This is a genomic window from Streptomyces sp. NPDC037301, assembly GCF_055602785.1.
The window spans coordinates 29,321-142,134 of record NZ_JBVJWD010000010.1 but is presented as its reverse complement, the minus strand read 5'-3'; the positions used below and the strand labels follow the sequence as shown (position 1 = coordinate 142,134).

107 protein-coding genes, 3 pseudogenes and 1 riboswitch (1 of these 111 cut by a window edge) are annotated in these 112,814 nt (G+C 70.5%); of the genes and pseudogenes, 56 read left to right on the top strand and 54 right to left on the bottom strand.

Translation table 11 applies throughout. The features are described 5' to 3' along the window. A protein-coding gene (locus ACZ7IB_RS18620) for an ABC transporter ATP-binding protein (RefSeq protein ID WP_470913581.1) crosses the window boundary here: on the bottom strand, positions 1–526 show its 5' portion. The gene continues 401 nt to the left of window position 1, outside the view; only the first 526 of its 927 coding nucleotides appear in the window; it begins with the start codon at positions 524–526; the stop codon falls past the left edge of the window. Between the two features lie 100 nt (positions 527–626). Here ACZ7IB_RS18620 and ACZ7IB_RS18615 point away from each other — a divergent pair, with 100 nt between their 5' ends. From ACZ7IB_RS18615 to ACZ7IB_RS18570, 10 genes are all read left to right on the top strand, one after another. Then, positions 627–1,412 carry a helix-turn-helix transcriptional regulator gene (locus ACZ7IB_RS18615; protein ID WP_470913751.1) on the top strand — a complete coding sequence of 262 codons (786 nt, stop codon included), beginning with the start codon at positions 627–629 and terminating at the stop codon, positions 1,410–1,412. Continuing rightward, positions 1,409–2,830 carry a Fe-S cluster assembly protein SufB gene (gene sufB / locus ACZ7IB_RS18610; protein ID WP_093899511.1) on the top strand — a complete coding sequence of 474 codons (1,422 nt, stop codon included), beginning with the start codon at positions 1,409–1,411 and terminating at the stop codon, positions 2,828–2,830. The genes ACZ7IB_RS18615 and sufB overlap by 4 nt, the downstream gene beginning before the upstream one ends. A gap of 59 nt (positions 2,831–2,889) precedes the next feature. Next, a complete protein-coding gene (sufD, locus tag ACZ7IB_RS18605; RefSeq protein ID WP_470913578.1) occupies positions 2,890–4,071 on the top strand; it encodes a Fe-S cluster assembly protein SufD in 1,182 nt (393 codons plus the stop codon). Beyond that, positions 4,071–4,388 (top strand): bifunctional 3-phenylpropionate/cinnamic acid dioxygenase ferredoxin subunit, encoded by a 318-nt coding sequence (locus tag ACZ7IB_RS18600; protein ID WP_093539686.1) that lies wholly within the window; start codon positions 4,071–4,073, stop codon positions 4,386–4,388. Before sufD ends, ACZ7IB_RS18600 begins: the two co-directional genes overlap by 1 nt. Positions 4,389–4,395: 7 nt before the next feature. Next, on the top strand, positions 4,396–5,160 hold the full coding sequence (sufC, locus tag ACZ7IB_RS18595; RefSeq protein ID WP_124718331.1) for a Fe-S cluster assembly ATPase SufC: 765 nt from the start codon (positions 4,396–4,398) through the stop codon (positions 5,158–5,160). Further along, positions 5,157–6,413: a cysteine desulfurase gene (locus ACZ7IB_RS18590; protein WP_093539688.1), complete on the top strand. Its 1,257-nt coding sequence runs from the start codon at positions 5,157–5,159 to the stop codon at positions 6,411–6,413. The genes sufC and ACZ7IB_RS18590 overlap by 4 nt, the downstream gene beginning before the upstream one ends. A gap of 26 nt (positions 6,414–6,439) precedes the next feature. After that, positions 6,440–6,895, top strand: a complete 456-nt coding sequence (gene sufU, locus ACZ7IB_RS18585) for a Fe-S cluster assembly sulfur transfer protein SufU (RefSeq protein WP_093899506.1) — start codon at positions 6,440–6,442, stop codon at positions 6,893–6,895. Continuing rightward, positions 6,892–7,245, top strand: coding sequence for a metal-sulfur cluster assembly factor (locus tag ACZ7IB_RS18580; RefSeq protein ID WP_093899505.1), 354 nt, complete (start codon positions 6,892–6,894; stop codon positions 7,243–7,245). The genes sufU and ACZ7IB_RS18580 overlap by 4 nt, the downstream gene beginning before the upstream one ends. A gap of 141 nt (positions 7,246–7,386) precedes the next feature. After that, positions 7,387–8,781 (top strand): hypothetical protein, encoded by a 1,395-nt coding sequence (locus ACZ7IB_RS18575; protein ID WP_470913573.1) that lies wholly within the window; start codon positions 7,387–7,389, stop codon positions 8,779–8,781. A 55-nt stretch (positions 8,782–8,836) separates the two neighbouring features. Then, entirely contained in the window at positions 8,837–9,211 is a 375-nt protein-coding gene (locus ACZ7IB_RS18570; protein WP_470913749.1) for a VOC family protein, read from the top strand. A 6-nt stretch (positions 9,212–9,217) separates the two neighbouring features. Here the strand turns inward: ACZ7IB_RS18570 and ACZ7IB_RS18565 are convergent, their stop codons facing one another. Further along, positions 9,218–10,321 carry a DUF7847 domain-containing protein gene (locus tag ACZ7IB_RS18565; RefSeq protein WP_470913572.1) on the bottom strand — a complete coding sequence of 368 codons (1,104 nt, stop codon included), beginning with the start codon at positions 10,319–10,321 and terminating at the stop codon, positions 9,218–9,220. A gap of 110 nt (positions 10,322–10,431) precedes the next feature. Here ACZ7IB_RS18565 and ACZ7IB_RS18560 point away from each other — a divergent pair, with 110 nt between their 5' ends. Together ACZ7IB_RS18560 and ACZ7IB_RS18555 are read left to right on the top strand one after the other, a co-directional pair. Further along, positions 10,432–10,752 carry a DMT family transporter gene (locus tag ACZ7IB_RS18560; protein WP_351078852.1) on the top strand — a complete coding sequence of 107 codons (321 nt, stop codon included), beginning with the start codon at positions 10,432–10,434 and terminating at the stop codon, positions 10,750–10,752. Beyond that, a complete protein-coding gene (locus ACZ7IB_RS18555) occupies positions 10,752–11,288 on the top strand; it encodes a TetR/AcrR family transcriptional regulator (protein ID WP_470913569.1) in 537 nt (178 codons plus the stop codon). Before ACZ7IB_RS18560 ends, ACZ7IB_RS18555 begins: the two co-directional genes overlap by 1 nt. 11 nt (positions 11,289–11,299) lie before the next feature. Here the strand turns inward: ACZ7IB_RS18555 and ACZ7IB_RS18550 are convergent, their stop codons facing one another. Beyond that, positions 11,300–12,220, bottom strand: a complete 921-nt coding sequence (locus tag ACZ7IB_RS18550; RefSeq protein ID WP_470913568.1) for a winged helix-turn-helix transcriptional regulator — start codon at positions 12,218–12,220, stop codon at positions 11,300–11,302. A gap of 103 nt (positions 12,221–12,323) precedes the next feature. Between ACZ7IB_RS18550 and ACZ7IB_RS18545 the strand changes: the two genes are divergently transcribed. Both ACZ7IB_RS18545 and dapD read left to right on the top strand, forming a co-directional pair. Next, complete coding sequence (locus tag ACZ7IB_RS18545) at positions 12,324–13,553, top strand: MFS transporter (RefSeq protein WP_470913566.1); 1,230 nt, start codon at positions 12,324–12,326, stop codon at positions 13,551–13,553. Positions 13,554–13,642: 89 nt separating this feature from the next. Further along, on the top strand, positions 13,643–14,632 hold the full coding sequence (dapD, locus tag ACZ7IB_RS18540; RefSeq protein WP_470913564.1) for a 2,3,4,5-tetrahydropyridine-2,6-dicarboxylate N-succinyltransferase: 990 nt from the start codon (positions 13,643–13,645) through the stop codon (positions 14,630–14,632). On the opposite strand, the gene dapA is transcribed toward dapD, so the two are convergent. After that, positions 14,629–15,513: a 4-hydroxy-tetrahydrodipicolinate synthase gene (gene dapA, locus ACZ7IB_RS18535; RefSeq protein ID WP_470913562.1), complete on the bottom strand. Its 885-nt coding sequence runs from the start codon at positions 15,511–15,513 to the stop codon at positions 14,629–14,631. The two genes, dapD and dapA, sit on opposite strands and share 4 nt — an antisense overlap. Before the next feature lie 147 nt (positions 15,514–15,660). Between dapA and ACZ7IB_RS18530 the strand changes: the two genes are divergently transcribed. Continuing rightward, positions 15,661–16,353 (top strand): DUF4232 domain-containing protein, encoded by a 693-nt coding sequence (locus ACZ7IB_RS18530; protein ID WP_470913560.1) that lies wholly within the window; start codon positions 15,661–15,663, stop codon positions 16,351–16,353. Between the two features lie 16 nt (positions 16,354–16,369). On the opposite strand, the gene ACZ7IB_RS18525 is transcribed toward ACZ7IB_RS18530, so the two are convergent. From ACZ7IB_RS18525 to ACZ7IB_RS18515, 3 genes are all read right to left on the bottom strand, one after another. Next, the gene (locus ACZ7IB_RS18525) at positions 16,370–16,813 is read right to left on the bottom strand and encodes a GNAT family N-acetyltransferase (protein ID WP_470913558.1); all 444 of its coding nucleotides are present in this window, start codon (positions 16,811–16,813) and stop codon (positions 16,370–16,372) included. Positions 16,814–16,844: 31 nt separating this feature from the next. After that, positions 16,845–17,633: a phosphodiesterase gene (locus ACZ7IB_RS18520; RefSeq protein WP_470913556.1), complete on the bottom strand. Its 789-nt coding sequence runs from the start codon at positions 17,631–17,633 to the stop codon at positions 16,845–16,847. Positions 17,634–17,723: 90 nt separating this feature from the next. Then, entirely contained in the window at positions 17,724–18,857 is a 1,134-nt protein-coding gene (locus tag ACZ7IB_RS18515; RefSeq protein WP_470913554.1) for a lipid II:glycine glycyltransferase FemX, read from the bottom strand. A gap of 135 nt (positions 18,858–18,992) precedes the next feature. On the opposite strand from ACZ7IB_RS18515, the gene ACZ7IB_RS18510 reads away from it, so the two are divergent. After that, positions 18,993–19,706 carry an antibiotic biosynthesis monooxygenase gene (locus ACZ7IB_RS18510; protein WP_470913551.1) on the top strand — a complete coding sequence of 238 codons (714 nt, stop codon included), beginning with the start codon at positions 18,993–18,995 and terminating at the stop codon, positions 19,704–19,706. An 11-nt stretch (positions 19,707–19,717) separates the two neighbouring features. Here the strand turns inward: ACZ7IB_RS18510 and ACZ7IB_RS18505 are convergent, their stop codons facing one another. Further along, entirely contained in the window at positions 19,718–21,565 is a 1,848-nt protein-coding gene (locus tag ACZ7IB_RS18505; protein ID WP_470913549.1) for an endonuclease/exonuclease/phosphatase family protein, read from the bottom strand. 197 nt (positions 21,566–21,762) lie between these two features. On the opposite strand from ACZ7IB_RS18505, the gene ACZ7IB_RS18500 reads away from it, so the two are divergent. From ACZ7IB_RS18500 to ACZ7IB_RS18485, 4 genes and pseudogenes are all read left to right on the top strand, one after another. Beyond that, positions 21,763–23,217 carry a hypothetical protein gene (locus ACZ7IB_RS18500; protein ID WP_470913547.1) on the top strand — a complete coding sequence of 485 codons (1,455 nt, stop codon included), beginning with the start codon at positions 21,763–21,765 and terminating at the stop codon, positions 23,215–23,217. A gap of 236 nt (positions 23,218–23,453) precedes the next feature. Next, the gene (locus ACZ7IB_RS18495) at positions 23,454–24,917 is read left to right on the top strand and encodes an alkaline phosphatase PhoX (protein ID WP_470913545.1); all 1,464 of its coding nucleotides are present in this window, start codon (positions 23,454–23,456) and stop codon (positions 24,915–24,917) included. 67 nt (positions 24,918–24,984) lie between these two features. Continuing rightward, a pseudogene (locus ACZ7IB_RS18490) lies at positions 24,985–26,175 on the top strand (TROVE domain-containing protein); the annotation flags it as partial. 87 nt (positions 26,176–26,262) lie between these two features. Then, the gene (locus ACZ7IB_RS18485; RefSeq protein ID WP_327275883.1) at positions 26,263–26,487 is read left to right on the top strand and encodes a hypothetical protein; all 225 of its coding nucleotides are present in this window, start codon (positions 26,263–26,265) and stop codon (positions 26,485–26,487) included. A 109-nt stretch (positions 26,488–26,596) separates the two neighbouring features. Here the strand turns inward: ACZ7IB_RS18485 and ACZ7IB_RS18480 are convergent, their stop codons facing one another. Together ACZ7IB_RS18480 and ACZ7IB_RS18475 are read right to left on the bottom strand one after the other, a co-directional pair. After that, positions 26,597–27,817, bottom strand: coding sequence for a TerD family protein (locus ACZ7IB_RS18480; RefSeq protein ID WP_470913543.1), 1,221 nt, complete (start codon positions 27,815–27,817; stop codon positions 26,597–26,599). A 97-nt stretch (positions 27,818–27,914) separates the two neighbouring features. After that, the gene (locus ACZ7IB_RS18475) at positions 27,915–28,724 is read right to left on the bottom strand and encodes an NAD-dependent epimerase/dehydratase family protein (RefSeq protein WP_470913541.1); all 810 of its coding nucleotides are present in this window, start codon (positions 28,722–28,724) and stop codon (positions 27,915–27,917) included. 328 nt (positions 28,725–29,052) lie between these two features. Between ACZ7IB_RS18475 and ACZ7IB_RS18470 the strand changes: the two genes are divergently transcribed. Both ACZ7IB_RS18470 and ACZ7IB_RS18465 read left to right on the top strand, forming a co-directional pair. Beyond that, on the top strand, positions 29,053–30,012 hold the full coding sequence (locus tag ACZ7IB_RS18470) for a 5-dehydro-4-deoxyglucarate dehydratase (RefSeq protein ID WP_470913539.1): 960 nt from the start codon (positions 29,053–29,055) through the stop codon (positions 30,010–30,012). Further along, positions 30,009–31,187, top strand: coding sequence for a hypothetical protein (locus ACZ7IB_RS18465; protein ID WP_470913536.1), 1,179 nt, complete (start codon positions 30,009–30,011; stop codon positions 31,185–31,187). Before ACZ7IB_RS18470 ends, ACZ7IB_RS18465 begins: the two co-directional genes overlap by 4 nt. Positions 31,188–31,213: 26 nt before the next feature. On the opposite strand, the gene ACZ7IB_RS18460 is transcribed toward ACZ7IB_RS18465, so the two are convergent. The 4 genes from ACZ7IB_RS18460 to ACZ7IB_RS18445 all read right to left on the bottom strand — a co-directional run bounded on the left by ACZ7IB_RS18460 (position 31,214) and on the right by ACZ7IB_RS18445 (position 35,591). Beyond that, positions 31,214–32,440, bottom strand: a complete 1,227-nt coding sequence (locus ACZ7IB_RS18460) for an MFS transporter (protein ID WP_470913748.1) — start codon at positions 32,438–32,440, stop codon at positions 31,214–31,216. Positions 32,441–32,790: 350 nt separating this feature from the next. Beyond that, on the bottom strand, positions 32,791–34,242 hold the full coding sequence (locus ACZ7IB_RS18455; RefSeq protein ID WP_470913534.1) for a peptidoglycan D,D-transpeptidase FtsI family protein: 1,452 nt from the start codon (positions 34,240–34,242) through the stop codon (positions 32,791–32,793). A gap of 102 nt (positions 34,243–34,344) precedes the next feature. Continuing rightward, positions 34,345–34,818, bottom strand: a complete 474-nt coding sequence (locus tag ACZ7IB_RS18450; protein WP_470913532.1) for a GNAT family N-acetyltransferase — start codon at positions 34,816–34,818, stop codon at positions 34,345–34,347. Between the two features lie 2 nt (positions 34,819–34,820). Further along, positions 34,821–35,591, bottom strand: a complete 771-nt coding sequence (locus ACZ7IB_RS18445; RefSeq protein ID WP_470913529.1) for an IclR family transcriptional regulator — start codon at positions 35,589–35,591, stop codon at positions 34,821–34,823. A gap of 154 nt (positions 35,592–35,745) precedes the next feature. On the opposite strand from ACZ7IB_RS18445, the gene ACZ7IB_RS18440 reads away from it, so the two are divergent. Further along, positions 35,746–37,266 (top strand): aldehyde dehydrogenase (NADP(+)), encoded by a 1,521-nt coding sequence (locus ACZ7IB_RS18440; protein WP_470913527.1) that lies wholly within the window; start codon positions 35,746–35,748, stop codon positions 37,264–37,266. Further along, complete coding sequence (locus ACZ7IB_RS18435; RefSeq protein WP_470913524.1) at positions 37,263–37,874, top strand: DUF1349 domain-containing protein; 612 nt, start codon at positions 37,263–37,265, stop codon at positions 37,872–37,874. Before ACZ7IB_RS18440 ends, ACZ7IB_RS18435 begins: the two co-directional genes overlap by 4 nt. A gap of 109 nt (positions 37,875–37,983) precedes the next feature. Here the strand turns inward: ACZ7IB_RS18435 and ACZ7IB_RS18430 are convergent. After that, positions 37,984–38,091: pseudogene (locus tag ACZ7IB_RS18430) on the bottom strand (DNA helicase); the annotation flags it as partial. 39 nt (positions 38,092–38,130) lie between these two features. On the opposite strand from ACZ7IB_RS18430, the gene ACZ7IB_RS18425 reads away from it, so the two are divergent. Continuing rightward, positions 38,131–39,675: a hypothetical protein gene (locus tag ACZ7IB_RS18425; RefSeq protein ID WP_470913756.1), complete on the top strand. Its 1,545-nt coding sequence runs from the start codon at positions 38,131–38,133 to the stop codon at positions 39,673–39,675. Positions 39,676–39,693: 18 nt separating this feature from the next. Here the strand turns inward: ACZ7IB_RS18425 and ACZ7IB_RS18420 are convergent, their stop codons facing one another. After that, complete coding sequence (locus ACZ7IB_RS18420) at positions 39,694–39,894, bottom strand: DUF397 domain-containing protein (RefSeq protein ID WP_470913521.1); 201 nt, start codon at positions 39,892–39,894, stop codon at positions 39,694–39,696. Beyond that, positions 39,891–40,769 (bottom strand): helix-turn-helix domain-containing protein, encoded by an 879-nt coding sequence (locus ACZ7IB_RS18415; RefSeq protein WP_470913519.1) that lies wholly within the window; start codon positions 40,767–40,769, stop codon positions 39,891–39,893. Before ACZ7IB_RS18415 ends, ACZ7IB_RS18420 begins: the two co-directional genes overlap by 4 nt. Positions 40,770–40,898: 129 nt before the next feature. Between ACZ7IB_RS18415 and ACZ7IB_RS18410 the strand changes: the two genes are divergently transcribed. Both ACZ7IB_RS18410 and ACZ7IB_RS18405 read left to right on the top strand, forming a co-directional pair. Then, the gene (locus ACZ7IB_RS18410; protein WP_470913516.1) at positions 40,899–41,414 is read left to right on the top strand and encodes an ATP-binding protein; all 516 of its coding nucleotides are present in this window, start codon (positions 40,899–40,901) and stop codon (positions 41,412–41,414) included. Between the two features lie 660 nt (positions 41,415–42,074). After that, entirely contained in the window at positions 42,075–43,667 is a 1,593-nt protein-coding gene (locus tag ACZ7IB_RS18405; RefSeq protein WP_470913514.1) for an ABC transporter substrate-binding protein, read from the top strand. Positions 43,668–43,898: 231 nt separating this feature from the next. Here ACZ7IB_RS18405 and ACZ7IB_RS18400 read toward each other — a convergent pair whose 3' ends face one another. From ACZ7IB_RS18400 to ACZ7IB_RS18385, 4 genes are all read right to left on the bottom strand, one after another. Next, positions 43,899–44,213 (bottom strand): hypothetical protein, encoded by a 315-nt coding sequence (locus ACZ7IB_RS18400; protein ID WP_470913512.1) that lies wholly within the window; start codon positions 44,211–44,213, stop codon positions 43,899–43,901. A gap of 5 nt (positions 44,214–44,218) precedes the next feature. Beyond that, the gene (locus ACZ7IB_RS18395; RefSeq protein WP_470913509.1) at positions 44,219–45,121 is read right to left on the bottom strand and encodes a CPBP family glutamic-type intramembrane protease; all 903 of its coding nucleotides are present in this window, start codon (positions 45,119–45,121) and stop codon (positions 44,219–44,221) included. A gap of 270 nt (positions 45,122–45,391) precedes the next feature. Then, the gene (locus ACZ7IB_RS18390; protein ID WP_470913507.1) at positions 45,392–45,886 is read right to left on the bottom strand and encodes a DinB family protein; all 495 of its coding nucleotides are present in this window, start codon (positions 45,884–45,886) and stop codon (positions 45,392–45,394) included. Between the two features lie 25 nt (positions 45,887–45,911). After that, positions 45,912–47,330 (bottom strand): MFS transporter, encoded by a 1,419-nt coding sequence (locus tag ACZ7IB_RS18385; protein ID WP_470913505.1) that lies wholly within the window; start codon positions 47,328–47,330, stop codon positions 45,912–45,914. Positions 47,331–47,400: 70 nt separating this feature from the next. On the opposite strand from ACZ7IB_RS18385, the gene ACZ7IB_RS18380 reads away from it, so the two are divergent. From ACZ7IB_RS18380 to ACZ7IB_RS18365, 4 genes are all read left to right on the top strand, one after another. Further along, positions 47,401–48,381, top strand: a complete 981-nt coding sequence (locus ACZ7IB_RS18380) for a GlxA family transcriptional regulator (protein WP_470913503.1) — start codon at positions 47,401–47,403, stop codon at positions 48,379–48,381. Between the two features lie 44 nt (positions 48,382–48,425). Continuing rightward, the gene (locus ACZ7IB_RS18375; protein WP_470913500.1) at positions 48,426–49,136 is read left to right on the top strand and encodes an Imm52 family immunity protein; all 711 of its coding nucleotides are present in this window, start codon (positions 48,426–48,428) and stop codon (positions 49,134–49,136) included. A 136-nt stretch (positions 49,137–49,272) separates the two neighbouring features. Further along, a complete protein-coding gene (locus ACZ7IB_RS18370; protein WP_470913498.1) occupies positions 49,273–49,992 on the top strand; it encodes a DsbA family oxidoreductase in 720 nt (239 codons plus the stop codon). Positions 49,993–50,111: 119 nt separating this feature from the next. Further along, complete coding sequence (locus tag ACZ7IB_RS18365; protein ID WP_470913495.1) at positions 50,112–51,173, top strand: aminotransferase class V-fold PLP-dependent enzyme; 1,062 nt, start codon at positions 50,112–50,114, stop codon at positions 51,171–51,173. Positions 51,174–51,215: 42 nt separating this feature from the next. On the opposite strand, the gene ACZ7IB_RS18360 is transcribed toward ACZ7IB_RS18365, so the two are convergent. Beyond that, entirely contained in the window at positions 51,216–51,701 is a 486-nt protein-coding gene (locus ACZ7IB_RS18360; protein ID WP_470913493.1) for a MarR family winged helix-turn-helix transcriptional regulator, read from the bottom strand. A 157-nt stretch (positions 51,702–51,858) separates the two neighbouring features. Between ACZ7IB_RS18360 and ACZ7IB_RS18355 the strand changes: the two genes are divergently transcribed. Beyond that, complete coding sequence (locus ACZ7IB_RS18355; RefSeq protein ID WP_470913491.1) at positions 51,859–52,935, top strand: alkene reductase; 1,077 nt, start codon at positions 51,859–51,861, stop codon at positions 52,933–52,935. Between the two features lie 113 nt (positions 52,936–53,048). Here the strand turns inward: ACZ7IB_RS18355 and ACZ7IB_RS18350 are convergent, their stop codons facing one another. From ACZ7IB_RS18350 to ACZ7IB_RS18325, 6 genes are all read right to left on the bottom strand, one after another. Then, on the bottom strand, positions 53,049–54,074 hold the full coding sequence (locus ACZ7IB_RS18350; RefSeq protein WP_470913489.1) for a VOC family protein: 1,026 nt from the start codon (positions 54,072–54,074) through the stop codon (positions 53,049–53,051). Positions 54,075–54,180: 106 nt separating this feature from the next. Continuing rightward, the gene (gene thpD / locus ACZ7IB_RS18345) at positions 54,181–55,074 is read right to left on the bottom strand and encodes an ectoine hydroxylase (protein ID WP_470913486.1); all 894 of its coding nucleotides are present in this window, start codon (positions 55,072–55,074) and stop codon (positions 54,181–54,183) included. Between the two features lie 3 nt (positions 55,075–55,077). After that, positions 55,078–55,476 (bottom strand): ectoine synthase, encoded by a 399-nt coding sequence (locus tag ACZ7IB_RS18340; RefSeq protein ID WP_093539722.1) that lies wholly within the window; start codon positions 55,474–55,476, stop codon positions 55,078–55,080. A 68-nt stretch (positions 55,477–55,544) separates the two neighbouring features. After that, entirely contained in the window at positions 55,545–56,813 is a 1,269-nt protein-coding gene (gene ectB / locus ACZ7IB_RS18335; protein ID WP_470913484.1) for a diaminobutyrate--2-oxoglutarate transaminase, read from the bottom strand. Positions 56,814–56,882: 69 nt separating this feature from the next. Continuing rightward, the gene (gene ectA / locus ACZ7IB_RS18330) at positions 56,883–57,413 is read right to left on the bottom strand and encodes a diaminobutyrate acetyltransferase (RefSeq protein WP_470913482.1); all 531 of its coding nucleotides are present in this window, start codon (positions 57,411–57,413) and stop codon (positions 56,883–56,885) included. A gap of 328 nt (positions 57,414–57,741) precedes the next feature. Then, a complete protein-coding gene (locus ACZ7IB_RS18325) occupies positions 57,742–58,848 on the bottom strand; it encodes a pyridoxal-phosphate-dependent aminotransferase family protein (protein ID WP_470913480.1) in 1,107 nt (368 codons plus the stop codon). 133 nt (positions 58,849–58,981) lie between these two features. Between ACZ7IB_RS18325 and ACZ7IB_RS18320 the strand changes: the two genes are divergently transcribed. Together ACZ7IB_RS18320 and ACZ7IB_RS18315 are read left to right on the top strand one after the other, a co-directional pair. Next, a complete protein-coding gene (locus ACZ7IB_RS18320) occupies positions 58,982–60,058 on the top strand; it encodes an amidohydrolase family protein (protein ID WP_470913746.1) in 1,077 nt (358 codons plus the stop codon). Positions 60,059–60,393: 335 nt separating this feature from the next. Continuing rightward, positions 60,394–61,407 (top strand): SCO1860 family LAETG-anchored protein, encoded by a 1,014-nt coding sequence (locus tag ACZ7IB_RS18315; protein ID WP_470913478.1) that lies wholly within the window; start codon positions 60,394–60,396, stop codon positions 61,405–61,407. A 139-nt stretch (positions 61,408–61,546) separates the two neighbouring features. Here ACZ7IB_RS18315 and cobC read toward each other — a convergent pair. From cobC to cobM, 6 genes and pseudogenes are all read right to left on the bottom strand, one after another. Beyond that, positions 61,547–62,686 (bottom strand): annotated as a pseudogene (gene cobC, locus ACZ7IB_RS18310) (Rv2231c family pyridoxal phosphate-dependent protein CobC); the annotation flags it as partial. After that, a complete protein-coding gene (locus ACZ7IB_RS18305) occupies positions 62,619–63,527 on the bottom strand; it encodes a sirohydrochlorin chelatase (protein WP_470913476.1) in 909 nt (302 codons plus the stop codon). The pseudogene cobC and the gene ACZ7IB_RS18305, both read right to left, overlap by 68 nt. Beyond that, the gene (locus ACZ7IB_RS18300) at positions 63,524–64,132 is read right to left on the bottom strand and encodes a precorrin-8X methylmutase (protein WP_470913473.1); all 609 of its coding nucleotides are present in this window, start codon (positions 64,130–64,132) and stop codon (positions 63,524–63,526) included. Before ACZ7IB_RS18300 ends, ACZ7IB_RS18305 begins: the two co-directional genes overlap by 4 nt. Next, the gene (cobJ, locus tag ACZ7IB_RS18295; protein ID WP_470913470.1) at positions 64,129–65,853 is read right to left on the bottom strand and encodes a precorrin-3B C(17)-methyltransferase; all 1,725 of its coding nucleotides are present in this window, start codon (positions 65,851–65,853) and stop codon (positions 64,129–64,131) included. The genes ACZ7IB_RS18300 and cobJ overlap by 4 nt, the downstream gene beginning before the upstream one ends. Beyond that, positions 65,850–67,106 (bottom strand): precorrin-6y C5,15-methyltransferase (decarboxylating) subunit CbiE, encoded by a 1,257-nt coding sequence (gene cbiE, locus ACZ7IB_RS18290; protein WP_470913469.1) that lies wholly within the window; start codon positions 67,104–67,106, stop codon positions 65,850–65,852. The genes cobJ and cbiE overlap by 4 nt, the downstream gene beginning before the upstream one ends. Continuing rightward, positions 67,103–67,951, bottom strand: coding sequence for a precorrin-4 C(11)-methyltransferase (gene cobM, locus ACZ7IB_RS18285; RefSeq protein ID WP_470913465.1), 849 nt, complete (start codon positions 67,949–67,951; stop codon positions 67,103–67,105). The genes cbiE and cobM overlap by 4 nt, the downstream gene beginning before the upstream one ends. A gap of 97 nt (positions 67,952–68,048) precedes the next feature. On the opposite strand from cobM, the gene ACZ7IB_RS18280 reads away from it, so the two are divergent. Next, complete coding sequence (locus ACZ7IB_RS18280) at positions 68,049–68,771, top strand: ZIP family metal transporter (protein WP_327275921.1); 723 nt, start codon at positions 68,049–68,051, stop codon at positions 68,769–68,771. 23 nt (positions 68,772–68,794) lie between these two features. Here the strand turns inward: ACZ7IB_RS18280 and cobI are convergent, their stop codons facing one another. The 9 genes from cobI to ACZ7IB_RS18235 form a co-directional block, all read right to left on the bottom strand. Continuing rightward, entirely contained in the window at positions 68,795–69,541 is a 747-nt protein-coding gene (cobI, locus tag ACZ7IB_RS18275; protein ID WP_266362423.1) for a precorrin-2 C(20)-methyltransferase, read from the bottom strand. Then, the gene (locus tag ACZ7IB_RS18270) at positions 69,538–70,938 is read right to left on the bottom strand and encodes a cobyrinate a,c-diamide synthase (protein ID WP_470913462.1); all 1,401 of its coding nucleotides are present in this window, start codon (positions 70,936–70,938) and stop codon (positions 69,538–69,540) included. Before ACZ7IB_RS18270 ends, cobI begins: the two co-directional genes overlap by 4 nt. A 10-nt stretch (positions 70,939–70,948) precedes the next feature. Beyond that, positions 70,949–71,548, bottom strand: coding sequence for a cob(I)yrinic acid a,c-diamide adenosyltransferase (gene cobO / locus ACZ7IB_RS18265; RefSeq protein ID WP_383959539.1), 600 nt, complete (start codon positions 71,546–71,548; stop codon positions 70,949–70,951). Next, positions 71,548–73,557, bottom strand: coding sequence for a putative cobaltochelatase (locus tag ACZ7IB_RS18260; protein WP_470913457.1), 2,010 nt, complete (start codon positions 73,555–73,557; stop codon positions 71,548–71,550). Before ACZ7IB_RS18260 ends, cobO begins: the two co-directional genes overlap by 1 nt. A gap of 100 nt (positions 73,558–73,657) precedes the next feature. Further along, the gene (gene cobN / locus ACZ7IB_RS18255) at positions 73,658–77,323 is read right to left on the bottom strand and encodes a cobaltochelatase subunit CobN (RefSeq protein WP_470913744.1); all 3,666 of its coding nucleotides are present in this window, start codon (positions 77,321–77,323) and stop codon (positions 73,658–73,660) included. A gap of 8 nt (positions 77,324–77,331) precedes the next feature. Further along, positions 77,332–78,849, bottom strand: coding sequence for a cobyric acid synthase (locus ACZ7IB_RS18250; RefSeq protein ID WP_470913456.1), 1,518 nt, complete (start codon positions 78,847–78,849; stop codon positions 77,332–77,334). Continuing rightward, a complete protein-coding gene (locus tag ACZ7IB_RS18245) occupies positions 78,846–79,904 on the bottom strand; it encodes a cobalamin biosynthesis protein (protein ID WP_470913454.1) in 1,059 nt (352 codons plus the stop codon). Before ACZ7IB_RS18245 ends, ACZ7IB_RS18250 begins: the two co-directional genes overlap by 4 nt. Before the next feature lie 144 nt (positions 79,905–80,048). Continuing rightward, positions 80,049–80,179: riboswitch (cobalamin riboswitch) on the bottom strand. Positions 80,180–80,351: 172 nt separating this feature from the next. Continuing rightward, positions 80,352–80,582, bottom strand: coding sequence for a hypothetical protein (locus tag ACZ7IB_RS18240; RefSeq protein WP_114243854.1), 231 nt, complete (start codon positions 80,580–80,582; stop codon positions 80,352–80,354). A 35-nt stretch (positions 80,583–80,617) separates the two neighbouring features. Next, a complete protein-coding gene (locus tag ACZ7IB_RS18235; protein ID WP_470913451.1) occupies positions 80,618–81,883 on the bottom strand; it encodes an inorganic phosphate transporter in 1,266 nt (421 codons plus the stop codon). Positions 81,884–82,146: 263 nt separating this feature from the next. On the opposite strand from ACZ7IB_RS18235, the gene ACZ7IB_RS18230 reads away from it, so the two are divergent. The 3 genes from ACZ7IB_RS18230 (at position 82,147) to ACZ7IB_RS18220 (ending at position 85,563) form a co-directional block, all read left to right on the top strand. Next, positions 82,147–82,806, top strand: coding sequence for a class II aldolase/adducin family protein (locus ACZ7IB_RS18230; RefSeq protein WP_470913448.1), 660 nt, complete (start codon positions 82,147–82,149; stop codon positions 82,804–82,806). A gap of 133 nt (positions 82,807–82,939) precedes the next feature. Next, a complete protein-coding gene (locus ACZ7IB_RS18225; protein WP_470913445.1) occupies positions 82,940–84,067 on the top strand; it encodes an alpha/beta hydrolase in 1,128 nt (375 codons plus the stop codon). A 185-nt stretch (positions 84,068–84,252) separates the two neighbouring features. Beyond that, positions 84,253–85,563 (top strand): hypothetical protein, encoded by a 1,311-nt coding sequence (locus ACZ7IB_RS18220; protein ID WP_093895737.1) that lies wholly within the window; start codon positions 84,253–84,255, stop codon positions 85,561–85,563. A gap of 57 nt (positions 85,564–85,620) precedes the next feature. Here ACZ7IB_RS18220 and ACZ7IB_RS18215 read toward each other — a convergent pair whose 3' ends face one another. Together ACZ7IB_RS18215 and ypfJ are read right to left on the bottom strand one after the other, a co-directional pair. After that, on the bottom strand, positions 85,621–86,034 hold the full coding sequence (locus tag ACZ7IB_RS18215; RefSeq protein ID WP_470913444.1) for a VOC family protein: 414 nt from the start codon (positions 86,032–86,034) through the stop codon (positions 85,621–85,623). A 132-nt stretch (positions 86,035–86,166) separates the two neighbouring features. Further along, positions 86,167–87,057 (bottom strand): KPN_02809 family neutral zinc metallopeptidase, encoded by an 891-nt coding sequence (ypfJ, locus tag ACZ7IB_RS18210; protein ID WP_470913442.1) that lies wholly within the window; start codon positions 87,055–87,057, stop codon positions 86,167–86,169. Between the two features lie 268 nt (positions 87,058–87,325). Here ypfJ and ACZ7IB_RS18205 point away from each other — a divergent pair, with 268 nt between their 5' ends. From ACZ7IB_RS18205 to ACZ7IB_RS18195, 3 genes are all read left to right on the top strand, one after another. Beyond that, positions 87,326–88,924 carry an ABC-F family ATP-binding cassette domain-containing protein gene (locus ACZ7IB_RS18205; RefSeq protein ID WP_470913440.1) on the top strand — a complete coding sequence of 533 codons (1,599 nt, stop codon included), beginning with the start codon at positions 87,326–87,328 and terminating at the stop codon, positions 88,922–88,924. A 341-nt stretch (positions 88,925–89,265) separates the two neighbouring features. Next, the gene (locus ACZ7IB_RS18200) at positions 89,266–89,487 is read left to right on the top strand and encodes a helix-turn-helix domain-containing protein (protein ID WP_018518904.1); all 222 of its coding nucleotides are present in this window, start codon (positions 89,266–89,268) and stop codon (positions 89,485–89,487) included. Positions 89,488–89,638: 151 nt separating this feature from the next. After that, the gene (locus ACZ7IB_RS18195; protein WP_470913438.1) at positions 89,639–90,430 is read left to right on the top strand and encodes an enoyl-CoA hydratase/isomerase family protein; all 792 of its coding nucleotides are present in this window, start codon (positions 89,639–89,641) and stop codon (positions 90,428–90,430) included. Between the two features lie 71 nt (positions 90,431–90,501). Here the strand turns inward: ACZ7IB_RS18195 and ACZ7IB_RS18190 are convergent, their stop codons facing one another. Continuing rightward, positions 90,502–91,203 carry a hypothetical protein gene (locus ACZ7IB_RS18190; RefSeq protein WP_470913437.1) on the bottom strand — a complete coding sequence of 234 codons (702 nt, stop codon included), beginning with the start codon at positions 91,201–91,203 and terminating at the stop codon, positions 90,502–90,504. 92 nt (positions 91,204–91,295) lie between these two features. On the opposite strand from ACZ7IB_RS18190, the gene ACZ7IB_RS18185 reads away from it, so the two are divergent. Genes ACZ7IB_RS18185 through amaP form a run of 5 tightly spaced genes read left to right on the top strand, consistent with a single transcriptional unit; the run spans position 91,296 to position 93,614 of the window. Further along, positions 91,296–91,763, top strand: coding sequence for an Asp23/Gls24 family envelope stress response protein (locus ACZ7IB_RS18185; RefSeq protein ID WP_470913435.1), 468 nt, complete (start codon positions 91,296–91,298; stop codon positions 91,761–91,763). Positions 91,764–91,796: 33 nt separating this feature from the next. After that, on the top strand, positions 91,797–91,988 hold the full coding sequence (locus ACZ7IB_RS18180) for a hypothetical protein (RefSeq protein WP_327366611.1): 192 nt from the start codon (positions 91,797–91,799) through the stop codon (positions 91,986–91,988). After that, positions 91,985–92,347, top strand: coding sequence for an Asp23/Gls24 family envelope stress response protein (locus ACZ7IB_RS18175; protein ID WP_470913432.1), 363 nt, complete (start codon positions 91,985–91,987; stop codon positions 92,345–92,347). The genes ACZ7IB_RS18180 and ACZ7IB_RS18175 overlap by 4 nt, the downstream gene beginning before the upstream one ends. Continuing rightward, on the top strand, positions 92,344–93,030 hold the full coding sequence (locus ACZ7IB_RS18170; RefSeq protein WP_470913429.1) for a DUF6286 domain-containing protein: 687 nt from the start codon (positions 92,344–92,346) through the stop codon (positions 93,028–93,030). The genes ACZ7IB_RS18175 and ACZ7IB_RS18170 overlap by 4 nt, the downstream gene beginning before the upstream one ends. After that, a complete protein-coding gene (amaP, locus tag ACZ7IB_RS18165) occupies positions 93,027–93,614 on the top strand; it encodes an alkaline shock response membrane anchor protein AmaP (protein ID WP_470913428.1) in 588 nt (195 codons plus the stop codon). Before ACZ7IB_RS18170 ends, amaP begins: the two co-directional genes overlap by 4 nt. A gap of 83 nt (positions 93,615–93,697) precedes the next feature. On the opposite strand, the gene ACZ7IB_RS18160 is transcribed toward amaP, so the two are convergent. The 6 genes from ACZ7IB_RS18160 to ACZ7IB_RS18135 all read right to left on the bottom strand — a co-directional run bounded on the left by ACZ7IB_RS18160 (position 93,698) and on the right by ACZ7IB_RS18135 (position 99,275). Then, a complete protein-coding gene (locus ACZ7IB_RS18160; protein WP_470913426.1) occupies positions 93,698–94,453 on the bottom strand; it encodes an SDR family oxidoreductase in 756 nt (251 codons plus the stop codon). A gap of 5 nt (positions 94,454–94,458) precedes the next feature. Continuing rightward, positions 94,459–96,258 carry a glycoside hydrolase family 15 protein gene (locus ACZ7IB_RS18155; RefSeq protein WP_470913424.1) on the bottom strand — a complete coding sequence of 600 codons (1,800 nt, stop codon included), beginning with the start codon at positions 96,256–96,258 and terminating at the stop codon, positions 94,459–94,461. 120 nt (positions 96,259–96,378) lie between these two features. After that, on the bottom strand, positions 96,379–97,203 hold the full coding sequence (locus tag ACZ7IB_RS18150; protein WP_470913742.1) for an SURF1 family cytochrome oxidase biogenesis protein: 825 nt from the start codon (positions 97,201–97,203) through the stop codon (positions 96,379–96,381). A gap of 71 nt (positions 97,204–97,274) precedes the next feature. After that, the gene (locus ACZ7IB_RS18145) at positions 97,275–97,508 is read right to left on the bottom strand and encodes a hypothetical protein (RefSeq protein WP_078852816.1); all 234 of its coding nucleotides are present in this window, start codon (positions 97,506–97,508) and stop codon (positions 97,275–97,277) included. A 64-nt stretch (positions 97,509–97,572) separates the two neighbouring features. Beyond that, positions 97,573–98,571, bottom strand: coding sequence for a DEDDh family exonuclease (locus ACZ7IB_RS18140; protein ID WP_470913421.1), 999 nt, complete (start codon positions 98,569–98,571; stop codon positions 97,573–97,575). Between the two features lie 29 nt (positions 98,572–98,600). Beyond that, positions 98,601–99,275, bottom strand: a complete 675-nt coding sequence (locus ACZ7IB_RS18135) for a TetR/AcrR family transcriptional regulator (protein WP_470913419.1) — start codon at positions 99,273–99,275, stop codon at positions 98,601–98,603. Positions 99,276–99,423: 148 nt separating this feature from the next. Between ACZ7IB_RS18135 and ACZ7IB_RS18130 the strand changes: the two genes are divergently transcribed. The 8 genes from ACZ7IB_RS18130 (at position 99,424) to ACZ7IB_RS18095 (ending at position 107,305) form a co-directional block, all read left to right on the top strand. Then, on the top strand, positions 99,424–100,224 hold the full coding sequence (locus ACZ7IB_RS18130) for an acetoacetate decarboxylase family protein (RefSeq protein ID WP_470913418.1): 801 nt from the start codon (positions 99,424–99,426) through the stop codon (positions 100,222–100,224). Beyond that, entirely contained in the window at positions 100,221–101,105 is an 885-nt protein-coding gene (locus tag ACZ7IB_RS18125; RefSeq protein ID WP_470913416.1) for an SDR family NAD(P)-dependent oxidoreductase, read from the top strand. The genes ACZ7IB_RS18130 and ACZ7IB_RS18125 overlap by 4 nt, the downstream gene beginning before the upstream one ends. A 10-nt stretch (positions 101,106–101,115) precedes the next feature. Continuing rightward, positions 101,116–102,393, top strand: a complete 1,278-nt coding sequence (locus tag ACZ7IB_RS18120; protein ID WP_470913414.1) for an amidohydrolase family protein — start codon at positions 101,116–101,118, stop codon at positions 102,391–102,393. Positions 102,394–102,404: 11 nt separating this feature from the next. Continuing rightward, positions 102,405–103,628, top strand: coding sequence for an amidohydrolase family protein (locus tag ACZ7IB_RS18115; RefSeq protein ID WP_470913412.1), 1,224 nt, complete (start codon positions 102,405–102,407; stop codon positions 103,626–103,628). Positions 103,629–103,653: 25 nt separating this feature from the next. Continuing rightward, positions 103,654–104,367: a VIT1/CCC1 transporter family protein gene (locus tag ACZ7IB_RS18110; protein WP_470913410.1), complete on the top strand. Its 714-nt coding sequence runs from the start codon at positions 103,654–103,656 to the stop codon at positions 104,365–104,367. 308 nt (positions 104,368–104,675) lie between these two features. Continuing rightward, positions 104,676–105,554 carry a sterol desaturase family protein gene (locus ACZ7IB_RS18105; RefSeq protein ID WP_470913409.1) on the top strand — a complete coding sequence of 293 codons (879 nt, stop codon included), beginning with the start codon at positions 104,676–104,678 and terminating at the stop codon, positions 105,552–105,554. Continuing rightward, complete coding sequence (locus ACZ7IB_RS18100) at positions 105,551–106,240, top strand: lysoplasmalogenase (protein WP_470913408.1); 690 nt, start codon at positions 105,551–105,553, stop codon at positions 106,238–106,240. Before ACZ7IB_RS18105 ends, ACZ7IB_RS18100 begins: the two co-directional genes overlap by 4 nt. Positions 106,241–106,261: 21 nt before the next feature. Further along, positions 106,262–107,305, top strand: a complete 1,044-nt coding sequence (locus ACZ7IB_RS18095) for a zinc-dependent alcohol dehydrogenase family protein (protein ID WP_401991771.1) — start codon at positions 106,262–106,264, stop codon at positions 107,303–107,305. Here the strand turns inward: ACZ7IB_RS18095 and ACZ7IB_RS18090 are convergent. Both ACZ7IB_RS18090 and ACZ7IB_RS18085 read right to left on the bottom strand, forming a co-directional pair. Continuing rightward, positions 107,295–108,722: a CoA transferase gene (locus ACZ7IB_RS18090; protein WP_470913407.1), complete on the bottom strand. Its 1,428-nt coding sequence runs from the start codon at positions 108,720–108,722 to the stop codon at positions 107,295–107,297. The two genes, ACZ7IB_RS18095 and ACZ7IB_RS18090, sit on opposite strands and share 11 nt — an antisense overlap. A 105-nt stretch (positions 108,723–108,827) precedes the next feature. Then, on the bottom strand, positions 108,828–110,363 hold the full coding sequence (locus ACZ7IB_RS18085) for a S8 family peptidase (RefSeq protein ID WP_470913406.1): 1,536 nt from the start codon (positions 110,361–110,363) through the stop codon (positions 108,828–108,830). A 292-nt stretch (positions 110,364–110,655) separates the two neighbouring features. On the opposite strand from ACZ7IB_RS18085, the gene ACZ7IB_RS18080 reads away from it, so the two are divergent. Both ACZ7IB_RS18080 and ACZ7IB_RS18075 read left to right on the top strand, forming a co-directional pair. Continuing rightward, the gene (locus ACZ7IB_RS18080) at positions 110,656–111,021 is read left to right on the top strand and encodes a DUF485 domain-containing protein (RefSeq protein ID WP_470913405.1); all 366 of its coding nucleotides are present in this window, start codon (positions 110,656–110,658) and stop codon (positions 111,019–111,021) included. Beyond that, positions 111,018–112,658, top strand: coding sequence for a solute symporter family protein (locus tag ACZ7IB_RS18075; RefSeq protein WP_470913404.1), 1,641 nt, complete (start codon positions 111,018–111,020; stop codon positions 112,656–112,658). The genes ACZ7IB_RS18080 and ACZ7IB_RS18075 overlap by 4 nt, the downstream gene beginning before the upstream one ends. Positions 112,659–112,814: the final 156 nt, after the last annotated feature.

Genomic DNA, 112,814 nt, shown 5'->3' with positions numbered 1-112,814 from the left:
GTACGAGATCCCAGGTGGAGCGGCGGGCCTGCGGGTCGAGGCCGGCGGTCGGCTCGTCCAGGAAGACCAGTTCGGGGCGGCCGACGACGGCCATCGCCAGGGCGAGCCGCTGCTGCTGGCCGCCGGAGAGCCGGCGGTAGGTCGTGCGGCCGCAGCTGCCGAGGCCGAGGCGCTCGATCAGGGCGTCGACGTTCAGCGGATCGGCGTGGAGTTTCGCCATGTGGCGGAGCATCTCGTCGGCGCGTGCACCGGAGTAGACGCCGCCCGACTGGAGCATCACGCCGATCCGGGGGCGGAGCTTCGCGGCCTCGGTGACCGGGTCGAGGCCGAGGACCCGTACCGTCCCGTCATCCGGGCGGCGGTAGCCCTCGCAGGTTTCTACGGTGGTGGTCTTGCCGGCGCCGTTGGGACCGAGGACGGCGGTGACCGTGCCGGTGCGTACACACAGGTCGAGGCCGTCCACAGCGGTCTTGGGGCCGTACCGCTTCACCAGGTTCCTGACCTGTACGACGGGCTCGCTCTTCATGGCCGGTAAGTCTAGGCAGGGGCGGGAAGGGCCCGTCTCCCGGGGCTGAATTAGGTAACCCTAAGTGATGAACGGCACCGTAGATCGTTTCGGACCGTGGTTGTCAGGGCTCGATGAATTACGCAACAATGGCGTTGTGAAATACGGCGAGGCCAAGCGGGAGTCACCGCAGGAGGAACTCGCGACCGGAGAGCGCTCGACGCGCAACCGGGTCGCGCGCTCCATCCTGGACCACGGCCCGTCCACCGTTGCCGAGCTGGCGAAGCGCCTCGGCCTCACCCAGGCCGCGGTCCGCCGCCATCTCGACGCCCTCGCCTGCGACGGCGTCGTCGAAGCCCGCGAACAGCGGGTGTACGGGGCGCGGAGCCGTGGCCGCCCGGCCAAGGCGTTCGCCCTCACCGACTGCGGGCGCGACGCCTTCGACCAGTCCTACGACAAGCTCGCCGCGGACGCGCTGCGCTGGATCGCCGAGACCTCGGGCGACGAAGCGGTCATCGCCTTCGCCCGGGCCAGGATCGCGGCCCAGTCCGAGGCGTACCGCACAGCGATCGAGGCCGCGGATCCCGAGGCGCGCACCGAGGCGCTGGCCAAGGCCTTGTCCGTCGACGGGTACGCTGCTACGGCGCGTAGCGCGCCCGGCCCGCAGCAGGGCGAGCAGCTGTGCCAGCACCACTGCCCGGTCGCTCATGTCGCCGAGCAGTATCCGCAGCTGTGCGAGGCGGAGACGGAGTTCTTCTCCAGCCTCCTCGGGACGCATGTGCAGCGTCTGGCCACCATCGCCCACGGCGACGGTGTGTGCACGACGTACATTCCGCGCAGCGGCCACTCAGCACCACAGACCACCAATTCAGCATCTGCAAGCACGGCCGGGAGGAACCCCGCATGACGCTCCCTACGGAGACTGCCCACCCTGAGCTCGAGGGTCTGGGTACGTACGAATTCGGCTGGGCCGACTCCGACGCGGCAGGCGCCGCAGCCAAGCGCGGGCTCTCCGAGGATGTCGTCCGCGACATCTCGGCGAAGAAGAACGAGCCCGAGTGGATGCTGAAGCTGCGCCTCAAGGGCCTGAGGCTGTTCGACAAGAAGCCCATGCCGAACTGGGGCTCCGACCTGTCGGGCATCGACTTCGACAACATCAAGTACTTCGTGAGGTCCACGGAGAAGCAGGCGGAGTCCTGGGAGGACCTGCCCGAGGACATCAAGAACACCTACGACAAGCTCGGTATCCCGGAGGCGGAGAAGCAGCGCCTGGTCGCCGGTGTCGCCGCGCAGTACGAGTCCGAGGTCGTCTACCACCAGATCCGTGAGGACCTGGAGGAGCAGGGCGTCATCTTCCTCGACACCGACACCGCGCTGAAGGAGCACCCGGAGCTCTTCAAGGAGTACTTCGGCACCGTCATCCCGGTCGGCGACAACAAGTTCGCCTCGCTGAACTCGGCCGTGTGGTCCGGTGGGTCGTTCATCTATGTGCCCAAGGGTGTCCGCGTCGACATCCCGCTGCAGGCCTACTTCCGTATCAACACGGAGAACATGGGCCAGTTCGAGCGGACGCTGATCATCGTCGACGAGGACGCCTACGTTCACTACGTCGAGGGCTGCACCGCCCCGATCTACTCCTCCGACTCGCTGCACTCCGCGGTCGTCGAGATCATCGTGAAGAAGGGCGGCCGCTGCCGCTACACGACGATCCAGAACTGGTCGAACAACGTCTACAACCTGGTCACCAAGCGCGCCGTGGCCTACGAGGGCGCGACCATGGAGTGGGTCGACGGCAACATCGGCTCCAAGGTCACCATGAAGTACCCGGCCGTGTACCTGATGGGCGAGCACGCCAAGGGCGAGACCCTGTCCATCGCCTTCGCGGGCGAGGGCCAGCACCAGGACGCCGGCGCCAAGATGGTCCACATGGCGCCGAACACCTCCTCCAACATCGTCTCCAAGTCGGTGGCGCGGGGCGGCGGCCGTACCTCCTACCGCGGCCTGATCGAGATCGGCGAGGGCGCGCCGGGCGCGAAGTCCAACGTCCTCTGTGACGCGCTGCTGGTCGACACGATCTCGCGCTCCGACACCTACCCCTACGTCGACGTCCGCGAGGACGACGTGTCGATGGGGCACGAGGCGACCGTCTCCAAGGTCTCCGAGGACCAGCTCTTCTACCTGATGAGCCGTGGTCTGACGGAGTTCGAGGCGATGGCGATGATCGTGCGCGGCTTCGTCGAGCCGATCGCGAAGGAGCTGCCGATGGAGTACGCCCTCGAGCTCAACCGGCTGATCGAGCTGCAGATGGAGGGTTCGGTCGGCTAGCACAGCCTGATGACCGAATCCCCCGACTTTTGACAGAGAAAGCGAGCACTACGACAGCCATGGCTGAGGCTCAGAACATTCCGGCGGGGTCCACCACCACCGGGTCCATCGCGGTGGCCGCCGAGTCGACCGTCGCCACGCGCATGAGCGCGCCCCCGTCCTTCGACGTCGCGGACTTCCCGGTCCCGCACGGCCGTGAGGAGGAGTGGCGGTTCACGCCGCTGGAGCGGCTGCGCGGGCTGCACGACGGCACGGCCGTCGCCACCGGTGGCGGTGTGAAGGTCGCGATCGAGGCTCCCGAGGGCGTCACGGTCGAGACCGTCGGCCGCGACGACTCCCGGCTCGGGAAGGCCGGCACTCCGGTGGACCGCGTCGCCGCCCAGGCGTACACGTCCTTCGAACAGGCGTCCGTCGTCACGGTCGCCAAGGAGGCCGTGCTCACCGAGCCGATCCGCATCGCGGTGCACGGCGAGGGCGGCGTGGCCTACGGCCACCAGGTCATCGAGCTGGGTGCCTTCGCCGAGGCCGTCGTCGTCATCGACCACACCGGTGACGCGGTGCTCGCCGCCAACGTCGACTACGTCCTCGGTGACGGCGCGAAGCTCACCGTCGTCTCCGTGCAGGACTGGGACGAGACCGCCGTCCACGTCGGCCAGCACAACGCGCTGGTCGGCCGGGACGCCTCGTTCAAGTCGATCGTCGTCACCTTCGGCGGTGACCTCGTCCGTCTCCACCCGCGCGTCAGCTACGCGGGCACCGGCGGCGAGGCCGAGCTCTTCGGTCTGTACTTCACCGACAAGGGCCAGCACCAGGAGCACCGCCTCCTGGTCGACCACAACACCCCGCACTGCAAGTCCAACGCCGCCTACAAGGGCGCGCTCCAGGGCGAAGGCGCACACGCGGTGTGGATCGGTGACGTCCTCATCCGGGCCAGGGCCGAGGGCACCGACACCTACGAGATGAACCGCAACCTCGTCCTCACGGACGGCGCGCGGGTCGACTCGGTGCCCAACCTGGAGATCGAGACCGGCGAGATCGTCGGCGCCGGCCACGCCTCCGCGACCGGCCGCTTCGACGACGAGCAGCTCTTCTACCTGATGTCCCGTGGCATCCCGGCCGAGGAGGCCCGTCGGCTCGTCGTGCGCGGCTTCTTCGCCGAGCTGGTCCAGCAGATCGGTCTGCCGGACGTCGAGGCGCGGCTGCTCGACAAGATCGAGACCGAGCTGAAGGCTTCCGTCTGATGGCCTTCGTCAAAGCCTGTGCGCTGAGTGAGCTGGAGGACGACACCCCGAAGCGGGTGGAGCTCGACGGCGTCCCGGTGTCCGTCGTCCGTACCGAGGGCGAGGTGTTCGCGATCAACGACATCTGCTCGCACGCGAACGTCTCACTGTCCGAGGGAGAGGTCGAGGACTGCATGATCGAGTGCTGGCTGCACGGCTCCAGCTTCGACCTGCGCACCGGCAAGCCGTCCGGCCTTCCCGCGACGCGCCCCGTCCCCGTATACCCCGTCAAGATCGAAGGGGACGATGTGCTCGTCTCCGTCACCCAGGAGTCCTGAGTCACCCATGGCAACGCTTGAAATCCGCGACCTGCACGTTTCCGTCGAGGCCGACAACGCCACGAAGGAGATCCTCAAGGGCGTCGACCTGACCGTGAAGCAGGGCGAGACCCACGCCATCATGGGCCCCAACGGGTCCGGCAAGTCCACCCTCGCGTACTCCCTCGCGGGTCACCCCAAGTACACGATCACCAGCGGTTCGGTGACCCTGGACGGCGAGGACGTCCTGGAGATGACCGTCGACGAGCGCGCCCGCGCCGGTCTGTTCCTCGCGATGCAGTACCCGGTCGAGATCCCCGGCGTCTCGGTCTCCAACTTCCTCCGCACCTCCGCCACCGCCGTCCGCGGCGAGGCCCCCAAGCTGCGTACCTGGGTGAAGGAGGTCAAGGAGACGATGGCCGGGCTCCAGATGGACCCGGCGTTCGCCGAGCGCAACGTCAACGAGGGCTTCTCCGGCGGTGAGAAGAAGCGCCACGAGATCCTTCAGCTGGAGCTCCTCAAGCCGAAGGTCGCGATCCTCGACGAGACCGACTCCGGTCTGGACGTCGACGCCCTGCGCATCGTCTCCGAGGGCGTCAACCGGGTCCGCGAGACCGGCGAGGTCGGCACCCTGCTGATCACGCACTACACGCGGATCCTCCGCTACATCAAGCCCGACTTCGTGCACGTCTTCGCCAACGGCCGCATTGCCGAGTCCGGCGGCGCCGAGCTCGCCGACAAGCTGGAGAACGAGGGCTACGAGGCATATGTGAAGGGTGGCGCTTCCGCGTGACGCAGCTGCCGGGCCTCCTCGACACCGAGGCGATCCGCAAGGACTTCCCCCTGCTGGATCGTACGGTCCACGACGGGAAGAAGATCGTCTACCTGGACAGCGCCGCGACCTCGCAGAAGCCGCGCCAGGTGCTCGACGCGCTCAACGAGTACTACGAGCGGCACAACGCCAATGTGCACCGCGGTGTGTACACGATCGCGGAGGAGGCCACGGCGCTGTACGAGGGCGCCCGTGACAAGGTCGCCGCGTTCATCAACGCGCCCAGCCGCAACGAGGTGATCTTCACCAAGAACGCCTCCGAGTCGCTCAACCTCGTGGCCAACATGCTCGGCTGGGCCGATGAGCCCTACCGGGTGGACCACGACACCGAGATCGTCACCACGGAGATGGAGCACCACTCCAACATCGTGCCGTGGCAGCTGCTCTCGCAGCGCACCGGCGCGAAGCTGAAGTGGTTCGGCATCACCGACGACGGCCGCCTCGACCTGTCCAACATCGACGAGATCATCACGGAGAAGACGAAGATCGTCTCCTTCACCCTGGTCTCGAACATCATGGGCACGATCAACCCGGTCGAGAAGATCATCCGCCGTGCCCAGCAGGTCGGCGCGCTGGTCTGCATCGACGCCTCGCAGGCCGCCCCGCACATGGTGCTAGACGTGCAGGCGCTGCAGGCGGACTTCGTGGCCTTCACCGGTCACAAGATGGTCGGCCCGACCGGCATCGGCGTTCTCTGGGGACGGCAGGAGCTCCTGGAGGACCTGCCGCCGTTCCTCGGTGGCGGCGAGATGATCGAGACCGTGTCGATGCACTCGTCGACGTACGCCCCCGCGCCGCACAAGTTCGAGGCCGGTACGCCCCCGATCGCCCAGGCCGTCGGCCTCGGCGCGGCCGTGGACTACCTCTCGGCGATCGGCATGGAGAAGATCTACCGGCACGAGCACGCGATCACCGAGTACGCGGTGAAGCGGCTCCTGGAGGTCCCGGACCTCAGGATCATCGGTCCTGCGACGGCCGAGGACCGCGGCGCCACGATCTCCTTCACGCTCGGCGACATCCACCCCCACGACGTGGGCCAGGTACTCGACGAGCAGGGCATCGCGGTCCGGGTCGGACACCACTGCGCACGGCCGGTCTGCCTGCGGTACGGAATTCCTGCGACGACGCGAGCGTCGTTCTATCTGTACTCCACGCCCGCCGAGGTCGACGCCCTGGTGGACGGTCTGGAACACGTACGGAACTTTTTCGGTTAATAGACGCAGCGGCTGAGGGTTGACTGGTGAAGCTTGATTCCATGTACCAGGAAGTGATCCTGGACCACTACAAGCACCCCCACGGGCGCGGCCTGCGGGACGGCGACGCCGAGGTGCACCACGTCAACCCGACGTGCGGCGACGAGATCACTCTCCGGGTGAAGTACGACGGCGAGACCATCGTCGATGTGTCGTACGAGGGTCAGGGCTGCTCCATCAGCCAGGCCAGCGCATCCGTGCTGAACGACCTGTTGGTCGGCAAGGAGCTGGGCGAGGCGCAGAAGATCCAGGAGACTTTCCTGGAACTGATGCAGTCGAAGGGCCAGCTGGAGCCGGACGACGCGATGGAGGAGGTACTGGAGGACGCGGTCGCGTTCGCCGGTGTCTCGAAGTACCCGGCCCGGGTCAAGTGCGCGCTACTGAGCTGGATGGCGTGGAAGGACGCGACGGCGAAAGCGCTGTCCGAAGGGAAGACGGCATGAGCGAGAACACGGTGACACCCGACGAGGGCCTGACGACCAAGCCGGCCTCCGAGGAGGAGGTCCGCGAGGCCCTGTACGACGTCGTCGACCCCGAGCTGGGCATCGACGTCGTCAACCTGGGCCTGATCTACGGCATCCATATCGATGACGCCAACATCGCCACCCTCGACATGACCCTGACGTCCGCGGCCTGCCCGCTGACCGATGTCATCGAGGACCAGGCGAAGTCCGCGACCGACGGCATCGTCAGTGAGCTGCGGATCAACTGGGTCTGGATGCCGCCGTGGGGCCCGGACAAGATCACGGACGACGGGCGCGAGCAGCTGCGCGCGCTCGGCTTCAACGTCTGAGCCATCCGCACCGCCGAACGGCCCCCGGCTTCTTCCGGGGGCCGTTCGGCGTTGTTCGTCTGCTGTATGCATGATGTGTCTTTGCCGTTGGTACGGGAGACGCAACCTGCTCCTCGACATCACGCCGACGAGAGGCACGCTGTGCTGCATCAGCTTTCGCTCCAGAACCGCCGGGCGGCCGCCGCCGCGGGCGGTGTTCTCGTGCTGGCCGCTCTGGGGGTCAACACCCCCGCACACGCTGCGAGTTACGGAACGCCGACGATCGGGCTCTCGGTCTCCTATCTCTCCGGAGCCGTCGGTGCGACCGGTGACCCCGTGGTCACCGTCACCGTCGCGCAGAGTGGCGCCGATGTCACCGCGCTCGGTGTGGCGGCGTCCGCCAGCTCCAAGTCGTCCGTCGCCGGAACCGGTGATGTGACCGTGACGGGGACCGGCGCCACCCGGCAGCTCACGGTCGCCGCGCACGCGCGCGGCTACACGGACCTCACGATCAAGGTCACCGGGCTCGGCGGCAAGACCGCCACCAGGACGCTGCACTACGCAGCGTCCGCCGCCGTGCGGAACTCCGCAGACACGCGCTACCTCACCGGGTCCTCGGACGCCTCGGCCGCCGTCGATGTCGGCGGCGGGTACGCGGTCGTGGCCGACGACGAGTCCAACGCGCTGCGGCTGTACAGCCGTTCGGCATCCGGTGCGCCCGTGCGGAGCTGGGACGTCGGCTCGGCGCTCGGAGCGGACAAGGAGATCGACATCGAGGGCGCGGCCCGGGTCGGGAACACCATCTACTGGACCGGTTCGCTCGGCAACAACAAGGACGGCGAGTACAAGTCCGACCGCAACACCGTCTTCACCACGACGGTGACCGGGTCGGGCGCCGCCACCCAGCTCACGGTCGGCGGCTCGTACAAGAAGCTCCGGGACGACCTCGTCGCCTGGGACAAGGCGAACGGCAACCGGTACGGCTTCGCCGCGGGGACGGCGGACGGTGAAGCACCCAAGCAGATCGACGGGTTCAACATCGAGGGCCTGGAGTTCGCGCCCGGCTCGACGACCACCGCGTACCTCGGCTTCCGGGCGCCCCTCGTGCCGCCGAAGGAAGGGGGCAAGGCCCTGATCGTGCCTGTCACCAACTTCGACAAGGTGGCCGGCAGCGGGGCGAAGGCGGTCATCGGTACGCCGATCGAGCTGGACCTCGGCGGGCTCAGCATCCGGGACATCCGCAAGAACGCCGCCGATCAGTATCTGATCGTGGCCGGCTCCTGGGCGGCCGACGACAACTCCGACCCGTACGCCCTCTACACGTGGGACGGCGTCGCCGCACACGCGCCGGTCAAGCGGGCCGATCTGCCGACCGCGGACCCGGGCGGCTGGGAGGCCGTCGTCGACGTTCCGGACCTGACGGTTCCGGGCGCCCGGGCGCAGCTGATCACGGACGCGGGATCGGCCGATCTGTACGGGGACGGCACGGAGGCGAAGGACCTCGACCATGCCGAGTGGAAGAAGTCCCGGGCCGTCTGGTTCACCGTCGGCGGCTGACGCAACGGTTGGCTTCGCGAATTGATGTGGCGAACGGCCGTGCCCGCCAGGCAGACTGGCGGGCACGGCCGTTTCCTTTTACAGCATCGTTGTCGACACCCACGATCTTCCGTCGCTCGCCCGCTTCTGGTGCCAAGTGCTCGACTGGAAGGTGCTCTTCGAGGCCGACGACGAAATCGTCATCGGCGCCGACAAGTCCGCGGTTCCCGGTATCACCTTCGTCCCCGTGCCGGAGAGGAAGACGGTCAAGAACCGGCTGCACATCGACCTCGCCCCCGATGACCAGGCCGTCGAGGTCGAGCGCATCATCGGGCTCGGGGCACGCCGGGTCGAGATCGGGCAGGGCGCGGATGTGAGCTGGGTGCTGCTGGCGGATCCCGAGGGGAACGAGTTCTGTGTGCTCACCCCGAAGAACTCGCTCATCGACTGAAGGACCCTAGGGGCCGTACTGCGGCGGTACGGCTGCCGCCTCGGCGAGGACCGGGCCCAGGTTCTCCGTACGCATGCGCCGGTCGACGTAGAGGAGTCCGGTCACCAGCTGCGGGAACGTTGCCGAGACGAGCTGACCGATCAGCTGTCCCAGCAAGAGGATCACCACATAGCCGCTCATCGCGAAGACGATCGACGCGGGGTTCGGGTCGTCGTCCAGGGTCGAGCCGCCGATGACGCCGGAGAACATGCCGAGGAACGAGAACGGGATCTGGATGAAGTAGTTCGCCACGGCCGCCATGCCGAAGGCCAGCAAGCTGATCCCGAAGATCCGCCACCAGTCGCCGCGCACCAGCTGCGACGAGCGGCGCAGTGCCGCCACAGGGCGCTGCCCCTCGAAGACCACGGCCGAGGGGGCCAGGCTGAATTTCACCCAGAGCCAGGCCGCCAGAGGTGCGGTGGCCAGGGCGCCCAGGAAGCCGAGCGAGGTCCACACCGCGGCGCCGGCCCCGTCCGCCAGTGTGATCGCGCCGATCATGAGGGCGAGGAAGCCGATCAACGCCAGCACCACCGGGATCATCGCGATCAGGGCCGTCAGGATCACTGTTCCGATCAACGCCGGCACGCGGGCCCAGGCCCGGCGCCAGATGACGGAGAAGGTCGTCGGCCTGCCCAGTACGGCCTCCTGCAGGACCGCGGGAACGGCCGCGTACATCATGGCTGTGCTGATCATGAGTGCGACCATGGCGACCAGCCAGAAGGCGCCGAAGGCGATCAGTACCGGTGTGAGGTCCTTCGACGACGGGTCCTCCTCGGCGCTGAGCGAGATGACCCGGTGCAGATGGTCACTGACCGCGGAGTACGCGATCAGGGCCGCCGCCCCCACGGCAACCAGCGCCCCGCCGTACACGGCCACACCGATGCCGAACAGCTGCTTCCAGTAGCGCCCCAACGTGCTGAAGGCGCCGCCGAGTATGTCCCCGAGTTTCAGGGGTGCCAGCGGTATCACTCCGGGCTTCGGCGGCGGCATCCAGCCGCCCCATCCCGGTGGCCCTCCGTACGGTGCTCCGCCGTACGGCGGACCGCCGCCCCACCCTGCGTCCTGCGCCACTGCTGCTCCGTTGTGTTGTCGTCCTGTGTGCTGGTCGGGACACCGTAGCGTCCCGGATGGCGCAAAGCTGCCGTACCGTGGGGCGAGCAGCGATGCGTACACTCGTACACATGGGATATGGACTGCTCGCCGCGGCGATCGCGGCGGAGGTGGCCGGCACGACGGCCATGAAATACAGCGAGGGCTTCACCCGGCTCTGGCCCTCGCTCATCACCGTCGCGGGCTATCTCATAGCCTTCACGCTGCTCGCCCAGACGTTGAAGACGCTGTCGATGGGCACCGCCTATGCCATCTGGGCCGGAATCGGGACCGCCGCGGTCGCCGCCATCGGCATCCTCTTCATGGGGGAGTCCGGCAACCTGGTCAAGCTGGCGGGCATAGCGCTGGTCATCGCCGGAGTGGTGGTGCTGAATCTGGGAGGGGCCCACTGATGACACGCCGTTACGACCCCGAGCGGCGCGGCCGCATCATCGATGCCGCGATCCGGGTGGTCGGTGCCAAGGGCATCGCGGGGCTCAGTCACCGCTCCGTCGCGGCCGAGGCAGATGTGCCGCTCGGCTCGACGACGTATCACTTCGCCTCGCTGGACGAGCTGTTGATCGCGGCCCTGCGCCGGTCGAACGAGAACTTCGCCGAGGTCATGCGGGAGTGCGGGGCCCTGACGGACCCGGCCGCCGATCTCGCCGGGGAACTGGCCGGGCTGCTGGGGGAGTACTTCTCCGGTGGGCGCGGGCGGGCCGAGCTGGAGTACGAGCTGTACCTCGCCGCGCTCCGCAGACCCGCGTTGCGGCCCGTCGCCGCCGAATGGACCGACGGCACGGCCGAACTGCTGTCCCGGCGGACCGATCCGGCCACGGCGAGGGCGCTGATCGCGCTCATGGACGGGATCTGTCTGCAGGTGCTGCTCACCGGCGGGGAGTACGACGAGGCGTACGTGCGGGAGATGCTGGGGCGCGTCGCCGGCTGATGGCTCCGCCCTCAAGCCCGAGGGCTTCGGTTTCCGGGCCGCTCCGGAGCGCCGGGCAGGCTTGCCCTTCGGATCGCCGTCAGCGCCGCCTGTACGCTCGCTTCGATGTCCGTGATCGGGTAGAACGCCTCGTGGATCGTCCGGTCCCCGTCCACCACCAGCGTCAGCCGCTTCAGCCGGCTGGTCCCCGCCGCACGGAACGTCGGCAGCCGCAGCGCCGCCGTCAGCTCCAGCTCCGCGTCGGACAGCAGCGGGAAACGCAGCCGCTCCGCGTCCGCGAACGCCCGCTGCTCGTCCGGGCGTTGGGTGGACACCCCGTGCACGGTCGCGCCCGTCGCCGTGAACTCGGCCAACTGGTCGCGATACGTACAGGATTCGAGGGTGCAGCCGCTCGCACCCGGGATCTCGGACCAGCCCGGCGGATAGGCGTCCCGGCGGGCGTAGGCGCCGGGGAAGCAGTACAGGACGGTGTACGGGGTGTCGGCGACCGGGTCGCGCAACACGCCGTCGTGGTCCAGTAGTTGCAGCTCGGGCAGGCGTGTGCCCACCAGGGCGTGCACCCGTGCCGCCTCCTTCGATGCCTCCGTGGCCGTCGCCATCATCTCCCCGTCTCCCAGCACCCAGGTGTCGCCCCAGTCCTGGAGCGCGATCAGTACGGGCAGCAGTGCGCGTCCACGCCGGGTGAGCCGGTACTCGTACCGGGGCGGCCGGTCCTGGTACGGCTCCCGGGACAGCACTCCCGCGTCGACCAGCAGCCGCAACCGCTCGGTCAGCACCTTGCGGGACACGCCCAGCTCTTCCTGGAGCGCGTCGAAGCGGTGCACCCCGCGCGCCGTGTCCCGCACGATCAGCAGGGTCCACCAGTCGCCGACGACATCGAGCGCCTGGGCGATCGCGCAGTCGGCGTCGGCCAGGCTGGTGCGCTGGGGCATGGGCTCCTCCGTCGGTCTCCCGCGGCCTCTCTTGCCTGATTGACCTGTAGGAAAGCATGATGCCATAGTCAGTTCCCAAGAGAGACTCGCTCGGGAGAGGCGTATGAGGTCCTTCGGGATCGTGCGGGCCGTACCGCGCACGGTACGGCTGCTGGCCTTCGGTTCCTTTCTCAACGGAGTCGTCAGCTTCACCTTCGTCTATTTCTTCATCTATCTGACCGGCCCGCGCGGACTGACCGTCCCGCAGGCCGGAGTGATCGCGGGTGTCGGCGGCATCGGCCTGGTCGCGGGGAACTTCACCGGCGGCTGGTTCGGCGACCACTACGGCCACCGCCGGATGCTCCTGACCGGTTCGCTGGTGAGCGGGGCGGCGCTCGCCACCCTGCCGGTCCTGCCGGTCGCGGCGATGTACGGCGTGCTGCCGCTCGCGCAGTACGCGGCAGGTGTCGTACGCGCGGCCAACGCCGCACTCGTCGCCGTCTCCGTCCCCGAGGGCAGCCGGCGCCAGAGCTTCGCCCTCGTGCGGGCCGGGAGCAACGCGGCGTTCGCCGTCGGTCCGCCGCTCGGCGCGCTGATCGCCGCCCACTTCTCGTACGACTGGCTGTTCGTCGCCGACGGCCTCGGGACGCTGCTCTTCGCCGGATACGCGTCGACGGTGCTTCCGGCGCACGGCACCGCGCACAACCGGCCGGTGCGCGAGCCCGGTGGGCCCGGGCTCTGGCGGGAACTGCGGGCCAGGCCCGCCGTGCCGGTCCTGCTCGCCGCGATCCTCTGCGTCGACCTCGTCTACCGGCAGCAGTACTCGACGCTGCCCGTCTTCCTGTCCGAGCACGGCCACAGCGCCCAGTTCTACGGCTGGCTGCTCTCCGTCAACGGTGGCCTCATCCTGCTGCTCGAACTCCCCGCGGCGCACGCGCTGCGCCGGCGCGCGCCGCTGGGCATCGTGGGCACCGGGCTGCTGCTCGTGGGGCTGGGATACGCGGTGCTGATCCCGGGGGCCGGGGCGCTGTTCGCCGTCACCATGATGGCGTCACTGACCGCGGGCGAGATCCTCTACAAGACCACCGCGACGGCGTACGTCGCCGATCAGGCTCCCGCCCATGCGCAGGGCCGCTTCCAGAGCCTGTACGCGGGCGCCTCCATCAGCGGCCAGGTGCTGGCGCCGCCGATCGGCGGCGCCCTCTACGCCGCTGCGCCGGGACTGCTCTGGCCGGCCTGCGCGGTGCTGGCGGGCGGTGCGGGGGCGGCGGTGCTGGCGGTGCGGCGGCTGCGCGGGCCGGTGCGCGAGGAGACATCCGCACCGGCACCCGAACGGCAGGCGCAGCCCGGCTGACCGGGTGGTCGTGGGCTCCCGGGGACCGCGCGCGACCATCCGGCGAGACCGGTTGGCTCCGGCGGCGCCTCGCCGGTTAGGTTCGTGTCATGACCGACACGACTCCTGCTCGCACCACCGGCGCCGTCGCCGCCGGCCTCGCCACCATCGCCGGCGACGGTTCCGTTCTCGACACCTGGTTCCCCGCCCCCGAGCTCACCGCAGAGCCCGGCCCGGCCGGAACCGAACGGCTCACCCCCGACCAGGCCGTCAATCTTCTCGGCGAGGGCGCCGCAAAGGCCATCGGTGTGGACGCCCGCCGCGGTGTCGAGATCGTTGCCGTACGTACGGTCATCGCTTCGCTCGACGACAAGCCGCTCGACGCGCACGACGCGTACCTGCGCCTGCACCTCCTCTCGCACCGCCTCGTCCAGCCGCACGGTCAGAACCTGGACGGCCTCTTCGGCCTCCTCGCCAACGTCGCCTGGACCTCGCTCGGCCCGGTCGCCGTCGACGACGTGGAGAAGGTGCGGCTGAACGCCCGCGCCGAGGGCCTGCACCTCCAGGTCACCTCGGTCGACAAGTTCCCCCGGATGACGGACTACGTCGCGCCGAAGGGCGTCCGGATCGCCGACGCCGACCGGGTCAGGCTCGGCGCGCACCTCGCCTCCGGTACCACCGTCATGCACGAGGGCTTCGTCAACTTCAACGCGGGCACCCTCGGCACGTCGATGGTCGAGGGCCGGATCTCCGCCGGTGTCGTCGTCGGCAACGGCTCCGACATCGGCGGCGGCGCCTCCACCATGGGCACCCTCTCCGGCGGCGGCAAGGAGCGCATCGTCATCGGCGAGCGCTGCCTGATCGGCGCCGAGGCCGGTGTCGGGATCGCGCTCGGCGACGAGTGCGTCGTCGAGGCCGGGCTCTACATCACGGCCGGCAGCCGCATCACGCTGCCGGACGGCCAGATCGTCAAGGCCCGTGAGCTCTCCGGCGCCTCGAACATCCTCTTCCGCCGCAACTCGGTCACCGGCGCCGTCGAGGCCCGCCCGAACAACGCGGTCTGGGACGGCCTCAACGAAATCCTGCACAGCCACAACTAGCCCGTAGCGGCGAGGAGTTCCTCGTACGCCCTCCGCAGCCCGTCGGCCGCTTCGCGCCCGGCGGGCTGCAGCGGTTCCCGGACCGGTCCGGCGTCGAGCAGCGCCTTCGCCGTGACCGTGCCGGGCAGTCCGGACGCCATCATCAGCTCGGCGAGCGGGACGGTCAGCCGGTTGAGCCGGGCGGCCCCCGCGGTGTCCCCGGCGTCGAAGGCGTCCAGGACCGCCCTCAGTTGCCGGGGCGCGACATTGGCGACCGTGCTGACATAGCCCGCGGCGCCCACCGCGTACAACGGAAGATTCAGCTCCTCGCAGCCCGAGTAGTACGCCAGCGAGGTCGCGCCGATCACCTTCGTGGAGCCGAGCAGGTCGTACGCGCAGTCCTTCACGGCCACGATGCGCGGGTGCTCCGCGAGCCGCAGCAGGGTCTCCGGCTCGATGCGGGTGCCGGTGCGACCGGGGATGTCGTACAGCATCAGCGGAAGGCCGGTCGCGTCGGCGACGCGGCAAAAGTGCGCCTCGACGGCGGCCTGCGGCGGTCTGCTGTAGTAGGGCGTCACCACCAACAGGCCGTCCGCGCCCGCCTGTTCGGCCTGCTGGGCGAGGGTCACGGTATGCCGGGTGTCCGAGCTGCCGACCCCGGCGACGATCGGCACGCCGTCGCCGACCGCCGCCCTGACCGCCCGCAGCAGTGCGGTCTTCTCGGCGTCGGTGGTGGTCGGGGACTCGCCGGTGGTGCCGCTGAGCACCAGACCGTCGCAGCCGTCGGCGACCAGGGAGGCGGCATGCTTCTGGGCGGCGTCCGGGTCCAGCGCGCCGGAAGCGGTGAACGGTGTGATCATCGCGCAGAGCGCGTGGCCGAAGGGGGCTACGGGTGCTGTCATCCCTGAAGTGTCGGCGGCCGGACAGTGAAGGTCCACTTAGTTCTTCTTGGGGTGAAGGGGAAGGAGTGCTCAACAATTGGTGGGAGGGGGCTGCGCGCTCTGGCATGATCGAACGCCTATGCGGCAGACCGACACGGGGGCGGGGTCATGAGCATGCGGGAACTGAAGCGGGCGAGGGCCGGGCGACGGAGGCCGACGGCGGCCGTGCTCAGGGCCGGGGCGCTGGGACTGTCGCTCTCGGGTTGCGCCGGATTTCTCGTCCCGGCGGGCGAGGGCGAGCCGGAGCCCACGCCGAGCGCCTCGTACGGGGTGCACGCCGACAAGCTGCCGTCACCGTTTCCCAGAATCTCCGCCGCGCTCCCCGACCGGCCGCCGCCTCCGTCGGCGCAGGGGCCCGCCCCCACGCCCACCACGGGCGCCGGCTGCCCGTCCTTCGGAGTCGTCGTCGACATGGGCGAGGTACAGGCCGCGCTGGGCCACCGGGCCGTCGGCCTCACCCTCACCAACTGCGGCAGCAAGCCGTACCGCGTCGACGGGTATCCGTCCGTCCGGGCCCTGGACGACGCCGGTGACCCGCTGCCGGTCCCGGTGAATCCGGGCTCCTCCTACATGGGGAGCGACCCGGGGCCGAAGGAGGTCATGCTGAAGCCGGGACAGACGGTGCGGTCGCTCCTCGCCTGGGTCTCCACCCCGACCGGCGGCGACCTCATCGAGGGCGACGCGCTGGAGATCGCACCGGCCCCCGGCCTGGAAGCGCGCACCTTCCCGCTGGAGGGAAGCGACGTACGGCTGCTCGACGAGCTGAACATGACCGCCTGGCGGACCGAACCGTCCCGGTAGCCCGCCGAAAAGGGAATCAGAGAACGAGCTTGAAGCCTTCGTGGCTGCGGGCGAAGCCCAGCGACTCGTAGAACCGGTGTGCGTCCGTACGCCGCTTGTTGCTGGTCAATTGCATCAGCCCGCACCCGCGCAGCCGGGCCCGGTCGAAGGCCTGCTTCATCAGCTCCCGGCCCAGTCCGCCGCCCCGCCGGTCGGCCCTGATCCGTACCGCCTCGATCAGCGCCCGCTCCTCGCCGTGCTTGCCGAGCCCCGGTATGTAGGTCGCCTGCAGACAGCCCAGGACGGTGTCGCCGTCGACCAGCACGAGCATCTCGTTGCGCGGGTCGCTCTCGATGGCGGCGAAGGCCTTCTCGTACCTGTCGTCGACCACGACCGAGGCCGGGTCGACTACCCGTTCCTCGTCTTCGAGGAGGGCGAGGACGGCGGGCAGGTCGGCGCGGGTGGCGGTACGAAGGATCACGGCCCGGAGTCTGGCACGGGCGCCGGAGCGCTCAGTACCCGGGCACCGGTGCGGCCGCGTGACTGACCGGCACCGTGTGCGTGACCCAGGGGGCCCGCGCCGCATCGCCGCGCAGATGGAGCAGGAACGATGTGGGCTCGCGGAGATAGCCGGGCGCCACGTCGCGCAGGGCGAGCCCGCTCTGCAGATACGTGCTGGGGGCGAGCGCCAGGGTGCTGCCCGCGAAGGCGGCCGTGACAGGGCGGTGGACATGACCGGCCAGCACCCGGACGACGTCCGGACGGGCGGCGACCACCTCCGCCAGCGCGCCGCCGTCCGCCAGCCGCATCCCGTCCAGGAACGGGATGCCGACCGGGACTGGCGGATGGTGCAGACAGACGAACGCCGGTACGCCAGGTCTGTCGGCGAGGACGCCGTCGAGCCAGCCGAGCTGCTCCGTCCCGAGCAGTCCGCCGCCGGAGCCGGCCACCTTCGAGTCCAGGGCGACCACAGTCAGCCCGGGGTGGTCCACGACGTAGTACGGATGCCGGGCACCGCCCAGGAACCGGGTCCCGCCGAACGCGTCGAGCAGCGCCGCCGGTTCGTCGTGATTGCCCGTCACCAGGTGTAACGGCAGCGGGAACCGCTCGATCACCTCCCGCAGCGCCTCGTACTCGTCGGGCCGTCCCCACTCGACCAGATCACCGGTGATCACCACCGCGTCCGGCCGCGGATCGAGCGCGAGCACCCGGCGCAGGGCCAGGTTCAGTCCGGCCGCCGGCTCACCGGCCAGGGCGCCGGTGGTGAGATGCGGATCGCTGAGGTGCGCCACGGAGAGCATCTCCCCACCGTTCCCGCTGCCGCCCGGACGCGGCAAGCGGTCACGCCGAGGGCGAACGGCGGCGCTCGACGCTCTTCGGAGCCGGCGAGGTCAGCGGCGCGCCATGTAGAGGGCGAAGACCTTGTGGAGCACCTTGTTGATCGGGTAGTCCCACTCGCCGATGTACTCGGCTGCCCGGCCGCCGGTGCCGACCTTGAAGCGCAGCAGGCCCAGGAGATGGTTGCTCTCGTCCAGGGTGTCGGTGATGCCGCGCAGGTCGTAGACGGCCGCGCCCCTCTCGTGCGCGTCGCTCATCATGCGCCACTGGATGGCGTTGTTCGGCTGGACCTCGCGCTTGCGGCCGGTCGAGGCGCCGTAGGAGTACCAGACGTGGTTCCCGACGGTCAGCATCGTCGCCGCGGCGAGCGTTTCGCCGTCGTGATGGGCGAGATAGAGCCGCATCCGGTCGGGGTCCTCGGTCCGCAGCGCGGTCCACATGCGCTGGAAGTAGACGAGCGGGCGGGGGATGAAGCGGTCGCGCCCGGCTGTCTCGCGGTACAGCTCGTAGAAGGCCGGAAGGTCCTCGTAGCCTCCCTCGACGACCTTGACGCCCGCCTTCTCCGCCTTCTTGATGTTGCGCCGCCACTGCTGGTTCAGATTGTTCCGGATCTCCTCCAGCGGCTGCCCGGCGAACGGCACCTGGAAGACGTACCGGGGCTGTCCGGCACTGAAACCGTCCTCGCCGCCCTCCTCGCCCTGCTGCCAGCCCAGTCGGCGCAGCTGTTCCACGAGCGCGGCGGCCTGCGGCTCGTTCACATCCGCCTCCACGTCGCGCAGCCGTCCGGTGGCCGGGTCGGCGATGGCGTCCTTGACGGTCCCGGCGTCCCAGCGCCGGGCGACCACCGGTGGGCCCATGCGCACCGAGAACGCACCCTGCGCCTTCAGATGCGCCAGCATCGGATCCAGCCACCGACTCAGACCGGCGTCGTGCCAGTCGATGACGGGGCCTTCCGGCAGATAGGCCAGATAGCGTCTCACCCGGGGGATCGGCCGGTAGAGGACGAGCCCGGCTCCGACGATCCGTTCCGGGCCGGTGCCGTCCCGGTCGAACCAGCCGATGCTCCCAGCGCGCCAGTCGGGCTTCACATCGCCCCACGACGGAACCTGCATATGGCTCACGGCGGGCCGGCTCGCGACGAACGCCAGATGTTCCTCCCGGGTGATCGTCTTGAGGCGCAGCTTCATGCGGTACTCCGTTCGTTGTCCTGTCGGTGGCCTGACGGCGTCAACGGGGAGTGTTGTTGACCTCAAGCGCACTTGACGTACCAGTGTGGTCAGCAGCGGCGCACCACATGGGTGCACCATTCAGGAGGACCCGTCATGAGTGTGCAATTCGAATCCCGTCCCGATCTTGCCCGTAATGACGTCGGACTGGTCAAGGCGAGCACCTGGGATGTCGGCACCCCCGAGCGGCAGCGGCAGACGGCCGAGGCCATTCGCAAGGTGTGGGACAGCCGTGACTGGCCGCATCCGGGGCTGCTCTCGTACACCGTCCATGTCGGGGAGGACGGGAAGACACTGTTCCACTACACCCAGTGGAGTGAGGAGCAGGCGTATCAGGACTTCTTCCGGCACGGCCGGGACGAGCGCAACGCGGACATCGACGCCGCCGTGCCGGGCATCCGGCGGCTCGGGCTGCACACTCTTGAGCTGTACCGTTCCGCGCTGCCGCGGGAGGGGGACGGGCGGGAGCCGGGGTGTGTCGTGATCGTCGACGTCGAGTTCGAGGGGGCGGACAAGGCGCGGCAGCGGGACTGGGTGGACACCGTGTTCGAGGCGTTGGGGACCGATCCCGCGCCCGCCCCCGGCGGCATCTCCGGACACTTCCATGTGAGCACCGACGGAACGCGCGTACTCAATTACGCCGAATGGCAGAGCGCGCAGGCCCATGTCGACGCGCTGGCCGGGCCCGGTGACGGGGTCGGGTCGAGGACGCCGCAGTGGGAGCGGGTGCAGTCGTACCCGGGGGTCATCGGCGGGGGCGTGCACCGGTACACGCCCGCGCTCAGCATGAGGCCGAGGGCGGGCGCGTAGCGTCGAGGGGGCTAAGGGCAAAAGCGGAGCACCTGCGGGTCGTGGTCGCTGTTCTGGTCGGCGAACTCGGCGTTGATGTGCACGCTGTCGTAGTGGAAGTCGTCGATCGACGGGCTGGTCAGGATCTGGTCGAGGACCTGGGTGTTGCCCTGGTAGACGTACGAGTAACGCTCCGGGCGCGGCAGGGACTTCACCGCCGGGTACAGCACGCCACCGGCCGTCAGCGCCTTTGTCGTGCCGGAGAACTCGAAGTCGTTGATGTCGCCGACGACCAGGACGTCCGCGTTCTTCTGGACGTTCAGCAGCTTTTTGACGAAGGTGTTGACCGCCTCGGCCTGCGCGTGCCGCTGGACCTCCGACGAGCGGGCCGGCGGCTGGTGCTGCGAGACGATGGACTCGTCGCCGCCCTTGGACGCGAAGTGGTTGGCGACGACGAAGACCGTACGGCCGCGGAAGCTGAACTGTCCGGCGAGCGGCTTGCGGCTGTCCTGCCACGCCGCGTTCGCCGGGTCGATCCGGCCCGGGGAGAGGGTCAGGGCCGCCCGGCCCCGCTCCCGTACGACATCGGTCGCCGTCGTCGCGTCGCCGCCCGCGCGGTCGGTGAACGACACCCGCTCCGGGTTGAAGAGGAACACCTGGCGGATGTTGCCGCCGGGCTCGCCGCCGTCCTTCTTGTCCTTCGGGTCGATGGAACGCCACTCGTACGCCGGGCCGCCCGCCGCCACGATCGCGTCGGTGAACTTCTCGACCGTTCGGTCGGCGGCGACCGTACCGTCGTTCTTCGCGCCGTTGTTGTCCTGGATCTCCTCCAGCGCCACGATGTCGGGCGAGGCGAGGTTGTCGACCACGGCGGCGGCGAGGGCGTCGAACTTCTCCTGCGGGTCGCCCGGGTCGAGGTTCTCGACGTTGTACGTCGCCACCGCCAGCTCGCCGCCGCGCTGCTTGCGGGTCGTCTCCCGGGCGAGGCCCTTGCCGGTGACCGTGCCCAGGGTGCGGGCGGTCAGCGTGTAGCCGCCGTACTGGTTGAAGTCGAGCGGGCCCTCGGTCGTACCGGAGAGCACGTCACCGACGTCGGCGGTCGGGAAGGGCTGCTCGGCGAGCGGCACCAGCGACTGGATCTGGAGCCGGCCGGTGTTCTGCGCGGTGTACGAGCCGTAGACCGTCCCGCCGCGGCGGCTCGCGTTCTCGTGCGGCTTCACCGTCACCCACAGCTCGGCGTGCGGGTCGGTGGCGCCGACCACCCGCGAGGTGCCGATGCGGATGTTCATGCCCTCCAGGGACTCGTAGTAGTCCAGGGCGTAGCGGGACGGGGCGAGGGGGAGCGCGTCGATGGAGCCGCCCGCCGCGGGGTCGCCCTCCGGGGTGTACCGCGAGGGGACCGTGCGCTTTGAGACCGTCACCGGCGCGGCTAGGGCGTTGCCGGAGGACACCACCGCGACGGTGGGCTTGCTGATCTGGGTGAGCGACTGATTGCCGGAGGAGGCGCCGCCCGGGACGTACTCGGTGACCGTGCCGGAGACCGTCACCGCGTCGCCGACCGCGACGGTCGGCGCGGAGCCGGTGTAGACGAAGACGCCCTCGCTGGTGGCGGGGTCGGCGTCGGGCTCGGGGTCCTGGAACCAGAAGCCCTTCGAGCCGTACGTCCGCACACCCGTGACGATGCCCGCGACACCGCTGACCTGCCGGCCGGTGAGCGGGGATATCCGGGTGGTGCCCTGGATGTCGTGGATCCGGACTTGGCCGTCGGCGGACGGGGAGGCGGACGCGGAGGTGGTGGCTGCGCCGGTGAGCAGGCCCGCGGCGAGCGCAGCGGTGACTACGGCGGAGACAGCGGTCGTTCTGGACGATGCGGCGGGCATCACGGGCTCCGGGGGTATCGAAGGTCAGGAGTGGAGGTCTACGCGCGTCAATCTCTTGTGTGGGCAAGGCAGTTGTCAAGGTCCCCCGGGTGGACGGCCGCTGTCCGTCGCATGAACCGGGTGGCATGGGGCGAAATGCGTCTACGCTTGGGCCGCCTGAACCCGTACGCCCCGTACGTCCCGAGGAGAACCACCTGATGTCCGCAGAGCGCCCCACCCTGCCGCCCGTACGGCTGCACACCGAGGCCGAGCTGGCACGGGACGCGCTCGCCGCGCCGCTGCTCGCCCGCGCTGTCCGGCTCGCCCGCTGGGCGGGCCCGGAGACCCGGGTCGGCGCCGGTGGCGAGCTCGTCGAGGAACAGCTGCCCGCGGCGGCCGAGCACCTCGGTCTCACGGCGGACGAGGACGGTGCCGCGGAGGCGAGCGAGGCGTGGCGGCTCGCGGTCGACGCGGGGCTCGTCGACGTCGAGGACCCGGAGGAGGCCGCGGGAGAGGACGCGGAGGGGACCGCCGCCGCCGGTGAGAACCTGGCGCTGATCACCGGCGGTTCACCGCAGGACGTTCTCTCGATCTGGCTCGACGGTCTGGAGGCCGTCCACGCCGACGCCACCGCGCCCGTCTTCGAGGACTTCGCCGATCTCGTCGGCGAGGACGGCTCGATCGACTTCGAATCCCTGGACTGGGACCCGGAGGTCGAGGCGGAATTCCTCGACGGGGTCCTCGGTAATCTGTATCTGCTCACCGTCGGCGACGGCGGAGCGGACGTGGCGCCCGTACCGCTGCCCGCGCTCGCCGCGTCGATGATCGTGCCCGACGACATGGGCGAGCCCACCGACGACGTCCTTGAGCAGGTGTCCGAGGCGATGATGCGCCTCGACGACCAGTTCCGGGTCCTCGAACCCATCGGGATCGTCGAATACCGCCCGCTGGACGAGGCGTTGCTGGCCGAGGAGGGCGAGGACGCCACCCCGCCGGCCGACGACGAGGACGTCACCCGGTACGGAATGGTGAAGCTGACCCCGCTCGGTCTGTACGGCATCCGGGCCCGGATGCTGGAGGCCGGAGTGGACGCCCCGGCGATCGGCGACCTCGTGGACAAGGGCGCCGACGCACTCCTCGGCGGCATCGCGTACTACCCCGAGACGGCGGCGCGCAGCGAGGTCGAGCTGTGGCTCACCCGGCGCGGCGCGGACGGCGCCGCGGCCGAACTCCTCGCGGCGGCACGCGGCGCGGACCAGCAGGCACCGCTGCGCCGCCTCCACTGCCAGCAGGCGCTCGCCCTGGTCGGCGCGGAGGCGGAGCCCGCGGTGCGCGCGGTATTGGACGACCCCGAGCTGGGCGGTCTCGCACGGGTCTGGCTCGCGGAGCTGGGCGCGGCGGACGTACCCGCACCGCCGGAGTCGATGATCTTCTGGCTCGCCATCGACACGATCGCGGCCCAGCTGGAGTCCGAGGGCGATCTGGAAGAGCTCCAGGGCCTGGTCGAGGGTCTGGCAGGCCGGCACAGCGGCTTCTTCGACGAGGCGTGGCGCGTGGAACACCCGGCGACGGCGGACGTCCTCGAAGCGATGGGGCGGCTGCACAGCGACAAGAAGAAGGCCAAGGAGGCCCGCAAGGCGGCGTTCAAGGCGCGGTCGCGGACAGGGGCCTGAGGTCGAGCGAGGCGCTCACGCCGCCCGCTCACGCCGCCCGCTCACGCGGGCGGCGTGAGCGTGGCGGTACGCGGCGGACGGCACGGACCGGGCGCGTCATCCGCTCCGGCCGACCGCATCCGGCCAACTGCACAGGAAGGATGCCCCTCAACGTCGTCCGTAGTTCAACTGGTGTTGGTGCAGGGGCGCGACTGTGGGCGCGCCAACAACTCGCCCAGTTGCTCCAGGAGTACGTGATGCCCTTCACGCGCAGGGAATTCACCAGAACGTCCGCCCTCACCGGTGCCGGCATCGCCCTGACCGGTACGGTCGCCGCGCTGGCCACCGCGCCCGGTGCCCTGGCCGCAGAGGACTCGAAGCACGGCCACGACGGTCACGACCACGACCACGGTCACGGTCACAGCCACGAGCCCGGCTACGGGCCGCTGATCGCCGACCCCGAGGGACTCCTCGCGCTGCCCGCCGGCTTCTCCTACCAGGTCATCACCCACAGCGGTGTCACCAAGCTGGAGTCCGGCGAGTACACCCCCTCCAACCACGACGGCACGGCCACCTTCGAGGGCCCGCGCGGCGTCACCCTGCTCGTCAACAACCACGAGCTGGCCGGCACCCGTGCCGGCTGGGAACACCCGGTGCCGCTGGCCGAGGGCCTCGTCTACGACCCGGTCGCGGCCGGCGGCTGCACCGTCGTGGAGACCCGCCGCGACGGCCGTACCGCCGAGTGGGTCGGCATCGCCGGTACGTCCACCAACTGTGCGGGTGGCGCCTCCCCGTGGGGCACTTGGCTCACCTGCGAGGAGACCGAGGACAAGGCCGGCAAGAACGGCCTGCTCAAGGACCACGGCTACGTTTTCGAGGTCGACCCGTACGACAAGCGTGCCAACCGTGACCCGCGCCCGATCAAGGCGCTCGGCCGGTACGCCCACGAGGCCGTCGTCATCGACCCCAAGCGCGGCCACGCCTACCTGACCGAGGATGCCGCAGGTCCCAACGGACTGCTCTACCGCTGGGTTCCGCCGCACGGCTTCCGGCACGGCCGCGGCAAGCTGCGCACGCTCGCCGACGACGCCGGTGTCCTCCAGGCCACCAAGTGCTTCGACAGCAGCGGCAAGTTCGTCGACGACCTGTCCCGCGCCACCAAGATCGGCACGGTGTACGGCGTGGACTGGGTCGACGTACCCGACCGTGACGCGAAGACCGTCTCGGTGCGCAAGCAGTTCGCGGACAGCGAGGTCACCCGCGCGCGCAAGCTCGAAGGCATGTGGTGGGGCGACGGCGGCGTGTACATCGTCTCCTCCTTCGCCCGCGCGGAGAGCCCGGTCCAGCACGACGGCCAGGTCTGGTTCTACGACCCGAAGCGCCGCACGCTGACGCTGAAGGTGCTCCTCGGTGTGAACGCCGACCCCTCGAAGGACGGCGCCTTCGACGGCCCGGACAACATCACCGTCTCGCCGTACGGCGGTCTGGTCATCGCCGAGGACGGCAACGGCGTCCAGCACCTGTTCGGGGCGACCGACAGCGGCCGCACGTACCCGATCGCCCGCAACGAGCTGAACATCGGCAGCGAACAGGAGCCGGAGTACAGCGAGTTCACCGGTGTCACGTTCTCGCCCGACGGCAAGACGCTGTACGCCAACATCCAGACGCCGGGCATCATGCTCGCCATCACCGGTCCGTGGAAGCGTCAGCCGCGAAAGTAGCGGTAGCTCGTACGGGTGAGCTGATCCGATTACCGAACCGGCGCGCGGCGTTGGACATATCGTTCATCTGCTGCGCGCCGACGAGCCCGGTGAACTCCTCGGGTACTGGACCTCGCGCTACGGCCGTGCCGTGCCCAAGCCCGTCAAGCGCGGCATCGCCGATGCCGTACGCCGCCTCTGCAGCGGCAAGTCGCTGCTGAAGTACGACACCGCGTCCAAGGGCTACCGCTTCGGCGACATCCTGAACCTGGTGCACGCCGCGCCCGACCCGGAGAAGCCGTGGCAGGGCGAGCTGTTCCGGTACGCCCTCGACCGCCGCCACCACCCGGAGGCGGCCGTGGTGCCGGTCTCCGGCCGCACCCTCACCGCGCACCGTGCACTGATGGAGCTGCCGGTCGAGAGGCGGCGGGCAGTGGTCGTCGGTGCGGACGGTGCGGACCGGCTGGCTGCCGCGGGCATGACCTGGGAGGCCCTGGCGGGCTGGCTGCAGGGGCCGATGGACGCCAAGGCCTGGGAAGCGGTGATTCCGTCGATGGGCGCGATGGCGCTCGTCCGCAATCTGCGCAACTTCGACGAGGCGGGCGTATCGGACGAGGTCGCCGCGCAGGTGGCTGCGAAGATCTGCGACCCGGCCGTGGTCGCCGCATCGCGGCAGTTCCCGTTCCGCTACCTCGCCGCCTGTCGGCACGCGCCCTCGCTGTGCTGGGCACACCCGCTGGAGAAGGCGCTCGGCCACTCTCTGGGCAATGTGCCCGCGCTGCCGGGGCGGACGCTGATCCTGGTCGACCGCTCGGGCTCGATGTGGTCGCCGCTCCCGGACCGCTCGCAGCTCAACCGGGCCGACGCCGCCGCGATCTTCGGTGCGGCGCCGGCGCTGCTGGCAGCCGACGCCGATCTGGTGCAGTTCGGTACGAACAGTGCACCGGTGACGTATCGCCGGGGCGAGTCCGTGCTGAAGGTCCTGGAGCGCTTCGGTGACCTCGGCGGCACCAATACCGAGGAGGCGGTGCGCCGGCACTACCGGGCCCATGACCGGGTACTGATCGTCACCGACGAGCAGGCGTCGTTCCCGTACGCCGCGGATGCCACCGCGGCCGTGCCGGCCGGTGTGCCCGTCTACACCTGGAACCTGGCCGGATACCGGGTCGGGCACGCCCCGTCGGGAGGTGGGAACCGCCACACCTTCGGGGGTCTTTCTGACGCGGCGTTCCGCATGGTGCCGCTGCCGGAAGCGGGCCGGGACGCGGACTGGCCCTGGAATCGCTGGTTACGAATCCGGCATCAGTGCGCCCTCAGGAGTCGACGGGCATGGCGTCGGGCGTTCCCAGGGCGCATACTCAAGGTAATGAAACAGTCAGCCCGGCGATACCTGCCTTCCAGTCCCTTCAACCGCCCGGCCCAGGCGGCCCCACCGGTCGAATTGTTCGATGTGGGCGACAGGGTGTCGCACGACCAGTTCGGACTCGGTCGAGTCCTTGCTGTCGAGGGCGACAACGACGCAGTGCTCATCGACTTCTCGGGGCGACAGGGGAGGATCCTGAGCCCGTACTCCAAGCTGACCAAACTCTGAGAGAGGCGGCGAGCACGCGCAGCGTCCGCGTCCCCGTCACGCTCTCCGGCTTTCAGGGGCACCTGCACCCGCAGGTGCCCCTGAAGCCGTGTCAGATACCTTTGCGGCGCTACAGCGCCTGGGCGGCGGGCTTCACCATGCCCCGGACGGTGCGCGACTTCACGAAGTCGCCCATGGCCGTCATCTCCCACTCGCCGGAGAACTGCTTGATCAGCTTGGCCATCATCACGCCGGTCTGCGGCTCGGCGCCGGTCAGGTCGAAGCGGACCAGCTCCTCGCCGGTGGTGGCGTCGATCAGCCGGCAGTAGGCCTTGGCGACCTCGGTGAACTTCTGGCCGGTGAACGAGTTGACCGTGAAGACCAGACCGGTCGCCTCGGCCGGGATCCGGCCCAGGTCGACGACGATCACCTCGTCGTCACCCGCGCCCTCGCCCGTGAGGTTGTCGCCGGAGTGCTTGACCGCGCCGTTCAGGATGGAGAGCTTGCCGAAGTAGCAGCTGTCCAGGTGGTTCCGGTTGGGGCCGTAGGCGATCACCGAGGCGTCGAGGTCGATGTCCTTGCCGCGGAACGCGGGCTCCCAGCCGAGGCCCATCTTGACCTGGGAGAGCAGCGGGCGGCCGCCCTTGACCAGGGAGACCGTCTGGTTCTTCTGGAGGCTGACCCGGCCCTTGTCGAGGTTGATCTTGCCGGAGGCGGCGGGCGCGGGAGCGGCGGCGGGTGGGGCCGGCGGGGCCGCGGGGGCCACAGGCGCGGCGATCCGCGGGTCCACCGGGGCGGCGGCGGGCATCGGGGGTACGACGGGGGCGGGCGCGGGAGCGGCGGCGGGCTCCTCCTCGACCGAGACGCCGAAGTCCGTTGCGATACCGGACAGTCCGTTCGCATAGCCCTGGCCGACCGCGCGGGCCTTCCAGGCACCGTTGCGGAGATAGACCTCGATGACCACGAGCGCCGTCTCGGCGCCCAGCTGGGGCGGGGTGAACGTGGCGAGCACACTGCCGTCGTCGGCGTTGCGCACGGTCGCGGTGGGCTCGATGCCCTGGAAGGTCTGGCCCGCCGCATCCGGGCTCGCCGTGACGACGATCTTCTCGATACCGGACGGGATCACGGTGGTGTCCACCACGATCGCGTCCGGTGCGGTGCCGCCGCCGGAGCGGTAGGTCACGCCGGGGCCGGCGGGCTGGTTGTAGAAGATGAAGTCGTCGTCGGAGCGCACCTTGCCGTCGGCGGTGAGCAGCAGGCCCGAAACGTCGAGCCGCACCGGTGCGGAGACGTCCACTGCCACGCGGGCGGCGGAGAGAGGGATGTTCGAGCCGGGGGTCATAGCGGTCATGCACGGGGTAACGAACGACCGGGCTTTGCCGTTCCCTTACCTTCACCCGCCTTGGCGCACTCTTGGCGCGGCCGGGCGGTCTGACCGGCCTGACCGGCTAGTGCGGCCAGATCGGCGGGTTGGTGCAGAAATGGCCGCCGAGGTGGGCGTGGTCGGGGTTGTCCGGGTCCAGCTCACCCTGTTCGGCGATGAGCTTGGCCGCGTACGGCTCCGAGTCGTCCCTCGGCTCGTATCCGAGCGAGCGGGCCGTCGTCAGATCCCACCACAGCCGGGTGTTGTCGGACGAGCCGTGGACGACGGTGTGCCGCACGTCCTCGGCGGTGAGTGCGGCGTGGAAGAGCCGGGCGCCGTCCTCGGGGCTCATCCAGACCGAGAGCATCCGTACGGATGTCGGTTCCGGGAAGCAGGAGCCGATGCGTACGGAGACGGTCTCCATGCCGTGCCGGTCCCAGTACAGCTGGGCGAGGTCCTCGCCGAAGGACTTGGACAGGCCGTAGAAGGTGTCGGGGCGGCGCGGGGCGGCGATGGGGATCAGCGGGTCCCCGGGGAGCGGGCGGGGTGTGTAGCCGACGACATGGTTGGAGGAGGCGAACACGATGCGCCCGACGCCCTCTTCGCGCGCGGCCTCGTAGAGGTTGTACGTCCCCTCGATGTTCGCCTTCAGAATCTTGTCGAAGGAGGCTTCCAGGGAGATGCCCGCGAGGTGGATGATCGCGTCGACACCCCGCACGGCCTCGCGCAGCGCCTCCTTGTCACCGAGGTCGGCCGTGATCGCGTCCGGCTCGCCCTCGATCGGGGCGACGTCGAAGAGGCGGAGCTCGTAGCCGTACGCGGGCAGAAGTCCGCGCATCAGGGTGCCGAGACCGCCGGCGGCGCCGGTGAGCAGGACGGTGCGGGGAGCGGGCATACGCGGATCTCCTCGGTACATAGGTGCACGCGCACGGCCTGCGCGCATGCACGGCCCCTGCGGTACCTGCGGCATGTACCCACGGGGCGTCAAATCCATGGACAACATTCATATGCATGGACAAGCTAAGAAGTCACGACGTACTGCGTCAAGTGTCCGGTGTCTCTCTCGCGGAGTCTGCCGAGGAGTCGGTAACTCCATCCTGGCGATCGGACGGGTTGCGCGTTCCCGCCTTGACCTGCGCCGGGTGCTGCCTTAGCGTGAGGGCGTTCATAAGTATGGACATCGATCAGAATTGTGCACGCCTGAACCTGCTCAGGGAGCGCCCGTGACCTCAGCCCCTCTTGCCGCCCGACTCACCCGTGTCGCCGGGCCGCTCTTCTTTCCCGTCACCGCGTACGGACCGGACGGCGCGATCGACATCGACGCCTTCCGCGCGCATGTACGGACCTGCATCGACGCCGGTGCGGCGGCCGTCTTCGCCTGCTGCGGCACCGGTGAGTTCCATGCCCTGACGCCGGAGGAATTCCGCCTCGTCGTCGCCGCGGCCGTCGAGGAGACCGCCGGAGAGGTGCCCGTCGTCGCGGGAGCCGGATACGGCACGGCGCTCGCGATCCAGTACGCGAAGCTCGCCGAGGACGCGGGCGCGGACGGGCTCCTTGCCATGCCCCCGTATCTCGTCTTCGCCGACCAGGCAGGTCTGCTGAGCCACTACACGGAGCTCGCCGCGGCCACCGGTCTGGAGACGATCGTCTACCAGCGCGACAATGCCGTCTTCACCCCGGAGACCGTCGTCGCACTGGCCCAGGCGCCCGGCATCATCGGCCTCAAGGACGGCTACGGCGACCTCGACCTGATGCAGCGCATCGTCAGCGCCGTCCGCACCGAACTGCCCGGCCAGGACTTCCTCTACTTCAACGGGCTGCCCACCGCCGAACTCACCGGCCTCGCCTACCGGGGCATCGGCGTCACCCTCTATTCCTCCGCCGTCTTCGCCTTCGCACCCGACATCGCGCTCGCCTTCCACCGGGCGCTGGACTCCGGCGACGACGATCTCGCGGGCGCGCTCCTCGACCACTTCTACCGGCCACTCGTCGAACTGCGCGCCAAGGGTCGCGGCTACGCGGTCTCGCTCGTCAAGGCAGCGGTCCGGCTGGGCGGCCTGGACGTGGGCGAGGTCCGCACCCCGCTCACCGAGCCGCCCGCCGCCCACATCGAGGAGCTCACCGAGATCATCGCGCGCGGCCGGGCCCTGCTGGAGAAGTACGGGCAGGAGCAGCGCGGGTGAAGACCTCCGCCTTCCTCTACCCGTGGGACGTCGTCGGCGACCCGGACGCGGCCACCCGCATCGCCGACCTGGGAGTCCAGCAGGTGACGCTCGCCGCCGCCTATCACTCCACCCGGGCGCTGACCCCGCGCCACCCCGGCCGCCGCATCGTCACGGCCGAGCATGCCGCGGTGCTCTACCCGCCGGACGCCACCCGGTGGGCGGGGCGCGAGCTGCGTCCGTACGAGCAGTCCTGGGTGGCCTCGGACGATCCGTACGCCGAGGCCACCCAGGCCCTCACCGACGCCGGTCTCGAGGTGCACACCTGGGTGGTCCTCGCGCACAACTCCCGGCTGGGCGCCGAGCACCCGGACACCTCCGTGGTCAACGCCTACGGCGACCGCTACCCCTGGGCGCCATGCATCGCGCGGCCCGCGGTGGGTGAATATCTGGTCGCTCTGGCGGCGGAGGCGGCGGTACGAGGCGGTGCGCGCGGTACCGAGCTGGAGTCCTGCGGCTGGTACGGCTTCGCGCATCTGCACGCCCACGACAAGATCGCGGGCGTCGGCCTCGGGGACGCGGCACAGTATCTGATGGCGCTCTGCTTCTGCCCGGACTGCCGGACCGGATACGCGGAACACGGCCTGGAGGCCGATGAGCTGGCCGCGACCGTACGCCGCGCGCTGAAACCGGCCTGGTCCGGTTCCGGCTCCCCGGAGGCCGGGTGGGCGGGCATCGAGAAGCTCCTCGGCGCCGACCTCGCCGCCGCCACCCTTCAGTGGCGCGGCCAGGTCGCCCGTGCGCTCCAGGAGTCCGCGGTCGCCGCCGTACGGGAGGCGGCCGAGCCGGGCTTCCAGGTGCTGCTGCACGCCGACCCCGCGCCGTACCGCTGTGGTGCCAACGTCGGTGTCGACCCGGAGCACATCCTGTCCGTGGCGGACGGTGTGGTGCTGCCCTGCACCGGCGGCGACGCGGCGCGCGAGGCCGTGCTCGGCCCGTTCGCCGGGCGCGAGGGCGTGCTCGCGGCCAACTTCACCGTGGTCACGGGGATGGGCGGCAGCCCCACCACGCTGGAGCGCGACGCCGCGCATGCGGCATCGCGCGGCGCGAACCAACTGCGCCTGTACCACGCCGGGTTGGCCTCCGACCCGGACCTCAGGACCGTCGCCCGAGCACTGTCACGCCTCGGTCGGTGAAGGAAGCGGGCCGGTGGGGGCGTCCGTCAGCGGTCCCCGAGCTCTCCACTTCGTTCGAGCAGGGGAGACCCCATTCGCCGGCCCGTGACCAGCAGGGCCGCCGTCAGCAGCGCGGCGGCAGCGACCGCCGGCAGCAGCACCCGGATGTCCACCAGCGCGACCAGTCCAGCACCGAGCGCCAGCGCCACCGCGTTCGGCACCATCATCAGCGTGTTGGCGGTCGCGGCGGTACGGCCCAGCACGGCGTCCGGAGTCTCCCGCTGCACCGCCGTCATCGCGGCGATCAGTACACACGGCAGTCCCATACCGATGGCCGCGCTCGCCACCAGCGCCACCGCGTCGTACGGCAGTGCCCGTACACCCACCGCCACCGCGAACAGCGCGATCCCGGCCGCCGTGAACACCCGCTCCGGCAGCCGCCGCAGCAACGGCCCGGCCAGCAGCCCGACAGCGACGGACCCGGCGCCCTGCACCGCGTACAGCACACCCGCGTACATGGGGGAGTGCCCGAGACCGTCATCGACGACGGCATAGATCGCGGCCCCGTTGAGCCCCGCGCACAGCATCGTCACCGAGCCCGCCAGCACGAGCGGCCGCAGCACCGGTGACTTCCACACCTGCCGCATGCCCGCGGCGAGTTCGCCCCGTCGGCCGGCCGGAGGGGCCGTGGCCGGCTCCCGTACCGGCAGCAGCGCGTAGACCCCGGCCGCCAGCGCGAACGACACCGCGTCCAGCAGTGCCACCGCACCGCCCCCGTACCGGGCGTACAGCCCGGCGCCGGTCAGCGGTGCCAGCAGCTTCATGCCCTCGCCCGCCATCGTCCGCAGCCCGTTGAAATCACCGAGCAGCCGGGCGTCGACGGCCCCGGCGACCAGTGCCGACTCGGCCGCGTCCATCAGTACGGAACTCGTTCCGTACAGGACGAGCACGGTGAAGAGGATCCAGATCCGCCCCGCCGAATCGACCACCATCAGCGAGGCCAGCAGCCCCGCCATGACGAGATTCGACCAGACGAGGAGCGGCTTTCTGGGGAGCCGGTCGGCGATCGTCCCGAGGGCGGGCCCGATCAGCACCGGCAGCCACATGGCGAAAACGGCGAGCGCCGCCAGACTGTCCGACCCGGTGAGCGACTTGACCCAGACCCCGGCCGCGAGCCACATCGCGGACGTCCCGAAACCGGAGACGACGACCGCCGTGAGAAACAGCCCCGCCGTACGGTCCCGCAGCACCCGTACCGTCGCCGACCCCGCCATCGCACCCACCGCAGCCCTCCTGATCCGCACGCTCGTCACGTGGTCAGGCTGGTGAGTAAGGACGTCCGACGGCATCGGGCGGATGCCCTACTCCTGCCCGGCCGCACCCGTTGCCACTGCATCGGGTGTACGGCGCATGCCGGATGTCCGTGAAGTTCTTCTGTCGGAAGCGTTGGACAGTACGTGCTGCAGGCGATCAAGCACGCGATCCTCACCGCGCAGTCGCTCGGCGTGAAGCAGCTGCGGCGGCAGGCCGATCCCGGCGAGTCCGTCGGGCGAGCAGGGGTCGGGCGGCGGAGGTCATCGGCCGGACTCCGACAGCCGGAGCCCGGCCTCCGCGCCGGCCCCTCTCACCCCTTGAGCGCTGCCTTCATCATCTTCTGGGCGATCGGCGCCGCCAGACTGTTGCCGCCGACCTCCGCGCGGGCCGCGCCCGAGTCCTCGACGACCACTGCCACCGCGACCTCCTTGCCGCTGGAGTTGTCCTTCGCGTACGAGGTGAACCAGGCGTACGGGGTGTTGCTGTTGCCCACGCCGTTCTGCGCGGTACCCGTCTTGCCGCCCACTTCGGCTCCGGCGATCCGGGCGTTGGTGCCGGTGCCCTCTTCGACGACGGTCACCATCGCGCTGCGCAGCTGCTCAGCGGTGGACTGCGATACGACCCGCTTGGTGTCCCCGTCCGAGAAGTCCTGCAGCGTGTTGCCCTTGGAGTCCGTCACCTCGGACACCATGTGCGGTGCGGCCAGTTCGCCGCCGTTGGCGAGGGTGGCCGAGACCATGGCGATCTGGAGCGGCGTCGCGGTGACCTCGAACTGGCCGATGCCCGTGAGCGCAGTCTGCGGCTTGTCCATGCCGGAGGGGTAGACGCTCTCGGAGGCCCGTACCGGCACATCGAGCTTCTCGGTGTTGAAGCCGAACTTCTCCGCCATCGCCTTGACCTTGTCCTGGCCGAGGTCGGCTGCGACCTTCGCGAAGACGTTGTTGCAGGAGTACTGGAGCGCGGTGCGCAGCGTGGCGTTCTCGCAGGGGGCCGAGGCGTTCTCGTTCTTCAGGACGGTGCTGGTGCCCGGCAGGGTGTACGGATTGGGGCTGTCCGTGCGCTCGTCGACCGAGCCGTACAGCCCGTTCTCCAGCGCCGCGGCCGCCACCACCAGCTTGAACGTCGAGCCGGGTGCCAGCGGCTGCCGCAGCGCACGGTTGACCATCGGCTTGTCCTTGTCGTCGAGCAGCTTCTTCCAGGCATCGCCGTCCGCCGTCCCGCTGATCTTCGACGGGTCGTACGAAGGGGTGGAGACCACGCCCAGGATCCGCCCGGTCTTCGGTTCGATCGCGACCGCAGCACCCTTGTCGTTGCCGAGTGCCTCGTACGCCGCCTTCTGTACATCCGGGTCGATCGTCGTCAGGACGTTGCCGGGGGAGGCCTGCTTGCCCGTCACCATGTCCATCGGGTTCTTCAGCCGGTCGTCGGTGCCGTCCAGCACATGGCTGTAGATCCCTTCGAGCTGCGTGGCACCGTACGCCTGCGAGCTGTAGCCGGTGACGGCCGAGTAGAGCTCGCCCTGCGTATAGGTGCGCTTGTACGCGAGGTCGCCGCCCTCCGTCCTCTTCGATCCGGTGACCGGGTTCCCGGCCACGATGATGTCGCCGAGCGGCTGCGCGTACTGCGCGATGGTGTTCCGCCGGTTGTGTTCGTTGTCTGCGAGCGCCTGTGCCTGGAACGCCTGCACCCAGGTCGCCCGCACCAGCAGGGCGAGGACCAGCAGCAGGCAGAAGACCGAGGTGTGCCTGATCGTTTTGTTCATCCCACGGGAGGGACGAGCGGGGCGCCGCGCGGCGTTCCCGGTTGTGCCGCTTCTCACCGATTTTTCATGATCGGGCCGGAGCGGCCGGGGGCGATGCCCCCGTCACCCCGGCAGCGTGAACAGCAGCTCGTCGGTCTCCTCGCCGCGGGCGTGCGAGAACCCGTGGTCCTCGCCGGTGACGGCGAACCCGCACTTCTCCAGCACCCGGCGCGAACCGGTGTTGTCGGCCGCGGCCCGTGCGTGCAGCGGGCGCTCCGGTACGACGTCGAGCAGCGCGCGCAGCGCGGCCGTCGCGAGCCCGCGGCCCCAGTGCGCCCTGTCGATCCAGTAGGTGACCTGGCGGTCGTCCGGCGGCCCGTACGCCCCGGCATTGCCGACCACCGCGCCGTCCACGACCACCGTCCGCATCACGACGGAGCCGTCGGCCAGGATCCGTCGCCAGTGGGCGTCGAACGCGTGCCGGTCGGTGGGGTCCTCGCTGGTGAAGGCGGCCGTCCTGACCGACTCCGGGTCGGACATGAACGCGAAGAACGATGACATATCGCTGTCGCGCACCTCGCGCAGGGCAACCCGCATGATCAGAGCCTCCGGGTGGCCAGTGTCAGCCGGTCCCGCGCGTCGAACAGCGCGTCCTTCACCATCTGCTCGTGCGCGGGCGTGAGCCGGGCGACCGGCACCGAGCAGCTGATGGCGTCGCGGGCGGGGGTGCGGTACGGGATGGCGATGCCGAAGCAGCGCAGCCCGAGGGTGTTCTCCTCACGGTCCACCGCGTACCCCTGCTCGCGGATGAGGTGCAGTTCCTCGATGAGCTTCTCGCGGTCGGTGATGGTGTGCTCGGTCAGCGCGGGCAGCGTCTCGGGGAGCATCTTGCGGACCTGCTCGTCGCTGTGGGTGGCGAGCAGCGCCTTGCCGAGCGAGGTGGAGTGGGCGGGCAGCCGGCGGCCGACGCGGGTGAAGGGGCGCAGATAGTGCTGGGACTGCCGGGTGGCGAGGTACACCACGTTCGTCCCGTCGAGGCGGGCCAGGTGGATGGTCTCCGTCGTGTCGTCGGAGAGCCGGTCCAGGGTCGGGCGGGCGGCCGCGACGACCTCGTCACCGTCGATGTACGAGGTACCCACCAGCAGGGCCCGTACGCCGATCCCGTACCGTGTGCCCGTTGCGTCGGTCTCCACCCAGCCCAGCTCCACCAGGGTGCGCAGCAGCATGTAGAGGCTGGACTTGGGATAGCCGACGGCCTCCTGCACCGCGGCGAGCGAGTGCATACCGGGCCGCCCGGCGAAGTATTCGAGGAGTTCCACGGTCCGCACCGCGGACTTGACCTGTGCACCACCAGACTCGGCAACCGGCATCGCCCTACGCCCCTTCCAGCCCACTTACGAAACCCTGCGACTCCTTGCCACACTGAACGCCCGGAAATAGAGTCGCTTCATATTCACGATTAGGAACTCTGTTCAGAATACCGAACAACTTCTGATGTGTGGCAGTGGAGCGGAAGGAATCACGGTGGCAGCAGCACCAGTCTGGAGCGTCGACCCCCGCACCGGGAACCCGCGTGAGCAGGTTGCGGTGGAGGCTACAGCGGAGGAGGTCGACCGCGCGGTCCGGGCCGCCCATGCGGTACGCGACTCGCTCGCCGACCGCACCGTGCGCGCCGCGTTCCTGCGTACCGCGGCCGATCTGCTCACCGAGGCCGGGGAGCACGTCATCGAGGCCGCCGACGCGGAGACCGCACTCGGCCCGGCCCGGCTCACCGGCGAACTCGCCCGCACCGCGGCCCAGTTGCGGGCCTTCGCGGAGGTCGTCGACGAGGGCGCCTTCCTCGACATCCACATCGACCACGAGGACGCCACCAGGACCCCGCCCTGGCCCGACCTGCGCCGCTACAAGATCCCGCTCGGGGTCGTCGCCGTGTATGCGGCCAGCAACTTCCCGCTCGCCTTCTCCGTCCCCGGCGGCGACACCGCGAGCGCACTGGCGGCCGGCTGCCCGGTCGTCGTCAAGGCGCACCCCGACCACCCCGCCACCTCCGAGCTGTGCGCCTCCGTGCTGCGCCGGGCCGCGGCGCAGGTCGGACTGCCCGAGGACGTACTGATCCTGGTCCACGGCTTCGAGGCGGGCGTCGAGCTGATCAAGCACCCGCTCGTCGCCGCCGCCGGCTTCACCGGCTCGGTACGCGGCGGCCGCGCCCTGTTCGACGCGGCGGCGGCCCGCCCCGCCCCCATCCCCTTCCACGGCGAGCTGGGCTCCCTCAACCCCGTCGTCGTCACCGAGGCGGCCGCCGCCGAGCGCGGCGAGCAGATCGGCGCCGGGCTCGGGGGCTCGATGACCATGGGCGCGGGCCAGTTCTGCACCAAGCCCGGCTTCGTCCTGGCCCCGGCCGGCGAGACCGGCGACCGGCTGCTGAAGTCACTGACCGAGACGGTCAGTGACACCGAGGCCGGGGTCCTGCTCGACCACCGGATGCGCGACGCCTTCCTCGCAGGCGTACGCGAACGGGCCGAACTCCCCGACGTGGAGGCCCCGGTCACCCCCGGCGCGGGCGGCGACCACACCGTCGCGGCCGGCTTCCTGACCGTACCGGCGCACCTCCTCACCACCGAGGGCCCGCACGACGCGCTCCTGGAGGAGTGCTTCGGCCCCGTCACCGTCGTCGCCCGGTACGCCTCCCAGGACGAGATCACCGCCGTCCTCTCCCGGCTCCCCGGCAACCTCACCGCCACCCTCCAGACGGCCACGGACGGCGCCGACGCCGACGCCCCCGGACTCCTCGCGGCCCTCACCCCGCTGGCAGGCCGGGTCCTCGTCAACGGCTGGCCGACCGGCGTAGCCGTCGCCCCCGCCCAGCACCACGGCGGCCCCTACCCGGCCACCACCTCCACCTCCACCTCGGTCGGCGCCACCGCGATCGAACGCTGGCTGCGCCCCATCACCTACCAGACGACCCCCGAAGCCCTGCTCCCGCCGGAGCTCCGCGACGACAACCCCCTGAACCTGCCCCGCCGAGTGGACGGCCGCCGCGCATGACCCCGCACCTCCCCGAACTTCCCTTCGACCTGGGTCCGTTCGGCCCCGAGGCCGAGTGGACGTACGACAACGGCGCACTGACCGGCCGGGCGGGCGCCCGCCAGGACCGCTTCGTACCGCCGGGCGGCGCCGCCCTCGACTCCGCGAGCGACGCACCCCGCCTCCTCGGCCCCGCACCCCGGGGCGACTTCCAGCTGATCGCCCGGGTGAGGGTCGGCTTCGCCGCGGCCTTCGACGCCGGAGTGCTCTACCTCCACGTCGGGGAGCGGGAGTGGGCCAAGATCTGCCTGGAACTCTCCCCGGACCACCCCACCGTCTGCACGGTCGTCACCCGCGGCCACTCCGACGACGTCAACTCCTTCGTCGTGGACGGCGACAGCTGCTGGCTCCGCCTCAGCCGCACGGGCGGCGCGTTCGCCTTCCATGCCTCGCCCGACGGCGAGAAGTGGACCTTCGTCCGCGTCTTTTCCCTCGGCGAGCCCGAGCAGGCGGCCGAGGCGTCGGTCGGCTTCCTGGTCCAGTCCCCGACGGGCGAGGGCTGCGAGGCGACGTTCGACCGGATCGAGTTCCGTACGACGGGGCTGGACGACCTGCGCGACGGCAGCTGAGCGCTCGGACGCCTGGCAGAGGGCCGGGAAGACCTGACGTTTCTCGCCAAAGAGGGTGCGCCCTGCCCGCTCGCCGGGCCGGGCGCACCCTCTCACTCGTGCACAGCGATCAGCTTCCTGCGACGCCCGCCTCGGTCAGGAACGAACTCGGCTGCCCCGACCACGAGACGTGGAGGCTGTCCCGCGCCCGGGTGCAGGCGACGAACAGCAGGCACCGACTGTCGCGTGTCCGGCGGGGAGAGGGAGGCCTGGGCCTGTGCCGAAAGCGAAGAGGTTTGATCAGCGGGCGGTCGCGCTCGTCGAGCTGCGCGGTACGCAGACCGAGTGCGAGATGTTTGAGGATGCGCTGGCGGATCGTGGCTGGCCGCTGCTGGAGAAGCGCGGCGGCACGGCGAGTGCCGTCACCGAGCGCAGGTTCTGGTACACGATCGAGGCGCGATTCCCCGGGAGCAGTATCAATGCGGTCAGGGGGGCCCGTGAGCGGATCGAGGTCATCTCCGACGAGCTGCAGCTGGATCTCAACGTCGAGGTGGCCGACCGTTTGGTCCGGGACCCGGTCGACCGGCCGCAGTGGTATGCGTACGACCGACCGGAGGTGCATCCGCACACCGTCCAGTTGCCCCGGAGAGCGCGTTGGAAGGAGCGGTGGAACACGTGGCGCGCCGAGACTCTCGGACTCCGTGACACCGGGCGGCTGATCACCGCAACGTCGCCGTCCGCAGCGCAGAATCTTGCTTCCCGGCCGTTGCCCGGAGCCCGGCCCCAGCCGCGGCGGGTTGCGGCGCGGAGGTCCGGGGGTGCGGCACAGCAGGTGCCGGTGGGCGTCGGCACGCGGCGCCGCTCACAGAAACAGCTCAGCTGGTTGTTCGTCCTCGTGGCGATCTGGTGCTGGGCAGGCGCGCGGATAGCCGACACGTGGCGGGGAGGGTTCGGCTCCTGGTGTGGGTTCGGGCTGCTCGCACTCCTTCTGGTTCCCGCCGTAGTGGCTGTGATCCGTAGAGGGTTCCCCCAAGCCTCGGAGGCCAAGGCGCTGGTCGGAGCAGGCATCCTCGGGGCAGTCGGGGTCGGCCTCGGACTGAACATGGTGCGTACGCAGCCGGAAGCCGGGGATGCGTCGCACGTCATCACTTACCTCATGGCAGGCTTCGTCGTCTTCAACGGGATCCGTCTCCTCGTCCGCCAGTGGAGCTGGCGGGCCGTGGCTCCTTGGCTGATTCCAACGATCCTGCCGATCGTCCTTGGTCTTGTCCCGTCCGTTGGATTCGGCCTGCACGCCTTCTACGTGGACGCCTTCGATCTCAATGTCGAGGATGTCGATGTGCCGCATCTCTGGCAGTTCGTAGCCTCGGTCAAGTTCACGGCCGTGATGAACCTGTGGCTCGTCGCACTGGCCGGGCTCGGATACATGCTGCATCTGCACTGGCTTGTGCGGGAACGCTGGGTGGGATACGCATTCTTGCTCGTTCTCTCAGCCGTTCTCCTCCTTGAAGGGGCATGGGGCCTCGGGCTGGAACCAGCCGGCACGGCGGGTCGCGATGCCGTCGCTACGGCGAAATCCGGGCGCACTCCGGAGCCTTACTTCGGCATCGCCCCCGAGTGGGTCTGCGCCCACCCCATCGGCAAGGTGGAGGCGATCCCGGTCGACGGCGGCGAGTTCGTGCCCACCCGGCCGTATCTGAAGGTGGGGGACGCGGGTGGCACGGTCGTGCTGTGGGACGCGGGCAAGGAGCAGGCGCTCAAGGTGCCGATGAGCAAGCTCCGTATCGTCCCGGCGGACGAGCGCCCGGCGTCGTGCGGGTAGCGCCGGGCGGTGCGCCGTTCAGCCTCCGGCTGCGTACCGCACGAAGTGCGTCCAGCCGGTGCGGGTGAGTGTCAGGTGGGGGAGGGATGTGTCTTTTGAGTCGCGGACGAGGACCGCGTGATCGGCGGTGGCGACCTCGATGCACTCGCCACCGTCGCCAGCGCTGTAGGTGCTCTTGAACCAGTTGAGCCCGTTGGCCGCATTGCGCCCGATGTTCATAGTTCTCCCAGCAACTTCTCGATCAGAGCCAGGGACTTGTGGGGACTGAGGGCCTGGCCGCGAATGCTTCCGTACCGTGCGGCCAGGATACGTACCTTCTCTGCATCGGTGATCAGCCGGTTCACGCTCTGGACCTCGACGTAACCAACCTGCTGTCGGCCTTTGGGGGTGAGCAGGATAAATGGTCCCTCCAGCGCAGTGTGGTCTTCGCAGGCCATAGGGAGCACCTGGATTGTCGTGCTGCGCAACCGCGAGAGGTGCTGCAAGTGCTTCAGCTGACCTTGACGCACGTCGTGCCCGCCCACTGCCCTGCGGAGCACGGACTCGTCAATGACAGTGCTCACCATGGGAGATGGCCATGTGGTGAGGACTTCCTGTCGTGCGAGCCGGGCCGTGACACGTTGCTCGATCGTGGCCTCATCGAGCGGGGGCTGACGCGACATGAAGGTGGTACGCGCGTATGCCTCCGTCTGTAGAAGCCCCGGGATGGTCAGCGTGCTGAAGAAGTTGATTTCGACGGCCTGGCGTTCCAGCTTCGCATAGTCGTTGAACCACGCAGGGTGCTTCACCCGGGCCCGTGCCTTCGCCCGGGCCGTTTCCTCCTTCGCCGCCCGCAGCAGCCCGCCCGCGTCCAGTAAACCGTCCGCCGCGTCCAGGAACTCGGGCTGTGGTGTTCTGCGTCCCCGCTCCAGTGACCGGATCAGGTCCTCGCTGTACCCGAGTCGGTCGCCCACTTCCCGCTGGGTGAGGCCTGCCCGCTCCCGTAGCAGCCGGAGCTGGCTGCCGATCACGCGGAACAGGTCTGCGGCCTCCTCCGAGTCGTCGTCGCCACCGATCACACCGTCCAGCTCCATTGCTGCCCGCTTTCGTTCCATGGGCCGACCGCGTGCGCCGTCACGTCACGGCGGACAACCGGTACCGGTCGCGTTGCGTACCGGTACGTGCACGCTACGTACCGATGTCGTTGCTGGTCAGCGTACGGTGAGTTGGCCACGCTGAGTGGTGTGACGAGTGAATCCGCAGAGATCGAAATTCCGCAACCGGCAACTCCTGACCAGCAGTTCACGCAGCTGTTCAGTGCCACCCGCCGAGGTGCCCGCCTGGCTCGCCTGCTCGCCGTGGAGCAACTGGTGGCATGGGGATGGCCGCGTGACGGCGAGCGCATCGACGCGGCCGCGCTGGTCGTCGCCGAACTGGCGGCGAACGCGGTCATGCACGGGCGGCTGGACGGGCGGGGGTTCCGTCTCGGGCTTGTTCTCCTCCCGAGCGGACGGCTGCGGATCGAGGCCACGGACCCGTGCGGCGAACGCCTCCCCGCCGCGTGCCGGGAAGCCGTTGAAGGAGGCCGGGGGCTGATCATCGTCGATGCCCTTGCGGCGGACTGGGGCGTACATCCGTACCCGCCGTCCGGCAAGACGGTATGGGCAGAGGTCTCCACGACGCGAACGGGCGTCGGGCGACCTCCTGCAGGTGGTTGCGCACCCTGCCCCGACAACCCACAGGCCCCCGGCGGCAAGTGAGTGCACCCGCACCTCGTCGTACCGGGAATGGTGCCCATCCGCACCCACCGCACGCTATATACGCGTCTGTGCCAGCATGAAGGTACCCATGGCCTACCGACGGACGTCAGGAGCTCGCGTGTTCCGTGGATGATCGACGATTTTCGGCCTCGGTAGTGCGGTGATGGAACGTGATGGTCGTCTGGAGCCGGTGGGAGCCACGGTTTCCGGAGAGCGGCCCACGGTGACGTCATGCGGCCCGTGTGCTGCCCCTTCCGGGTCTTGTTCGCCGGTCAGCCGGGCGGGAGTGACGACCGGGTCGGTCAGCTCGAAAACCATGATCTGATACCAGGCATACCGGGCCAACAGCACCGGCTGGCAGCGGCAATTTTTGGCGCACGATGTGCCATCGCGCAGTGCGGTGGACTACTAGATTGTTCGCGGCACCACGAGACCGACCATGACCTGCCCTCTTTCGTTCACCGGCAGGAAAATTGGCAGCCAGTCACCACGCATGGAATTCCTGGTGAACACCGGGTCCAGGCAGGCTGTCGGTCCGCACCACCGCGCTCGGCCGGGCTGACAGTGCTGGACGGTCGTGGCGTTCGCAGTACTTCCTGACCCGATCCGGTTGTCCGGGGACACCCCCATGGAGCCGGCCGAGAGTATGAGGCACGTTCTGTGAAGGTTCGTACGAGGTGGTCGAGCGCTCTGATCGCCGGGGGCTTGGCAGGGGTGCTGCTGACGGGTTGCGGCTCCCAGGGTGAGATCTGGCCCTTCGACGAGGACAAGGGGAGAATGGTCGTCGGGATGTCCGACGGCATCCTTGCGACGGATCCGGCCGCGGGGTACGACCCGGGGTCCTGGCTGCTGTTCAACAACGTCTTCCAGTCCTTGCTGAGCTTCCCGCCCGGGAGTTCCACCCCTGTGCCGGAGGCCGCCGAGGAGTGTCATTTCTCCGACGGCAGCAAGACCTACACCTGCACCCTGCGTGGCGGGCTGAAGTTCAGCAACGGCAACAGCCTCACATCGGCGGACGTCAAATACTCCTTCGACCGGGCGATCGGGATCAACGACCCGGCGGGACCGGCGCCGTTGCTCTCCACCATCTCGTCGATCAGCACCCCGAGCGAGAAGACCGTCGTCTTCCACCTCAAGGTGCCCGATGCGATATTTCCCAGCAAGATCGCATCGGGTGCCGGTTCCATCGTGGACCGTCAGGTCTATCCCAAGGACAGGCTGCTCAAGGGCGGCAAAACGGTTGGCTCCGGTCCCTACATGCTGGACTCCATCAGTAAGTCGAAGGCCGTCTTCTCGGTCTACTCCGGCTACCACGGAACCGCCGAGGTGAAGAACTCCGGCGTGACGCTGCGACTCTTCCAGGGCGACCAGCAGGCCCTCAAATCCTCCCTGGAGAAGGGCGAAGTCGACATCGCATACCGTGGCCTCACCGCCAAGGCGATAGCTGCCCTGGATGCCTCGCCCACCGCGGGGAAGGACGGCATCGACGTAGTCCAGGGCAGCAGCGCCGAGGTCCAGCACATGGTCTTCAACATGGCCGACCCCGTGGTCGGCAAGATCGCCGTACGCAAGGCCATCGCCTATCTCCTCGACCGCAACTCCCTGTTGAGCGAGGTCTACGAGTCCACGGCGACGCCGCTCTACTCGATCGTCCCGGTCGGTATCACCGGGCACGGCACCTCCTTCTTCGACACGTACGGCGACGGCCCGCAGCCCCAGAAGGCGAAGGATGTCCTGAGGGACTCCGGTATCACCGACAAGGTGAAACTCACCCTCTGGTCCACCCCGAGCCGTTACGGACCCGCCACCGACGACGAACTGCGGGCCATCGCGGCTCAGCTGAACAAGAGCGGACTCTTCGACGCCAGGATGGAAACCGTCCCGTTCGACCAGTACGAGAAGGACATCGCCGACGGCGTGTACGGGGTCTACGTCAAGGGCTGGGTGCCGGACTATCCCGACCCCGACAATTTCACCCAGCCGTTCTTCGGCAAGGGCAACGTCCTGTCGAACAATTACAAGAACAGCGAGATAACCGACCGGATCATCCCGCAGACCTCGTCCATGACCGACCGCGCGAGCACCCGGCAGAAGTTCATGGAGCTGCAGGACATCGTGGCGCGCGAGCTGCCGCTCCTGCCGCTCTGGCAGGGAAAGCAGTACGCGGTCGCCCACGAGAACGTCCGGGGCCTTCAGAATTGCCTGGACACATCGACTGTCTTCCGGTTCTGGGAACTCACCACTGCGTATTAGCCGAGGCCGCGTTCTGCGAGGTCCGCTCGTCGGGCTGTTCTCGCCGCTCCCGGTAACTCAGTCGCTGCCCCTCGACTCCAGCAGGTCGTCCGCCGCGTCCAGGAAGTCCGGCTGCGGTGTCCTGCGCCCCCGTTCCGAGCGGACGGCTGCGGATCGAGGTCACGGACCCGCGTGGCGAACGCCTTCTCCCCGCCGCGTCCTGGGAATCCGTTGAAGGAGGCCGGGGGCTGATCACCGTCGATGCCCTTGCGGTGGACTGGGGCGTACATCCGTACCCGCCGTCCGGGAAGACGGTGTGGGCAGAGACCGGTCCGCGGCCAGTGGCTCGGCCCGCATCGTTGGCCGGGTAAGCGCGTGCTGCTCGATGGTCAGCAGACCGTGGCGCAATGCCCGTGCCGAACCATGGACGACCTTCGCGCACGACTCACCGATCCGCTCATGGACCGATTGCCCGGCCAGAGCTGCGTGACGATGCCGGGCAGCGCTGGACATGTGGTCGGAGCCGGTGCCGGCGTTGGCGCCCGGAGCGACGCTGGTGAACGGCATGGACCTCACGGCACGCGCAAGGCACGACGTGCGATACGGCCACACACGACGAACCCGGCGGCGGCGACCAGCAGATACGCCGGGACGAGCAGCACCGCGTCCGGTGTCGTCTGTTCCACGGACAGGCCCGCGTCACGCTCGTTGCCCTCCAGCATGACCCGGTTGACAGTCAGAAAGGTGAGGTGGGCGCCGATTGCGGCCCACAGCGGAGCGCCGGTCACAGCCGTCCTGGCGGCAACGAGCATCAGGCCGAACACGGTCAGCAGGACGAGATAGTCGACCGGATGCTGCCCGTCCGGGGCCAGCCCGATCGGCGGGGGCTCGTCGCCGACCAGCCGCGCCACCCCGGCCTGCACCACCGTCGAGACACCCGGCACCAGCAGGAAGACTGCCGTGGTGCCCAGGGCCGAGGCCGTCGCCCCGAACCGCTCGCGCAGCGACGTCCAGGTGTAGCCGCGCAGCGTGGTCTCCTCCGGCAGGGCTTCGAGCAGTAACGCGACAACTGTGTTGGAGATGACGAAGCCGGCGAGGGCCGCGGGGTCGGGTCGCCCCCAGTCCAGCATGCCGCCGGCCGTGCCCGCACCCAGTACGAGCGCCGCCGCGGCGGCCGTCACGCCGACGCCGGTGAGGAAGGCGCGCAGACTCAAGCCCGCGCTGCCGAACCCGAGTGAACCGGGGCGCGCGGCGCGAAGGATCAGGGGTACGGCCACAGCGCTGACGAGCGCTGCGGGAATCAGCCGGGCCGGCAGGCCGCCGACCCCGGCGGCATCCGCCAGGGCCGGACCGAGCCCGGTGCCGACGCCGAGCGCCACGGCCATGACGAGGCCACCACCCAGCGCCCGGCCCACGGCCCCGACCCTGTCGGGTGAGGGCGCGGATGCAGGTGCGCGGAGGCGAAGTTCGGACATGGGGGCTCCTGGTCTTCGGCTCGAAAGGGCCCGAGACCCGTCTCGGGCGCCGCCCGGCGCAGTACCTCGGGCGCTCTCCAGCCTCACCTGTCCGCCACGTCATGACCATCGTCCCCGCGGAGGAAACGCCCATACATCCTTTGACGGAGCACGTTCACCGTAGAGCTGGAACCTGCTCGCCCCGGCCCTCGCCGGCAGGAAGAAACCTGGTGGCCGGCCGCCCGGGTGCGCAGCACGTCGATTACCCGGCCAACGATGCCGGCCGAGCCACTAGCCCAGTCGTGCGGTGGTGCTCGCCCCGTCGATCGACTCCCTGATGATGTCGGCGTGCCCCGCGTGCTGGGCCGTTTCCCGCAGGAGGTGCAGCAGGATGAGGCGCGCTGACCAATGAAGTACGACGCCCGGTTTCCAGGGCGCCTCGGGCAGCGGGACCTTCGTGTCCGGGTGGGTCCGCGTGATGACCTCGTCCGTGGCGCGCGCCGCATCCTCGTAGGCGGCGCGCAGTCCACTCACTGTTGCTCCCGCGGGCGTCAGATACTGGCCCGTGTCCCACATGCCGTCAGGTGTCGCGCCGGTGCCGTCGGTCAGAATGTGCGTCCAGACGCGCTCGGCCCGGATCAGGTGGTTCAGGATGCCGCCGAGGGTCAGCCCGCTGGCGGTGGAGCGCTGGGCGAGCTGCGTGTCCGTGGCGTCGAGCACGGTGATGAGCAGGGTCCGCCGTGCCTCGCGCAGTGCTTCCAGGGTCTCCTCGGTCTCAGGAGTCATGAGTTCACCGTAGGAAGCGAATAGGTCAGTTTCCGGCCTTGTTCGACGCGTCCGGCCCGCCGCGTGCCAGCCGGGTCGTCGCGAGGGCGGTCAGCGTCAGTAGTACGGCGCTGATCGCCAGACTCGTGCGCAGACCGTCCTGGAAACCGCCCGCGACCAAGGCACCGAACGCCGCCACGCCCAGGCCGCCGGAGACCTGGCGGGCGGCGTTCAGGACGCCCGCGGCGACACCGGCCCGGTCCGTCGGCACGGCCTCCATCATGGCCGCGGTCAGCGGTGGCAGAGCCAGGCCCGCGCCCAGAGCCAGCGGCACCAGGAGCAGGGACGTCAGGACCAGCGACGTGTCCGTGTCGACGAGCAGCAGGAGCAACAGGCCGCCCACCGAGAGCAGTTGACCGGTCAGTATCGGCAGCCGGGGGCCGTAACGGTTGGCCAGCCTGCCCGACAGCACGTTCACCACCACGAGCAGTCCGGTCATCGGAAGGAACATCAGGCCCGCGGCCAGCGCCGACTGGTCGCGCACCTGCTGGAAGAAGAGGCCGAAGACAAAGATCATTCCGTAGAACGCGACGCTCAGCGCGGAACCGGCCGTCACCGCCACCGCCACCGTCCGGTTGCGGAACAGGCCCAGCGGTACCACCGGATGGGGGTGGCGCGACTCGATGCGGAGGAACGCGGCCAGCGACACCACCGCCACCCCGAGCGCCACCAGGGCCAGGGTTCCGTGCTCGATCACCGCGAAGGCCAGCGCGGCCGGTGCGAGTACGGCGGTCAGCTGGCCCGGCAGGTCCAGCGGCGCGGGGTGGCGGGCCGAGCGGGGTGCGCGGAACGTCAGCGCGAGGGCGATCAGACCCACCGGCAGATTGATGAAGAAGATGGCCCGCCAGTCCCAGGCCGTGGTCAGCGCGCCGCCCGCGACGGGGCCCAGCGCCGCCGCCGTCGTACCGCCCGCCGCCCACAGCGACACCGCACGACCGCGCTGCGCGGGATCGGAGTACGCCTGCCGCACGAGGGCGAGCGTCGTCGGCAGCACGACCGCCGCCGCGATGCCCTGCACCACCCGGAAACCGATCAGCGCCGGGAGGTTCGGGGCCAGGCCGCAGGCCACGGACGCCAGCGTGAACAGGGCGATCCCGGCGGTGTACGCACGGGTCGCGCCGATCCGGTCCGAGAATGCGCCCGTCGACAGCAGCAGTGCGGCGAAGGCGATCGTGTACGCGTCGACCACCCACTGCAGCCCCGTCATCCCGCCGCCGAGTTCCGAGCCCATCGACGGGAGCGCCACATTCACCACCGACGCGTCCAGCATGATCAGCGCGAAGCCGAGCAGGGAGGCCACCAGGGTCAGGGTGGGGGCGGGAGAAGGGGAGGGGCTCTGCGTGCGCCGGTCGCGGGGCAACTCGGCAGCGGAATCCGGTGCTTGAACGAGGTTCTCTGTTGGCATGTGCCAAGCCTGGCGATCGACCCCGGCGTACAGTAGTGGCCTGAATGCCATAGCTCCGGAGGTTCTGGCCATGCCGCCTGTGCACCGTGTCGTCGTCATCTCGGCGCCGCCCGTGTCGATGTTCAACATCGCCATCCCCGAGATGCTGTTCAGCAAGGTCGAGATCGACGGCGCCCCGGGATACGAGACGCTCTTCTGCACCGCGGAACCCGGTCCTGTCCGCACCAGCAGCGGACTCGATGTGCACATCCCGCACGGCCTGGACGTCATCGACACCGCGGACACCGTGATCATCGCCGGCGCCGGCTCCCGCGAGGAGCCCGATCCGCGCATCCTCGCCGCGCTCCGCCGGGCCTTTGCCGACGGCAAGCGCATCGCCTCCATCTGCACCGGCGCCTTCGCCCTCGCCGAGGCGGGCCTCCTCGACGGGCGCGCCGCCACCACGTACTGGACGTACACCGGCGAACTCGGCGACCGCTACCCCTCCGTCGATCTCCAGAAGGACGTCCTCTTCGTCCAGGACGGCACGGTCCTCACCTCGTCCGGCTACGCGGCCGGGATCGACCTCTGCCTCCACATCATCCGTACCGACTACGGCGCGGCCGTCGCGAACGGCGTCGCCCGACTCACCCTCGTCGCTCCGGTACGGCCCGGCGGCCAGACGCAGTTCACCGACACCCCGCTGCCGCCCGAGCGCGGCGTCTCCTTCGCGTGCACCCGCGCCTGGGCGATGCAGCACCTCGACGAACCGCTGACTCTCACCGACCTGGCCCGCAACGCGGGCGTCTCCGTACGGACGCTCTCGCGCCGCTTCCACGCCGAGACCGGACTCAGCCCCCTCCAGTGGCTGCTCCACCAGCGCATCGAGCGGGCCCGCGAACTGCTGGAGACCACCTCCCTCCCCATGGATCAGGTCGCTCGCGCCAGCGGCCTCGGCACCGGCGACTCGATGCGCCAGCACATCCAGCGCCGCCTCGGCCTCACCCCGAGCGCGTACCGTGCCTCTTTCAGCAGGCTGACCGCGGCGCCGGTCGCGGCGGCCACGGTCTGATCCGGCCCGGGCGGGTTCGGGCGTAGGGCGGGGGAGGCAGGACATTGCGACGTGTGGTGCGGGGCTTCTGGGGGCCCCGGGAAGAGTCGGCCGAGGCGCTGACCCGGCGATGGAAGCTCACCCTGGACCGGCTTGCCGAGATCCTTCCGGCGGGTGGCTCGGGAGCCGTGTGGACGTGGCGGCAGATCCATTCGTCCGGGCCCGCCACTGATCTCCCGCCGAACGAGGACTCCCTCCTCGCCGCTCTGCGCGCGGCCCGGGATGCCGACGGCTGGTCGGACCGAGTCGGGTTCGGGCTGCGACTCGTGCTCGCGGGTGGGCCGGGGTGGGAGATCGAGGTCAGCGGGAACGGGGGCGGCGCCTCGGAGTTCCTCCTCCAGTCGATGGTGATCGGTGTCAGATCGCCGGACGACGCCGAGATCTCCGACGGGGATCTCCTTGCTGTCGTCGCCGAGGCGTGGGAGCCCGACTTCGGCGATGTCACCGACGACGATGTGCTCGACGCCTTGGAGGACGATGCGGGTTTCGTTGTCGGTGAGCCCTGCGTCGGCTGGGTCGGCTACCTCTCCCCGGCACGCGCGGCCCTGCTGCCGGCGGACATGGCGGCCTGGTGCAAGGAGCTCGCCGTCGGCGGCGTACTCCTCGACATCGCTTCGCACGGCGACGTGAAGGACGTCGTGCGGGCCAATCTGCGGTTGCGGGAAACCGGTGCGCTGCAGCCGCTGCCGTGCCCGATGGACCGGACCGTGCTGTGACCGTCCGGACCGGTGGGACGCCAGGCCGCGCTCAGCCGGGGAATGAGGGCGTCCGCTCCTGCGTTGTCCACGGGAGCGGAGGGTGGCTCCGCGCCGCCTGAGCTGTACGTACGAGAACACGGAGAGAAGAAGAGACATGCGCGTCGAGATCTGGAGCGACATCGCCTGCCCCTGGTGCTACATAGGGAAGGCCCGCTTCGAGAAGGGCCTGTCGGGGTTCGCCCACCGCGACGAGGTCGAGGTCGTGCACCGGTCCTTCGAGCTCGACCCCACGCATGCCAAGGGCGACACCGTGCAGGTGATCGACATGCTGGCGCAGAAGTACGGGCGCACCCGCGAAGAGGCGAAGGCCATGGAGGCGAACGTCGCGGCCAACGCGCAGGCAGAGGGGCTCGGCTACCTCACCGAGGGCCGCGACCACGGCAACACCTTCGACATCCACCGGCTGCTCCACCTGGCCAAGGCCCGAGGCCGCCAGGACGAGCTGCTGGGCCTCGCCTACCGGGCGAACTTCGCCGAGAAGCGTTCCGTCTTCGACGGTGACGTGCTGGTCGAGCTGGCCGTCGAGGCAGGGCTCGACGCCGACGAGGCGAGTGCCGTCCTCGCCGACCCGGAGGCGTACGCCGCCGAGGTGCGGGCCGATGAGCGCGAGGCGTCCGAGCTCGGGGCCAACGCGGTGCCGTTCTTCGTACTCGACCGCCGGTACGGGATCTCCGGCGGCCAGCCCGCCGAGGTCTTCGCCCAGGCGCTCGAACAGGCGTGGAAGGACCGGCCGCTGACCGCGATCGGCGGGGACGCCGCGGCGTGCGACGCCGACGGTGCCTGCGAGGTCCCGCAGACCGGCAGCAACGCCTGAGCGCGCAGGCCGACGCCGTCGCCCCACACCTCGCTCAGCTGCATACATGAGCATTGCTTGGGTGTACCCCTTGACTCTTCGTAATTGACGAGGAGTCAAGGGGGCTTCAGGCTGGGCTCATGGAGACTACTTCGCTCAGCCGTGCGGTGGACGACGAGTTCGCGCCGGAGACCGCCTACCTCAACACCTCCACCTGTGGGCTGCTGCCCCGGCGCACCGTGGACGCGGTGAGGGCGCTCGCCGAGGCGATCGCCACGGGGCGCAGGGCCGGCTCCGGCGACTTCGAGGCGGTGGACGCGGCCCGGGCCGGCTTCGCCCGCCTCGCCGGTGTCGACGCCGACCGGGTCGCCACCGGCAGCTCGGTCTCCGTACACGTCGGGCTGATCGCGGCCTCGCTGCCGGCGGGGGCCGAAGTCCTGGTGCCCGAAGGGGAGTTCAGCTCCGTCGTCAGCCCGTTCGCGGTCCGTGGCGATCTCAAGATGCACTACGTCCCGCTGGACGGGCTGGCCGACGCGGTACGGCCCGGCACCGATCTCGTCGCCTTCTCCTCCGTGCAGTCCGCCGACGGCCGGATCGCCGATCTGGACGCGGTACGTGCGGCGGCCGCCGCCCACGGCGCCCGGACGCTGCTCGACGCCACCCAGTCGGCCGGCTGGCTGCCGCTGGACGCCGGGGCGTACGACTACACCGTCACCGGCGGCTTCAAATTCCTGCTCTGCCCGCGGGGTGCGTCGTTCCTCACCGTCACCGAGGAGGCGCAGCGCACCCTGCCGACCGTCTTCGCCGCGTGGGTCGCCTCCGACGACCCCGGGAACAGTACGTACGGCCCGGTCGGGCGGCTCTCCCCGACCGCCCGGCGCTACGACGAACCGCCGGCCTTCCTCTCGTACCACGGCGCCGAGCACTCCCTCGCGCTGCTGGGCGAGGTCGGCATCGACGCCGTCCACGCCCACGCCACCGGGCTCGCCGCCCGCATGCGGGCCGGGCTGGCCGGGCTGGGGCACGAGGCGGTGCCGGGGGAGTCGGCGATCGTGGCCGTGCCCGGACTCGGCGGGCGGGAGCCGGAGCTGGCGCGGGCCGGGGTGATGGTCGCGAACCGGGCGGGGAGTCTGCGCGCGGCCTTCCACCTGTACAACACGGAGGCCGATGTGGACCGTGCCCTGGACGTGCTCTCCGGCTGAACCCGCCCGGATGCCGGCCGGCCCCGTCCGGACGCCGGAGGATCAGCGGCGCTCGGGGCAGTTCTCGGTCTCGTGGCAGAGGTTCTCCTCGACCTTGGCGAGCAGCCGGGCCAGCTCCTTGCGTTCGGCCGGGTCCAGCCCGGCGAGGGTGTGCTCCTCCAGATTCGTCCAGGCACGCTCGACGTCGGCGTGCAGCGCGCAGCTGTCGTCGGTGGCCTCGACCAGGACGGCCCTGCGGTCGTCCGGGTCGGGGCAGCGGCGGACGTGCCCGGTCTGTTCGAGGCGCTGGAGCATCTTGGTGACGGTGGAGGGGTCGAGGTCGACGGCCTTGATCAGCTCGGACTGGCGCACCGCACCCGCGTCCCACAGATACATCATCAGGAATTCCTGGCCGGGGTAGAGCCCGAGCCCCTTGAGCAGCTTGCCCGCGGCGAACCGGTGCAGCCGGGCGATCCGTGAGACGGCATGGCTGACGGGGCCGCCGAGGGCGGCGCTCGGCAGGTCGGTACAGGCGGGGTCGGCCTTCATCGGGACTCCTCGGGGTGGTGTCGGGCGGCGCTGCAGATGGGTCGGGAGCGCGGAGCCGGTCGCTTTCTGCGAACTTTACCTTGGTCGGCCAATTAATGGGTTACAGTGGCGCGCAGCGCAGATAGTTGGCCGACCACATAATTTTTCTGGAGCTTCCATGACCACCGCATTCGACCCGATCGACCTGTCCGGTACCCAGCTCGCCAACCGCATAGCGATGGCCCCGATGACCCGCAGCCGGGCCGGTGAGGGCGGCATTGCCACGGATCTCGTCGCCGAGTACTACGCCCAGCGCGCGTCGGCGGGCCTCATCATCACGGAGGGCATCCAGCCGTCGGCGGTGGGCCAGGGCTACCCCTCCACTCCTGGGCTGCACAGCGCGGAGCAGGTCGCGTCCTGGCGCAAGGTCACCGCCGCGGTGCACGCGGCGGGCGGCCGGATCTTCGCCCAGCTCATGCACGCCGGCCGGATCGGCCACCCGGACCTGCTGCCGGACGGGCTCACCCCGGTCAGCGCCTCCCCACTCAAGCCCGCCGGTCAGCTCTACACCGGCGCGGGGCTGGAGGACTTCACCGCACCGCGCGAACTGACCGGCGACGAAGTCCGGCAGACCATAGCCGACTTCGCGGCGGCCGCCCGCAACGCGGTCGACGCCGGCTTCGACGGGGTCGAACTGCACGGCGCCAACGGCTACCTCATCCACCAGTTCCTCGCGCCCAACACCAACCTGCGCAACGACGAGTGGGGCGGCTCCGAGGAGGCCCGTATCCGGTTCGCCGTCGGGGTGGTCAAGGCCGTCGCCGCCGAGATCGGCGCGGAGCGGACCGGGCTGCGCATCTCGCCCGGAAACCCGTACAACGACATCGACGAGCCCGCGCCGGACTCCGTCTACACCGCGCTGGTACAGGAGATCGAGCCGCTCGGCCTCGCCTACCTGCACGTCCTGGAAGCGGCGGAGATCCGCGAGCTGACCCTCGCGCTGCGCAAGCAGTTCTCCGGCACCTTGATCCTCAACGCGCTGACGGACGGGCCGACCGGACCGGACGACCACTCGCTGATCGACGACGGGATCGCCGACATCATCTCGTACGGTGCCCTGTTCATCGCCAACCCGGACCTGCCCGCCAGGCTGAAGGCCGGCGGCCCGTTCAACACCCCGGACCCGTCGACCTTCTTCGGCGGGGACGCGAAGGGATACGTCGACTATCCGGCGCTGGACGCCGTTCAGTCCTGAGGCCGCGCGGGTCGCCGGGTCGCGGCTAGGGCCCGGCGTCCCCGAAGAGGTTCAGCACATCCTCCTGCCGGCTCGATTCCGGCAGCGCCCCCCGGGCCGCCCGCGCCCTCCCGCTACCCCCGGCCCGACTCCTCCAGCGGCGCACTGTGCCACTTCCACGAGGTGACCCGGGGATGGCCGGGCAGTTCGCCGCGGCCGGTGGCCCAGAGCAGGACGGCCCATCGGTCGGTGTCCTTCGGGGCGTCCGGGAACAGCCGGGCCACTACCCGGTCGCAGAGGCCCGCGGGCGGGGTCCAGGAGACATCCAGGCTCGCGGCGAGGTCATGCACGTGCACCAGGGTCTCCACGATGCCCATGGCGGCGAAGCCCTCCGGGTCGGACGCCCCGTAGGAGTGGTACGAGCGGACCTCGGGCGAGGCCGTCCGTACCATCGCCGCGAGCAGCGCGCCGCTCGCCTCCAGCGTCTGGAGCAGTCCGGAGGGTCCGGCCGACCGGTCCGCGAAGATCGCGTTCGCCGGACCGTCCTTGTGCTCGGCGCTCCAGCGGTAGGGGACGTACGTGTCCAGCGACGGTTGCCGCGGGCCCAGTTGGGCCGCGTAGGAGAAGAGATCGTCGCTCAGATGCTCCGCGGTCTCCCAGCAGTCCCACTCCAACGTCCCGGCCGGGACCAGCCAGTTGTCCACCGAGGACTCCCGGAGTGTGTCGACCGCGAGGCGGACCGCGGTGGTCACGTCGTCTGCCGTGACCGGCAGCCGGCTTCCGGTCAGTGCAGCCCGTTCCGCCGCACTGCACTCGACGCAGAACTCATTGCCCTCCGGATCGGCGAGTGTCGCCCAGCCCCGCCCGTTCGGCCTGCGGTGGTCGGCCACCAGGGTGGCGCCCAGGCCGAGCAGCCGCTCCACCTCCTCGTCGCGGGTGCGGTCCTGCGGCTGAATGTCCAGGTGCAGTCGGTTCTTGGCGCTCTTCGGCTCCGGCACCGAGATGAACAGGAGCGCGGCACCGGGGGCCTCGACGAGTGCCTCGGGATCGCCGGGGGCGTCCTCGTCGGAGAGCGGGGCGCCGAGTACCCCGGACCAGAAACCGGCGAGCTCGTAGGCGTCGGCGCAGTCGATCGTGATGTGACGTACGAGTGAAGTCATGGGCCCCACTGTCGCCGTTCACGGCCGTTACGGTCCACCAGGTTTGGAGAGGGGGTGGGGCGACGGATGCCGCCCCATCCCCTGCCCGGTTCAGCTCGCCGACACGTCATTTCACCGGTGTGAAGTCCCGCGCCCCGATGAACTCCGGACGCCGCGCCGGGGCCGCGAACGGCTCCTCGGCGGCGTTCTCCACGCTGTTGAAGACGATGAAGACATTGCTGCGCGGGTACGGGGTGATGTTGTCCCCCGAGCCGTGCATGCAATTGCAGTCGAACCAGGTCGCCGAACCCGCCTTGCCCGTGAAGAGCTTGATGCCGTGCCGGTCGGCCAGCTTCGTCAGCGCCTCGTCGGACGGGGTGCCGGCGTCCTGCATCTTCAGGGACTTCTTGTAGTTGTCCTTCGGTGTCCCGCCCGCACAGCCGAGGAACGACTTGTGCGAACCGGGCATGATCATCAGCCCGCCGTTGGTGTCGTGGTTCTCGGTCAGCGCGATCGACACGGACACCGCCCGCATGTTCGGCAGACCGTCCTCGGCGTGCCAGGTCTCGAAGTCCGAGTGCCAGTAGAACCCCGAAGCGCCGAAGCCCGGCTTGACGTTGATCCGGGACTGGTGGACGTACACGTCCGAACCGAGGATCTGACGGGCCCGGCCCACCACGCGCTTGTCGCCGACCAGCCGGGCGAAGACCTCGCTGATCCGGTGGACCTCGAAGACCGACCGTACGTTCTGGGACTTCGGCTCTATGATCGAGCGCTCGTCGGCCCGCACCGCGGGATCGGTGATCAGCCGGTCCAGTTCGGCGTGGCAGACGGCGACCTCGTCCGGTGTGATCAGCTGGTCCACGGTGAGGAAGCCGTCGCGCTCGAAGCCCTGCAGATCCTTCACGGCGACCGGCCCCGGGGCTCCGGGCGGGGACCAGATGACCGGGTCCTGACGGGGCGTGGTCATCTCGGCTGCGCCGCGTGTGGGGTACAGATCGGCACGTACATCGGTGGTCATGGTTCAGCCCTCCTCGGTCAGCAGTGGGTAGACACCGTTCTCGTCGTGCTCCTCCCGTCCGGTGACCGGAGGGTTGAAGACGCAGACACAGCGGAAGTCGGTCTTCGGCCGCATGGTGTGGTGCTCATGGCCGTTCAGCAGGTACATCGTGCCGGGGGTGATCCAGTGCTTCTCGCCGGTCTCGTCATTGGTGAGCTCGGCCTCGCCCTCGACGCACAGGACGGCCTCGATGTGGTTCGCGTACCACATCGACGTCTCGGTACCCGCGTACATCGTGGTCTCGTGGAGCGAGAAGCCCACCTTCTCCTGAGCGAGCACGATGCGCTTGCTCTCCCAGGTTCCGGAAGCGGCCTTCACATGGCGGTCGGTGTTCTCGATGTCACTGAACGATCGGACGATCACAGTGGGTCGGTGCCTTTCTCTCTGCGGCGGTGTTTCTCGTCGGACCCGCGTCGGGGGCGGGTCCGGGATCAGGCGGTCTCGCGGACTGCGCGGGCCAGGGTCCGCAGGCCCTCGTCCAACTCCTCGGGGGTGACGGTCAGCGGCGGCAGCAGTTTCACGACCTCGCTCTGCGGACCGGAGGTCTCGACCAGGAGGCCGAGCTCGAAGGCGCGGGCGCAGACCGCGACGGCACGCGACTTGTCGGTGAACTCCATGCCCCAGACCAGGCCGCGGCCCCGGAACTGCGCACCGAGCCGGGCGTGTTCGTCGCAGATCGCAAGGAGCGCCTGCTCGATCTGCTCGCCCCGGGCCAGGGTCTGCTTCTCCATCTGTCCGTCCGCCCAGTAGGCGTCCAGCGCGGCGGCGGCCGTGACGAACGCCGGGTTGTTGCCGCGGAAGGTGCCGTTGTGCTCGCCCGGCCCCCAGACGTCCAGCTCCGGTTTGAACAGGCAGAGCGACATGGGCAGTCCGTAGCCGCTGATGGACTTGGACAGGGTGACGATGTCGGGGGTGATGCCGGCCTCCTCGAACGAGAAGAACGCCCCCGTGCGTCCGCAGCCCATCTGGATGTCGTCGACGATCAGGAGCATGTCGCGGCGGTGGCACAGGTCGGAGAGCGCCCGCAGCCACTCGGGGCGCGCCACGTTGATGCCGCCCTCGCCCTGCACCGTCTCGACGATCACGGCGGCGGGCTGGTTGAGACCGGAGCCCTGGTCCTCCAGGAGCCGCTCGAACCAGAGGAAGTCCGGTACCCGGCCGTCGAGGTAGTTGTCGAACGGCATCGGGGTGCCGTGCACCAGCGGGATACCGGCCCCGGCCCGCTTGAAGGCGTTGCCGGTGACGGCGAGCGAGCCCAGCGACATGCCGTGGAAGGCGTTGGTGAACGAGACGATCGACTCGCGCCCCTTCACCTTACGGGCCAGCTTCAGCGCCGCCTCGACCGCGTTGGTGCCGGTCGGGCCGGGGAACATCACCTTGTACGGGAGATCACGCGGGCGCAGCACGGTGTTCTGGAAGGACTCCAGGAAGGCGCGTTTCGCGGTGGTGGCCATGTCGAGGCCGTGGGTGATGCCGTCGCGCTCGATGTAGTCGATCAACGCGCGTTTCAGCACCGGGTTGTTGTGGCCGTAGTTGAGAGATCCGGCGCCGGCGAAGAAGTCGAGGTAGGTGTGGCCGTCCTCGTCGGTCAGACGGGCGCCCTGCGCGCGGTCGAACACTGCGGGCCAACTGCGGCAGTAGCTCCGTACCTCCGACTCCAGGGTCTCGAAGACACTCAGCGCGGGCGGGGTGATGGTCACAGGGAATCTCCTGCTTGAGGGGGGTGTGACGGGCGGCGGCGTGCCCAGGTGCGGAACGGGCCGAGGCGCTCAGGCGTGGAAGGGGCCGATGCGGTACAGCACCTCCGGCAGATGCGTTCCCTCGGGGAACAGCCCGCCGTCGAAGAGCACTTCACGCTCCACGGCCACGTCGTGGCGCTGCGCGTAGGAGGTGAACAGCCGGTCCGACGCGGTGTTGTCCGGGGTGACGGTCGTCTCGACCGAGGCCAGGCCCTGCGAGGCTGCGACCCGCGAGGTCAGCGCGTCCAGCAGTTTTCCCGCCAGTCCGGTCCCGCGGTGGCCGTGGTCGACGGCCACCTGCCAGACGACGAGTGTCTCGGGGCGGTCAGGCCGGAGGTATCCCGTCACGAAGGCAACGGGCCCGCCGGTCTCGTCGCGGGCGACCACGGAGGTGGCCGCGAAGTCACGGCACCACAGCAGGTAGCTGTACGAGGAGTTGAGGTCCAGGACCTCGGAGTCGCGGGCGATGCGCCAGATCGCGGCTCCGTCCTCCACTCGTGGGGTGTCGATGGTGAGGAATTCGCTTCGGGCACTTGCAAAATCTGCTGGTGCGGCGGTCATGCGAATTGAATTTACCCAGCAAATTCTGAAATTGCATCGACGCAAGGGGTTGGGTGGAGTGATCCTTTGTGTTATCACGCGGGCGCGTGCACCGGCGCGATCCGGCCTCACTTTCTTCCGTTTTGTGTGCTATATATCCGGCATAACGGCCGCGATGTGGAGTCGGTCACAAGGTCGTAACTCTCGGGTGACGCAACGGAATTGTGTGGATCGGGCTTCTGGGAACTTGGGTGTTTAGGGTCCGGGAAAGCGGGCAGAAGAATGCGGGGAGCTGCTCTGAATAGAGCGGCTCCCCGCATTTATGGAATATTGACGTTCCGGTGCGCTTTTACTCGCTCGGCCAGGTTTCCGAAACGGCTTTGCGGGCAGTTTCGAAGTCGACCTGCCGGCCCGCATCGGCCAGCGCCGCCCCCAGAGCCGCGAGCGAGGACTGCACCGCGCCCCGCGTCGCATCCACACCGTAGTGATTGACCCGGATCATCTCCTTGGACAGTGCGCCTCCGCCCGCGATCAGCGACAGCGACGGGTCGGCCGCGAGTGCCCGCGCGACCAGCCCGGAGGCGTCGACGCCCGCCGGGGCGCGCAGCGTCGTCGCGACCGGCGCCGCGTCCTTCGCCTCGTTCACATACGGCGACAGGCCGCCGCCGAGCGCCACCGCACCCGCACGTGTCGCCGCGGCAGCCGAGGCATGCCGGGCCATCAGCGCATCCAGGCCCTCGGCCTCGATCCGCTCCACGCAGGCCTCCAGAGCCAGCATCTCCAGCTGGGCGGGGGCGTGCAGCAGCGCTCTGCGACCGCCGTCGATCCAGCGCTCCTTCCAGTCCAGGAGGGAGAGGTACGAGCGGCGCGGGGCCTGGGGGTTGGCGGCGATCCGCTCCCAGGCCCGCTCGCTCACCGACACCGCCGAGACCCCGGCCGGGCCGCCCATCGCCTTCTGCGCGCCGATCACACAGAGGTCGACGCCCCACACGTCCGGCAGCAGCGGCTCGGCGCCCACCGAGGCGACGGCGTCCAGCATGAACAGCGCCCCGTGCGAACGGACCACCTCACCGATCTCGGCGACCGGGTTGGTGTTGCCGGTCGCCGCCTCGGCGTGGACCAGGGAGACGAAGTCGATCTCCGGGTGCTCGGCCAGCGCCCGTGCGACCTGGTCGGCGGTGACCGCCGTGTGGAACGGAACCGCCAGATCGACGACATTGGCACCGCAGTCGCGCAGCCAGTTCCCGAAGGTCTGTCCGTACGGTCCCGTGACGACGTTCAGCGCGGTCGAGCCGGGCCGGGCGCCGCCCCGGATGCAGCCTTCGAGGGGGAGCAGCGCCTCGCCCTGCATGATGACGACGTCCTGCTCGGTGGCGAGGAGGCCGGCCACCCGCTTCTCGATGGCCGCGAAATGCGCGGCGGTGAGCGGGGCGAGGTCGAGGAAGGGGTGCGTCACGGTGGTGCTCTCTTCGGATCGGGTCGGTGCGCCGCGGTGCTGCGTACGGGACAATGCTTCCGCCGAAGCGTACCCAGGGCGCCGGGAGGTGCCTCGTACAGTGCTGCTCATGAGTGATCACAGGGCACCGCAGGTGCTGCACGTGAAGGGGCGGGTGCTCGTCGGACCGCAGGACGTCCGCGACGAGCTCTGGGTCGTCGACGGACGGATCTCGTACGGGAGGCCGGCCGGCGCGGACGAGGCGGTGACCGTCACCGGCTGGGCGCTGCCGGGGCTGGTGGACGCCCACTGTCACGTCGGGCTCGACCATCACGGTGCCGTCGACGCGGCGACCAGCGAGAAGCAGGCCATCGCCGACCGGGAGGCGGGCGCGCTGCTGCTGCGGGACGCGGGTTCGCCGGCCGACACCCGGTGGATCGACGAACGCGAGGACCTGCCGAAGATCATCAGGGCCGGCCGCCATATCGCCAGGCCCCGCAGATACACCCGGAACTACGCCTACGAGATCGAGCCGGACGAGCTGGTCGCGTACGTCGCACAGGAGGCGCGCCGCGGCGACGGCTGGGTGAAGCTGGTCGGCGACTGGATCGACCGGGAGGTGGGCGATCTGACCGCCTGCTGGCCGCGCGAGGCGGCCCGGGCGGCCATCGCCGAGGCGCACCGGCTCGGCGCCCGGGTCACCGCACACTGCTTCGCCGAGGACTCGCTGCGCGATCTCGTCGAGGCCGGCATCGACTGCATCGAGCATGCCACCGGGCTGACCGAGGACACCATTCCGCTCTTCGCCGAGCGCGGTGTCGCGATCGTCCCCACGCTGGTCAACATCGCCACGTTCCCCTCGCTCGCGGCGGGCGGCGACGCCAAGTTCCCCCGCTGGTCGGCCCATATGCGGCGGCTGCACGAGCGGCGTTACGACACCGTGCGCGCCGCGTACGACGCCGGGATCCCGGTCTTCGTCGGCACCGACGCGGGCGGGGTGCTCGCCCACGGGCTGGTGGCGGACGAGGTCGCCGAGCTGGTGAAGGCGGGCATCCCGGCCCTGGACGCACTGTCCGCGACGACCTGGGGTGCGCGTCAGTGGCTCGGGCGGCCGGTGCTGGAGGAGGGCGCACCGGCGGACCTGGTGGTGTACGACGAGGACCCGCGGGCGGACGTACGGGTGCTGGCGGCGCCGCGACGCGTGGTGCTGAACGGGCGGGTGATCGGCTGAGGGACGGCTCACGGAGCCGCCTTCCGACCGGGGTGTGCCGAGTTGACAGGCAGTTACCGAATCCCTGCCGTGTCGTTGAAGCACCCTTGCGCGCACCCCGGCGCAGTCGGCCTCCGCGCCGTCCGCGCTCAGTGGATCGGGTGACTCCGAGGAACGAACGTACCGAGATATTCGAATACATGCGCGGAAACCCCCCTTTGGAGTGAACTCACGCCAGGTGTCTGCCAGTTCACCCTCCGTGCGTAAAGCTTTCGGGGTCGAGGTCACCGGTGCCCGCGATGTCCCCCATTGGACGGCGCCGGTGGCTCCATGTCTCTTGTGGGGGTTCCACCATCTTGAACAGCAATACCTTCCGCCTGGCCGCCCTGGCGGTCGCCGCCGCTCCCGTCGCCCTGCTGGTCGCCGTCCCGGCGCAGGCCGCCACCGCGACCACCACGACCACCGGCGACGGGAAGGCGAGCGCGGTCGTGCTCCGTACCGCACTCGACGTCTCGCTCCTGAACAAGACGATCGATGTGCCGCTCAAGGCCACGCTCAATGAAGTGCAGGCACCCGCCAGCGCCGACAAGACCGCGCTGAGCGTGCGGCTCGACGGGGTGGACCACGGACAGCCGTTCAGCGTGCTGAGCGCCGATGTGGCCACCGCCAGGGCAACCGTCGGCAAGCACAGGGCCGAGGGCTACAGCAATCTCGCGAAGGCCCGGGTCCATGTGCCCGGACTGCCGCTGCTCTCGCTGATCGAGGTCGAGAAGGTCACCTCCAAGGCGGTCTGCGAGGTGGGCAGGAAGCCGGTCGCCGAGTCGAACGTGCTGGGGCATGTGTCGGTCCTCGGCAAGCGGATCACCCTCACCGCGGGCGGTACCACACAGGTGAAGGTGCCGGGCGTCGGTGAGGTGACCCTCGACCTGTCGAAGACGCACACCACCTCGCGCACCGCAGCGGCGGCCGCGCTTCAGCTGAAGGTCTCGGTCAACCCGCTCAAGCTGAATGTCGCCGATGTGCAGGGTGAGGTCACGCTCGCCGAGGCGACCTGCGAGACGCCGAAGTCGACCGGAGGCGGCGGCAACGGCGGTTCCGGCAACGGCGGTTCCAGCGACGGCGGTTCCGGCAACGGCGGGACGAGTGGCGCAGGCACCTCCGGCAGCGGTGGCAGCACGTCCGGGGGCACGGGTGGTGACAGCGGCGATGTGAAGCCCCAGACCGGCACCGGCCACGCCCCGGCCGTCGACTCCAACCTCGCGGAGACGGGCGGCAGCTCCACGACCCCGTACATCGCGGGCGGCGCGGCCGTGCTGCTGGCGGTGGGCGCCGGGGCGATGGTCGTGGCCAGGCGCCGCGCCCAGGACTGACCTCTCGACCAAGGCCCGAGGGGGGCAGTCATAGGTCAGGAGGGGAGCGGGGAGCGGCGTCCGCGTGACGGAACGCCGCTCCCCGTGAGCGTGAGGAATGCCGCTCCCCGTCGGCGGGGGAAGGAGCGTGGCCGTCCCGTCAGCGTGTGACCGCGGGCAGCGTCTGCAGTGCCTGGTCGAGTGCCTGCAGGAAGCGGTTGGTCGTCGCACGGTCGCGTACCGCCAGCCGCAGCCACTGCGGACCGAGCCCCGGAAACGTATCTCCACGCCGCGCCGCGAACCCCAGCGCCCGCAACCGCTCCCGCACCTCGGCAGCACCCTCCAGCCGCACCAGGACGAACGATCCCTCGGCCGGTTCCACCACCCGCACCTCGGTGAACTCCCTGAGCCCCGCGACCAGATGGTTCCGGTCCACCGCGATCCGCTCCGCCGCGGCAGCCGCCTCGGCCAGGGCCTGCGGCTCCATGCACGCCTCTGCCGCCGCCAGCGCCGGGGACGACACCGGCCACAGCGGCTGCGCCTCCTCCAGCGCGCGGATCGTCTTCTGGGCGGCGAGTGCGTAACCGATCCGCAGCCCCGCGAGCCCCCAGGTCTTGGTGAGGCTGCGCAGCACCACGAGCCCAGGGATGTCCGTACGCCCGCACAGCGCCTCGCGCTCGTCCGGCACCGCGTCCATGAACGCCTCGTCGACCACCAACGTCCGTCCGGGGCGCGCCAGTTTCTCCAGCACGGCCGCCGGATGCAGGACCGATGTGGGGTTCGTCGGATTGCCGACCACCACCAGATCCGCGTCCTCGGGCACCGCCACCGGGTCCAGCCGGAAATCGTCCCCGGCCGACAGCAGCACCCGCCGTACCTCGTGCCCGGCCGCACGCAGCGCCGACTCGGGCTCGGTGAACTGCGGATGGATCACGACCGGACGGCGGACCGGCAGCGCCCGTGCGATCAGCACGAAAGCCTCTGCCGCACCCGCCGTCAGCAGCACGCGTTCCACCGGCAGCCCGTGCCGGGCCGCGACCGCCGACCGCGCCGGACGGCCGTCCGGGTACGCGGCGAGCGTGCCCAGCGACGCGGCTATCCGTGTCTTCAGCCAGGCCGGGGGCGTATCGGCCCGTACGTTGACGGCGAGATCGGTGAGATCCCGGCCCCGTACTTCCGCGTCACCGTGGTGCCGCAGATCGTGCGTGCCCGCGCCTGTGGCGTCGGGTCTTTCAGTGGGAGTGTGCATGACCGCCGTGGGGGTGGTGGTGATGGCCGTCGTCGTCGGGGTGGAAGTGCGGCTGCTGCGGCAGCCCCACCTTGTCCTCGAAGCCCGGCAGCGAGATCCGGTACACGCATGAGTCGCAGTTCATCCGCAGATCGCCCTTGACGGCCTCCCGGTAGCGCTCCATGACCAGGTCGTACAGTTCCTCGGCCGCACCGATGACTTCGGCCGAGCGGACATCGAGCTCCGGGTGGGCGGCGGCCCACTCCTCGGTCTGATGACGCACCCGGTCCGGCAGGATGCCGGTGAAGAGGAAGTACGGCAGAACGACTATGCGCCCGGCACCCAGCTTCACGCAACGGTCGAGACCGGACGGTACGTCCGGCGCCGCGAGCGAGACGAACGCCGTCTCCACCCCCGAGTAACCACGGCCCTCCCAGAACAGCCGCGCCGCCTTGTACACCTCGGCGTTGGCGTCCGGGTCGGTCGAACCGCGCCCGACCAGCAGCACCGTCACCTCGGACCGGTCGGTGTCGCCCAGCGCCGCGTCGACCCGGCGCTCCAGCACCTTCAGCAGCGCCGGGTGCGGGCCGAGCGGACGGCCGTAGGTGTATGAGATGCCGGGGTGGCGCTCCTTCTCACGGGCCAGCGCCGCCGGAATGTCCCCCTTGGCGTGCCCGGCCGACACCAGCATCAGCGGCACGGCGGCGAAGCGCTTCACACCGCGCTCGACCAGCTCGGTCACGGCGTCGCCGAGCGGCGGCGGGGACAGCTCGATGAAGCCGCCCGCGACCGGCAGTTCGGGGTGGCGCTTGCCCAGCTCGGTCACGAAGTCACGGAACGCCGCGGCCCCGCCCTCGTCCCTGGTGCCGTGGCCGGCGATGAGCAGTGCGGGCTGGGTGGACGGGGTGGTCACAGGTTCTCCTCGGTGTTCGTGGTGGGTACGGGGTGGTACAGCAGGGCGTTGAGAGCAGCGGCCGCGACCGCCGAGCCGCCCTTCTCGGACACATTGCTCACGGCGGGCAGACCGCTCTCGCGCAGCGCCGCCTTCGACTCGGTCGCGCCGACGAAACCGACCGGCAGCCCGATGACGAGCGCGGGCGCGGCATCGAGGACGAGCAGCTCCTCCAGCGCGGTCGGCGCATTGCCGATCACCCAGATCGCGCCGGGCCCGACCTGCTCGTACGCGAGCCGGATCGCATGTGCCGAACGGGTCAGCCCCAGGCCGGACCTGGCCTCCTTGAGACGGCACACGGTCTCGCGGCGGGTGATGCCCGCCGCGACCATCTCCACATCGGTGACGACCGGCGCACCGGCGTGCAGCGCCGCATGGGCGACGACGAGCGACGCCTCGTCGCAGACCAGGTCCGTCGCGTACTCCAGATCCGCCGCGGAGTGGATGACCCGCTCCACGACGGCCCGGGTCAGCGGTGCGAAGTGCGAGGTGTCCAGGCGTGCACGCAGCCGCCGGAACGACTCCTGCTCGATGGGGTGAACGGTTCTCTCCCAGGGCCGGTTCACTCGGCTCCCTCCTGTGCGGGGACCGTGGTGGCCGACTGCCAGCGGTAGCCGCGCGGTGTCACCATGCGGCCCGCGATCTCCCGGGTGGCCGTGTTGCCGACCGTCACGACCGTCATCATGTCCACCGTCGCCGGGTCCAGACCGGCGAGCGAGGTCACCCGGCTGCTCTCGTCAGGGCGCGAGGCATTGCGTACGACACCGACCGGTGTCGCCGGTTCCCGGTGCTCGGACAGGATCGACAGGGCCTTCGGGAGCTGCCAGTCGCGGCCCCGGCTGCGCGGGTTGTAGAACGTCACGATGATGTCGGCCTCGGCCGCGGCCCGTACCCGGCGCTCGATGACCTCCCACGGAGTGTGCAGGTCGGAGAGGCTGATCGACACATGGTCGTGGCCCAGCGGGGCGCCCAGGATCGCGGCAGCCGCCAGCGCGGCCGTCACACCCGGCACACCCACCACATCGATATCGGCGCCGGCCTCGGCGAGCGCGGGCGACGCCATCGCGTACACGCCCGCGTCACCGCTGCCGATCAGCGCCACCGCATGCCCCTTGCGCGCCTCGGCGACCGCCGTACGGGCCCGCTCCTCCTCGGCGCCGAGCCCTGACTCCAGGATGGTGGTGCCGGGCCGCAGCAGGTCCCTGATCTGGTCGACGTACTGATCGAGCCCGACCAGCACCGAGGCCCGCCGCAGCTCCTCGCGGGCCCGCGGCGTCAGCAGATCGCGCGCACCCGGGCCGAGACCGACGACGGCCAGGCGCCCGCGCGGGCTGCGGCGCACCACCGCACACGTGGCCATCGCGGCCCGCCCCACAGGGGTCGACTTCCGCTTCGGTACGAGGAGTTCGCCCCCTGCGGCGAGTGCGGCGGCCTCCGCGACGGAGGGCGTTCTGACCGCGGCGAGCGGTGCGCCGGACGGATTGGGCACCTCGATACGGGCCAACTCGTCGGCGGCGTACGTCCGCAGCTGTACGCCGAACTGCGAGGCCGCGGCGACGATCCCCGGCTCGTTCGCCTTCGCGTCGACCGTCACCAACTCCGCGATGCTCAGCGGCGACAGCCCGGCGTCGTGCAGGGCGTCCCGGATCAGCCCGACGACCTCCTCGACCGGCGCGCCCTTGGACGCGCCGACCCCGACAGCGAGTGACGCGGGCCGCAGCACGGCGGCCTGCGCCCCGGGTTCCACGATCCGGTCGGTGACATGCAGCACCGCACCACCCCCGGCGCCGGGGGAAACATTCGACGGCAACGGTGGCAACGGCCACACCGCATCAGCCCGCAGCTCCACCCCCGCCCCGTCGAGCATCACGCGCGACACCCCCGCCACATCGCCCTCAACGGGGAGGCCCAGCATGTCCAGCCCCGGCACCCCCGCCGCGTCCGTCGCCGTAGTCACGACCGGCGCCGCGCCCAGCACCTCACCGACCGCCCCGGCCAGGTCGTTCGCTCCGCCACCGTGCCCGCCGAGCAGCGCCACAGCATGGCGGCCCGCCTCGTCGACACAGACGACACCCGGGTCCGAGGCCTTGTCCGACAACAGCGGCGCGAGCAGCCGCACCACGGCCCCCGTCGCCAGGAAACACACCAGCTGCTCGCACTCGGCGAACGCCCGCTGCACGGCCTCGCGCACCGGTCCCTCGTAGACCACGGTGCGGCCGGGCCAGGCCGCGGCCAGCCGGTCGCGGGCGACGGTGCCCGCCGCCGTTGCGGAGATCAGGCCGATCACTGGGTTGCTCCTTCGCTTGCACGGACCGCGGGGCGGGTGCCCCACAGCAGAAAGACCGGGTTGGTCGCGGCGAGCCGCGTCACCTCGCCGGGCAGCGGCGCCAGCCGGGAGGACTGCAGCAGCACGCCCTCGGGCACGAGCCCGGCACCGGCCAGCGCCGCACGCACCTGAGGCACCCGGTCCAGTGCCGCCAGCGCCACCACCACCGAGCGCCGCGCACGCTGGGCGCACGCCGTCACGATGGCGGGCAGTTCACGTCCGCCGCCCCCGATGAACACCGTGTCCGGCTCGCCCAGACCGTCGAGCACGGCGGGCGCCGAGCCGTGCACCGCACGCACGTACACCCCGTGCGCGGCCGCGTTCGCCCTGATCCGCTCGACCCCGTCCGAGGTCTTCTCCACGGCGACGACCGCCGCGCCGAGCCGCGCGCACTCCACCGCCACCGAACCCGAACCCGCACCGATGTCCCACACCAGGTCACCGGTGCGCGGCCCCAGCCGGGCCAGCGCCAGCGCCCGCACCTCGAACTTGGTGATCATCGAGTCGCGGTGCTCGAACTCCGTCTCGTCCAGCGCCCACCGGCCGGGCCCCGCGGGCGGCCCCGCGACGGTCCGTACCGGGGAGAGCGCCCGGGACTCGTCCAGACACAGCACCACACTCACCGGATCCGGCCAGTCGCGGGCCACCGCCTCGGCAGGGGTCAGCCGCTCGATGCGCTCCCGCTCCGGATCGCCGAGCGCCGTCGCCACGACCAGGGTGCGCCCCTCGGCTCCGTGCACCAGCCCGGCCGCCAGCTCGGCGGGCCCGGCGCCGGGCCCGGTCAGGACGGCCACCTTCGGGTGCGCCAGACACGCGTTCACCGCGGTACGCGGGTCGCGGCCGTGCGCACTGACCACGACCGAGTCGTCCCACGCCAGCCCGAGCCGGGCGAACGCGACCGCGACGGAAGGCGAACCCGGCCGCACATCGAGCGCGCTCGCCCCGAAACGATCGGCCAGCGCCCGTACGATCCCGAAGAATCCGGGGTCACCGGAGGCCAGCACGACCACCCGTGCCCCGCCCCCGTGCGCATGTTCCGCGATCCGGTCGAGCGCCGGCGCCAGCGGACCGAGCACGATGCGCTCGACCTGCTCCGGCGGCCCCGCGGCTTCCAGATGACGCCGGGCGCCGACCACCAACGTGGCCACGGCCAGCGCTTCCTGGGCCTCGGCACCGAGTGGCTCGCCCGTCCCCGTACCGAAGACCCGGATCATGAGCCGGACCGCTGGGCGCGCAGTTCGGCCCGCGCCGCCTTGTCGGCCTTGCGGAAACCGTGGAAGTGCCCCGGGTGGTAGAGGTGCGAACGTGTCCCCGAAGCCGAAAGCGCCGGGCCGACCAGGAAGAGGGTGTGCTTCCAGAGCTTGTGCTCCTTGACCGTCTCCTCCAGGGTCTCGATCGTGCAGTGCAGGATCAGCTCCTCCGGCCAGGTCGCCTGGTACGCGATCACGACCGGCGTCGACGTCGGATAGCCGCCCTCCAGCAGCTCCTGGGTGAGCTGCCCGGACCGGGCGGCCGACAGGAACAGCGCCATCGTCGTGCCGTGGCGCGCGAATTCCCGTACCTCCTCGCCCGGCGGCATCGGCGTCTTGCCGCCACCGAGACGGGTCAGGATCACGGACTGCGCGACCTCCGGAATCGTCAGCTCCCGCTGGGCGATCGCCGCGACGGCCGAGAACGACGACACCCCCGGCACGATCTCGACCGCGACCCCCAGCCCGGTACACCGGTCGACCTGCTCCTGCGTGCCGCCCCACAGCGCCGGGTCGCCGGAGTGGATACGGGCCACCTTCAGCCCCTCGGCGGCCGCGCGTTCGTACACGGCGACGACCTGTTCCAGCGACATCTGCGCAGAGTCGAGGATCTCCGCGCCCTCCCGGGCATGCTCCAGAACCTCCGCCTGCACCAGGCTCGCCGCCCAGATGACGATGTCGGCATCCTCGATGGCCCGTGCCGCCCGGAAGGTCAGCAGATCGGCGGCGCCGGGGCCGGCACCGACGAACGTCACTTTGCCGTGGGTGGGCGCGGCGAACGTGCCGGCTGCGTCGACTGCTTCGGACATGGGACGGGGTCCTTTCGGGAAACGGAACAGAAGGGTGGGACGGACGGCAGGGCGCGGTGAGATGCGCGCACCGGGGTCAATCGGCTAGCAAGAGCGCATGGCGGTGTTCGTGGCGCTCGGCGCGTTCCTGATGACCCTGGCCGGCGGCTGGGTCGCCCAACGCGTCACCGACCGCCGTCACCTGGTGCTCGGCTTCGCCGGCGGACTGATGCTCGGCGTGGTCGGCCTGGACCTGCTGCCGGAGGCGATCGACGCCGCGGGCGATCCGGTCTTCGGTGTCCCGGCGGCCCTGCTGCTGTTCGTGGGCGGCTTCCTGGTCGCCCACCTGGTGGAGCGTCTGCTCGCCGTACGCCAGGCGGCACACGGCGCGGGCGAGGAGAGGGTGCCGCAGGTCGGACTCACGGCAGCGGCGGCGATGGTCGGCCACAGCCTGATGGACGGTGTCGCGCTCGGCGCGGCCTTCCAGGTGGGCGTCGGCATGGGAGCCGCCGTAGCCCTCGCCGTCATCACGCACGACTTCGCCGACGGCTTCAACACCTACACGATCACCAGCCTGTACGGGAACGCCCGCCGCAAGGCCGTGCTCATGCTGTTCGCGGACGCCGTGGCCCCGCTCGTGGGCGCGGCGACGACACTGCTGTTCACCCTTCCGGAGGAACCGCTCGGCTGCTATCTCGGCTTCTTCGGCGGCGCACTGCTCTACCTGGCCGCCGCCGAGATCCTCCCCGAGGCACACCACGAACACCCGGCCCGCTCCACGCTGCTGTGCACGGTGGCCGGGGTGGGCTTCATCTGGCTTGTGGTGGGCATCGCGGACTGACCACCGCGCCGCACCCGGGCGCCTCACAATTTCCCGCCCCGCCCGCCGTCGCGCGGCGCGGGCGCGATCAGCGTCGACAGATACGGCAACGGCCCCTCGGCCAGCTCCGCCGCCGGCCGGATCGACTCCTCGGGCAGCCCGAGCGCCGAACCCCACACCGCGTCCTCGGTACGCCCCGTCTCACGCAGTGCCGTGGCCACCTCCGCGGCCAGCCGCCCGAACTTGTACGCGACGACCGTCCCGGGACCTTCCAGAGCCTCCTTGAGCACCGCGGCCCCGGCGGTCACCGGTACCAGCGTCAACGGCTCCGTGCCCTCCGTCAGCACCGCACCGCTGCGGGCAGCCAGATCCTGCATGGCCGTGATCCCCGGAACGGTCTCCACGGCCGTACCCGGCAGCAGCTCACCTATCGTGTGCGCGAGATACGTGAACGTCGAGTACACATTGGGGTCCCCGATCGTCGCGAACGCCACCGAACCATGCGTACGCAGCAGCTCCGCGACCCGCTCACCCGCCGCGTCCCACGCCGCCTCCCGGCGCGCCCGGTCCGTCCGCTCATTCAGCGCGAACACCACACGTACGACCTTGTCGGCCGCCACGTAGTGCAGGACGGTCGCCTCGGCCCGCCCCCGCTCACCGGTGTCCATCACCGGTACGACGACGACCGCGGCACCACGCAGCGCGTTCACACCCTTGACGGTCACCAGTTCCGGGTCACCGGGCCCGACACCGACGCCGACCAGCCTGCTCGTACCGTGACCGTGGTTCATCCCTTGCACCTCTCAACGAATCGGCGGGCCATACCGGGCACCGAAGCCCAATGCGTATGCAGATAACTCGCGTGCACGCCCTGCTGCACGAACCCCTCCACGCGGCGCTCCGGCTGATGCAGACCCCACGCAGGTTCTGCCCCGGCGCCCGGGTCCAGCACGGTCCGGTGGAACTCGTGCCCGCGCACCCGCGTCCCGGGCGCCGCCAGCACGCTGTCGGAGACCGCCACGGCCTCCCGGTAGCCGAGCGTCAGCCGGTCGGACATCCGCCCCTCGGCATCGAGGACCCCGCACATCGGCAGCCCGTCGAGCGAACGCGCCAGATAGAGCAGCCCCGCACACTCGGCAGCCACCGGAGCTCCGGATTCCACCAGCTCGGCAACGGCCTTGCGCAGTGCCGCGTTGGCGGACAGCTCCGAGGCGTACACCTCCGGAAATCCGCCACCGATGACCAGCCCCCGAGTGCCCTCGGGCAACGCCTCGTCCCGCAACGGGTCGAACGGCACGACTTCGGCCCCGGCGGCGGCCAGCAGCTCGGTGTGCTCGGCGTAGGAGAAGGTGAACGCCGCCCCGGATGCAACGGCGACCCGGTTGCGGGCAGAGTGGGGTCTCCCCTGCTCGAACGAAGTTGAGAGCTTGGGGATGGGCAGGGGAACAGGCCCACCGCAGGCGCCCACCGCATCCCACACCTCACCCGGTACCTCAGGCGCAGACCGCGCCAGCGCCATGACCGCGTCCAGGTCACATCCCGCCCGCACCCGATCAGCCATCGCCGCGACAGCGCCCACCGCGTCGCCCCGCCGCTCGGCCACCGGCACCAACCCCAGATGCCGCGACGGCACAGCCACCTGCTCGGCCCGCCGCAACACCCCCAGCACCGGAACTCCCGACTCGTCCAACGCCTCCCGCAGCAGCACCTCGTGCCGCTGGGAGCCGACCTTGTTCAGAATCACGCCACCGATCCGCACCTGCGGATCCCACGAGGCGAAGCCGTGCACCAGCGCGGCCACGGACCGCGACTGCGACGACGCGTCGACCACCAGCACCACAGGCGCCCGCAGCAGCTTCGCGACCTGGGCGGTCGACGCCAGCTCGCCTCGCCCCGACGCCCCGTCGTACAGCCCCATCACGCCCTCGACGACCGCCAGATCGCAGCCGCGCGCCCCATGCGCGAACAGCGGAGCGACCAGTTCAGGACCGCACATGTACGCGTCGAGATTGCGCCCCGGCCGCCCGGTGGCCAGCGTGTGATAGCCGGGATCGATGTAGTCGGGCCCGACCTTGTGCGCGGACACGGCAAGTCCCCGCCCCGCGAAGGCCGCCATCAGCCCCGTGGCCACGGTCGTCTTGCCGCTCCCCGACGAGGGCGCGGCGATCACCAGACGCGGAACGTTCACCGCGGGCCCCTCACCATTCGATGCCCCGCTGACCCTTCTGACCGGCGTCCATCGGGTGCTTGACCTTCGACATGTCGGTCACCAGGTCGGCGGCCTCCACCAGCTTCTGAGGCGCGTTGCGCCCGGTGATGACCACATGCTGCGTACCGGGACGGCTCCGCAGCACCTCGATCACCTCGTCGGTGTCGACCCAGCCCCAGTGCATCGGGTACGCGAACTCGTCGAGGACGTACAGCCGGTACGTCTCGGCGGCCAGGTCGCGCTTGACCTGCTCCCAGCCCTCACGCGCCGCCTCCTCGTTGTTCAGCTGCTTGTCGCGCTGCACCCACGACCAGCCCTCGCCCATCTTGTGCCAGGCGACGGACCCGCCTTCGCCGCTGGCCCCGAGGACCTTCAGCGCGTTCTCCTCGCCGACCTTCCACTTCGCCGACTTGACGAACTGGAAGACCCCGATGGGCCACCCCTGATTCCAGGCGCGCAGCGCGAGCCCGAACGCCGCCGTCGACTTCCCCTTCCCGATGCCGGTGTGCACCACCAGCAGCGGGCGGTTGCGGCGCTGGCGGGTGGTGAGCCCGTCGTCCGGCACGGTGGTCGGCTGTCCCTGCGGCATTACGCGGCCCTCCTGCTGGTTCCCTGAACGTCCTTGACGAGCCCGGCGATCGAGTCGGCCCGCAGTTCGTCGAGCGTGACGGCGGTGCCCCCCAGATCGTGTGCGAGGCTTCCCGCGAGACCGAGCCGTACGGGTCCCGACTCGCAGTCCACGACGACGGACGCGGTGCCCTCGGCCTCGTGCAGCCGCGCCGCCCGCGACGCCAGCGCCACCGGCTCGGGCCCCCCGGTCGCCCGCCCGTCGGTCACCACGACCAGCAACGGCCGCCGCGACGGATCCCGCAGCCGCTCCACCCGCAGCACGTCATGGGCCTTCAACAGCCCGGCCGCGACAGGGGTACGCCCACCGGTCGGCAGCACCTCCAGCCGTGCCGCCGCTGCGTCCACCGACGACGTCGGCGGCAGCACCACCTCGGCGTCCTTGCCCCGGAAGGTGATCAGCCCGACCTTGTCCCGCCGCTGATACGCATCCAGCAGCAGCGAAAGGACCGCACCCTTCACGGCACTCATACGCTGCCGGGCAGCCATCGATCCGGACGCATCCACCACGAAGAGAACGAGGTTTCCCTCCCGTCCCTCCCGGGTCGCCTGCCGCAGATCGTCCCGCCGGACCACCAGTCCCCGCCCCGACCGCCCGCGCGCCCGCTGATGCGGGGCAGCGGCCTGCACGGTCGCGGCCAGATGAAGTTTGGTCAGGGCGCCCTGCGGGCGCCGCGCACCGGTCGTACGCCCGTGCTCGGTACGCGCCCGGGACCGCCGCCCCGCCGCGCCCTCGCCCAGACCCGGCACGCTCAGCATCTTCGTACGGAACGGCTCGCCGGCGCGCACGGGCTGCTGCTCGCCGCCCCCGGAAGACTGCTGCCCCTGCCCCTGCTCGGGAACGGTCTGCGCGGGTGTGTCGCCCGCCTCGCCCTCGGGCTGCGGCGGTGTGTCGGGCCCGTCACCCTGCGGGGGCCGGCCGCCGCCACCGGGGCCGTCCGGGTCCGGATCGTCGTCCTCGCCGCTGTTCTGCTCCAGCGTGTCGTCGAGCTTGTTCTCCTCCAGGCCCGGCGCGTCGAAGGGATTGCGCCGACGCCGGTGGGGGAGCGCGAGCAGGGCGGCCTGCCGCACATCCTCGGCGAGCACATCCGCACGTCCCGCCCACGCCGCCAGGGCGGTGGCCGTCCGTGCCATCACGATGTCCGCGCGCATCCCGTCGACCTCGAAAGCCGCGCAGGTGGCCGCGATCTGCCGCAACGCCCCGTCCCCGAGCCGCACTCCGGGAAGCAGCGCACGCGCGGCAACGATCCGGGACCGCAACGCGCCTTCCTCGTCGGCCCACTCGGCGGCGAAGCCCGCAGGATCGTCGTCGTACGCGAGACGCCGCCGCACGACCTCGACCCGCAGATCGGTCTCGCGGGACGCGGCGACCTCGACGGTCAGCCCGAACCGGTCGAGCAACTGCGGCCGCAGTTCGCCCTCTTCGGGGTTCATCGTCCCCACGAGCAGGAAGCGCGCGGCATGCCGTACGGAGACGCCTTCGCGCTCCACGTACGAAGCACCCATGGCGGCCGCGTCCAGCAGCAGGTCCACGAGGTGGTCGTGGAGCAGGTTGACCTCGTCGACGTACAGAATCCCGCGATGCGCATCGGCGAGCAGCCCCGGCTCGAACGCCTTCACGCCCTCGGCGAGCGCCCGCTCGATGTCGAGCGCCCCGACGAGCCGGTCCTCGGACGCGCCGACGGGCAGCTCCACCATCCGCGCATCCCGCGACACGCCGGCTCCGGCCTCGTGGGGGCCATCGGGACACGCCGGATCGGGCGACGCCGGGTCGCACGAGAACCGGCACCCGGCTACGACGGGAACCTCCGGCATGAGCGCGGCGAGCGCACGTACGGCGGTGGACTTGGCGGTGCCCTTCTCGCCGCGCACCAGCACGCCGCCGACGGCGGGCGAGACGGCATTGAGCAGCAGCCCGAGCCGGAGATCGTCCTGCCCGACGATGGCGGTGAAGGGGTAGGGCGTGCTCACGATGCCTCCTTGGGTGAACGGTGTGATGTCGGCCCCTCCGGCGTGTGAGGAGCGCAGGTCCGGGGGCGGAGCCCTCGATCAGCAGGCGTGCGCACCCCGCTCACTCGTCCCCCTCCAGGTCGCCCTCGAGCTCCAGATACGTGGCCCGCAGCCGCTCCAGCGTCTCCGCGTCCGGCTCCGCCCACAGCCCCCGCTCGGCCGCCTCCAGCAGCCGCTCCGAAATCCCTCGCAGTGCCCAGGGGTTGGACGTCTTCATGAAGTCCCGGTTGGTCTCGTCGAAGACGTACTCCGCCGACAACTTCTCGTACATCCAGTCGTCGACGACCCCCGCCGTGGCGTCGTAGCCGAAGAGGTAGTCCACGGTCGCTGCCATCTCGAAGGCACCCTTGTACCCGTGCCGCCGCATGGCCGCCATCCACCGAGGGTTCACCACCCGCGCCCGGAACACCCGGTGCGTCTCCTCGCCCAGCGTCCGCGTCTTCACCTGGTCCGGCGTGGCGCTGTCACCGACGTACGCCTCGGGCGACTCGCCGGTCAGATGCCGCACCATGGCGACCATGCCGCCGTGGTACTGGAAGTAGTCGTCCGCGTCGACCAGGTCGTGCTCACGCGTGTCCACGTTCTTCGCCGCCACCGCGATCCGCCGGAACGCCGTCTCCATGTCCCCGCGCGCCGCCCGCCCGTCGAGCCCGCGCCCGTAGGCGTAACCGCCCCACACCGCGTACACCTCGGCCAGATCCGCGTCGCTCCGCCAGTTGCGTGCGTCGATCAGCGGCAGCAGCCCCGCGCCGTACGCCCCCGGCTTCGACCCGAAGATGCGTGCCGTCGCCCGACGCCGGTCGCCGTGCCCCGCCGTGTCCTCGTCGGCGTGCGCCCGTACGTAGTTGGCGTCCGCGGGCTCGTCCAGCTCCGCCACCGTCCGTACCGCATCGTCGATCAGCCCCACCACATGCGGGAACGCATCGCGGAAGAACCCGGAGATCCGCACGGTCACATCGATGCGCGGGCGCCCCAGTTCGCTCACGGGCACGACCTCGAACCCGGTCACCCGCCGCGACGCGTCGTCCCACACCGGCCGGCAGCCGAGCAGCGCAAGGATCTCCGCGATGTCGTCGCCCTGGGTACGCATGGCGGAGGTGCCCCACACGGTCAGGCCGACCGACTTCGGGTAGTCGCCGGTGTCGGCGAGATACCGGGCGATCAGGGAGTCGGCGAGCGACTGCCCGACCTCCCACGACAGCCGGGACGGAATCGCCTTCGGGTCCACGGAGTAGAAGTTGCGGCCCGTCGGCAGCACATTGACGAGCCCGCGCGTGGGCGATCCGGACGGGCCGGCCGGTACGAAGCCGCCGTCCAGCGCCCGCAGAATGTGGTCGATCTCGTCCGTCGTCCGGGCCAGCCGCGGTACGACCTCCTCGCACGCGAAGCCCAACACGGCCACCGCATCCGGGAGTTCGAAGCCCAGTACGTCCCGTACCAGCCCCGCCGCGGCCGCGATGTCCCAGCCGCGCTCCTCCATGCCCTCAGCGAGCCGGCGGCACAGCTGCTCCAGCAGGTCGATCGCATCCGCACCGGTGCGCGCCGGGCCGTCGACCAGTTCGGTCAGCTCGACCGGCACCTTCACCGCGGCGCCGGGCTCGGCCAGCAGCTCCTTCTCGCTGAGCCCGAAGTGCTCGGCGACCGACGCCCGCAGCCCCGGGAGCGCGTTCGCCGTTCCGCCCCACACCTGGGAGGCGCGCAGCACGGCCAGCACCAGGTTGACCCGCGCCTCGTCGACGGGACCGCCGCCCAGGATGTGCAGGCCGTCCCGGATCTGGACGTCCTTGATCTCGCAGAGGTAGCCGTCGATGTGCATGACGAACGAGTCGAAGTCGTCGTCGCCGGGCTGTTCGTCGACATGGAGGTCGTGGTGCAGCTCGGCGGCCTTCACCAGCGTCCAGATCTGCGCCCGCACCGACGGGGCCTTCGTCGGGTCGAGATCGCTGACCAGTGCGTACTCGTCGAGCAGCTGCTCCAGCTTGGCCAGGTCGCCATAGGTGTCGGCGCGTGCCATCGGCGGCACCAGATGGTCCACCACCGTGGCGTGCCCACGCCGCTTGGCCTGGGTGCCCTCGCCCGGGTCGTTGACGATGAACGGGTAGATCAGCGGCAGTTCGCCGAGCACGGCGTCGGGGCCGCAACCGGCGGACAGGCCGAGGCCCTTGCCCGGCAGCCACTCCATCGTGCCGTGCTTGCCCATGTGGACGACGGCATCCGCGCCGAAGCCCCCCTCCGATGTTGCGGCCTCCAGCCAGCGGTACGTCGCCATGTAGTGGTGGGACGGCGGCATGTCCGGGTCGTGGTAGATAGCGATCGGGTTCTCGCCGAAGCCGCGCGGCGGCTGGATCAGCACCACCACATTCCCGAACCGGAGCGAGGCGAGGACGATGTCGTCCCCGTCCACGTACAGCGAACCCGGAGGCTCGCCCCAGTGCTCCAGCATCGAGTCGCGCAGCTCCGGTTCCAGCTTGTCGAACCAGGCCCGGTAGTCGGCGAGCGGCACACGCGCGGGGGCTGCCGCGAGCTGCTCCTCGGTCAGCCACTCCACGTCGTGGCCACCGGCGTTGATGAGACGGTGGATGAGCTCGTCGCCGTTGTCGGGGTACCCGTCGACTCCGTAACCGGCGTCGCGCAGGGCGTCCAGGACCCGCACCGCCGATGCGGGCGTGTCCAGACCGACGGCGTTGCCGACGCGCGAGTGCTTGGTCGGATAGGCGGTGAAGACGAGGGCGAGCTTCTTCTCGGCGTTCGTCCTGTGCTTCAGAACGGCGTGGCGCACCGCGATTCCGGCGACGCGCGCGGCCCGTTCCGGATCGGCGCGGTACACCGGCACGTCGTCGGGACCCTGCTCCTTGAAGGAGAACGGGACGGTGATCAGACGGCCGTCGAACTCGGGGATCGCGACCTGCATCGCGGCGTCCATGGGGGAGAGCGCGGCGTCGGAGGCGTCCCACGCGGCGCGCGCGGAGGTCAGGCACAGGCCCTGCAGCACAGGGACGTTCAGATCGGCGAGCGCGCCGATGTCCCAGGCCTCGTCGTCGCCCCCGGCGGAGGCGTCCGACGCACGGGTGCCGCCCGCCGCGAGCACCGTGGCGACCAGGGCGTCGGCCCTGCCGAGCAGCTCGTAGAGACCGGCGTCCGCGCCGCGCAGCGAACCGCAGTACACGGGAAGGGCGTTGGCGCCACGGGCCTCGACCGCGTCGCAGAGGACGTCCACGAACGAGGTGTTCCCGGACAGCTGGTGCGCCCGGTAGAAGAGCACGCCGATGGTCGGGCGGCCCTCGACGAACTCACGGCTGCCGTGCAGGCCCCACTCGGGCATCTTCTGCGGTTCGGCGAAGCCGTGGCCGGTCAGCAGGACGGTGTCGGAGAGGAAGCGGGCCAGTTCTACGAGGTTTCCGGGGCCGCCCTCCACGAGGTAGCGCAGCGCCTCGGCGACGACACCGGCGGGTACGGACGACTCGGCCATCAGCTCCGCGTCCGGCACGGCCTCGCCGCCCAGCAGCACGGTGGGGATGCCCGATGCCTTGAGGACGGCCAGCCCGTCCTCCCAGGCGCGCTTGCCGCCGAGGAGGCGGACGACGGCGACGGAGGAACCCTCGATCAGTGCGGGGAGTTCCTCGTGGGCGTCGATGCGGCTGGGGTTGCCGATCCGGTACGGCGCGCCACAGGCGCGGGCGGCGAGGAGGTCCGTGTCGGCGGTCGACAGCAACAGCACGGTGCTCATAGGGGCGTTCATGCGCGTGCTCCAGGTGCTCCGGGGGCGATGAAGGGAAGTCCTGACGGCGCGCCCGACTCGATGAGCCGCAGCAGCGCGTCGGTGTCCGCGTGTTCTTCGATGAGGTCGCCGAGGCGGTCGAGTTGTTCCTCGCGCAGCGCGGCGAAGCCGGTGTCGGGGGCGGGGACGAAGCGCCGGCCGGCGGCCCGCGCGACCTCGGTCAGGAAGCGGCGGCGGAATTCGTCGCTCTCCAGCGAGCCGTGCCAGTGGGTGCCCCACACGGCGCCGACCCGGCAGCCGTCCAGGAACGGTTCGCCGCCGCGTACATCGGCGACGCCGTGGTGGATCTCGTACCCCTCGACGGGGGCGCCGAGTGCCTCGCCGACGGGGCGGGCGAGGGTCTTCTCGCGGTCGAAGCGGATGCGTACGGGCAGCAGGCCGAGGCCGTCGATGTGCCCGGCCCTCGACTCGACGTCGTCCTCGATGTGTTCACCGAGGATCTGGAAGCCGCCGCAGATGCCGAGGACCGGCCGGTCCTCGGCGGCACGCCGCACCAGGGCGTCGGCGAGGCCGCGCTCGCGCAGCCAGGCCAGCGCGTTCACGGTGCCGCGGGTGCCCGGCACGATGACGAGGTCGGCGTCGGCCAGCTCCTCGGCGCGGTCCACGAACCGGACGACGACGCCCGGTTCGGCGGCCAGTGCGTCCACATCGGTGAAGTTCGACATCAGGGGTACGGCGCACACCGCGACACGCAGTACGTCGTCGCCGTGCGGAGGCGCGACGACCGATTCGCGTACGGCTCCGCGCAGCGAGACCCTCACACCGTCCTCTTCGTCGATGCCGAGGCCGTGGGCGAAGGGCAGCACCCCGTAGGTCTGCCGCCCGGTGATCCCGCGCAGCATCTCCAGGCCGGGCTCCAGCAGTGACACGTCGCCACGGAACTTGTTGACGAGGTAGCCGGCGATCAGTGACTGGTCCTCGGCGTCGAGCAGCGCCGTCGTACCGAAGAACGAGGCGAAGACGCCACCGCGGTCGATGTCGCCGACGACCACCACCGGGAAGCGTGCCGCCCGTGCGATGCCCATGTTCACGATGTCCGTGCGCCGCAGATTGATCTCGGCCGGACTGCCCGCCCCCTCGCAGATCACTGCGTCATACGTGCCCCGAAGCTGCTCCAGACAGTCCACGACCGTGCCGAGAAGCGCTTCCTGCCTGCCTCCGTGGTAGCCGCGTGCGCTCATCTCGCCCACCGGCCTGCCCATCAGGACGACCTGGCTGGAGCGGTCGCTGCCGGGTTTGAGCAGGACCGGGTTCATCAGCGCGGCCGGCTCCACCCGGGCGGCCTGGGCCTGCATGGCCTGGGCGCGCCCGATCTCGGCACCTTCGCGGGTGACGAACGAGTTCAGCGACATGTTCTGCGCCTTGAAGGGCGCCACCTTCACGCCCCGGCGCACGAGCCAGCGGCAGATGCCTGCTGTGACGACGCTCTTGCCCGCGTCCGAGGTGGTTCCGGCGACCAGCAGCCCGCCGCTCATGTCCGTCTCCGTCCTGCGATCCGACGTCCTGTGACTTGAAGTTCCGTGACCTGAAGTCCTGCGGACCGAAGTCCTGCGGACCGAAGTCCTGCGGACCGAAGTCCTGCGATCCGTCGTGCGGCGAGGCCCGCACCCAGTCGTCCCGCCACACACACGCCGAGGGCCAGCGCGCTCACCCGGCGCGACAGCCGTACCGCGCGTTCGATGTCCTCGGTCTCCACCGCCCGGCCCGCCTCCCCGTTGAGGACGGGGCGGTGTTCGACCCGGCCGCCGTACGCGAGGGTCCCGCCGAGCCGTACGCCGAGCGCACCCGCGAACGAGGCCTCCACCGGGCCCGCGTTGGGGCTCGGGTGCTTCGCCGCGTCGGCCCGCCACGCCCGTACCGCTCCACGTGGCCGCCCCCCGGCGGCCACGGCGAGCAGGGCCGTGAGCCGGGCACCGGGCCAGCCCGCGAGGTCGTCGAGGCGGGCCGAGGCCCAGCCGTAGCGCCGGTGGCGGGGCGACTTGTGGCCGACCATGGCGTCGAGGGTGTTGGCGGCCCGGAAGCCGACGAGCCCGGGCACACCGGCCAGCGCACCCCACACCAGGGCGCCGACCACGGCGTCCGAGGTGTTCTCGGCCACGGACTCCACCACGGCGCGGGCGATCTGCGGTCCGTCGAGGGAGTACGGGTCGCGCCCGCACAGATGCGGCAGACGCTCGCGGGCCGACTCGATGTCACCGGCGGCCAGGGCGCCGCCGATCGCCCGGGCCTCACGCCCCAGGGACGTACCGCCGACGACGGACCAGGTGGCGGCCGCGGTCAGTGCGACGGAGGCGGCGGGGTGGCTGCGTACGGCACGGGTGACCAGCGCGGCACCACCCGCGGCGCCTCCGGCGCAGACGAGCATGTGCAGCGCGCCCCACCCGCGGTGGTCGCGCCACAGACGGCGCTCGACGCCCGCCGCGGCCCGCCCGAAGGCGGCGACCGGATGCCCCCTGCGGGGGTCACCGAGCAGCAGATCGCCGATCAGACCGGCCGTGGCGCCGTACGCGAAAATGCGGTCGGCACGCACGGCTCAACCGGCCGTTACGCCTCGAAGGACCTTCGTACAGGCGGCTCTCGTCGAGAGCGCCACAGGAACGGACGCACGGCAGCCAGGCATGGCGATATGTCCTCACTCAGGGTCCGCGCCCTGGTTCGACGTGACCGGCGACGAGAGTCTCCTGGCTCCCGGATCCGCAGTTCCCCCGGCCTTCCAACCCGCTCGCGCGTGCCGTGACTTCCGGTGTGGGGGACTGCTCCCCGGTGACAGTGGCGGGACCGCGCCGGATTCGCACCGGCTTCCTCTGCTGTCGCCGTAATTGGCTCCGGCAGTCCACCACGCTCCGCGAACGCCCGTCAACTTGCCGTTGACCTGCGAAGGTGCAGTGTGCTGAGCCCCACATCGGGCCGGGCACACCACAACGGGCCGGACACACGAGGTGTGTCCGGCCCGACGGGGGAGTGCGTGGAGGAGGGCTCAGGCGACGATCAGATAGATCCCGTACGCGACCGCCGCAGCGCACAGCGCGAAGCAGACGTAGGCGCCGGCGCGGGCCAGCAGCAGCGAGCCGCCGGAGCCGCCCTGCGCCGCCGGTTCGGGCTGCTTGGAGAGACCGACGATGCCCAGGGTGAAGAAACCCACCAGCGCGACGGTGACGACGAGGGAGACGCCGAAGACGGAGCCGAGGGCTGCCCAGTCGATGTTCATGCTGAATCCTTAGACGGTCTGCCTAGGCGGCTGGCCTAGACGGTGGCGGGTCGCGCCGGGTCCTGGGTGGTTCCGGCCGGAGCCGGAATGGTGGTCTTGAGGTCCTGGGCCGCTGCCTGGGCCACGGTGAGCGGCGGGCTGACGGCGGCGATGGCCGTGGTGACGACGCCCGCGGGCTCGGCGTCGCCGCCCGTCGGCGCGACATCGCCGTGGCCGACCGGCTTGCGGCGCGACACCAGCCAGATCGCCCCGGAGCCCACGACCAGCAGCGCCGCGACGACCACGACACCCCAGGTGCCCTGCTTGGTGAGGAGTTCCGCGCCCGCGCCGACCAGGCCCGCGGCCGGCAGTGTCAGACCCCAGGCGACGAACATCCGGGTGGCGGTGGACCAGCGGACCACGCCGCCCCGGCGACCGAGGCCCGCGCCCATCACGGCGCCGGAGCAGGACTGGGTGGTGGAGAGGGAGAAGCCGAGGTGCGAGGAGGCCAGGATGACCGTGGCCGCACTGGTCTGGGCGGCGAAGCCCTGCGGCGGCTTGAGGTCGGTGAGGCCGCTGCCCATGGTGCGGATGATGCGCCAGCCGCCCAGGTAGGTGCCGAGTGCGATGGCCGTACCGGCACAGACGATGACCCAGACCGGCGGGTTGGAGCCGGGGTGCAGGACGCCACCGGTGACCAGGGCCAGGGTGATGATGCCCATGGTCTTCTGCGCGTCGTTGGTGCCGTGGGCGAGGGAGACCAGTCCGGCCGAGGCGATCTGGCCGGCGCGGTAGCCCTTGGCAGTGGCCTTCTCCTGGGCGTCGTTGCGGATCTTCCCGCCGATCCGGTACGTCAGCCTGGTGGCCAGCAGTGCGGCCAGACCGGCGACGATCGGGGCGGCGACCGCGGGGAGCAGCACCTTGGTGACGACGGTGCCGCCGTTGACCGACGACCAGCCCGCCGACATCACGGCTGCGCCGATCAGTCCGCCGAACAGGGCGTGCGAGGAACTGGACGGCAGTCCGACCAGCCAGGTCAGCAGATTCCACAGGATGGCGCCGACGAGTGCCGCGAAGATGACTTCTGTCCGCAGCCCGTCCTCGTTGATGATCCCGCCGGAGATCGTCTTGGCGACCTCGACCGACAGGAACGCGCCGACGAGGTTGAGAACGGCGGACATGGCCACCGCTGTCTTCGGTCTGAGTGCACCGGTCGAGATGGTGGTCGCCATCGCGTTGGCGGTGTCGTGGAAACCGTTCGTGAAATCGAACACTAGAGCTGTCACGATCACAATCGCGAGTAGCAGCGTGATGTGTTCCATTTACCCAGGCAATCGCTCGACGTCATTGGCACGTGGACCGTAGGCAACCTGGGTGAACGGAAGATGAACTGGGCAGGGCGCTGTGGTGACCCCAACTGGAGTCGGGTCGTTCCGTTTGTCCTTCGCGGGGCGGTGCGGGCCGGACGCAGGGCCGATTCGGGCCCGATTCGGCCCCCCGCCACCCCTCTTGTGAACTTCTCCGGTTTGTGACTTATCCCCCCGATCGCATGCCCGTTCGTCTCCAGGGCTGACAGGATCTCCACATGAGCGATCAGCAACGGGACGCGATCGAACGTGCCTGGGACGGTGTCGTCGCCACCGCCCGCAGGACGGCGGCGGACGGCCTCGTCGTCGGGACCTCGGGAAACGTGTCGGCACGGGTCGGCGGGACGGTCCTGGTCACCCCGAGCGGAGTGCCGTACGACCGGCTCCGCCCCGAGGACGCCGTCGGCGTCGATCTGGAAGGCAACCGCGTCCTCGGTGAACTGGCTCCGACCAGCGAACTCCCGCTCCATCTCGCGGTCTACCGGAACAGCGATGCGGCCGCCGTCGTGCATACCCACGCGGTGCACGCCACGGCCGTCTCCACCCTGGTCCCCGAGGTCCCTTCGGTCCACTACGCCGCCGCCATGCTCGGGGGTCCCGTCCGGGTCGCGGCCTATGCGCGTTACGGGACCGAGGAGCTGGCCGAGAACATGCTCGGCGCTCTGCAGGGCCGTACGGGCTGCCTGCTCCAGAACCACGGAACCGTGACCTACGGAGCGACCCTGGACGAGGCGTACGACAGGACCGCCCAGCTGGAATGGCTCTGCCGGCTCTGGCTCACCGCCGGCTCCGTCCCCGGACACACCCCGACCCTGCTCTCCCCGGCCCAGCTGCGCGACGTACAGGAGGCACTGAAGGGATACGGACAACCGGGCTGACCCGACCCCTGCCTGTCCCCGCTGTCCCGTCTGTCCCGGCTGTCCCGTCCGATCCGCCCGTCCTGCCCCTGCCGGGGCACCGGACGGCCCCCGTCCGCTGGCAGGGTGCGGTGCACCCCACGACACTGGAACAGTGCGCCCGGCAACAGTTACGGCAGCAGCCGTCACCACGATCCTCGGTATCGGTGCGGCAGCGGTCGCGGCCGGCCGGTACGCCAGCGACGCCGCCCTCAGGGTGCCGTCCGGACGGCCGCTCCCCGCCGACCGCAGACTCACCGTGCACGCCACAGCGGCCGGGCAGGTCACCCTGACGCGCTCCTTCGCCGCCCTGCGGCCCGGTACGTACGGACTGGTGGCCGACGACGTCCACGCCGTCGTCGGCCTGGTGATCGAACACGCCCACCACGCCCCCGACACCGTCGTCCGCAGACTGGAACGAGTCAACCGCGGCAGCCTGGAAACCGGCGCCAAGGTCCGCATCACTCCGCAGCTGCACAGCGGCGACCCCGCATCGGCCCTCGGACTCGATCACAGGGAAGTCGAGATCCCCGGCGAACTCGGCCCCCTGCCCGCCTGGTTCCTGCCCGGCCCCCGCGACACCTGGGTCATCACCGTGCACGGCCTCGGCACCACCAGGGAACACCCCATGAACGTCATGGAGTTCCTGCACGATCTGCGCCTGCCCGTGCTCGACCTGGCCTACCGCGGTGACGCCGGAGCCCCGCGTTCCCCGGACGGCCTCGTCCACCTCGGCGAGTCCGAATGGCGCGACCTGGACGCGGCGATCCGCTTCGCCGTGCGGTACGGAGCCGAGAAGGTCGTCCTGCACGGCTGGTCCACCGGCGCCTCGATGGCGCTGCACGCGGCCGTCAACTCCGCGCTCCGCAATCGGATCTGCGGTCTTGTCCTCGACTCCCCGGTCCTGGACTGGGTCACCACGCTGCGCGCCCTGGCCGTCGCCCGCGGTGTCCCGACCGCACTGCTGCCGCTCGCCGTCCGCGCCGCCCAGGGGCAGACAGGGCTGCGCGGCGCCCGGCTCCTGGACGGCTCCCTCGCAACGGCGCTGCATGTCCCGACCCTGATCTTCCACGGTCCGGACGACACCCTGGCCCCCTGGCAGCCGTCCCGCGATCTGGCCGCCCGCCGCCCGGACCTGGTCGCCCTGCGCGCCGTACCGCAGGCTCCGCATGCGGCGATGTGGAATGCCGATCCGGTCCACTACGAAGAGGCCCTGCGCCGCTTCCTCACGCCTCTGATGTGACTCGATGCGAGGGATCGGCCGATTGCTGCCGGACCCGCCCGCCACCCCCTTCCACCGCGAATTCGGGTTCCGTTTGGGCTTTCGGGCCGTCAGGGGCAAGACTGCTCCCCGTGACGTCCCGTACCCCGCGCGACTCCAGGCTGCGACTTGTCCGCCCGCGACCCCTTGCCACCGCTCGCAAGGCCGTGACCACCCGGCGCACCAGGCCGGCTCCCCGCCCCCCGGAGGGCACCCCTCCCAGGGCGGAACTGGCCCGCCAGGCCAGGACGGCCCTCGCCGACGCTGTACGGATCGCCCGCTGGGCAGCCGACGGCGCGATCCCCGGCGCGCCGCCCCTGGCCGCCCAGGCCCTCGAACGGGCCGCGACAGCCCTGGAGTTGTCCCCGGCCCAGGTGCGCTCCGGCTGGGACCGGGCCCGGCTCGCCGGTCTGGTCGAACTGCACGGCGACACCGCACGCCCCGGCTGGCGGCTGCGCGCCTGGGACCGCGACGACTCCGCCGTGCTCCGCGGCTGGGTGGCGCTCTTCGACGCCTGGTCGCTCGTCCACCCCGCGCCCGAGGGCATCGAGTCGACCGCGGTCGCAGAGGCCGTCGAGGCCGTGCCGCAGGTGCTCTCCCTCCTCCAGCTCTCGGCGGGCCCGGTCACCGTGCCCGCCCTCCTGGACCTTCTCGGCCAGCGTGTCGCGGAGCTCCATGAGGAGCGCTGCGAGGTGCCGTACGGGCCGCAGGCGCCGCCCGCACCGGCCGAATCCGCCCCCGCGGCACACCCCGCAGCCCTGGTCGCCCTCCTTCTCGACTGGGCCCTTGAGGGACTGGCCGCGGTAGGCGCGCTCACCCTCGGCGCCGGACATGCCACCCTCACCCCGCTCGGCAACTGGGCGGTCTGGGTCAAGCTGGAACAGATCTGCGTCGCGGCCCAGAGCCCGGCCGGGAACATCGAGCAGTCCGCGGCAGACATGCTGCTCGGCTGCGCCCGGCTCACCCCCGGCCCGGCCCGCGCCGAATACCGAGCCTGGCTCGCCGCCCGCCCCGTCGGCAGCGCCGTCGCCGAACTCCTCGGCGTCGCCCGCGGGGAGGACGCGCTGCTGCGCGGGCTCGCCTTCGAGGCTCTCCGGGTCGTCGGCGCCCCCGCCGAGCCCGAGGTGCGCTCCGTCGTGGGCGACCCCTCGTTGCGCCCCTACGCGCTGCTGTGGCTGGCCGAGTACGGCGGAACGGACCCCGAGGACGCCCAGGACGTCCTCAGCCGCGAGGAAGCCACCTGGCTCTGGGTCGACACAGCGGCGGCGGTCGCGGACCACGGCGAGACCGGGCTGCTGGTCCGCCATCTCGACTCGGCCGTCCAGGGCACGGTGCCGGCGCTGCTGGACGAGGTACGGGCAGTCGGCCACCCGCGCACCGTGCAGGTCCTGGTGGCCCTGGCCGCCGCGCACCCGGACCCCGCGCTGGCCAAAGCGGTGCGCCGGGCCGCGTTCCAGGTGCACACGGGCGGCGCGTAGCGCGGGTGAGTCCGCGTCGGACGGGCTTGGCCCCAAGCCCGTCCGGCCGACCGCCCGTCAGTCCGCCGACCCCGGTGCGTACGTCCCGAAGCTCCACACATTGCCCTCCGCGTCCCGCGCAATGAAGTCGCGGGAGCCGTAGTCCTGGTCCGTCGGCGGCATCAGGATCTCCACCCCGTACTCCACGGCCCGGGCGTGGTGCTCATCGACCTCGTCCACCACGACGTAGACACCGGCCGGGCCCGCGCCCTGCATCGCCTTGGAGAAGACACCCTCTCGGCCCTTGGAGCCCAGCATCACCCTGCCGTTGCCGCAGGACAGCTCCGCATGCAGCACCGTGCCGCTCTCGCCCTCGTACACCGCTTCCTCGGTGAAGCCGAGCCCCTCCGTCAGCATCCTGATCGCGGCCTTCGCGTCGTCGTACAGAATCGTCGGATAGATCGTCGGAACGCCGGCCGGTGCGCCTGCCATCGCGCTCACCCCTTCTCGTACTCCCGTGACCTGCTTCTGTGATCTGCATCTCAGTTTTCCACCGGCCGCTGACAACGGCTCGGCTCGGCCGAAGAGGCCCGGCTCGGACGGCCCGGCTGCCAACGGCCCGGCTCAGCGGAAAGTGTTGCAATCGGCCATGTCTCCGCTGCGGAAACCGGTGGTGAACCACTGCTGTCGCTGCGCGGCCGAGCCGTGCGTCCAGGACTCAGGCGTGACCCTGCCCTGGAACCTCTCCTGGATCCGGTCGTCGCCGACAGCGGCCGCCGCATCGAGCCCGTCCCGGATGTCCGCCTGTGTCAACGAGGTGATCAGCGGCCGCCCGGTCGATTCGTCGGGCGTGGTCGTCGCGTGATGCGCCCAGACCCCGGCGTAACAGTCCGCCTGCAGCTCCACCTTGACCGCGTTGCTGTTCGCACCGGCCTGCCTGTCCTGCGAGCGGCTCAGCGTCTCCATGAGGTCCTGCACATGGTGCCCGTACTCATGGGCGACGACGTACGCCTGGGCGAACGGGCCACCGCTGGAGCCGAACTTCGTCCGCAGCTCGTCGAAGAAACCCAGGTCCAGATAGACCTGCCGGTCACCCGGGCAGTAGAACGGCCCGACCGCCGAGGTCGCGGAGCCGCACGGGGTGCCGACCCGGTCGGTGAACAGGACCGTCCGGGCATCCGTGTACGTCCCGCCGCGCCGCCGGAACTCCTGCTCCCAGTAGTCCTGCACGCTGTTGACCACCGCGACGATCCGGCAGTCCTCCCTGGTGTTCGCGTCCTGTCCGGTCCGGCAGGACTGCTGGACCTGCGCCGCCGAGGACGCGGTCGCCGCCGTGCCCGAGCCGCCGGACGACAGGCCGAGCTGATCGGGGCCGACGCCGAAGAGCAGCCCCAGGATCAGTGCGATGAGACCGGCGATGCCACCGCCCACGGTGGCCCTGCCGCCGGGGATGCGGCTGCCACGCACATCCTGGACCTCGGACGCGTCCAGATCGGCGTCGTCGTCGAACTGCATGGGCACCACTCTCTGCTCCGGCCGTGGTGGTCTCACCACCTCCGCCGAGTATTAGGTAGTTCACACCGCAATGCCCTTTTTTGGTCGCGCGGTGGAGTGGAGCGGCAGCGCTGAGCGAGTTTTCGGCAAGTGCCGTGAGTGCATGCGGAAAAGCAGTTGCACACCGCCAGTAGAATGACCCGTATGGCAATTCTCCCTGTGCATTAGACGGCGTCGAGACACCTCCGCCCTCGTCCCGTCCGCCGTCCATACGCCCTGGAGTTTTACCGTGATCACCGCTTCCGGCATCGAGCTGCGCGCCGGCGCCCGCATCCTCATCGAGTCCGCCTCCTTCCGTATCGCCAAGGGTGACCGCATCGGCCTCGTCGGCCGCAACGGAGCGGGCAAGACCACCCTCACCAAGTGCCTCGCAGGCGAGGGCAACCCCGCCGGCGGCACCATCACCAAGTCCGGCGAGGTGGGCTACCTCCCGCAGGACCCGCGCACCGGCGACCTCGACGTACTCGCCCGCGACCGCATCCTCTCCGCCCGCGGTCTCGACGAGATCCTGCGCAAGATGCGCGAGAACGAGGAGCGGATGGCGAACGGCAAGGGCGCCACCCGTGAGAAGGCGATGAAGAAGTACGAGCGCCTGGAGACGGAGTTCCTCACCAAGGGCGGATACGCCGCCGAGGCCGAGGCCGCCACCATCGCCGCCGCGCTCAGCCTGCCCGACCGGGTGCTCGGGCAGCCGCTCCACACACTCTCCGGCGGTCAGCGCCGCCGCGTCGAGCTGGCCCGCATCCTGTTCTCGGACGCCGACATCCTGCTGCTCGACGAGCCGACGAACCACCTCGACGCCGACTCGATCGTCTGGCTGCGCGACTATCTCAAGACCTATCGCGGCGGCTTCATCGTGATCTCCCACGATGCCGAGCTCGTCGAGACGGTCGTCAACAAGGTCTTCTACCTCGACGCCAACCGCTCGCAGATCGACATCTACAACATGGGCTGGAAGCTCTACCAGCAGCAGCGCGAGGCCGACGAGAAGCGCCGCAAGCGCGAGCGGCAGAACGCCGAGAAGAAGGCTGCGGCCCTCAACTCGCAGGCCGACAAGATGCGCGCCAAGGCCACCAAGACCGTCGCCGCGCAGAACATGGCCAAGCGCGCCGAGCGGCTGCTCTCCGGCCTGGAGGCCGTCCGGGTCTCCGACAAGGTCGCCAAGCTGCGCTTCCCCGAGCCCTCGCCGTGCGGCAGGACCCCCCTGATGGCGGAGGGCCTGTCCAAGTCGTACGGCTCTCTCGAAATCTTCACCGATGTGGATCTCGCCATCGACAAGGGCTCCCGGGTCGTCATCCTCGGCCTCAACGGTGCGGGCAAGACCACGTTGCTCCGGCTCCTCGGCGGCGCCGAGAAGCCCGACACCGGCCAGGTCATCGAGGGCCACGGACTCAAGCTCGGCTATTACGCCCAGGAGCACGAGACCCTCGACCCGGAGCGCTCCGTCCTGGAGAACATGCGCTCCGCGGCGCCCGACCTCGATCTCGTCGACGTCCGCAAGACACTGGGCTCGTTCCTCTTCTCCGGCGACGACGTCGACAAGCCCGCCGGCGTCCTCTCCGGCGGTGAGAAGACCCGTCTCGCGCTGGCGACCCTGGTGGTCTCCTCCGCCAATGTGCTGCTCCTGGACGAGCCGACGAACAACCTCGACCCGGCCAGCCGCGAGGAGATCCTCGGCGCGCTGCGTACGTACAAGGGCGCCGTCGTCCTCGTCACGCACGACGAGGGAGCGGTCGAGGCGCTTCAGCCGGAGCGCATCATCCTGCTGCCGGACGGTGTCGAGGACCTGTGGGGCGCGGACTACCGGGACCTCGTCGCGCTCGCCTGATCCCGGCCCCGTCACCGTCTGATCCACTTCGTCTGGATCATTCGGCCTATGCGTGATCCATCATCTGCGTGAGTACGTCTCGTACCTCGGCGCGGCGCCCGGCAGATACCTGCCGGGCGCACCCATTTGGGGCCGCAATCCCCATGTGGCCCTGACCTGGCGGTTCGTCCCGGGCCTGTCCCCACTCGCCCCCACAGCCCAGCGGAATGCGGGGTTCCGGTTGGGTGGGCCCGTTGCCCGGGCAGGAATCCGGTTGCACGGACCTTGCCGAATGGGTGGCCAGGAAGCCTCCGAGGGGTGATCATGAGAGTCCAGAGCGCACTTCCCATGAGGAGGCACGGGTGGCCGAGACTCTGAAGAAGGGCAGCCGGGTTACCGGCGCCGCGCGCGACAAGCTCGCGGCAGACCTGAAGAAGAAGTACGACTCCGGTGCGAGCATCCGGGCGTTGGCCGAAGAGACCGGCCGCTCCTACGGATTCGTCCACCGGATGCTCAGTGAGTCCGGAGTCACGCTGCGAGGACGCGGCGGAGCGACACGAGGCAAGAAGGCCGCCACGGCCTGACGGCCTTCGGCGGAACGGGGCAGGTCGTCCGGCCCGTCCCGGGGCTCACCGGTTTCGGCGGTGGCCACCCGGTCGATCCTGATGTCGGCCGGGTGGTTACTGTTCAGTCACTTAGCTCGAAGTGCTGACTGACCCGATCCGGAGGCGCCCCATGACCTCGCTCGACTCTGTGCTCGACAAGGACGGCGTACGACTCATCGTCGATGACGCGGTTGCCACGGTGACCCTCACCAATCCGGCCAAGCGCAACGCTCAGTCCCCCGCTCTGTGGCGGGCGTTGACAGAGGCCGGACGGGCACTGCCCGGCAATGTGCGGGTCGTTGTGCTCCGCGGCGAGGGCAAGTCCTTCTCCGCGGGCCTCGACCGGCAGGCGTTCACCCCCGAGGGGTTCGACGGTGAGCCGTCCTTCCTCGACATGGCGCGCGGCCCGGAGGACGAGCTCGACGCGACCATCGCCGAGTACCAGGAGGCGTTCACCTGGTGGCGCCGCAACGACATCGTGTCGATCGCGGCGGTCCAGGGACATGCGATCGGTGCCGGCTTCCAGCTCGCCCTCGCCTGCGATCTGCGGATCGTCGCCGAGGACGTGCAGTTCGCCATGCGCGAGACCAGCCTCGGTCTGGTCCCCGACCTCACCGGCACACACCCCCTGGTCAACCTGGTGGGGTACGCCCGCGCGCTCGAAATCTGCGCCACGGGCCGCTTCGTGCACGCCGCGGAGGCCGAGCGCACCGGCCTGGCCAACCTCGTCGTCCCCGCCGACGAACTGGACGCCGCCGCCCGCGATCTGGCCGGTGCACTGCTGGCTGCCCCGCGCGACGCGGTCGTGGAGACCAAGGCGCTGCTGAGCGGTGCCGTCTTCCGTGGTTACGAGGAGCAGCGCGTTGCCGAACGCGCCGCGCAGAGCCGCCGTCTGCGCGACCTGGCGGGCATCACCGACTGAGAGGGCCGTGCCCTCGACCGCCGGGCGGGCTCGCTCCTCAGGCCCGTGGGGCGATCAGCCTCGTCCGGCGGTCAGTCCCGCTCCACCACCGCCGTGACCAGCACCGTGACCGAGGGACGCCCCTCCACCGCATCCGCCACCGCGCCCCGTACCGCACGTGCCACATCGAGCGCCCGGTAGCCGGAGTCCGTCGCCAGTTCGACCCGTACTCGGTCCGGGCCCGCGTGCACCGCGTCGCCCAGCACCCGGGTCAGCGTCACGACACCCGGAACACCCGCGGCAGCGAGCCCCGCCGCCCCCTCCGGCCTCGCCGAGCGCACCTCGGCCGGTGCGGGCGCCCGCCGTTCGGGTGGTGTGTCCAGCAGCTCCGTCACTCGGAGATCCACCTCGGCGACCACCAGACCCAGCCGGTGCCCGGCCGCCGTCAGCAGCGCCGAGCGCAGCGCCGCGGCCGCGGCGGGCAGCGGTCGGCCGGACATCGCCGACATGGTCGCCTCGATCCGCAGCGGCCCCGGCGGCAGCGCACTCGGCGGCGGTTCCACTTCCGCGTCCGGGGCCCGGTCCGGATCGGCCACGGAGATCCTGAGCTCCCCGAGCACCGGTCCCGGTCCGGGGACGCCCACCGCGTCGCGCAGTACGCGCGCCGCGGCCCGTTCCGAGATCCAGGCCCCGTCGGCCGGACCACCCAGCGGAAGCAGCCGGCCGAGACCGAGCCGTTGCCGAACCGCTGCCGTCCATCCGTCGGCCCTGTGCGGGCTGTCAGCCGTCGTCATCTCCCCAGCCTGCCGCATCCACGGCGCGAAATGGGGCAAGCGCACTTAATGTGGGCAACGAGGCCCAACCTGCCCCGAAGGGAAGAGTGGCGATGACCGACACCCCACAGCGGAACCGTCCCGAGAGCCCCGACAAGGAATCGAGCCCGCTCATCAAGCGCGGCGGGGGAGACCCCGCCACCCGTGGCCGTACGACCATCGCCGACGGCGTGGTCGAGAAGATCGCGGGAATGGCGGCACGTGACGTGGTCGGTGTCCATGCGATGGGCAGTGGCTTGTCGCGTACGTTCGGCGCGGTGCGCGAACGGGTTCCCGGCGGAGGAAAGTCCGTCACCCGAGGGGTCAAGGCGGAGGTCGGCGAATCGCAGACCGCCCTCGACCTGGAGATCGTCGTCGACTACGGCGTGTCGATCGCCGATGTCGCCCGGGACGTACGGGAGAACGTCGTCGCGGCGGTCGAGAGGATGACGGGCCTCGAAGTCGTCGAGGTCAATATCGCGGTCAGCGATGTGAAGCTGCCCGACGAGGAGGACGAAGAGTCCGAGCCACGTCTCCACTAGGGCCTCTGACACGAGGCAGTCGAGGAGCACAGGATGAACATGGCTGTGGTCGGCATGGTGGCCGGCATGGCGCTCGGATTCGCCGGGTACTTCGGCGGATTCGGGGCCTTTTTGCTGGTGGCCGCGTTGGGGGCGATCGGCTTCATCGCCGGTCGCTTCCTGGAGGGTGACCTGGAGCCCGGCGACTTCTTCCGCAGTCGCGAGCGCGGCGACCGACGGCGATGACGGCGTTGTCGGGAGCGAGCGGCCGGGTCGCCGCCGGTGAGCGCGGGGAGACCCGGATCGCCGACCGGGTGGTCGCGAAGATCGCCGCACAGGCGGCGAAGGAGGCGATCGACGAGCCGCCGAAGGAAGGCGCCTCGCCGCGCGCCACGGTCACGGTGCACCGCGACACCGCCCGGGTCCGGGTGAGCCTGGAGCTCGGATATCCCTCCGACATCGGGCGCCAGTGCGGCGGGGTGCGTCGGCATGTCGTCGAACGGGTCAAGGCGTTGGCGGGGATGGAAGTGCCCGAGGTTGCCGTACAGGTCGAGCGCCTGCATCCGACGGGAGCGGGCATCGCGGCACAGGGGAGGATCCGATGACCGAGCCCCAGGAACCGGAACACCGTACGCAACGGCTGCCCACCACTCGGCCCGTCGAACAGGGGACCGTGCTCGAACTCGGCCAGTCCGCCTCGTCCGCCGCCTACGACCCGGTGCCCGCGCAGCAGGAGAGCGGCGGCAGGGCGGGCCGTTTCTGGTCCGCGCGCCGTATCCCCGCGGCGATCCTCGCCCTGGTGATCCTCGGCGGCACCGGTCTGCTGCTCTACGACGTGGCGGCGGTACGGGCCCACCACCCGGCGATGCAGTGGCGCCGCACGCTGGCCGACGAGCTCGCCGGCCGGCCGCTGGACAACGTCTGGGTGCTGGCCGGCGCGGCGGCCGCCGTGGCGATCGGCCTGTGGCTGCTCGTGCTCGCCGTCACCCCCGGACTCCGCGACCTGCTGCCGATGCGCCGAGACCGCCCCGGCGTACGGGCCGGCCTCGACCGGGCCGCGGCCCAACTGGTCCTGCGGGACCGGGCCATCGAGGTGTCGGGTGTGCAGTCGGTGCGGGTCCGGATGGGCCGGGGCAAGGTCGGGGTGCGTGCGGTGTCGCACTTCCGTGAACTCGACGACGTGCGGGCCGATCTGGACACCGTGCTCGGGACCGGCATCAAGGAACTGGGCCTGGCCAGGCCGCCGAGCCTGTCCGTACATGTCCGCCGTCCCGCGAAGAAGGGGTGAGCCCGTTGCTCAGGACCGTCAACCGGGTACTGCTCGGACTGGCCGGGCTGGTGCTGATCTGCGGCGGCGGTGCGGTGCTCGCGGCCGGGCTCGGCCTCTCCGTACCGTCCTGGTGGCCCTGGTACGGCAAGGGCGATGTGCTCCTCAGCGTGGCCGACCGGGACCGCTGGCGCGGCGAGGGCTGGTGGTGGCCGACGGTGATCGCGGTCCTGGCCGTCGTGGTCGTCCTCGCCCTTTGGTGGCTGCTGGCCCAGCTGCGCCGCGCCCGTCTCGCCGAGGTGCTGGTGGACAGCGGCGACGGCGAGGGTGCGCTCCTGCGGGGCCGGGCCCTGGAGGGGGTGCTCGCCGATGAGGCGGGGACCTTGGACGGGGTGGCCCGCGCCCAGGTCGTGCTGACCGGCCGGCGCAGTTCGCCGCGCGCCAGGATCCGTCTGCTGATGGAGCCGCACGCGGCGCCGGACGAGGCGCTCGGCCGCCTCACCGACGAGGCGCTGGCCCATGCGCGGGATTCGGCCGGGCTGGCGCAGCTCCCGGCCGAAGTGCGGTTGAGGGCGGTCAGACACCGTGCGGAAAGGGTGAGTTGACGGCCGTTGTCGCGGTGTCCCCGATCGCCGGACGGGCCTGAGGAATCGAACCCGTCCGGCGGTCCAGGGCAGAGCGGGCCGGTTCAGAAGCCGCGCCGGGAGCCGCCGTCGACCGGCAGCATGATGCCCGTCAGGTAGGACGCCGCAGGCGACAGCAGGAACGCCGCGGTCCGGCCGAACTCCTCCGGAGTGCCGTAGCGCCGCAGCGGAATACCTGCCTCATTGGCCCTGCGAGAGGCTTCCGCATCGCCCGAGAGCGCATCCAGCTCACGCATCCGGTCCGTGCCGATCCGGCCCGGCAGCACCCCCACCACGCGGATACCCCGGGGGCCGAGCTCGTCGGCCAGGGACTTGGCGAAACCGGCCAGGCCGGGGCGCAGGCCGTTGGAGATCGTCAGCCCGGCGATCGGCTCGTACACGGAGCCGGAGAGTACGAAGCCGATGACCCCGCCCTCGCCGAGCGTGGCCGCCGCGGCCCTGGCAAGGCGTACCGCGCCCAGGAACACCGACTCGAAGGCCGACTGCCACTGCTCGTCGGTGTTGTCGGCGACGAAGCCGGGCGCCGGTCCGCCGACGCTGATGAGAATGCCGTCGAGCCGCCCGAAACACTCGTGCGCGCTGCCCACCAGACGCTGCGCGGAGGCGGGGTCGGCGTTGTCCGCGGTGAGGCCGACGGCGTCCGGCCCCAGCTCGGCGGCGGCCGCCTCGACGCGCTTCTCGTCCCGGCCGGTGATGATCACCTTCGCGCCGTCCTCGGCCAACGCCCGCGCCGTGGCGTTGCCCAGCCCCCGGCTCGCTCCGGTGACGATGTACACACGGTCCTTCAGTCCAAGATCCATGGGCCCTATCCTGCCGTGTCGCCCTCCAGCGTGTTCTCCCCGGCCAGCGCCATGGCGGTGCCCACCAGTCCGATGTGGCTGAACGCCTGCGGGAAGTTGCCGAGCTGCCGGTGCCCGACGATGTCGTACTCCTCGGCGAGCAGCCCCACATCGTTGCGGAGCGTCAGGAGCTGCTCGAAGAGTTCTCGGGCCTCCTCGGCGCGCCCGGTCAGGAGCAGGGCGTCGGCCAGCCAGAACGAGCACGCCAGAAAGGCCCCTTCGCTGCCGGGCAGTCCGTCGATCGAGCTGCCGTCCGTGCTGTAGCGGCGGACCAGACAGCCGCTGCCCAGCTCGTCCCGGACCGCGTCGACCGTCCCGATCATCCGGGGATCGTCCGGCGGCAGGAACCCGGTCCGGGCGATCAGCAGCGTCGCGGCGTCCAGATTCCGGGAGCCATAGGACTGCGTGAAGGTGTTCCGTACCGGGTCGAACCCCTTCTCGCACACCTCCCGGTGCACGGCGTCCCGCATCACCCGCCACCGCTCGGCGTCGCCGGCCAGCGAGGGGTTCTTCTCCAGAGTGCGTACGGCACGGTCGGCGGCGACCCAGGCCATCACCTTGGAGTGCACGAAGTGGCGGCGCTGGCCTCGGATCTCCCACAGCCCCTCGTCCGGCTCGCGCCAGGTGGACTCCAGGAAGCCGAGCAGGCTGAGCTGAAGACTCCAGGCGTGCGGCTTGTCGTCCAGGCCCGCCTCGCGCGCGAGCCGCAACGAGTCGATGACCTCTCCGTACACATCGAGCTGACGCTGGCGGACCGCGGCGTTACCGATCCGGACCGGGCTGGAGTTCTCGTATCCGCTCAGCCACGGCAGCTCCGCCTCGGGCAGCCGGCGCTCGCCCGCCAGGCCGTACATGATCTGCAGGTCGGCCGGGTCCCCGGCGACGGCCCGCAGCAGCCAGTCCCGCCAGGCGGCGGCCTCCTCCAGATAACCGGCCGAGATGAGGGCACCGAGGGTGAGGGTGGAGTCCCGCAGCCAGCAGAAACGGTAGTCCCAGTTCCGTACGCCGCCGATTTCCTCGGGCAGCGAAGTGGTGGGAGCCGCCACGATGCCGCCGGTCGGGCCGAAGGTGAGCGCCTTCAACGTGATCAGCGAGCGGATCACCGCCTCCCGGTACGGGCCCCGGTACTTGCACTGCGCGGACCACTCCGCCCAGTCGGACAGGGTGCTCTTCAGTGCCTCGAACGGGTCGACGAGATCGGGGCGGGGCGAGTGCGAGGGGTGCCAGGTCAGGACGAACGCCACCTGTTCGCCCTCGGAGACGGTGAACGACGAACAGGTGGAGAACTGCTGGCCCCACGTTCTGACCGGCGGCTCGCTGCGCAGCCAGGCCGAGTCCGGTCCCGCGACCGCCACCCGGTGCCCCTGCGAGCGGCGCACCCACGGCACGACCGAACCGAAGTCGAAGCGCAGCCGGATCACGGAACTCATGTCGACGGTGCCGCTGATGCCCTCGACGATCCGCATGACATCGGGTTCCTGGTCGCGCTGCGGCATGAAGTCGATGACCTTGACCGTGCCGGTGCGCGTCTCCCAGAAGGTCTCCAGGACGAGGGAGTCACCCGCGTAGCCGCGCCGGGTGCAGGTGTCCGCGCCCTTCGGGGCGATCCGCCAATGGCCGTTGTCCTCGTTGCCGAGCAGGGCCGCGAAGCAGGCGCCCGAATCGAAGCGGGGCAGGCAGAGCCAGTCGACAGAACCGTTCCTGCCGACCAGGGCGGCTGTCTGCAGATCGCCGATGAGGGCATAGTCCTCGATGCGTGGGGTCACGTTCTGGCGTGTTCCCGAACCTGGGCCTCGCTAAGCAGTCCCAGCAGAGATGGGTGTCACTCCGACGGACGGCTGAAGCCGGCCCCCGGACAGCGTGCCGACACCCGGGCGGAGCCGGTGTCAGGCCGTCGCGGGTTCCGGCTGCTCCGGCTTCTTCGGCTCGGAGGCGTCCTGCTCCCCGGCGGCATCCTTGGCCGCGGCCTCCACCCGGTCGCGCTTCTCCCTGCGGGCGAGGACCACGAAGCCGACCGGGACACCGGCGGCGAACAGCCACCACTGCACGGCGTACGCCATGTGCGGGCCGATCGAGCTGTCGTCGGGAGCCGCGATCAGTTCCGGGGAGTGGCCGGAGGCCTCGGGTCCGGTCTGCTCGATGTAGCCGCCGAGCACGGGCCGGGAGAGCCTCTTGGCCTCCTGGGCGCTGTTGATCAGCATCACCTGGCGGTCCGGCAGGTCCGAGATGTCCTTGATGCCGCTGGCGCTCGTCGTCTCGTCGGCCTTGAGCCGCCCGGTGACGGTTACTTCGCCCTTGGGCACGGCCGGTACGTCGGGGAAGGCGCGCTGGCTGTCGGCGGAGGGTACCCAGCCGCGGTTCACCAGGACCGTGCCGCCGCCCTTGAGGTCGAGCGGGACCAGTACATGGACGCCGATCCGGCCGTCGGTGGAGGTCCTGCGGCGCACGACCACCTCGTGCGCGGTGTCGTACGTACCCGTGGCCGTCACCGCTCGCCAGTAGTCGGAGCGCGGGACCGTGTGACCCGGAGAGGTGAGCGAGGCGACCGGAACCGGTTCCGCCTTGAGGTTGTGGGAGATCAGAGAGTTCTGCGCGACCTTGTGCTCATGCCGGTGCAGCTGCCAGAAGCCCAGCTCGACCATCGTGGGAATCAGGACGAGGGAGAGGAGGGCGAGGATCAGCCACTGCCGGGTCAACAGGAAGCGGTACACCCCATGACGGTACAACTGCGTCATGGGGTGCATCGCGGAGGGGTGGGGGAAGGGCGCGCGGCGGCCGGCGATCAGACTTTGTCGATGATGCCCACCTTCCCCTCGGCGCGGGCGCAGTGACCGCCGCAGAACCAGTGCCCGTCGACCTCGACCCCCTGGCCGATGACCTGGACCCTGCAGTGTTCACAGATGGGCGCCATGCGGTGAATGGCGCAGGAGAAGCAGTCGAAGACGTGCACCGCGCCCTGCGCGTGCACCTCGAAGGACATGCCGTAGTCGTTTCCACAAACCTCGCAACGTGCCATGCGCCACAGGGTGGGACGCAAGGGCGGCGGCGGGCGAGCGGCGGGCGGGCGAGTCGCCCCCGGTTCACTCCGATGACGGCGCGGCCGCCCGCGCCGACGCCGGCGCCACATCGCGCAACAGATGGGTGAACGCGCTCTCGTCCAGAACCGGTGTGCCGAACGACTTCGCCTTCACCGTCTTCGACGTCGCCGAGTCCGGGTCATTGGTGACGAGCAGGCTGGTCAGCCGGGACACACTGGTCGCCACATGCAGCCCGGCCTCCACGGCCCGGTCCTCCAGCAGCTCGCGGTCGACGGAGGTGTCTCCCGAGAACGCCACCCGCATGCCCTGCATGAGAGGTTTGTCCTTCTCGTACCGTCCAGGGTTCGGATACGGGCACGCCGGACGCTTGCGCGAGGGACGCCAGCTGTTCTGACCGTACGAAGGCTGGTAGCCGACCCGCGGTGTGACCGGGGAGTCCGACCACTCGGTCAGCGGCCGGCACTCCAGCAACGGCAGCCGCACCCCGCCCCGCGCCGCAGCATGCAGACTCGGCCGGAACGCCTCGGCCAGCACCCGGGCGTCGTCCAGGGCATGGTGGGCGCGCTGCTGCACGACTCCGAAGTGCGCGGCCAGCGACTCCAGCTTGTGGTTGGGCAGCGGCAGCCGCAGCTCCTTGGAGAGCGCGATGGTGCACAGCCGCTGCTCGACGGGGGCGGTGACCGAGGCCCGTGCGTACTCCCGGGCCAGCATCGACCAGTCGAAAGCCGCGTTGTGCGCGACGAGCACGCGGTTCGCGAGCCGCTCGGAGAGCTGGGCGGCGACCTCCGGGAAGAGCGGAGCGCCTTCGAGGACATCACTGGTCAGCCCGTGGATCCAGACAGGACCGGGATCACGCTGAGGGTTGATGAGGGTGTACCAGTGGTCTTCGACATTGCCCTGCGCGTCCAGGCGGTAGACGGCAGCGGACACTATCCGGTCGTCCCGTGCGAGTCCGGTGGTCTCCACGTCGACGACCGCGTACCCCTGCGGGTAGGCGGTCGGCCACGGTGCTGCGGTCTGGCGGTCGTCGAGCATGGTCACAGAGAATACGGGCCGCGACTGACAGTCTCCTATTCGGCCGTCTCCCGACCCCGCATGCCGGTTCCGCGGCGCGACCCCTGTGGTACGGGGCCCGCCAGCAGCCCCTCCACCAGCGCCCGTACGGAATTTGCGAACAGGCGGTCCGGGTCGGCGGGCCGGGCCAGTGCGCGGGCCAGTGCCGGGTCGTCGTCCGCGGTGGACGCGGCCCACAGATCGCCCTCGCCGGGTGACTGGGCGGGGGACCGCTCCCGGTTGCGTTCGACGAGCAGGAAGCCGACGGTCTGGAACTGCACCGCCCGCACCGCTGCCGCCGCCCGCGCCCCGCGCAGCCCCGCGGCGTGCACCTCGTGGACGAGGGCCTGTTGCGCGGGGAGGAACATCCGCTCGGTGAGCCCTCGTTCGTGGACCATCGCGATCAGATGCGGCCTGGCCCGCAGTTCGCGGCGCAGGCCGCGGGCGACGGAGACGATACGGGCCGCCGGGGTCCGGCCGGCCGGGCGCAGGGTCCCCATCTCCTGCACGGTGCGCTCGACGAGGGCGTCCAGCAGCGATTCACGATTGCCGACGTGCCAGTAGATCGACGTGACCGCGGTGCCCAGTTCCGCGGCGAGACCACGCATGGTGAGGGACTGCGGGCCGTGCCGCTTCACCAGGGAGCCGGCCGTGTCCAGGACCTCTTCGCGGGTCAGTGACGATCGCGCCACAGCGCTCCTTGATTCTCGAACTCCATTACGTGCATGCCTATTTACCCTTCATCGACGTCGGTGTAACTGTGTTACAGAACGGCACGAAGAACCGGGACACCGAGACACGGAGAACCGATTCACGGACGACCGAGAAGGGTGGTACGGCATGGCACGTGTACGGTACGGCGCGCGCACCGAGGCCGAGATCGCGGCGGCCCGCGCGGCCCGCTCCACACTCCCCGACATCTGGTCCACCGGTGTGGTGGCCCTCTGGGAGAGCGACCCCGACGCGGTGGCGGCCGTCCTCCCGCCGCCTCTCAAACCCGCGCAGCGCCCGCTCGTCCGGGCCAACATCAGTACGGTCGAACTCCCCGGCTACCCACTCGGTGCGGGCTCCGTCGCCGTCGCCGCCGTCCACGACGGCCACGAGGGCTGGTATCCGCTCGTCATGCCGATGACCCATGAGCGGGCTCTGATCGGCGGCCGTGAGGTGTTCGGCGAACCGAAGAAGCTCGGCGAGGTGACCGTCGAACGCGACGGCCTCGTCGTCCGGGCCGCGCTCGCCCGGCACGGCATCGCGTTCGTCGAGGTGCGCGGCGCGGTCAGCGGGCCGCTCCCGCTGCCCCGGCCGACGGCCAAGCTCGACTTCTACTTCAAATTCCTGCCCGCGGTGGACGGAGAGGGCTTCGACTCCGACCCCGTCCTGATCCACTGCACCCGTCACGAGAAGGTCCGCAGACTGGAACGCATCTCGGGCGATGTGGTGCTGCGCGAGTCGATGTACGACCCGGTCGCCGACCTCCCCGTACGCCGGCTGGTCGACCTCACCATCGGCGAGAAGACCAGCGACCAGCAGGGCAGGGCCGTGGAGCGGGTGAGCGCCGAGGCCCTGCTGCCGTACATCCACCAGCGTTACGACGACCCGCAGCAGATCCACGACGGCCCCCCGGAAGGGAGCGTCCGATGAGACTGGAGCAGGGCCAGGTCGCCGTCGTCACCGGCGCCGCGAGCGGCATCGGCCTCGCGATGGCACGCAGGTTCGCGGCCGAGGGGCTGAAGGTCGTCCTCGCCGATGTGGAGGAGGGCGCGCTGGACGAGGCGGCGGGGGAGCTGCGCGAGGACGGTGCGCAGGTGCTGGCGCGGGTGGTCGACGTCAGCGAGCGGGACTCCGTGCAGGCTCTCGCCGACGCCGCGTACGACACCTTCGGCGCCGTCCATGTGCTGTGCAACAACGCGGGCGTCGGCTCCGGGGCCGAGGGCCGGATGTGGGAGCACGAGCCGAACGACTGGAAGTGGGCGTTCGCGGTCAATGTGTGGGGTGTCTTCCACGGCATCCAGGCGTTCGTGCCGCGCATGATCGCGGACGGCGGCCCCGGCCATGTCGTCAACACCTCGTCCGGCGACGGCGGCATCGCCCCGCTGCCCACCGCCTCCGTCTACGCGGTCACCAAGTCCGCCGTCGTCACGATGACCGAGTCGCTGTACGCACATCTGAAGGCGGAGGGCGCGGCGGTCGGCGCCTCGGTGCTCTTCCCCGGCCCGCACATGCTCCGTACCGGCCTGTGGGAGTCGCACCGCAACCGGCCGGAGCGGTACGCCAAGGAGCGCCCGCGCAGGACCCCGTACCGCAGCCTCGACCAGTGGGAGTCCGCCATGCGGGCGGCGGGCCACGAGGTGGAGTTCACCCCGGTGGAGGACGTCGCGGGGACCGTCGTGGACGGGATACGCGCCGACCGCTTCTGGATGCTGCCGGACAGCGAGCACAGCGACCGGCAGATCCGCGCCAGGTCGCAGTCGATGCTCGGCCGGACCAACCCGTCGTACCTGGAGAGCTTCGTACTCGACTGAGGAGCGAGCGATGACCGACGACCCGTACCTGATCATCTCCTCCGACTGCCACGCCGGGCTGCCCACCGAGGAGTACCGGCCCTATCTCGACCCCCGCTTCCACCGGGACTTCGACGACTTCCTCGCCGGGCGCGACCGCCGCCGCGAGGAGATGACCCGCCTCGGTGTACGCAACGAGGCCTTCGCCGACAAGTGGTTCCACGACAACGAGGAGGGTCTGAGGGGCGGTTGGGACGCCGCGCAGCGGCTCAAGGAGCTCGACGGCGACGGGGTGGCGGCCGAGGTCGTCTTCCCGGACGCGGACGCCGTCGACAGCCGGACCGCCGCCCCGTTCGGCGTGGGCCTCGGGCTCTCCGGCGACCAGGATCCCGAACTGGGCATGGCGGGCGCGCAGGCCCACAACCGCTGGCTCGCCGAATTCGTCTCGCAGAACCCCGAGCGGCACTGCGGAGTCGCCCTGTTGCCCGTCACCGGCGAGGTCGACCGGGTCGTCGCCGAGATCCACCGGGCGAAGGAGTCCGGACTCGGTGCGCTCATGATCCCCTCCATGTGGGTCGACAAGGCCCCGTACCACGACCGCCGTTACGACCCCGTGTGGGCGGCCGCCGCCGAGACGGGGATGCCGGTGGTCACGCACTCCGGTGCGGCCCCGCGTCATGAGTACGGCGACCATCTCGGGATCTACGTCTCCGAGGTCACCTGGTGGCCTTCCCGCCCGCTCTGGTTCCTGCTCTGGTCGGGCGCCTTCGAACGCCATCCCGGGCTGAGGTTCGGCGTCGCCGAGTCCGGCTGCTGGTGGCTGCCGAATCTCCTCTGGTTCATGGACCGGCTCTACCTCGGCGCCCACGGCGGAAAGAAGCTCTCCCCGTTCGCCGAACTGAAGCGGCCCCCGCACGAGTACCTCGACCGCCAGGTCTTCATCTGCGCCACCAACACCAAACGCCGCGAACTCGCCCAGCGGTACGAGATCGGCGTCGACAACATCCTGTGGGGCAGCGACTTCCCGCACCCCGAAGGCACCTGGCCGAACACCGCGAACTGGCTGCGCAACACCTTCCACGACATCCCGGTGGCCGAGACCCGCCGCATGCTGGGCCTCGCCGCGGCCGAGGTCTTCGGCTTCGACACGGCGAAGCTCGCCCCGATCGCCGAGCGTATCGGCCCCACACCTGAGGATCTGGGCCAGAGCGCCGACCAGACGGCGGTCGAGGCGTCCTGGGCCAGGTCGCGCGAAGTGGGCCGGCACTGGCTGACCGACCACGACTTCCCGGTCCTGGGGGTTCAGTGATGGACCGGCACATGGACCGCTACACGGTCATCTCCGCCGACTGCCACGCGGGCGCCGACCTCCTCGACTACAAGCCGTACCTGGAGAAGAAGTACCACGACGACTTCGACGCCTGGGCGGCGACCTACGTCAATCCGTACGAGGACCTCCTCGCCGACACCGCCGACCGCAACTGGAACTCGAACCGTCGCGTCGCCGAGTTGGAGGCGGATGGTGTTGTGGCGGAAGTGGTGTTTCCGAATACCATCCCGCCCTTCTTCCCCGCCGCGTCGCTGATAGCCCCTGCCCCGTCGAAGGAGGAGCACGAGCAGCGCTGGGCTGGCCTGCGCGCGCACAATCGCTGGCTCGTAGACTTCTGCGACGCGGCGCCGGGCCGACGGGCGGGCATCGCGCAGATCCTGCTCAACGACGTCGACGAGGCGGTGCGCGAGATCCGCCGCACCAAGGCGGCGGGTCTGACGGGCGGCATCCTGCTGCCCGGCGCACCGCCAGGCTCAGGCATTCCCGAGCTGCATTCCCAGGCGTACGATCCGATCTGGGCGGTATGCGACGAGCTGGATGTACCGGTGAACCACCATGGTGGCTCCGCATCCCCGCCGCTGGGCAACGAACCAGCGGCCCGCGCGGTATTCATGATTGAGACGACTTGGTTCTCGCACCGGGCGCTCTGGCACTTGATCTTCGGCGGGGCCTTCCGCCGCCATCCGGGCTTGAAGCTCGTCCTCACGGAACAGGGCTCGGGCTGGATTCCGGGGGTTGTCGAGATGCTGGACTACTACCACAGCCGACTGCTCGCGGCGGCGACGAAGGCCTCGACGGCCGAGTCCAAGTTCGGTGCGGGGCTCGCCGCTTCGATGGGCAAGAACCCCAGCGAGGTCTGGCGCGCCAACTGCTTCGTCGGCGCCAGCTTCATGCGTCCGCACGAGGTGCCGCTGCGCGACCGGATAGGCCTCGACAAGATCATGTGGGGCAGCGACTACCCGCACGACGAGGGTACCTTTCCCTACACCCGTGAAGGATTGCGGATCGCCTATGCGGGCCTGCCGCCCGAGGAGATCGCGGCAATGGTCGGCGGCAACGCCGCGCGCGTCTACGGGTTCGACCTGGCGGCGCTCGACCGCATCGCGGCCAAGGTCGGCCCGACGGCCGGGGAGATCGCCGAGCCGCTGAAGGAGGCTCCGCCGGACGCGACCAGCCCCGCCTTCGCGCCGGGCGGGTCGGTACGCGTCTGGTGACCGGACGAGGTGAGACCATCCCCGGGTGACGGATACCCAGGCGCATGACGAAGCGCACGGCAACGGGCTCGGCGCGCGGCTGAACTGGCTGCGCGCCGCGGTCCTCGGCGCCAACGACGGTGTGGTCTCCACCGCGGGCCTGGTCGTCGGCGTGGCCGGCGCCACCGGTGACCGCGGCACTCTGCTCACGGCAGGCCTGGCCGGACTGCTGGCCGGGTCCATGTCGATGGCGGCGGGCGAGTACGTATCGGTCTCCACCCAGCGCGATTCGGAGCGGGCCGCGCTGGCGACGGAGAAGCGCGAGCTGGCGGAGACCCCGGAGGCCGAACTCGTGGAACTCACCGGTCTGTTGGAGGGCAAGGGCCTGAGCCGGGAAGTCGCCCGAGAGGCCGCCCTCCAGCTCACCGAACGCGATGCGCTGCGCGCCCACGCGGAGGTCGAGCTGGGCATCGACCCGGATGAGCTGACGAACCCGTGGCATGCGGGGGGCGCGAGCTTCCTGGCGTTCACGGCGGGCGCGCTGCTGCCCTTGTTGGCGATCGTGCTGCCCCCGGCGTCGCTGCGGCTCCTTGTGACCGTGCTGTCGGTACTGGCGGCGCTGGCACTGACGGGCTGGTGGAGCGCCCGCCTGGGCGACGCGGCTCCGGGGCCCGCGGTGCTGCGGAACATGGGCGGGGGAGCGGTGGCGATGGCGGTCACTTATGCGGCGGGGGAGTTGTTGGGGGCGGTCGGGGTTTAGGGGAGGCGGGTGATGCGTTCGGGGTGGTCGCCAGCCGGCCCAGATCCCGGCGCATTCCGACCGCCCGCCGCAGCGAGCCTCGTACGTGTCGAGCTGCCCCCGATCGTCGTCGGACAGGCGCTCCGCCTTCGCCGCGTCGTGGGAATCCCGGCCTTCAGGCAGGGCGGGAACGCGATGGAAGCTCCAGCGCAGGGATCGTACGACGCCCGCATTGGCAGAAGTCACCAAAGACTGCTGACATCGCGTCTCGCATACTTGTTGGTAACTACGTCTAGTCCCTGGCCGACCTGCGGCTCTACGGTGCTTGCATGCCGCCGAACCTGCCCGATGTCGTGCTCTGGTCCATACCGGCCTTCGTCCTGCTCACTGTCCTCGAAATGGCCCTCCACCACTTCCATCCCGATGACGAAGCCGCCGGGTACGAGGCGAAGGACGCCGTCACCAGCATCACCATGGGGCTCGGCAGCCTCGTCTTCGACCTGCTGTGGAAAGTGCCCATCGTCGCGATCTACACCGCGGTCTACGAGCTGACCCCGCTCCGCGTCCCCGTGCTGTGGTGGACCGTCCCGCTGATGCTGCTCGGGCAGGACTTCTTCTACTACTGGTCGCACCGGGGCCACCACGTCATCCGGATTCTCTGGGCCTGCCATGTGGTCCACCACTCCAGCCGGAAGTTCAACCTCTCCACCGCGCTGCGCCAGCCATGGACGTCGCTGACCGTCTGGCCGTTCTATGTGCCGCTCATCGCCTGCGGTGTCCATCCGGCCGCGCTCGCCTTCTGCTCGTCGGCGAACCTCGTCTACCAGTTCTGGGTGCACACGGAGCGCGTCGACAAGCTCCCCAGGCCCTTCGAGTACGTACTGAACACGCCCTCCCACCACCGGGTGCACCACGCATCGCAGGGCGGCTACCTGGACCGGAACTTCGGCGGCATCCTGATCCTGTGGGACCGGCTCTTCGGGTCCTTCACCGCCGAGACGGAGCGGCCCGTGTTCGGTCTCACCAAGAACATCGACACATTCAATCCGCTCCGTGTCGCCACCCATGAGTACGCCGCCATCGCCCGCGACGTGCGGGCGGCGGGCAGCTGGAGCGAACGGACCGGGCGGATCTTCCGCGGGCCCGGCTGGCAGCCGGCCGTAACGGCCGCCCGTGCGGCCCTCCCCGCCCAGGAGCGCATCGGATGAGCGCCGGTGCCGTCACGGACCGGCGGGAACGTCTCGTGCGCCCGCTGCTCATCGCGTTCCTGGTGGCCTCGGCCGTCGACCTCGTCGGCGTGCTCGCCGATGTCCCGGTTGCCCACCTCGCCGCCAAGCCCCTGCTGATGCCGCTGCTGGCCGGGTACGCCGCCGCCCGGCGCGGCCCCCGGCTGCTCATCGCGGCGCTCCTGTTCGGCTGGGGCGGCGACACGATGCTGCTGTTCGATGCCGATGCCGCCTTCCTCATCGGGATGGGCTCCTTCGCCGCAGGTCACGTCTGCTACCTGTGGCTCTTCGGACGCGCCCGCAGCTCGCTGCCCGTCGGGTTCGTGTACGCCGCCGTCCTGACCACCTTCGTCGCGCTGCTCTGGAGCGGGCTGCCGGCGGACATGCGGATTCCGATGACCGGCTACAGCCTGCTGCTCACGGCGATGGCGTACCGTGCCGGCACCCTCGGCCGGTACGCGGCTGCCGGCGGGGCGCTCTTCCTGCTCTCCGACGCGCTCATCGCCACCGGCATCGCCGACTGGCCGCAGCTCCCCGCCCCCGACTTCTGGGTCATGCTCACCTACATCGCGGCGCAGTTCCTGCTGACCGTCGGGGCGCTCGCACCCGGTGCGAAATGGGCCGGTGTCGCTCCTCGGGCGTACCGTGAGCGGAGTATCAGTATCTGAGATCAGCAAGGATCCCCACGCATGCGCGCCACCGTCATCCACGCCCCCCACGACATACGTGTGCAGGAGGTGCCGGACCCGTCGATCCAGCAGCCCACCGATGTGGTGCTGCGGGTCCTGCGGGCCTGTATCTGCGGCAGCGACCTGTGGGCGTACCGCGGCGAGTCCGCCCGGCAGCCCGGCCAGCGCATCGGGCACGAGTTCCTCGGGATCGTCGAGGAGGCCGGTTCCGAGGTGGCCGGCTTCGCCGTCGGTGACCTCGTCGTCGCGCCCTTCGTCTGGTCCGACGGCACCTGTGCGTACTGCGCCCAGGGCCTGACCACCTCCTGCCCGCAGGGCGGCTTCTGGGGCTCGGTCGGCTCCGACGGCGGGCAGGGCGAGGCCGTGCGCGTCCCGTTCGCCGACGGCACTCTGGTCAAGCTCCCCGCCGCCGCGGCCTTTGACGACCACCTGCTCACCGCGCTGCTGGCCCTGTCCGATGTGCTCGGCACCGGACACCACGCCGCCGTCGGCGCGGGCGTGAAGCCCGGCACCACGGTCGCGGTCGTCGGTGACGGAGCGGTCGGACTGTGCGGCGTCATGGCCGCCAAGCGGCTCGGTGCCGAGCGGATCATCGCGCTCGGCCGCCACCAGGTGCGTACGGACATCGCCCGCACCTTCGGCGCCACGGACGTCGTCGCCGAGCGCGGCGAAGCGGCCGTCGAAGCCGTACGGGAACTGCTCGGCGGCGAGGGCGCGCACGCCGTGATCGAGGCCGTCGGCACCGAGCAGTCGATGCGCACCGCCGTCGGGATCACCCGCGACGGCGGCTCCATCGGCTACGTCGGCGTGCCGCACGGCAGCGGCACCGGCCTGGACCTCGGCGTCATGTTCGACCGGAACATCGCCCTGCGCGGCGGCGTCGCCCCCGTGCGCACGTACATTCCGGAGCTGCTCCCCGACGTGCTGTCCGGCACGATCGACCCGTCGCCCGTCTTCGACCTGACCATCGGCCTCGACGACGTCCCCGCCGGTTACAAGGCGATGGACGACCGGACGGCGCTGAAGGTGCTCATCAAGCCGTGAGCCAGGCGGTCGCGTCCGCCCCCAGCGGGCCGGGCGGGCGCGACCAGTCGGCGGGGGAACCGTCGAAGGCGACCGGCGGCAGGGCGTGACGCAGCCGGCCCAGCGGGCTGTCCGTCTCCGTGAGCCACTTCTCCGGGTCGTACGAACCCCCGGCCCCGGCCCCGGTCTCGGGCTCCTGCCGGGCGGGCAGCTCATCGAGCAGCCAGGCGGCGGTACGGGCGAGCGAGAGCGTGACCAGCCGGGAGCCGCCGTCGTCGTGCTGCTCGGTCAGTGCGCGCAGCACGGCGGCGGCCAGCAGATAGCCCGTGCCGTGGTCGAGGGCCTGGGCGGGCAGCGCACCGGGCGGGTTCTCGGGCCCTGCCGCGGCCTCGATCGAGGCGATGCCGGTGGCCACCTGCACCAGACTGTCGAAGCCGCGCCGCTGCGCCCATGGACCGTGCCCCCAGGCCGAGATTCGCCCGATCACCAGCCCGGGCCTGCGCGCGGCCAGGGACTCCGGCGTCAGGCCGAACCGCTCGACCGCACCGGGCCGGTAGCCGATGACGACCACATCCGCACCGGCCAGCAGCTCGTCGAACGCGGCCGCACCGGAGCGGCTGCCGAGATCCAGGCTGACCGACCGCTTCCCGAAACCGGTGTCGCTGTGCGCGTCCTGGCTCTCCGGGAGCTGCGGGGCGTCGGCCCGCAGGACGTCCGCGCCGAGCAGCGCGAGCGTACGGGTGGCGACGGGCCCCGCGATGACCCGGGTGAGGTCCAGCACACGCAACCCGGCCGCGGGCAGCAGCGGTTCACCGGCGAGCGCCGCCGTCCGGCGGACCGGCGCGCTGTCGATACGGTCCCTGGCCACCAGCGGTGTGCCCGCGACCGCGGCACCCCGGGCGTCGGCCGCCCACTCCTCGGGCGTACGGGCGACCACGGCCAGGCCGCCCGCGGCGTACACCGTCTGCTCGATCTCTGTTCCCCGGCGCCCGGCGAACGAGGCGGCGACGGCGTCCACCGCGATGTCGTCCGAGGCGTCCGCGGGCAGCCCCAGCGTGGCGAGCAACCGGGCCCGGTGGTGCGGGTAGTTGGCGTGCGTACGGACCCAGCCGTCCGCCGTGCGCCAGAACCGGGACAGCGGGGCGAAGTTGGTCGGTGCGCGCCCGTCGATCCGCAGATGGCGCTCGCTCGTGAACGCCGTGGCCACCGCACCGGCGTCGACCAGGACCTGCGGCACGGGGCGCGCGGTGCGGCGGGCGGCCAGTTCGGCGGCGGCCAGTGAGCAGACCGCGACGGCGGAACGGGCCAGTTCCATGGCGGGCAGCCGGGCGGGCAGCAGTCCGTCGGGACCGCTCGCCTCGATGTGCGCAAGCAGCGCGGGATCACCGCCGAGCGCCGCCCAGGCCTGCTCCGTACCGGACTTCCGTGCATGAGTCATTCCCGACTCGTGGCACTGAGTGCCACGAGTCGGGAAGCGACCTGGAAAGAAGCAGCGGGAGGGGCAGGCCGATGACTCCGGGCCCCTCCCGCTCCGTCGTGTCACCTACCGGCGGACCGCGTTCAGCGCGTTCACCACACCGGCGCCGTAGAAGCCGTTGTGGTTCTTGTCGCCCTCGCAGACGGCGTCGATCTTGCCGTCACCGTTGATGTCGTACGGAGCACCGCACGCGGTGGCGTCGGCCCCGGACGTCAGGAGCGCCTTCACCTGGGCCGCCGAAGCGTGCGGGTGCGTCGACTTGATCAGGGCCGCGACACCCGCGACATGCGGGGAGGCCATCGACGTACCGTTCTTGTAGCCGTACTTGCCGCCCGGCAGCGTGGACAGGATCGCACCGTTCGTGGCGGGCGGTGCGGGCGTCTGGTAGACCGTCGAGTCGCCGCCGGGAGCTGCGACGTCGATGACGCCGTTCCCGTAGTTCGAGTACGAGGACTTCAGACCCTTGGCACCGGTTGCCGAGACGGTCACGACGCCCGGCAGCATCGCCGGGATGTCGAGGCACTCGCGCGGGTCGATGGTCCGGGCGGCCGCCGTGGTGTCGTTCGGGCTGGTCGTGTCCTCGATCGCGCCGGAGGCCAGGTCGAAGCGGCTGTTGCCGGCCGAGGCGACATTGACCGTGCCCTTGTGCTCCGCGTACCGCGTGGCACGGGCGACGGCCTCGGCCAGGGCGCCCTGGTCCGGGTCGTTCTTGCAGTTGAACATCCACGGGTCGGTGTAGTAGCTGTTGTTGGTGACATCGACACCGTGCTCGGCGGCCCAGACGAAGCCGCAGACGATCGACTCGGTGTAGAAGAAGCCGTCCGGGTTCGCCACCTTGATCCCGGCGACCTTCACACCCGGCGCGACCCCGGTCACCCCGACGCCGTTCTTCGCGGCGGCGATGGTGCCCGCCACGTGCGTGCCGTGGTCGCTCTCACCGGTCCTCGGACGCCAGGCACCATCCGTCGTGTCCGGCGCCCCGGACACACAGCTTGCCGAGGCACCGCGGTCGAAGTTCGGCGCCAGGTCCGGGTGGGTGTCGTCGACACCCGTGTCGATGACCGCGACCGTGACCTTGCTGCTGCCCAGCGTCTTCCGGTGCGCCTGGTCCGCCTTGATGGCGGGCAGGTCCCATTGCAGGGGCTCCATCGGATCCTGCTCCGCCGTCGCCTCCGCCGCCGCGTCCCGGGCCTGCTCGGCGCTGAGCGGCTGCTCGACCCCGATGTCCGTGGTGGCCTGCGGGACGATGGGCTTGGTGCGGGTGGCCCCTGCCGAATCGACACCCTTGACCCGGCGGATCGACTGCGCGAAGTCCGGGTTCTGCGATTGGGCGACGATGACACCGATCTGCTCATAGGCGACCACCACCGTGCCGCCGGCCTCGGCTATCGCCTTCTTCACCCGCTTGACGGTCCCGTGACCGCCCCGTGTGTTGACCACGTAAGAGAGCTTCGGGCCGTCAGTCGACACCGCCGCCGTGGGCTGCGCGTCCACCGGTGCGGCAGAGGCGGCACCCGCCGGCAGGAAGCCGAGCGAGGCCGTGAGTGCCAGTCCGACGGGGAGCGTCAGTGCGCGCGTCCGTCTGGATCCCAGATGAGCCATGGGGTCTCCACATCATCCGTGCGGTCGACCGGACACGGGGTGTGCCCAGTCGCGTACATGACGAGTGAAGCTATCGCTGATCATCCCTGTTGATCAATGAGTTCGGGGTACCCGGTTCGACCGGACTGCCGCGAAGAGGCGAGTTCGAGAAGTGCGGACCCGCGGTGAACCGCTTCGCCGCGCTCTCCGTGCCGTTGTCAGGGGGAGGCGCACCATCACCCCCCGACAACGAGGATCCCCAGTGAAATCCACCGTCCCCACCACCACCGCACCCGCGTCGCGAGGAGATTCCGTGGCTACCGATGCACCGCCGCCCGAGGGCATTACGGAAACCCGCCCTGCCGAGCCCACGACCGAGGCGTTCATCGCGACGCAGGAGAGCGCGGAGTTCGGCGAACTGCGCCACGCGTACCGCTCGTTCGCCTTCCCGCTGACCATCGCCTTCGTCCTCTGGTACCTGCTGTACGTGCTGCTGTCCAACTACGCGGGCGGCTTCATGGGCACCAAGGTGTACAGCAACATCAACGTGGCCTTCGTGTTCGGCCTCGCCCAGTTCGTCACCACATTCCTCATCGCCTGGCTCTACTCGCGCCACGCAGCCGCGAAGCTCGACCCGAAGGCCGAGGCCATCAAGTCCCGTATGGAGGACGACGCATGAGCGCCGCGTACCAGTCGCACCCCGCCCTCCAACTGGCCGCCTCCTCGACCACCGAGCACCGGCCGCTGATCATCACGCTCTTCGCCGTGTTCGTCGCCGCGACCCTGGGCATCACCGTCTGGGCCGGACGGCAGACCAAGAGCGCCTCCGACTTCTACGCCGGCGGACGCCAGTTCACCGCCTTCCAGAACGGACTCGCCGTCTCCGGCGACTACATGTCGGCGGCCTCGTTCCTCGGGATCGCCGGGGCCATCGCCCTCTTCGGCTACGACGGCTTCCTGTACTCCATCGGCTTCCTCGTCGCCTGGCTGGTGGCCCTGCTGCTGGTCGCCGAACCGCTGCGCAACTCGGGCCGCTACACGATGGGCGACGTCCTCGCCTACCGGATGCGGCAGCGCCCGGTCCGTACCGCCTCCGGAGTCTCCACCATCATCGTCTCGATCTTCTACCTGCTGGCGCAGATGGCGGGTGCGGGCGTCCTGGTCTCCCTGCTCCTCGGCATCACCAGCGACGCGGGCAAGATCCTCATCGTCGCGCTGGTCGGCGTACTGATGATCGTGTACGTGACCATCGGCGGCATGAAGGGCACCACCTGGGTCCAGATGGTCAAGGCCGTGCTGCTGATCGCCGGTGCCCTCCTGATGACCTTCCTGGTGCTGCTGAAGTTCAACTTCAACATCTCCGACCTGCTGGGCACGGCCGCCTCGAAGAGCGGCCACGGAGCGGCGTTCCTGGAGCCCGGCCTCAAGTACGGCGCCACCGGCACCTCGAAGCTGGACTTCCTCTCCCTCGGCATCGCCCTGGTCCTCGGCACCGCCGGCCTGCCGCACATCCTGATCCGCTTCTACACGGTGCCGACCGCCAAGGCCGCCCGTAAGTCGGTCAACTGGGCCATCGGCATCATCGGCGCCTTCTACCTGATGACGATCGCGCTCGGCTTCGGCGCCGCGGCCCTGATCGGCCCGGACGAGATCAAGGCGAAGAACCCGGCCGGCAACGCGGCCGCCCCGCAGCTCGCCGAGTACCTCGGCGGGGTCGGCTCCACCGGCGGCGCCGTGCTGCTGGCCGTGATCTCGGCCGTCGCCTTCGCCACCATCCTCGCCGTCGTCGCGGGGCTCACCCTCGCTTCCTCGTCCTCCTTCGCGCACGACATCTACGCCAACGTCATCCGCAAGGGGAAGGCCACCGAGAAGGAGGAGATGCGGGCCGCCCGCTGGGCCACCGTCCTCATCGGTGCGGTCGCGATCGCCCTGGGCGCCTTCGCCCGCGACATGAACGTCGCCGGGCTGGTGGCACTCGCCTTCGCCGTCGCCGCCTCCGCCAATCTGCCGACGATCCTCTACAGCCTCTTCTGGAAGCGGTTCACCACCCAGGGCGCGCTGTGGTCGATCTACGGAGGTCTGGCGAGCTCGGTGTTCCTGGTGCTGTTCTCGCCGGTCGTCTCGGGCAACCCGAAGACGTCGATGTTCAAGGGCGTCGACTTCGCCTGGTTCCCACTGGAGAACCCGGGCCTGATCTCCATCCCGCTGGGCTTCCTGCTCGGCTGGATCGGCTCCCTCCTCTCGAAGGAGGAGCCGGACAAGGGCAAGTACGCCGAGCTGGAGGTCAAGTCCCTCACGGGCGTCGCGGCGCACTGAGAGAGGAAATGTTTTCCGAGGAGTCCGCTCCACGCGTCACTCCGGTTCCGTGGCCGCGTCGTAGAGTCCTACGACGCGGGTGCGCCGGTCTCCTGGGGGAACAAGACAACCCCCGCCTCCAATGTTCCTTGTAGTTTCCGGGGGGGGCGCCAGGAA

Coding starts and splice junctions, on each gene's coding strand:
- ACZ7IB_RS18240 (WP_114243854.1), bottom strand. CDS start 80,582: ATGAACATCGACTGGGCAGCCCTCGGCTCCGTCTTCGGCGTCTCCCTC.
- ACZ7IB_RS18130 (WP_470913418.1), top strand. CDS start 99,424: ATGGCACGTGTACGGTACGGCGCGCGCACCGAGGCCGAGATCGCGGCG.
- ACZ7IB_RS18435 (WP_470913524.1), top strand. CDS start 37,263: ATGACCCCGCACCTCCCCGAACTTCCCTTCGACCTGGGTCCGTTCGGC.
- ACZ7IB_RS18390 (WP_470913507.1), bottom strand. CDS start 45,886: ATGACTCCTGAGACCGAGGAGACCCTGGAAGCACTGCGCGAGGCACGG.
- ACZ7IB_RS18495 (WP_470913545.1), top strand. CDS start 23,454: ATGCCCTTCACGCGCAGGGAATTCACCAGAACGTCCGCCCTCACCGGT.
- sufD (WP_470913578.1), top strand. CDS start 2,890: ATGGCTGAGGCTCAGAACATTCCGGCGGGGTCCACCACCACCGGGTCC.
- ACZ7IB_RS18515 (WP_470913554.1), bottom strand. CDS start 18,857: ATGAAGCTGCGCCTCAAGACGATCACCCGGGAGGAACATCTGGCGTTC.
- ACZ7IB_RS18125 (WP_470913416.1), top strand. CDS start 100,221: ATGAGACTGGAGCAGGGCCAGGTCGCCGTCGTCACCGGCGCCGCGAGC.
- ACZ7IB_RS18085 (WP_470913406.1), bottom strand. CDS start 110,363: ATGGCTCATCTGGGATCCAGACGGACGCGCGCACTGACGCTCCCCGTC.
- ACZ7IB_RS18120 (WP_470913414.1), top strand. CDS start 101,116: ATGACCGACGACCCGTACCTGATCATCTCCTCCGACTGCCACGCCGGG.
- ACZ7IB_RS18530 (WP_470913560.1), top strand. CDS start 15,661: ATGAGCATGCGGGAACTGAAGCGGGCGAGGGCCGGGCGACGGAGGCCG.
- ACZ7IB_RS18215 (WP_470913444.1), bottom strand. CDS start 86,034: ATGGCAGGCGCACCGGCCGGCGTTCCGACGATCTATCCGACGATTCTG.
- ACZ7IB_RS18370 (WP_470913498.1), top strand. CDS start 49,273: ATGCGCGTCGAGATCTGGAGCGACATCGCCTGCCCCTGGTGCTACATA.
- ACZ7IB_RS18510 (WP_470913551.1), top strand. CDS start 18,993: ATGAGTGTGCAATTCGAATCCCGTCCCGATCTTGCCCGTAATGACGTC.
- ACZ7IB_RS18555 (WP_470913569.1), top strand. CDS start 10,752: ATGACACGCCGTTACGACCCCGAGCGGCGCGGCCGCATCATCGATGCC.
- ACZ7IB_RS18420 (WP_470913521.1), bottom strand. CDS start 39,894: ATGAACATCGGGCGCAATGCGGCCAACGGGCTCAACTGGTTCAAGAGC.
- cbiE (WP_470913469.1), bottom strand. CDS start 67,106: ATGATCCGGGTCTTCGGTACGGGGACGGGCGAGCCACTCGGTGCCGAG.
- thpD (WP_470913486.1), bottom strand. CDS start 55,074: ATGACCACCGATGTACGTGCCGATCTGTACCCCACACGCGGCGCAGCC.
- ACZ7IB_RS18580 (WP_093899505.1), top strand. CDS start 6,892: ATGAGCGAGAACACGGTGACACCCGACGAGGGCCTGACGACCAAGCCG.
- ACZ7IB_RS18520 (WP_470913556.1), bottom strand. CDS start 17,633: ATGCTCTCCGTGGCGCACCTCAGCGATCCGCATCTCACCACCGGCGCC.
- ACZ7IB_RS18500 (WP_470913547.1), top strand. CDS start 21,763: ATGTCCGCAGAGCGCCCCACCCTGCCGCCCGTACGGCTGCACACCGAG.
- cobM (WP_470913465.1), bottom strand. CDS start 67,951: ATGTCCGAAGCAGTCGACGCAGCCGGCACGTTCGCCGCGCCCACCCAC.
- cobI (WP_266362423.1), bottom strand. CDS start 69,541: ATGAACCACGGTCACGGTACGAGCAGGCTGGTCGGCGTCGGTGTCGGG.
- ACZ7IB_RS18385 (WP_470913505.1), bottom strand. CDS start 47,330: ATGCCAACAGAGAACCTCGTTCAAGCACCGGATTCCGCTGCCGAGTTG.
- dapD (WP_470913564.1), top strand. CDS start 13,643: ATGACCGACACGACTCCTGCTCGCACCACCGGCGCCGTCGCCGCCGGC.
- ACZ7IB_RS18180 (WP_327366611.1), top strand. CDS start 91,797: ATGAACATGGCTGTGGTCGGCATGGTGGCCGGCATGGCGCTCGGATTC.
- ACZ7IB_RS18090 (WP_470913407.1), bottom strand. CDS start 108,722: ATGACTCATGCACGGAAGTCCGGTACGGAGCAGGCCTGGGCGGCGCTC.
- ectA (WP_470913482.1), bottom strand. CDS start 57,413: ATGACCGCCGCACCAGCAGATTTTGCAAGTGCCCGAAGCGAATTCCTC.
- ACZ7IB_RS18175 (WP_470913432.1), top strand. CDS start 91,985: ATGACGGCGTTGTCGGGAGCGAGCGGCCGGGTCGCCGCCGGTGAGCGC.
- ACZ7IB_RS18105 (WP_470913409.1), top strand. CDS start 104,676: ATGCCGCCGAACCTGCCCGATGTCGTGCTCTGGTCCATACCGGCCTTC.
- ACZ7IB_RS18365 (WP_470913495.1), top strand. CDS start 50,112: ATGGAGACTACTTCGCTCAGCCGTGCGGTGGACGACGAGTTCGCGCCG.
- ACZ7IB_RS18400 (WP_470913512.1), bottom strand. CDS start 44,213: ATGCCGTTCACCAGCGTCGCTCCGGGCGCCAACGCCGGCACCGGCTCC.
- ACZ7IB_RS18280 (WP_327275921.1), top strand. CDS start 68,049: ATGGCGGTGTTCGTGGCGCTCGGCGCGTTCCTGATGACCCTGGCCGGC.
- ypfJ (WP_470913442.1), bottom strand. CDS start 87,057: ATGCAGTTCGACGACGACGCCGATCTGGACGCGTCCGAGGTCCAGGAT.
- ACZ7IB_RS18460 (WP_470913748.1), bottom strand. CDS start 32,440: ATGGCGGGGTCGGCGACGGTACGGGTGCTGCGGGACCGTACGGCGGGG.
- ACZ7IB_RS18145 (WP_078852816.1), bottom strand. CDS start 97,508: ATGGCACGTTGCGAGGTTTGTGGAAACGACTACGGCATGTCCTTCGAG.
- ACZ7IB_RS18230 (WP_470913448.1), top strand. CDS start 82,147: ATGAGCGATCAGCAACGGGACGCGATCGAACGTGCCTGGGACGGTGTC.
- ACZ7IB_RS18170 (WP_470913429.1), top strand. CDS start 92,344: ATGACCGAGCCCCAGGAACCGGAACACCGTACGCAACGGCTGCCCACC.
- ACZ7IB_RS18185 (WP_470913435.1), top strand. CDS start 91,296: ATGACCGACACCCCACAGCGGAACCGTCCCGAGAGCCCCGACAAGGAA.
- ACZ7IB_RS18485 (WP_327275883.1), top strand. CDS start 26,263: ATGAAACAGTCAGCCCGGCGATACCTGCCTTCCAGTCCCTTCAACCGC.
- ACZ7IB_RS18190 (WP_470913437.1), bottom strand. CDS start 91,203: ATGACGACGGCTGACAGCCCGCACAGGGCCGACGGATGGACGGCAGCG.
- ACZ7IB_RS18475 (WP_470913541.1), bottom strand. CDS start 28,724: ATGCCCGCTCCCCGCACCGTCCTGCTCACCGGCGCCGCCGGCGGTCTC.
- sufC (WP_124718331.1), top strand. CDS start 4,396: ATGGCAACGCTTGAAATCCGCGACCTGCACGTTTCCGTCGAGGCCGAC.
- ACZ7IB_RS18095 (WP_401991771.1), top strand. CDS start 106,262: ATGCGCGCCACCGTCATCCACGCCCCCCACGACATACGTGTGCAGGAG.
- ACZ7IB_RS18550 (WP_470913568.1), bottom strand. CDS start 12,220: ATGCCCCAGCGCACCAGCCTGGCCGACGCCGACTGCGCGATCGCCCAG.
- ACZ7IB_RS18250 (WP_470913456.1), bottom strand. CDS start 78,849: ATGAGCGGCGGGCTGCTGGTCGCCGGAACCACCTCGGACGCGGGCAAG.
- cobO (WP_383959539.1), bottom strand. CDS start 71,548: ATGCCGCAGGGACAGCCGACCACCGTGCCGGACGACGGGCTCACCACC.
- ACZ7IB_RS18115 (WP_470913412.1), top strand. CDS start 102,405: ATGGACCGCTACACGGTCATCTCCGCCGACTGCCACGCGGGCGCCGAC.
- ACZ7IB_RS18600 (WP_093539686.1), top strand. CDS start 4,071: ATGGCCTTCGTCAAAGCCTGTGCGCTGAGTGAGCTGGAGGACGACACC.
- ACZ7IB_RS18235 (WP_470913451.1), bottom strand. CDS start 81,883: ATGGAACACATCACGCTGCTACTCGCGATTGTGATCGTGACAGCTCTA.
- ACZ7IB_RS18505 (WP_470913549.1), bottom strand. CDS start 21,565: ATGCCCGCCGCATCGTCCAGAACGACCGCTGTCTCCGCCGTAGTCACC.
- ACZ7IB_RS18360 (WP_470913493.1), bottom strand. CDS start 51,701: ATGAAGGCCGACCCCGCCTGTACCGACCTGCCGAGCGCCGCCCTCGGC.
- ACZ7IB_RS18480 (WP_470913543.1), bottom strand. CDS start 27,817: ATGACCGCTATGACCCCCGGCTCGAACATCCCTCTCTCCGCCGCCCGC.
- ACZ7IB_RS18100 (WP_470913408.1), top strand. CDS start 105,551: ATGAGCGCCGGTGCCGTCACGGACCGGCGGGAACGTCTCGTGCGCCCG.
- sufB (WP_093899511.1), top strand. CDS start 1,409: ATGACGCTCCCTACGGAGACTGCCCACCCTGAGCTCGAGGGTCTGGGT.
- ACZ7IB_RS18455 (WP_470913534.1), bottom strand. CDS start 34,242: ATGAACAAAACGATCAGGCACACCTCGGTCTTCTGCCTGCTGCTGGTC.
- ACZ7IB_RS18445 (WP_470913529.1), bottom strand. CDS start 35,591: ATGCCGGTTGCCGAGTCTGGTGGTGCACAGGTCAAGTCCGCGGTGCGG.
- ACZ7IB_RS18195 (WP_470913438.1), top strand. CDS start 89,639: ATGACCTCGCTCGACTCTGTGCTCGACAAGGACGGCGTACGACTCATC.
- ACZ7IB_RS18395 (WP_470913509.1), bottom strand. CDS start 45,121: ATGTCCGAACTTCGCCTCCGCGCACCTGCATCCGCGCCCTCACCCGAC.
- ACZ7IB_RS18160 (WP_470913426.1), bottom strand. CDS start 94,453: ATGGATCTTGGACTGAAGGACCGTGTGTACATCGTCACCGGAGCGAGC.
- ACZ7IB_RS18380 (WP_470913503.1), top strand. CDS start 47,401: ATGCCGCCTGTGCACCGTGTCGTCGTCATCTCGGCGCCGCCCGTGTCG.
- ACZ7IB_RS18560 (WP_351078852.1), top strand. CDS start 10,432: ATGGGATATGGACTGCTCGCCGCGGCGATCGCGGCGGAGGTGGCCGGC.
- ACZ7IB_RS18545 (WP_470913566.1), top strand. CDS start 12,324: ATGAGGTCCTTCGGGATCGTGCGGGCCGTACCGCGCACGGTACGGCTG.
- ACZ7IB_RS18355 (WP_470913491.1), top strand. CDS start 51,859: ATGACCACCGCATTCGACCCGATCGACCTGTCCGGTACCCAGCTCGCC.
- cobN (WP_470913744.1), bottom strand. CDS start 77,323: ATGAGCACCGTGCTGTTGCTGTCGACCGCCGACACGGACCTCCTCGCC.
- ACZ7IB_RS18350 (WP_470913489.1), bottom strand. CDS start 54,074: ATGACTTCACTCGTACGTCACATCACGATCGACTGCGCCGACGCCTAC.
- ACZ7IB_RS18415 (WP_470913519.1), bottom strand. CDS start 40,769: ATGGAACGAAAGCGGGCAGCAATGGAGCTGGACGGTGTGATCGGTGGC.
- ACZ7IB_RS18075 (WP_470913404.1), top strand. CDS start 111,018: ATGAGCGCCGCGTACCAGTCGCACCCCGCCCTCCAACTGGCCGCCTCC.
- dapA (WP_470913562.1), bottom strand. CDS start 15,513: ATGACAGCACCCGTAGCCCCCTTCGGCCACGCGCTCTGCGCGATGATC.
- ACZ7IB_RS18450 (WP_470913532.1), bottom strand. CDS start 34,818: ATGCGGGTTGCCCTGCGCGAGGTGCGCGACAGCGATATGTCATCGTTC.